The 115,343-nt window shown below is 51.1% G+C and carries 111 protein-coding genes and 2 tRNA genes (2 of these 113 running past the window's edge); 33 read left to right on the top strand and 80 right to left on the bottom strand.

The annotated features are described in order from the left end of the window. Positions 1-234, top strand: the end of a protein-coding gene (locus tag AYJ59_RS08470) for a cobalamin-binding protein (RefSeq protein WP_127119859.1). The gene continues 639 nt to the left of window position 1, outside the view; only the last 234 of its 873 coding nucleotides appear in the window; its start codon lies off the left edge, out of view; its stop codon occupies positions 232-234. Positions 235-243: 9 nt separating this feature from the next. Here the strand turns inward: AYJ59_RS08470 and AYJ59_RS08475 are convergent, their stop codons facing one another. The 5 genes from AYJ59_RS08475 to AYJ59_RS08495 all read right to left on the bottom strand — a co-directional run bounded on the left by AYJ59_RS08475 (position 244) and on the right by AYJ59_RS08495 (position 5,094). Then, a complete protein-coding gene (locus tag AYJ59_RS08475; protein ID WP_127119860.1) occupies positions 244-462 on the bottom strand; it encodes a hypothetical protein in 219 nt (72 codons plus the stop codon). 3 nt (positions 463-465) lie between these two features. Further along, on the bottom strand, positions 466-1,239 hold the full coding sequence (kdsB, locus tag AYJ59_RS08480) for a 3-deoxy-manno-octulosonate cytidylyltransferase (protein ID WP_127119861.1): 774 nt from the start codon (positions 1,237-1,239) through the stop codon (positions 466-468). Positions 1,240-1,287: 48 nt separating this feature from the next. Further along, on the bottom strand, positions 1,288-1,488 hold the full coding sequence (locus AYJ59_RS08485) for a Trm112 family protein (protein WP_029937813.1): 201 nt from the start codon (positions 1,486-1,488) through the stop codon (positions 1,288-1,290). 54 nt (positions 1,489-1,542) lie between these two features. Next, positions 1,543-2,550, bottom strand: coding sequence for a tetraacyldisaccharide 4'-kinase (gene lpxK / locus AYJ59_RS08490; RefSeq protein WP_127119862.1), 1,008 nt, complete (start codon positions 2,548-2,550; stop codon positions 1,543-1,545). A 63-nt stretch (positions 2,551-2,613) separates the two neighbouring features. Further along, the gene (locus tag AYJ59_RS08495) at positions 2,614-5,094 is read right to left on the bottom strand and encodes a DNA internalization-related competence protein ComEC/Rec2 (RefSeq protein ID WP_127119863.1); all 2,481 of its coding nucleotides are present in this window, start codon (positions 5,092-5,094) and stop codon (positions 2,614-2,616) included. On the opposite strand from AYJ59_RS08495, the gene AYJ59_RS08500 reads away from it, so the two are divergent. After that, positions 5,095-5,634, top strand: a complete 540-nt coding sequence (locus tag AYJ59_RS08500; RefSeq protein ID WP_029937810.1) for a DUF2062 domain-containing protein — start codon at positions 5,095-5,097, stop codon at positions 5,632-5,634. It abuts the gene before it with no gap. 49 nt (positions 5,635-5,683) lie between these two features. Here AYJ59_RS08500 and AYJ59_RS08505 read toward each other — a convergent pair whose 3' ends face one another. Continuing rightward, the gene (locus AYJ59_RS08505; RefSeq protein WP_029937809.1) at positions 5,684-8,071 is read right to left on the bottom strand and encodes a Lon protease family protein; all 2,388 of its coding nucleotides are present in this window, start codon (positions 8,069-8,071) and stop codon (positions 5,684-5,686) included. Between the two features lie 203 nt (positions 8,072-8,274). After that, positions 8,275-9,492: an ammonium transporter gene (locus AYJ59_RS08510; RefSeq protein WP_127119864.1), complete on the bottom strand. Its 1,218-nt coding sequence runs from the start codon at positions 9,490-9,492 to the stop codon at positions 8,275-8,277. A 191-nt stretch (positions 9,493-9,683) separates the two neighbouring features. On the opposite strand from AYJ59_RS08510, the gene AYJ59_RS08515 reads away from it, so the two are divergent. Continuing rightward, complete coding sequence (locus AYJ59_RS08515; RefSeq protein ID WP_237260308.1) at positions 9,684-10,622, top strand: 1-aminocyclopropane-1-carboxylate deaminase/D-cysteine desulfhydrase; 939 nt, start codon at positions 9,684-9,686, stop codon at positions 10,620-10,622. Positions 10,623-10,715: 93 nt separating this feature from the next. Here the strand turns inward: AYJ59_RS08515 and AYJ59_RS08520 are convergent, their stop codons facing one another. The 5 genes from AYJ59_RS08520 to hrpA all read right to left on the bottom strand — a co-directional run bounded on the left by AYJ59_RS08520 (position 10,716) and on the right by hrpA (position 17,877). Beyond that, positions 10,716-10,952 carry a hypothetical protein gene (locus tag AYJ59_RS08520; protein WP_029937806.1) on the bottom strand — a complete coding sequence of 79 codons (237 nt, stop codon included), beginning with the start codon at positions 10,950-10,952 and terminating at the stop codon, positions 10,716-10,718. 233 nt (positions 10,953-11,185) lie between these two features. Continuing rightward, entirely contained in the window at positions 11,186-11,782 is a 597-nt protein-coding gene (locus AYJ59_RS08525; RefSeq protein WP_051673335.1) for a c-type cytochrome, read from the bottom strand. Positions 11,783-12,024: 242 nt separating this feature from the next. Further along, positions 12,025-13,134 (bottom strand): GGDEF domain-containing protein, encoded by a 1,110-nt coding sequence (locus tag AYJ59_RS08530; RefSeq protein ID WP_164730756.1) that lies wholly within the window; start codon positions 13,132-13,134, stop codon positions 12,025-12,027. 209 nt (positions 13,135-13,343) lie between these two features. Beyond that, positions 13,344-13,781 (bottom strand): GNAT family N-acetyltransferase, encoded by a 438-nt coding sequence (locus tag AYJ59_RS08535; protein ID WP_127119866.1) that lies wholly within the window; start codon positions 13,779-13,781, stop codon positions 13,344-13,346. 88 nt (positions 13,782-13,869) lie between these two features. Next, positions 13,870-17,877, bottom strand: coding sequence for an ATP-dependent RNA helicase HrpA (hrpA, locus tag AYJ59_RS08540; protein WP_127119867.1), 4,008 nt, complete (start codon positions 17,875-17,877; stop codon positions 13,870-13,872). A 188-nt stretch (positions 17,878-18,065) separates the two neighbouring features. Here hrpA and AYJ59_RS08545 point away from each other — a divergent pair, with 188 nt between their 5' ends. Together AYJ59_RS08545 and AYJ59_RS08550 are read left to right on the top strand one after the other, a co-directional pair. Beyond that, positions 18,066-18,620, top strand: coding sequence for a DUF2975 domain-containing protein (locus AYJ59_RS08545; RefSeq protein ID WP_029937801.1), 555 nt, complete (start codon positions 18,066-18,068; stop codon positions 18,618-18,620). A gap of 11 nt (positions 18,621-18,631) precedes the next feature. After that, positions 18,632-18,841, top strand: coding sequence for a helix-turn-helix domain-containing protein (locus tag AYJ59_RS08550; protein ID WP_029937800.1), 210 nt, complete (start codon positions 18,632-18,634; stop codon positions 18,839-18,841). Positions 18,842-18,930: 89 nt separating this feature from the next. On the opposite strand, the gene AYJ59_RS08555 is transcribed toward AYJ59_RS08550, so the two are convergent. Beyond that, positions 18,931-19,146, bottom strand: a complete 216-nt coding sequence (locus AYJ59_RS08555; protein WP_127119868.1) for a helix-turn-helix domain-containing protein — start codon at positions 19,144-19,146, stop codon at positions 18,931-18,933. 296 nt (positions 19,147-19,442) lie between these two features. Between AYJ59_RS08555 and AYJ59_RS08560 the strand changes: the two genes are divergently transcribed. After that, entirely contained in the window at positions 19,443-21,218 is a 1,776-nt protein-coding gene (locus AYJ59_RS08560; RefSeq protein ID WP_127119869.1) for a putative bifunctional diguanylate cyclase/phosphodiesterase, read from the top strand. Between the two features lie 121 nt (positions 21,219-21,339). Then, complete coding sequence (locus tag AYJ59_RS08565; RefSeq protein WP_127119870.1) at positions 21,340-23,955, top strand: plasma-membrane proton-efflux P-type ATPase; 2,616 nt, start codon at positions 21,340-21,342, stop codon at positions 23,953-23,955. A 58-nt stretch (positions 23,956-24,013) separates the two neighbouring features. Here the strand turns inward: AYJ59_RS08565 and AYJ59_RS08570 are convergent, their stop codons facing one another. Both AYJ59_RS08570 and AYJ59_RS08575 read right to left on the bottom strand, forming a co-directional pair. Next, a complete protein-coding gene (locus AYJ59_RS08570) occupies positions 24,014-24,763 on the bottom strand; it encodes a slipin family protein (protein WP_029937796.1) in 750 nt (249 codons plus the stop codon). Then, positions 24,760-26,160 (bottom strand): NfeD family protein, encoded by a 1,401-nt coding sequence (locus AYJ59_RS08575; RefSeq protein WP_206197861.1) that lies wholly within the window; start codon positions 26,158-26,160, stop codon positions 24,760-24,762. Before AYJ59_RS08575 ends, AYJ59_RS08570 begins: the two co-directional genes overlap by 4 nt. Positions 26,161-26,444: 284 nt before the next feature. Between AYJ59_RS08575 and AYJ59_RS08580 the strand changes: the two genes are divergently transcribed. Then, positions 26,445-28,454, top strand: a complete 2,010-nt coding sequence (locus AYJ59_RS08580; protein ID WP_206197862.1) for a heavy metal translocating P-type ATPase — start codon at positions 26,445-26,447, stop codon at positions 28,452-28,454. 27 nt (positions 28,455-28,481) lie between these two features. On the opposite strand, the gene AYJ59_RS08585 is transcribed toward AYJ59_RS08580, so the two are convergent. Continuing rightward, the gene (locus AYJ59_RS08585; protein ID WP_127119871.1) at positions 28,482-28,910 is read right to left on the bottom strand and encodes a tautomerase family protein; all 429 of its coding nucleotides are present in this window, start codon (positions 28,908-28,910) and stop codon (positions 28,482-28,484) included. A gap of 200 nt (positions 28,911-29,110) precedes the next feature. Here AYJ59_RS08585 and AYJ59_RS08590 point away from each other — a divergent pair, with 200 nt between their 5' ends. Both AYJ59_RS08590 and AYJ59_RS08595 read left to right on the top strand, forming a co-directional pair. Beyond that, positions 29,111-29,476 (top strand): NirD/YgiW/YdeI family stress tolerance protein, encoded by a 366-nt coding sequence (locus tag AYJ59_RS08590; protein WP_127119872.1) that lies wholly within the window; start codon positions 29,111-29,113, stop codon positions 29,474-29,476. An 8-nt stretch (positions 29,477-29,484) separates the two neighbouring features. Then, positions 29,485-30,189, top strand: a complete 705-nt coding sequence (locus tag AYJ59_RS08595; protein ID WP_127119873.1) for an SDR family NAD(P)-dependent oxidoreductase — start codon at positions 29,485-29,487, stop codon at positions 30,187-30,189. Positions 30,190-30,279: 90 nt separating this feature from the next. Here the strand turns inward: AYJ59_RS08595 and AYJ59_RS08600 are convergent, their stop codons facing one another. The 4 genes from AYJ59_RS08600 to AYJ59_RS08615 form a co-directional block, all read right to left on the bottom strand. Beyond that, positions 30,280-33,453, bottom strand: coding sequence for an efflux RND transporter permease subunit (locus AYJ59_RS08600; RefSeq protein WP_127119874.1), 3,174 nt, complete (start codon positions 33,451-33,453; stop codon positions 30,280-30,282). Beyond that, a complete protein-coding gene (locus AYJ59_RS08605) occupies positions 33,454-34,584 on the bottom strand; it encodes an efflux RND transporter periplasmic adaptor subunit (protein ID WP_127119875.1) in 1,131 nt (376 codons plus the stop codon). 164 nt (positions 34,585-34,748) lie between these two features. Beyond that, entirely contained in the window at positions 34,749-35,357 is a 609-nt protein-coding gene (locus tag AYJ59_RS08610) for a hypothetical protein (RefSeq protein WP_029937788.1), read from the bottom strand. A 162-nt stretch (positions 35,358-35,519) separates the two neighbouring features. Continuing rightward, positions 35,520-36,068 carry a hypothetical protein gene (locus AYJ59_RS08615; protein ID WP_127119876.1) on the bottom strand — a complete coding sequence of 183 codons (549 nt, stop codon included), beginning with the start codon at positions 36,066-36,068 and terminating at the stop codon, positions 35,520-35,522. A 174-nt stretch (positions 36,069-36,242) separates the two neighbouring features. On the opposite strand from AYJ59_RS08615, the gene AYJ59_RS08620 reads away from it, so the two are divergent. Next, positions 36,243-36,572 carry a hypothetical protein gene (locus tag AYJ59_RS08620; protein WP_237260309.1) on the top strand — a complete coding sequence of 110 codons (330 nt, stop codon included), beginning with the start codon at positions 36,243-36,245 and terminating at the stop codon, positions 36,570-36,572. A 5-nt stretch (positions 36,573-36,577) separates the two neighbouring features. On the opposite strand, the gene AYJ59_RS08625 is transcribed toward AYJ59_RS08620, so the two are convergent. Next, complete coding sequence (locus AYJ59_RS08625; RefSeq protein ID WP_127119877.1) at positions 36,578-37,147, bottom strand: NAD(P)H-dependent oxidoreductase; 570 nt, start codon at positions 37,145-37,147, stop codon at positions 36,578-36,580. Between the two features lie 147 nt (positions 37,148-37,294). Here AYJ59_RS08625 and AYJ59_RS08630 point away from each other — a divergent pair, with 147 nt between their 5' ends. From AYJ59_RS08630 to zntB, 3 genes are all read left to right on the top strand, one after another. Continuing rightward, a complete protein-coding gene (locus AYJ59_RS08630) occupies positions 37,295-37,888 on the top strand; it encodes a TetR/AcrR family transcriptional regulator (RefSeq protein WP_127119878.1) in 594 nt (197 codons plus the stop codon). A gap of 221 nt (positions 37,889-38,109) precedes the next feature. After that, a complete protein-coding gene (locus AYJ59_RS08635; RefSeq protein WP_127119879.1) occupies positions 38,110-38,487 on the top strand; it encodes a hypothetical protein in 378 nt (125 codons plus the stop codon). A 165-nt stretch (positions 38,488-38,652) separates the two neighbouring features. Then, positions 38,653-39,636: a zinc transporter ZntB gene (zntB, locus tag AYJ59_RS08640; protein WP_127119880.1), complete on the top strand. Its 984-nt coding sequence runs from the start codon at positions 38,653-38,655 to the stop codon at positions 39,634-39,636. A 117-nt stretch (positions 39,637-39,753) separates the two neighbouring features. Here zntB and AYJ59_RS08645 read toward each other — a convergent pair whose 3' ends face one another. The 7 genes from AYJ59_RS08645 to AYJ59_RS08675 form a co-directional block, all read right to left on the bottom strand. Continuing rightward, entirely contained in the window at positions 39,754-40,125 is a 372-nt protein-coding gene (locus tag AYJ59_RS08645; protein WP_127119881.1) for a hypothetical protein, read from the bottom strand. 118 nt (positions 40,126-40,243) lie between these two features. Then, the gene (locus AYJ59_RS08650; RefSeq protein WP_127119882.1) at positions 40,244-41,506 is read right to left on the bottom strand and encodes an HNH endonuclease; all 1,263 of its coding nucleotides are present in this window, start codon (positions 41,504-41,506) and stop codon (positions 40,244-40,246) included. 15 nt (positions 41,507-41,521) lie between these two features. Next, positions 41,522-42,460, bottom strand: a complete 939-nt coding sequence (locus tag AYJ59_RS08655; protein ID WP_127119883.1) for a hypothetical protein — start codon at positions 42,458-42,460, stop codon at positions 41,522-41,524. Between the two features lie 80 nt (positions 42,461-42,540). Then, on the bottom strand, positions 42,541-43,020 hold the full coding sequence (locus AYJ59_RS08660) for a hypothetical protein (protein WP_127119884.1): 480 nt from the start codon (positions 43,018-43,020) through the stop codon (positions 42,541-42,543). A 230-nt stretch (positions 43,021-43,250) separates the two neighbouring features. Continuing rightward, positions 43,251-43,517, bottom strand: coding sequence for a hypothetical protein (locus AYJ59_RS08665; protein ID WP_029937779.1), 267 nt, complete (start codon positions 43,515-43,517; stop codon positions 43,251-43,253). A 10-nt stretch (positions 43,518-43,527) separates the two neighbouring features. Next, positions 43,528-44,067 carry a hypothetical protein gene (locus tag AYJ59_RS08670; protein ID WP_029937778.1) on the bottom strand — a complete coding sequence of 180 codons (540 nt, stop codon included), beginning with the start codon at positions 44,065-44,067 and terminating at the stop codon, positions 43,528-43,530. Between the two features lie 320 nt (positions 44,068-44,387). Continuing rightward, a complete protein-coding gene (locus AYJ59_RS08675; protein ID WP_127119885.1) occupies positions 44,388-44,945 on the bottom strand; it encodes a molybdopterin-dependent oxidoreductase in 558 nt (185 codons plus the stop codon). A gap of 182 nt (positions 44,946-45,127) precedes the next feature. On the opposite strand from AYJ59_RS08675, the gene cls reads away from it, so the two are divergent. Then, complete coding sequence (cls, locus tag AYJ59_RS08680) at positions 45,128-46,543, top strand: cardiolipin synthase (RefSeq protein WP_127119886.1); 1,416 nt, start codon at positions 45,128-45,130, stop codon at positions 46,541-46,543. A 21-nt stretch (positions 46,544-46,564) separates the two neighbouring features. On the opposite strand, the gene AYJ59_RS08685 is transcribed toward cls, so the two are convergent. Beyond that, the gene (locus AYJ59_RS08685) at positions 46,565-48,274 is read right to left on the bottom strand and encodes a chloride channel protein (protein ID WP_127119887.1); all 1,710 of its coding nucleotides are present in this window, start codon (positions 48,272-48,274) and stop codon (positions 46,565-46,567) included. Positions 48,275-48,564: 290 nt separating this feature from the next. Here AYJ59_RS08685 and AYJ59_RS08690 point away from each other — a divergent pair, with 290 nt between their 5' ends. Together AYJ59_RS08690 and AYJ59_RS08695 are read left to right on the top strand one after the other, a co-directional pair. Further along, the gene (locus AYJ59_RS08690; RefSeq protein ID WP_206197863.1) at positions 48,565-50,037 is read left to right on the top strand and encodes an MFS transporter; all 1,473 of its coding nucleotides are present in this window, start codon (positions 48,565-48,567) and stop codon (positions 50,035-50,037) included. Between the two features lie 148 nt (positions 50,038-50,185). Continuing rightward, positions 50,186-50,926, top strand: coding sequence for an endonuclease/exonuclease/phosphatase family protein (locus tag AYJ59_RS08695; protein WP_127119888.1), 741 nt, complete (start codon positions 50,186-50,188; stop codon positions 50,924-50,926). A gap of 19 nt (positions 50,927-50,945) precedes the next feature. Here AYJ59_RS08695 and AYJ59_RS08700 read toward each other — a convergent pair whose 3' ends face one another. After that, positions 50,946-51,908, bottom strand: coding sequence for an SLAC1 anion channel family protein (locus tag AYJ59_RS08700; RefSeq protein WP_127119889.1), 963 nt, complete (start codon positions 51,906-51,908; stop codon positions 50,946-50,948). 410 nt (positions 51,909-52,318) lie between these two features. Between AYJ59_RS08700 and AYJ59_RS08705 the strand changes: the two genes are divergently transcribed. After that, complete coding sequence (locus AYJ59_RS08705) at positions 52,319-53,011, top strand: MBL fold metallo-hydrolase (protein WP_029937771.1); 693 nt, start codon at positions 52,319-52,321, stop codon at positions 53,009-53,011. A gap of 91 nt (positions 53,012-53,102) precedes the next feature. On the opposite strand, the gene AYJ59_RS08710 is transcribed toward AYJ59_RS08705, so the two are convergent. Next, a complete protein-coding gene (locus AYJ59_RS08710) occupies positions 53,103-53,528 on the bottom strand; it encodes an FKBP-type peptidyl-prolyl cis-trans isomerase (RefSeq protein WP_127119890.1) in 426 nt (141 codons plus the stop codon). Between the two features lie 89 nt (positions 53,529-53,617). Between AYJ59_RS08710 and dnaQ the strand changes: the two genes are divergently transcribed. Next, positions 53,618-54,313 (top strand): DNA polymerase III subunit epsilon, encoded by a 696-nt coding sequence (dnaQ, locus tag AYJ59_RS08715; RefSeq protein ID WP_127119891.1) that lies wholly within the window; start codon positions 53,618-53,620, stop codon positions 54,311-54,313. Positions 54,314-54,415: 102 nt separating this feature from the next. Further along, positions 54,416-54,997, top strand: a complete 582-nt coding sequence (locus AYJ59_RS08720) for a hypothetical protein (protein WP_127119892.1) — start codon at positions 54,416-54,418, stop codon at positions 54,995-54,997. Positions 54,998-55,019: 22 nt separating this feature from the next. Here AYJ59_RS08720 and rnhA read toward each other — a convergent pair whose 3' ends face one another. Then, positions 55,020-55,463: a ribonuclease HI gene (gene rnhA / locus AYJ59_RS08725; RefSeq protein ID WP_127119893.1), complete on the bottom strand. Its 444-nt coding sequence runs from the start codon at positions 55,461-55,463 to the stop codon at positions 55,020-55,022. 7 nt (positions 55,464-55,470) lie between these two features. Then, positions 55,471-56,256 (bottom strand): class I SAM-dependent methyltransferase, encoded by a 786-nt coding sequence (locus AYJ59_RS08730; protein ID WP_237260310.1) that lies wholly within the window; start codon positions 56,254-56,256, stop codon positions 55,471-55,473. Positions 56,257-56,310: 54 nt separating this feature from the next. On the opposite strand from AYJ59_RS08730, the gene gloB reads away from it, so the two are divergent. From gloB to AYJ59_RS08745, 3 genes are read left to right on the top strand one after another with little or no spacing between them, the layout of a single operon-like run. Beyond that, complete coding sequence (gene gloB, locus AYJ59_RS08735; protein WP_127119894.1) at positions 56,311-57,117, top strand: hydroxyacylglutathione hydrolase; 807 nt, start codon at positions 56,311-56,313, stop codon at positions 57,115-57,117. After that, positions 57,110-58,762: a LysM peptidoglycan-binding domain-containing protein gene (locus tag AYJ59_RS08740; RefSeq protein ID WP_081836786.1), complete on the top strand. Its 1,653-nt coding sequence runs from the start codon at positions 57,110-57,112 to the stop codon at positions 58,760-58,762. The genes gloB and AYJ59_RS08740 overlap by 8 nt, the downstream gene beginning before the upstream one ends. 5 nt (positions 58,763-58,767) lie before the next feature. Then, positions 58,768-60,768, top strand: a complete 2,001-nt coding sequence (locus AYJ59_RS08745; protein WP_127119895.1) for a lytic transglycosylase domain-containing protein — start codon at positions 58,768-58,770, stop codon at positions 60,766-60,768. A gap of 251 nt (positions 60,769-61,019) precedes the next feature. On the opposite strand, the gene cysS is transcribed toward AYJ59_RS08745, so the two are convergent. Both cysS and AYJ59_RS08755 read right to left on the bottom strand, forming a co-directional pair. Continuing rightward, entirely contained in the window at positions 61,020-62,390 is a 1,371-nt protein-coding gene (gene cysS, locus AYJ59_RS08750) for a cysteine--tRNA ligase (protein ID WP_206197864.1), read from the bottom strand. Then, entirely contained in the window at positions 62,390-64,069 is a 1,680-nt protein-coding gene (locus AYJ59_RS08755; RefSeq protein WP_127119897.1) for a glutamine--tRNA ligase/YqeY domain fusion protein, read from the bottom strand. Before AYJ59_RS08755 ends, cysS begins: the two co-directional genes overlap by 1 nt. A 405-nt stretch (positions 64,070-64,474) precedes the next feature. Between AYJ59_RS08755 and AYJ59_RS08760 the strand changes: the two genes are divergently transcribed. From AYJ59_RS08760 to AYJ59_RS08770, 3 genes are all read left to right on the top strand, one after another. Then, complete coding sequence (locus AYJ59_RS08760) at positions 64,475-65,062, top strand: peptidylprolyl isomerase (RefSeq protein WP_127119898.1); 588 nt, start codon at positions 64,475-64,477, stop codon at positions 65,060-65,062. Between the two features lie 146 nt (positions 65,063-65,208). Further along, positions 65,209-65,715, top strand: coding sequence for a peptidylprolyl isomerase (locus AYJ59_RS08765; protein ID WP_068648263.1), 507 nt, complete (start codon positions 65,209-65,211; stop codon positions 65,713-65,715). A gap of 21 nt (positions 65,716-65,736) precedes the next feature. Next, positions 65,737-66,465: a UDP-2,3-diacylglucosamine diphosphatase gene (locus AYJ59_RS08770; protein ID WP_127119899.1), complete on the top strand. Its 729-nt coding sequence runs from the start codon at positions 65,737-65,739 to the stop codon at positions 66,463-66,465. A 21-nt stretch (positions 66,466-66,486) separates the two neighbouring features. Here AYJ59_RS08770 and AYJ59_RS08775 read toward each other — a convergent pair whose 3' ends face one another. From AYJ59_RS08775 to AYJ59_RS08795, 5 genes are all read right to left on the bottom strand, one after another. Then, positions 66,487-66,822, bottom strand: coding sequence for a hypothetical protein (locus tag AYJ59_RS08775; protein WP_029937757.1), 336 nt, complete (start codon positions 66,820-66,822; stop codon positions 66,487-66,489). Between the two features lie 9 nt (positions 66,823-66,831). Beyond that, on the bottom strand, positions 66,832-68,097 hold the full coding sequence (locus tag AYJ59_RS08780; protein WP_225972403.1) for a dicarboxylate/amino acid:cation symporter: 1,266 nt from the start codon (positions 68,095-68,097) through the stop codon (positions 66,832-66,834). A gap of 118 nt (positions 68,098-68,215) precedes the next feature. Next, positions 68,216-68,512: a rhodanese-like domain-containing protein gene (locus AYJ59_RS08785; protein WP_029937755.1), complete on the bottom strand. Its 297-nt coding sequence runs from the start codon at positions 68,510-68,512 to the stop codon at positions 68,216-68,218. A 223-nt stretch (positions 68,513-68,735) separates the two neighbouring features. Continuing rightward, positions 68,736-69,233, bottom strand: a complete 498-nt coding sequence (locus AYJ59_RS08790; RefSeq protein WP_127119900.1) for a phosphatidylglycerophosphatase A family protein — start codon at positions 69,231-69,233, stop codon at positions 68,736-68,738. A 19-nt stretch (positions 69,234-69,252) separates the two neighbouring features. Continuing rightward, positions 69,253-70,464 carry an argininosuccinate synthase gene (locus AYJ59_RS08795; protein ID WP_127119901.1) on the bottom strand — a complete coding sequence of 404 codons (1,212 nt, stop codon included), beginning with the start codon at positions 70,462-70,464 and terminating at the stop codon, positions 69,253-69,255. A gap of 462 nt (positions 70,465-70,926) precedes the next feature. Between AYJ59_RS08795 and asd the strand changes: the two genes are divergently transcribed. Beyond that, the gene (asd, locus tag AYJ59_RS08800) at positions 70,927-71,817 is read left to right on the top strand and encodes an archaetidylserine decarboxylase (protein ID WP_127119902.1); all 891 of its coding nucleotides are present in this window, start codon (positions 70,927-70,929) and stop codon (positions 71,815-71,817) included. Positions 71,818-71,925: 108 nt separating this feature from the next. Then, the gene (locus AYJ59_RS08805; protein ID WP_068648249.1) at positions 71,926-72,264 is read left to right on the top strand and encodes a P-II family nitrogen regulator; all 339 of its coding nucleotides are present in this window, start codon (positions 71,926-71,928) and stop codon (positions 72,262-72,264) included. A 64-nt stretch (positions 72,265-72,328) separates the two neighbouring features. On the opposite strand, the gene AYJ59_RS08810 is transcribed toward AYJ59_RS08805, so the two are convergent. The 5 genes from AYJ59_RS08810 to AYJ59_RS08830 all read right to left on the bottom strand — a co-directional run bounded on the left by AYJ59_RS08810 (position 72,329) and on the right by AYJ59_RS08830 (position 76,735). Next, positions 72,329-73,126 (bottom strand): hypothetical protein, encoded by a 798-nt coding sequence (locus tag AYJ59_RS08810; protein WP_127119903.1) that lies wholly within the window; start codon positions 73,124-73,126, stop codon positions 72,329-72,331. Between the two features lie 36 nt (positions 73,127-73,162). After that, the gene (gene ntrC, locus AYJ59_RS08815) at positions 73,163-74,614 is read right to left on the bottom strand and encodes a nitrogen regulation protein NR(I) (RefSeq protein ID WP_127119904.1); all 1,452 of its coding nucleotides are present in this window, start codon (positions 74,612-74,614) and stop codon (positions 73,163-73,165) included. A 77-nt stretch (positions 74,615-74,691) separates the two neighbouring features. Continuing rightward, positions 74,692-75,789: a nitrogen regulation protein NR(II) gene (gene glnL / locus AYJ59_RS08820; RefSeq protein WP_029937748.1), complete on the bottom strand. Its 1,098-nt coding sequence runs from the start codon at positions 75,787-75,789 to the stop codon at positions 74,692-74,694. Positions 75,790-75,810: 21 nt separating this feature from the next. Then, a complete protein-coding gene (locus AYJ59_RS08825; protein WP_029937747.1) occupies positions 75,811-76,467 on the bottom strand; it encodes a metal-dependent transcriptional regulator in 657 nt (218 codons plus the stop codon). Positions 76,468-76,471: 4 nt separating this feature from the next. Further along, positions 76,472-76,735: a hypothetical protein gene (locus tag AYJ59_RS08830; RefSeq protein WP_029937746.1), complete on the bottom strand. Its 264-nt coding sequence runs from the start codon at positions 76,733-76,735 to the stop codon at positions 76,472-76,474. Positions 76,736-76,913: 178 nt separating this feature from the next. On the opposite strand from AYJ59_RS08830, the gene AYJ59_RS08835 reads away from it, so the two are divergent. Beyond that, positions 76,914-77,681, top strand: a complete 768-nt coding sequence (locus tag AYJ59_RS08835) for a hypothetical protein (RefSeq protein WP_127119905.1) — start codon at positions 76,914-76,916, stop codon at positions 77,679-77,681. A 163-nt stretch (positions 77,682-77,844) separates the two neighbouring features. On the opposite strand, the gene AYJ59_RS08840 is transcribed toward AYJ59_RS08835, so the two are convergent. From AYJ59_RS08840 to AYJ59_RS08910, 16 genes are all read right to left on the bottom strand, one after another. Further along, positions 77,845-77,920: transfer RNA gene (locus tag AYJ59_RS08840), tRNA-Lys, on the bottom strand. Between the two features lie 47 nt (positions 77,921-77,967). Continuing rightward, a tRNA-Lys gene (locus tag AYJ59_RS08845) sits at positions 77,968-78,043 on the bottom strand. Positions 78,044-78,116: 73 nt separating this feature from the next. Next, complete coding sequence (queC, locus tag AYJ59_RS08850; RefSeq protein ID WP_029937744.1) at positions 78,117-78,800, bottom strand: 7-cyano-7-deazaguanine synthase QueC; 684 nt, start codon at positions 78,798-78,800, stop codon at positions 78,117-78,119. 19 nt (positions 78,801-78,819) lie between these two features. Next, on the bottom strand, positions 78,820-79,626 hold the full coding sequence (gene ybgF, locus AYJ59_RS08855; RefSeq protein ID WP_081836785.1) for a tol-pal system protein YbgF: 807 nt from the start codon (positions 79,624-79,626) through the stop codon (positions 78,820-78,822). 18 nt (positions 79,627-79,644) lie between these two features. After that, positions 79,645-80,271 (bottom strand): OmpA family protein, encoded by a 627-nt coding sequence (locus tag AYJ59_RS08860; RefSeq protein WP_051673324.1) that lies wholly within the window; start codon positions 80,269-80,271, stop codon positions 79,645-79,647. Between the two features lie 39 nt (positions 80,272-80,310). Continuing rightward, positions 80,311-81,609 carry a Tol-Pal system beta propeller repeat protein TolB gene (tolB, locus tag AYJ59_RS08865; RefSeq protein WP_029937741.1) on the bottom strand — a complete coding sequence of 433 codons (1,299 nt, stop codon included), beginning with the start codon at positions 81,607-81,609 and terminating at the stop codon, positions 80,311-80,313. Between the two features lie 40 nt (positions 81,610-81,649). Further along, positions 81,650-82,675, bottom strand: a complete 1,026-nt coding sequence (gene tolA / locus AYJ59_RS08870; protein WP_029937740.1) for a cell envelope integrity protein TolA — start codon at positions 82,673-82,675, stop codon at positions 81,650-81,652. 2 nt (positions 82,676-82,677) lie between these two features. Beyond that, positions 82,678-83,127, bottom strand: a complete 450-nt coding sequence (locus AYJ59_RS08875) for an ExbD/TolR family protein (RefSeq protein WP_029937739.1) — start codon at positions 83,125-83,127, stop codon at positions 82,678-82,680. 5 nt (positions 83,128-83,132) lie between these two features. Then, positions 83,133-83,831, bottom strand: coding sequence for a protein TolQ (gene tolQ, locus AYJ59_RS08880; protein ID WP_029937738.1), 699 nt, complete (start codon positions 83,829-83,831; stop codon positions 83,133-83,135). Further along, positions 83,824-84,795, bottom strand: a complete 972-nt coding sequence (gene ruvB / locus AYJ59_RS08885) for a Holliday junction branch migration DNA helicase RuvB (protein ID WP_404811344.1) — start codon at positions 84,793-84,795, stop codon at positions 83,824-83,826. Before ruvB ends, tolQ begins: the two co-directional genes overlap by 8 nt. Before the next feature lie 289 nt (positions 84,796-85,084). Next, positions 85,085-85,690 (bottom strand): Holliday junction branch migration protein RuvA, encoded by a 606-nt coding sequence (ruvA, locus tag AYJ59_RS08890; RefSeq protein ID WP_029937735.1) that lies wholly within the window; start codon positions 85,688-85,690, stop codon positions 85,085-85,087. An 8-nt stretch (positions 85,691-85,698) separates the two neighbouring features. Continuing rightward, positions 85,699-86,217, bottom strand: coding sequence for a crossover junction endodeoxyribonuclease RuvC (gene ruvC, locus AYJ59_RS08895; protein WP_029937734.1), 519 nt, complete (start codon positions 86,215-86,217; stop codon positions 85,699-85,701). A 20-nt stretch (positions 86,218-86,237) separates the two neighbouring features. Then, a complete protein-coding gene (locus AYJ59_RS12970) occupies positions 86,238-86,381 on the bottom strand; it encodes a hypothetical protein (protein ID WP_164730757.1) in 144 nt (47 codons plus the stop codon). A 7-nt stretch (positions 86,382-86,388) separates the two neighbouring features. Beyond that, a complete protein-coding gene (gene nadA, locus AYJ59_RS08900) occupies positions 86,389-87,474 on the bottom strand; it encodes a quinolinate synthase NadA (protein ID WP_127119906.1) in 1,086 nt (361 codons plus the stop codon). A gap of 22 nt (positions 87,475-87,496) precedes the next feature. Then, on the bottom strand, positions 87,497-89,284 hold the full coding sequence (gene aspS, locus AYJ59_RS08905; RefSeq protein WP_164730785.1) for an aspartate--tRNA ligase: 1,788 nt from the start codon (positions 89,282-89,284) through the stop codon (positions 87,497-87,499). A 77-nt stretch (positions 89,285-89,361) separates the two neighbouring features. Next, positions 89,362-90,063, bottom strand: a complete 702-nt coding sequence (locus AYJ59_RS08910; protein WP_237260311.1) for a DUF502 domain-containing protein — start codon at positions 90,061-90,063, stop codon at positions 89,362-89,364. A 202-nt stretch (positions 90,064-90,265) separates the two neighbouring features. Here AYJ59_RS08910 and AYJ59_RS08915 point away from each other — a divergent pair, with 202 nt between their 5' ends. Then, positions 90,266-91,123: an SDR family NAD(P)-dependent oxidoreductase gene (locus tag AYJ59_RS08915; RefSeq protein WP_127119908.1), complete on the top strand. Its 858-nt coding sequence runs from the start codon at positions 90,266-90,268 to the stop codon at positions 91,121-91,123. Continuing rightward, on the top strand, positions 91,110-93,335 hold the full coding sequence (locus AYJ59_RS08920) for a patatin-like phospholipase family protein (RefSeq protein WP_127119909.1): 2,226 nt from the start codon (positions 91,110-91,112) through the stop codon (positions 93,333-93,335). Before AYJ59_RS08915 ends, AYJ59_RS08920 begins: the two co-directional genes overlap by 14 nt. A 9-nt stretch (positions 93,336-93,344) precedes the next feature. Here the strand turns inward: AYJ59_RS08920 and AYJ59_RS08925 are convergent, their stop codons facing one another. From AYJ59_RS08925 to carA, 9 genes are all read right to left on the bottom strand, one after another. Then, entirely contained in the window at positions 93,345-93,677 is a 333-nt protein-coding gene (locus AYJ59_RS08925; RefSeq protein ID WP_127119910.1) for a thioredoxin family protein, read from the bottom strand. An 80-nt stretch (positions 93,678-93,757) separates the two neighbouring features. Further along, positions 93,758-94,642 carry an ROK family protein gene (locus tag AYJ59_RS08930; protein ID WP_127119911.1) on the bottom strand — a complete coding sequence of 295 codons (885 nt, stop codon included), beginning with the start codon at positions 94,640-94,642 and terminating at the stop codon, positions 93,758-93,760. Positions 94,643-94,648: 6 nt separating this feature from the next. Further along, positions 94,649-95,296 (bottom strand): class I SAM-dependent methyltransferase, encoded by a 648-nt coding sequence (locus tag AYJ59_RS08935; RefSeq protein WP_237260392.1) that lies wholly within the window; start codon positions 95,294-95,296, stop codon positions 94,649-94,651. Positions 95,297-95,298: 2 nt separating this feature from the next. Beyond that, positions 95,299-96,105: a ferritin-like domain-containing protein gene (locus tag AYJ59_RS08940; RefSeq protein ID WP_029937725.1), complete on the bottom strand. Its 807-nt coding sequence runs from the start codon at positions 96,103-96,105 to the stop codon at positions 95,299-95,301. Positions 96,106-96,190: 85 nt separating this feature from the next. Then, positions 96,191-96,550 (bottom strand): hypothetical protein, encoded by a 360-nt coding sequence (locus AYJ59_RS08945; RefSeq protein WP_029937724.1) that lies wholly within the window; start codon positions 96,548-96,550, stop codon positions 96,191-96,193. Positions 96,551-96,726: 176 nt separating this feature from the next. Continuing rightward, the gene (locus AYJ59_RS08950; RefSeq protein WP_127119913.1) at positions 96,727-97,146 is read right to left on the bottom strand and encodes a DUF4149 domain-containing protein; all 420 of its coding nucleotides are present in this window, start codon (positions 97,144-97,146) and stop codon (positions 96,727-96,729) included. Positions 97,147-97,167: 21 nt separating this feature from the next. Further along, positions 97,168-97,644, bottom strand: coding sequence for a transcription elongation factor GreA (gene greA / locus AYJ59_RS08955; protein ID WP_029937722.1), 477 nt, complete (start codon positions 97,642-97,644; stop codon positions 97,168-97,170). A gap of 80 nt (positions 97,645-97,724) precedes the next feature. Further along, positions 97,725-100,937 carry a carbamoyl-phosphate synthase large subunit gene (gene carB, locus AYJ59_RS08960; RefSeq protein WP_029937721.1) on the bottom strand — a complete coding sequence of 1,071 codons (3,213 nt, stop codon included), beginning with the start codon at positions 100,935-100,937 and terminating at the stop codon, positions 97,725-97,727. 20 nt (positions 100,938-100,957) lie between these two features. Further along, a complete protein-coding gene (gene carA / locus AYJ59_RS08965) occupies positions 100,958-102,094 on the bottom strand; it encodes a glutamine-hydrolyzing carbamoyl-phosphate synthase small subunit (RefSeq protein WP_127119914.1) in 1,137 nt (378 codons plus the stop codon). 393 nt (positions 102,095-102,487) lie between these two features. Between carA and AYJ59_RS08970 the strand changes: the two genes are divergently transcribed. Then, entirely contained in the window at positions 102,488-102,712 is a 225-nt protein-coding gene (locus tag AYJ59_RS08970) for a DUF2798 domain-containing protein (RefSeq protein WP_029937719.1), read from the top strand. A 21-nt stretch (positions 102,713-102,733) separates the two neighbouring features. Here AYJ59_RS08970 and AYJ59_RS08975 read toward each other — a convergent pair whose 3' ends face one another. The 3 genes from AYJ59_RS08975 to AYJ59_RS12975 form a co-directional block, all read right to left on the bottom strand. Beyond that, positions 102,734-103,969: a multidrug effflux MFS transporter gene (locus AYJ59_RS08975; RefSeq protein WP_127119915.1), complete on the bottom strand. Its 1,236-nt coding sequence runs from the start codon at positions 103,967-103,969 to the stop codon at positions 102,734-102,736. A 188-nt stretch (positions 103,970-104,157) separates the two neighbouring features. Further along, positions 104,158-105,021, bottom strand: coding sequence for a branched-chain-amino-acid transaminase (ilvE, locus tag AYJ59_RS08980; protein WP_127119916.1), 864 nt, complete (start codon positions 105,019-105,021; stop codon positions 104,158-104,160). Positions 105,022-105,059: 38 nt separating this feature from the next. Then, on the bottom strand, positions 105,060-105,221 hold the full coding sequence (locus tag AYJ59_RS12975; protein WP_164730758.1) for a hypothetical protein: 162 nt from the start codon (positions 105,219-105,221) through the stop codon (positions 105,060-105,062). A 177-nt stretch (positions 105,222-105,398) separates the two neighbouring features. Between AYJ59_RS12975 and AYJ59_RS08985 the strand changes: the two genes are divergently transcribed. Continuing rightward, entirely contained in the window at positions 105,399-106,886 is a 1,488-nt protein-coding gene (locus AYJ59_RS08985) for an aminotransferase-like domain-containing protein (RefSeq protein ID WP_127119917.1), read from the top strand. Positions 106,887-106,962: 76 nt separating this feature from the next. Here AYJ59_RS08985 and AYJ59_RS08990 read toward each other — a convergent pair whose 3' ends face one another. From AYJ59_RS08990 to dnaK, 7 genes are all read right to left on the bottom strand, one after another. Then, the gene (locus AYJ59_RS08990; RefSeq protein ID WP_127119918.1) at positions 106,963-107,442 is read right to left on the bottom strand and encodes a GNAT family N-acetyltransferase; all 480 of its coding nucleotides are present in this window, start codon (positions 107,440-107,442) and stop codon (positions 106,963-106,965) included. After that, positions 107,442-107,861: an alternative ribosome rescue aminoacyl-tRNA hydrolase ArfB gene (gene arfB / locus AYJ59_RS08995; protein WP_206197866.1), complete on the bottom strand. Its 420-nt coding sequence runs from the start codon at positions 107,859-107,861 to the stop codon at positions 107,442-107,444. Before arfB ends, AYJ59_RS08990 begins: the two co-directional genes overlap by 1 nt. A 93-nt stretch (positions 107,862-107,954) precedes the next feature. After that, the gene (locus AYJ59_RS09000) at positions 107,955-110,570 is read right to left on the bottom strand and encodes a methyl-accepting chemotaxis protein (RefSeq protein ID WP_164730759.1); all 2,616 of its coding nucleotides are present in this window, start codon (positions 110,568-110,570) and stop codon (positions 107,955-107,957) included. A 263-nt stretch (positions 110,571-110,833) separates the two neighbouring features. Further along, positions 110,834-111,391 carry a DsrE family protein gene (locus tag AYJ59_RS09005; RefSeq protein ID WP_127119921.1) on the bottom strand — a complete coding sequence of 186 codons (558 nt, stop codon included), beginning with the start codon at positions 111,389-111,391 and terminating at the stop codon, positions 110,834-110,836. 201 nt (positions 111,392-111,592) lie between these two features. Continuing rightward, on the bottom strand, positions 111,593-112,393 hold the full coding sequence (gene dapB, locus AYJ59_RS09010; RefSeq protein WP_127120422.1) for a 4-hydroxy-tetrahydrodipicolinate reductase: 801 nt from the start codon (positions 112,391-112,393) through the stop codon (positions 111,593-111,595). A gap of 14 nt (positions 112,394-112,407) precedes the next feature. Continuing rightward, entirely contained in the window at positions 112,408-113,565 is a 1,158-nt protein-coding gene (dnaJ, locus tag AYJ59_RS09015) for a molecular chaperone DnaJ (protein WP_029937709.1), read from the bottom strand. Positions 113,566-113,805: 240 nt separating this feature from the next. Then, on the bottom strand, positions 113,806-115,343 hold the 3' portion of the coding sequence (gene dnaK, locus AYJ59_RS09020) for a molecular chaperone DnaK (RefSeq protein ID WP_127119922.1). The gene runs 382 nt beyond the window's last position; only the last 1,538 of its 1,920 coding nucleotides appear in the window; its start codon lies off the right edge, out of view; the stop codon is at positions 113,806-113,808.

Genomic DNA, 115,343 nt, shown 5'->3' on the forward strand with positions numbered 1-115,343 from the left:
TTGAAAGCCGACCCGCAGGTGATTCTGCTGGGCGGTTACCCGGAAAAACAAACCTTCTGGCAGCAGGCCTGGCAAAAAATCCCCGGCCTGACCGCCGTTGAGAAACATCAAATTTACCCGATGGTCAGCGATTGGTTACAGCGCCCCACGGCGCGCTTCATCAACGCCTTGCCGGAGGTGTGCCAAACATTGGACAAGGCTCGGGTGGCCTATGGGCTGAAGAGTTATAACTAAGAGTCGACGTTAGGAATCGACTGACATTTGACTAAAAAAGAAATACAGCATGTAAGCGGCGTACATGACGACCATGACAATACTGAACAAAGTGATGGGACGAATGCCCTCGTCCTTGATTTCAATGCCCTGCGACGCCAGTTTTCGACGTCGGAAATGACGTTTCAGCATCCAGTAAACGAAATAAATCAACGCCAGCACCGTCAGAATATTCAGCAACTTCCCCATGCGTTAAGCCTCGAAAACCGCTGACGCCATTTTGGCACGCACCCGCACCAAATCCGCTTCAGTATCCACACCGATGCCGGCATCGCATTCCGCATCCAATACCAGAATGCGCTCGCCGTGCCACAGCACCCGAAGCTGCTCCAGTTTTTCCACCTGTTCCAAGTCACACTCCGGCCATTCCACATATCGTTTCACAAATCCGGCACGATACGCGTATAAACCGATGTGGCGTTTATAGGCCCAATTGTTGGGCAAGGTCTTGGACTCGGCGCCAAAGGTATCACGTGACCACGGCATGGGCGCACGCGTGAAATTCAACGCAAAATTCTGGCAATCGCGAATCACCTTCACCGCATGCGGGTCAAACACGGTTTCCACGTCCTCAATCGGTTCACAGAGCGTCGCCATCAAAGTATGCGGATGGCTTTCCAGCCCGGCCGCCACTTGATGAATCAACGCCGGTGGCAACATCGGTTCGTCGCCCTGAACATTGACGATAATCTCATTTTCCGACAAACCCAATTGTGTCACCACTTCGGCAATGCGTTCGGTGCCGGACTGATGTTGATCGGACGTTAGGCAGACTTCCGCTCCGAACCCTTCGCACACGGCTTGCACCTGTTCGCACTCGGTGGCGATAACCACGCGTTCGGCACCGGATTTCTTGGCCTGCATCCAGGTCCAGGCAATCATTGGACGACCATTGATTTCCATCAAAGGTTTTCCGGGCAAACGGGAGGATTCAAAACGGGCGGGAATAATGACAGTAAACGACATAGGTTGCGGCGAGTCTCTCAATAACAAAGCAAAGCGTTCAGCTTTGGATTAACGTTTCAATTTGATGTAGTGTTCTTTTTCTTCCGGGGTCAATTCGCGGGCTTCTTCTTCCAGCATAATCGGAATGCCGTCGCGAACCGGGTACGCCAGGTTGGCGGCGGTCGAAATCAACTCCTGCTTGTCCTTATCGAACTGCAGGTGAGTTTTGGTCACCGGGCAAACCAGTATGTCGAGTAATTTCGGATCCATAAAATCTCTTAGCCTCTTTTAAGCATGAACGGTCGGCTTGAATGGCGGCAGGTTTCAAATCGTGAAATCATAATGCCCCAGCCGTTGAAACAGACGATGCGTAAAGTCATCCGGGCATTTGGGGCGCAATTCGAGATACCACCAGTTCGCCTGTGCGAATGCCCGACATTTTACCGCATCTTTCTCGGTCATAAGCAAGGGTTTTGAACTTTCGAAGGCGGCAAAATCATCCGGTTGGAAAGCATGATGGTCATCAAAGCCCTGCGTGTCCGCCTGGATACCCAAGTCCGCCAGTGTACTGAAAAAACGCTCCGGCGATCCGATACCGGCCACGGCATTCACCCGGTCGCCTTTAAAGGCCTGCAACGGCAAGGTCATTTCCGGCTTCGCCACCAAGCGAAATTGATGCGGCACCAACTCCATCACCGTACTGGTATCGGCCTGAAGTTCGGCCGCATCGCCGCCGTTCCAGACCACATAATCCACCAAGCCCAATCGCTTTTTCGGCTCCCGTAACGGCCCCGCGGGCAAACACAAACCATTGCCGAGAAGACGTTGCGCGTCCATCAAGACAATTTCAATGTCACGCGCCATGGCGAAATGCTGTAAGCCATCGTCACTGATAATCACATCCAGTTCATGTTTCGATTCCAACAAGGCAATGGCTTCAGGACGGTTTGGCGACACCGCAATCGGACATTGCAACGAATGCGCCAGCAATACCGGCTCGTCGCCCACCATCGCCGGATCGGAATGCTCAGTGACCCACTGCGGCCAATGGCGCGATTGCCCGCCATACCCCCGGCTAACGATGCCGTAACGGATACCGTGGGCTTTCAACTCACGCCCCAACCATTGGATAAACGGCGTTTTACCGGTGCCCCCGACCACGATATTGCCGACCACAATCACCTGTGCCCGGCTGCGACGAATCGGCGGTTTGCGCACAAAACGCGACAAACGGTAAGCGGCCACGCCACACGTCAACTGGCTTAACGGCCACAACAGTGCCGTTTTCCAAGATCGTGTCGGGGGTTTCATCCAGAAATCCGGCCAGCTCATTGGGTATCCTTTCAGGTTATCGGTTTGCTTTCATCTGTGTTCGTTGACCCTAAGGCCATTTCCTTATCGCCCGGCTTTATCACGCGTTTCGGCAAACGCCTCGCACTCGTTGGCATACCAACGCGGACGTGCTTGCCGTGCGCTGTTCACAAAGCGCAAAGACGACGGGTGAATCCGTTCGGAATCGAGGGTTATTTTATACTGAATCGCGCCGCGACAGGCAGTATTTCGCCAGGTAATCCCCTGCGCCTCTAATCGCTTTAACACCGTTTCGGTTGGAAAATGAAACCGATTGGCAAAACCGCTGGAAAACACCACCTCCTGCGGTGACACTGCGTTTAACCAGGCCTGGGACGTCGACGTACGGCTGCCGTGGTGCCCAGCCACTAGCAAATCCGCCTGCAACTCATCCTCATAGGCCGCCACCAGCGGTTTTTCCATACGCTCGGTCAAATCCCCCGGCACCAAGACGGTTCCCGCACCATTGGTGACCCGAAGCACACAGGACGCATCGTTATCGTTTGTCGGCTGCGGCAAAGAATCGGCCGGCGCCAGAATGTCAAACCGCACACCGGAAAATGACCAGGCCTGGCCGTTTCGGCAAGGTTGAAACACCGCCTGTTCCAGTGTTTGATTCAACACCTCAGCCTGGCCGGACACCGCTTCTTTTACGGCCACATCTTGCAATAACGACGCCACGCCGCCGGCATGATCCGAATCGGAATGGCTGACAATCAACAGCTCCGCCGTCGAACGATTTTGCGATTTCAAATAGGGTAACAGCGCCAGTTTCGCGCCGTCCATTTTGTCACTCCAACGCGCGCCGGTATCATACACCACAGTGGCGGTTTCGGTTTCAAACACCAATGCCTGTCCTTGCCCGACGTCCAACACCGTCACCCGAAACTCGCCCGGTGCCAACACCGGTTTGAACGGATGCCACAGAAAAACCACCGTCATTCCCACTAAAAGCACACCGCCCAACCATTTGTGCCGCTGTTCGTCGTAAATTCGCACGCCGACCATCCAGAACAATACCGCGTATAACAACACGATTTGCCAGACCTGAAGCTGACCGACCACCCAAAACCCCAACCGATCGGAGATGAATTTCAGCCCCCACCATAATCCACTCCAAAGCTGGTCGTTCAACCACATCAGCCCATGCGCTGCGGTATCGGATACAAAGCTGACCAACACCGTCAAAAACAATAGCGGCAGCCCCAATAAACTCACAAACGGCACCGCCAGCAAATTGGCTAGAAAGCTGCCCAAAGCGATCTGGTGATAATACCCGCCCAATGCCGGCGCCAACCCGACGGTCAACCCCAGTTGAATCCACAGCAGTTTTTGCCAGCCTGGCGCCCGTTGCACCGTCGGCCAACGCAACACGGCAAAAATAATCGCCACTGCGGTGAAGGATAACCAGAACCCCTGGCTCAACACTGACGGCGGATGCCACAGCACAATCAAAAACGCCGCGAGTGCCAACGCCGACCAAGGCTGGAATTTTCGGCGAATCAACACGAACAACAGCACTGTCACCACCATCAACCAGGCGCGCTGCGTCGGAATCGAAAAACCGGCCATCGCCATATAGAGTGTGGCCGTCAGAATGCCGCCCCAACTGGCAAAGACGATTTTCGGCGTGTGCCACCACCATGCCCAATTCGCCCAACGAATTCCCCAACGCCAGATCCAACCGAACAAGGCAAATCCCAAACCGGCGATAATGGCGATATGTAAACCGGAAATCGCCATCAAATGGATGGTGCCGGTACGTTGCATTATGCGCCAATCTTCAGCCCCGATATCGCTTTTATCGCCGTCTATCAGCGCCTGAAACACCCCTTGAAACGGGGACTCGGCGAACAGCCGCTGCAGATGATCCGCCAGCTCATTGCGCAACCCGAAAACACCGGCCTCGGACAGTCGAACCGGCGCGACGCCTTTATCCAGCACATAGCCATAGCCTTGCACGCCTTTTTGGAATAGATAGGTTTCGTAATCGAAAGCCCCCGGATTCAGGCTGGCATGGCGTGGTTTTAACTTAATTTGAAAACGCCAGACCTCACCGCTTTTCGGCACGGCTTCGGCGTCATACCAACTCAACTGAACCGTCGGTTGCCAAAACGACCAGGCCTGGTCGAATTGGGAATCGTCCTCTGTCAGACGTTGCAACTCAAACAGGAACTTCACACGGGAAGCTTGCCCCTTTTCGGTCAGCACAGTCACCTGCGGCAGATCCACCACTTTTCCAACGACGGTAACCGGCTTAAAATAAATCGCGTTTGGTAACCTGTCTGTCAAAAAAGAATGTGAAAATACCCAGATATAGCCAAAAAGAAGGCCTATAATAATAGGGCTGATAACCGCTATAAGGACGTGATTGACCGGTTGTTTCAACCGAGCGAATCGAAAGATTGCCCAGCCAGACACCAATCCCGCAAATAGCCAGACAAGCGACCAGCCACTCGGAAAGGTCCCAAGCTGATAAAAGGCATAAACACAGCAGACAAAACCCAGTACGAAGTAACGAAACATATGCCGAAGAAGATATTTAAAAAATACGCGCCCAATCCTGACAAAATCAAAAACATGAAGGGACTCGGGTTTCTGGCGAAATGGATCGGAAATCCCAACCTATGGCACATTCACCGCCACAGCACCGCCAAGGCGTTTGCCAACGGTCTTTTCTGGATGTCGATTCCCATTCCGTCGCAAATGGTGACCTCTGCGATCACCGCCATCCTGATTCGTGCCAACCTGCCCTTGAGTGTCGCACTGGTTTGGATCAGTAACCCACTCACCATGCCACCGATTTTCTATTTCAACTACCTGGTCGGCACCTGGATACTCGGTACCGAAGCCGAAGCCTCTCTGCATTTTGAAATGAGCTGGGACTGGATTGTCACCACCTTAGACGAGCTCTGGCTACCGCTTTACCTCGGCAGCATCACCGTCGGCACCGTTCTCGCCGTCACCAGCTATTTCGGACTGCACTTATTCTGGAAAATTCATGTACGCCGTTCCTGGGAACGCCGCATGCAGCAACGCCGCGCCAAAGCGGCGCAAGAATCCTGAGGCGACCTTAGCCCGCCTAAGCCGATTCGGCTCCGCAACGGCCAACACCTCAATGATGGTGGTCGGAATCCTTCTCGTTCATTTTTTCCAATGATTTCATCACTCGGGCATTGATACTGCCTTCCGGGAAGGTGCCGTCTTCACGTTCCTCACCCACCGGCATATCGGCCAGCAAGCCCAGCGCATCGTCAATATGGCTCATGGCATACACATGGAAATCGCCCTTTTCCACCGCTCCGCGGACTTCGGCGTTCAGCATCAGGTGCTTGGTATTGGCTTCCGGAATGATGACGCCCTGCTGCCCAGTCAGACCACGGGCCTTACAGACTTTGAAAAAACCTTCGACCTTTTCGTTCACCCCGCCAATCGGTTGGATTTCACCGAACTGGTTGACCGAGCCGGTGACCGCGATGTCCTGGCGTAACGGTACTTGTGACAAAGACGAAATCAAGGCCAGCAATTCTGCCGAAGAAGCACTATCGCCCTCCACACCGTCATACGTCTGCTCCATCACGATGGACGCACTGAATCCGAGCGGCTTCAACTTCATATAACGACCACGCACATACCCGGACAGAATCAACATCCCTTTGGAATGAATCGGCCCCGCCATTTCGATTTCGCGCTCGATATCCACCACACCTTCATCGCCAGCGGAAGCCTGAGCGGTGATGCGCACCGGCTGTCCGAAAGACTGTCGCCCCACCGTCAACACGGTCAAACCGTTGACCATGCCGACATGATGGCCGGATACCTTAATCAACACTTGCTCTTCGATAATCGCACGATGGTAGTAATCTTCCATCAACCCGGTATGGAAATCCCGTTGCAGAATGGTGTCTTCGATAATTTCGCGGGTCACCTCGCCCTTATCATGGGCACGGGCAAACGCATTGGCTTCGGCCAGGACATCGCGCAAAATGGCTTTATTGGTGTACAGACGCCCTTGCGATTCCACCAAACGAGACGCGTATTCAATCAACCGCTCCAGCGCAGACGGACGCACCGGCAAATCTTCCCAGGCCTCGACCTCGGAAGCCAATTGTTTCGCCAGCACCAGTTCATGCTCCGGTGTGCGCTCCAACTCGACCTCGAATTCCACCTGCACCTTGAACAGACGATTGAATTGCGCATCGATTTCCTGCAACGCATAGAAATGCTGCGCCTGACCAATCAACACCAAGGTCACATCCAACGGATAATCCGGTAAATGGTACGGCACGACACTGCTGGAAGACGGAATTTCAAACGTCAATCGCTTACTCATCAAGGCCGCTTTCAGGTGCGACCAGATTTCCGGGTCTTTCAACACCGACTGCACGCTCAACATCAGAAAGCCGCCATTGGCTTTTTGCAATAACCCGGCCTGATGGTTCATCGCCAGAGTCAAGGTATCGGTCGCATTGGCGCTGGCCGAATTGATGGTGTAACCGAACAGTTTCGGCATGGTCGCATTCTGCTCGTAAATCACCGGCGCGTGTTTTAAACCGGAATGATCGATCAGCAGGTTCACCTCGAACACCGACATGCCGGACTGCTCCGCCAGCAATTCTTCCATCGAGGTCTGCGCCGCGCTGGTGACCTGCTCGGCGGACTGGTCCCAGAACAAATGCAGCTTGGAAACAATCGCTTCTTTCAACGAATCCAGATAGTCTTTGATTTTCGGGTTTTCACCGAATTCCATTTTCAAGGAATCGACCAAAGGTTCCAAATGTTCATTGGCCACCTGAGTATTCAGTTTTTTGCCGGCGTCCATGAATTCATGTTGCAGGAATGGGAAATGGGTCAACCCTTTATTCAAGGCCTCTTCCACCTGATCCAAACCGTCCATGAAATAACGTTGCAACGGTTCGTCGAGTTTTTTCAAGTCCGCCATCCGCAAACGTTCGCCTTCCACCACCGCGAATAGAACAAAGTTATTTTCGTTCTGCTGCACTTCGATGTTCAAGGACTCCGCCAAATCCAGCGCCGGCTCCAAGGCACTTTCCTGTTTTTGGGCCAACTCGTTTTCCAACTGCTGGTTTTTTAACTGATAGGCATGACCGTCAAACACCACCGGCAACTGGGTTTTCAGCTGGGTAATCAGCTCTTCCACCGCCTGTTTGAAACCGTGCCCATGTCCGGCCTGGAAATACAGGTACTGGGTTTTATTGGCTTCGCTGAAATCCGACACCAAAACAACGTCCTGCGGAATGTCCTTTCGCTTGGCCGCTTCGCGCAACATCGATTTGGTCATGCCGATGCGCCCGACCCCCGGTTCGCCCATAATGAAGATATGGTTCTGATTGCGCTTCAAATGCAACCCAAAGTTCAGCGACTGAAATGCACGCGGATGAAAGCGTTGCATGAATTCCTTGGTATCGGATTCGCTGACGTGAAATTCTTCGGAATTGATTTGAGTAAAACGGTACAGCTCAGGTGCAGATAATTTACGCATAGATGTGAGTTATATTATGGGTCCCACCGCATGAAACGGCTTTCCGTAGGTTGATATAAACAAGCGGGCGTTTCAGACGAAACGCCCGCTTGAAAGGCCGAGATTCTTTCTATAAACGTTATTATAGAAGATACGCCCGAGTTTTTTGAAAAAGCCGCCGTCTTTCTGCAAGACAATGCATTTCAAGACGGCTGATGGCCTCGTTAAAACTCTTCTCGTGGTGGATTGGCGTGGATTTTATGAATCGACAAATCCGCGCCTTGATACTGGTCTTCATCGCTCATGCGCAACGTCATCAACTTATTGACCAGCCAATACACGATGAAACCGCCAATCAAAGCCACACCCACACCAGCCAAGGTGCCGAGAATTTGCGACATCATGGCCACACCGCCCAGGCCGCCCAAGGCAGTGCTGCCGAAAATACCCACCGCAATCGCGCCCCAAACGCCGCACAAACCGTGCAACGGCCAAACCCCCAACACATCGTCCACTTTCAGGGTTTTCTGTGTCCAGGTAAAGGCTTTTACAAACAAAGCCCCGGCCACCAAACCGATGACCAACGCGCCCAACGGGCTGACCACGTCAGAACCGGCGCAGATGGCGACCAAACCGGCCAAAGGTCCGTTATGAATAAAGCCCGGGTCTTTATCGCCCATAACCGTCGCCGCCAGGATACCGCCGACCATCGCCATCAGAGAGTTCATCGCCACCAAGCCCTGAATGCCTTCGACGGCTTGCGCCGACATCACATTAAAGCCGAACCAGCCGACCGACAGAATCCAGGCGCCCAACGCCAAAAACGGAATACTGGAGGGCGGATAAACGTGTTGCATTTTGCCTTGGGCGTTGTATCGGTTATGACGGGCACCGAGAATCAAAATCGCCGCCAGGGCAATCCAGCCGCCCACCGCATGAACGACAATGGAACCGGCAAAATCATGGAAAGGCGCGCCATAGGACGATTCCAACCAGGCCTGGAAGCCGAAGTTACCGTTCCAGGCCATGCCTTCAAACAACGGATAAATGAACGCCACCGTCAAAAAGGTCGCCAACAGGACCGGATAGAAACGGGCGCGCTCGGCAATCCCGCCTGAGACGATGGCCGGAATCGCCGCCGCAAACGTCATCAGAAAGAAGAATTTTACCAACTCGTAACCGGATTTGTCGGTCATCGCCTGAGTCAATTGACCGTCCAGGTTAAAGCCCAGAAACACGCCGTAAGCGACTCCGTAGCCGATGAAAAAATACGCCACGGTCGATACGCCCAAATCGGTCATGATTTTCACCAGCGCGTTTACCTGATTCTTATGTTGAACCGTTCCCACTTCCAAAAAGGCAAACCCGGCGTGCATGAACAGCACCAGAATCGCCCCCAGCAAAATGAACAGCACATCCAAACTTGTGGTCAATTGTTCCATTTCTTTCGTCCCTGTTGATATGTTTTTCTTATATGTATTTTCTTATATGTAAAAATCGTTATAAATTTTGGGCGTATTTTACCAAAACTTCTGTGACAGGAAAAAGAAACCCTTTATGACCTCATCACCTCTGACTTTATGACCGCTATTCTTCGGCCGTTTCACAAACCACAGTGCGGTATCATAGACATATGACTCACACCTTAATGCCCAATGACCATAAAAACGACAGTCCCATGACGGCTTTAGAGCATCCACTTTTTGCCGACTTCGGCATCGACGTGTGGATGAAACGCGACGATCTCAACCACCCGGCCATCCAAGGCAACAAGTGGCATAAACTGAAACATAATCTGGAAGCCGCCAAAGCAGCCGGAAAATCGACTTTATTGACCTTTGGCGGTGCCTATTCCAATCACATCGCCGCCACGGCGGCGGCCGGACAGACCTTCGGGTTCCAAACCATCGGTTACATTCGCGGCGATGAATTAGCCGGCCGACCGGAGCGTTGGAGCCAAACCCTCCACACTGCACAACAAAACGGCATGCAGCTGCACTTTTTGTCCCGCTCGGATTACCGGCTAAAAACCCAATCGGATTTTCTGGACACACTGTCCGCCAAGCACCCAGAGGCTTATATTCTGCCTGAAGGCGGCACCAACCAAGCCGCCGTACAGGGCTTTCAAACGCTCAGCCAGACGATTGAATCCCAATGCCCGAGTTGGACACACCTTTTCACCGCTGTCGGCACCGGTGGCACCCTGGCAGGCCTGGTGAAATTTGCCACGCCGAATCCTCAACGCCATATTTTAGGCGTCGCCAGTTTGAAACAAGCCGACTACCTGATTCCAAGCATCGAAGCCTTCAGCGGAGTCTCTCATAATGCCGCCGGTTCGCCTAGCTGGCACTTACTGACCGACTATTGCGGCCCGGGATACGGCCAAACCGCTCCCGACATCAAGGAAGCCCGGTACTGGTTTGAAACCCAGTTTCACATTCCATTGGACCCGGTGTACACCAACAAAATGGTGTACGGTTTTCTGCAAGAACTGCACTCCGGCCAAATCCCGCGCGGCTCGAAAGTGGTGCTGTACCATTCCGGCGGTTTGCAAGGCAACCCGAAAACGTAAAAAGCCCGGCAAGGCCGGGCTTTCTTATTATTATCCGCCAACATCGTCATCGGCGTTCCTTCTAGCGTCAATCAATCGTTGAAGACGGGAACCTTAATTGTTTTGCATGGATTCCTTGGCTTCGTCAACTTTATCCTCGGCGGCATCCGCCGCGTCACCGGCCGCGTCCTTCAAATTGGACACAGCATCACCGGCCGACTCTTTTGCATCTTGCAAGCTTTCTTTCATGTCTTCTTGTGGGTCGTCACTGCACCCCACCAAAGTCATTGAACCGAACGCCATGGCCAAGATCATTGCAAAAGAAGTCAGTTTAGATTGATTCAAACGCATAAATTCTCCTTTTGGTTTTATGCCAAAGTTTTAAATAGGTAAATTCGTCCGAAAGGCTTCAAAACACCCTTCGCAAAACGACTTTACTGGTCGCGAGTATAACAAAAAAATGGTCGGAAAAATATTGAAGAAAGGCTGACATTGTCGTCTTGAAAACGCCGTGTGGCGATTGAAGGTGCGAGTTCAGGTGAACACACCTGAACTCATGACTGAAAGGATTGAATGCGGCGTTCTTAAAACGTCGTGATGTATTCCGATACGGTGACGATTTCGTCATCCGTCAGCTGCTGTGCATTCGGAATCATCATCGCACTCATGGCGCCCTTCTGCTTGCCGGCCTTATAGTCCATCAAACTGGCGACCAAAGCGTCTTTCGACTGCCCCGCCAATTGCGGGCCAACACCACCTTCACCGGAACCGCCATGACACCCGGCGCAAGTCGCATACAATTCGGCACCGGCCGGACCGCTTTGAGCCGCTTCGGTCACCGCTTCTTCGCTCGGCGTCTCTTCCACCGTGGTTTCAATCACTGTGGTCGCTTCGTCCGCCGGAGCCGCAGCCTGCTCCGCCTCCTGTTGGGCGGCGGCCGCTTCTTCGGATAATGGTTCCTTATCCGGCTGCGCATCCATCAATTGCTTGTCTTTGACATCCATCGTCGATGGCTGATTGGCCGCAGGCGGTTTGATGTCCGAGCCGGTTTCACTGCCAATCACCGGTTGATCGGTGGAGGTGGCTTCTTCGAGTTGCTTGGCGTCGTCACTGCAAGCGGTCAAGCCCAAGGCGAGCAAACAAGCCAGAGACACGGCGCCTAGAGAGGAAGAGTTAAACATAAGTCGATTCCTTAATCACTATGAAACAGAAATGACGAGCCAACACCGTTGCACTTTACTCGCCGCCGAAAATCATTCAAAACCGCTCTCTCGAGAGAAAAAAGCGTTCTGTGTTTATCTTAATGAAAATCCACCAGGCCTGGGGATTTTTTATGGTCATCTTCAAGATGGATTCAGGTTTCGGTCAAGACACCCATTGCTCAAGCCGGATGCAAGCAAGGCGCATCAGCCCTGTGATGCCACTAGGCCGCCACTTGATTCCGACCGTTCGCCTTGGCTTCATACAATTTTTGGTCAGCCGCATTGAATAAACCGAAGAAATCGTCTTCCTGCGACGGAATACGGCACGCCACACCGGCGCTGATGGTTACATACGGCTTCACTTGGGACTGCTCGTGCGGCAAACCCTTGGCTTCGACCTGCTGCAACACCGTCTGTGCCAAATGGACCGCATCCTTCAATTCGGTATTGGTCAACACCACCACAAACTCCTCGCCTCCGACGCGGGAAACGATGTCGGTGCGACGATGCACACAGGCTTTCAACACCTCAGCCACTTCCACCAGACAATCGTCCCCCGCCAAATGGCCGTAAGTATCGTTATAGGCTTTAAAGTAATCAATATCGAACAAAATCACCGACACTGGCGTCTGATCATCATAGGCTTGGGTGTACGCTTTTTGGGAAAAGGCGTCGTATTTGCGGCGATTGAACAAACCAGTCAGGGAATCGGTTTCCATCAACGTCCGCATCCGTTGCTCCATACCCTGATTCAGGCTGATGAGAAAGTAGGTCAACATACCGATCATCAGGTAAATGATCACCTGATTGATGGTGTAATTCACTTGAACCAATTCCATCGGCATGGGTGTAATCGGCGGAAAGTGATTGTGAAAATAATTCACGCCCAAGTAAATACAGAACACCGTGATATTCAGCATCATCGAGAAACGGTTCAGTCCGAGGAACAGGAAAATCGCAATGGGCGCCACCAGGAAAAATAGCGAATCGCCCCCTGCCTGCTGGAACAGCAGCCCCATCAAGGTAATGGTTATCAAGCCGGAAAACACAATCAGCAACTTGGCAGCCCAGTAACGGTGCCGGGCATTGAAATAGAACACCCCGAAAGCCATGATAAATTGAAAGAACGGCACCAGTCCTTGCCATAACGGCGCATGCAACTCCGGACGGCACACCAACACATACAGGTAAAACAACGGGCCGACAATGGCGGGGACCATAATGGCCGTGGCCGTCACATTCACAAAACGCAGCATGCGCAGCTCTTGATACCCCATATCGTCATGGGCACCGATGTCGAACACACGCGTCAATTTGGACAAAAAGGACATGATGAAATTACTAAACCTGACTGAATGGAAGGGCGACCGAGCCGCTTCGGAAAACGGGCGCGTTGAATAAAGTGACAGCATTGTCACGTTTAAAACCCATTTTACTCCAGTCCGGTTGATTTGAGAAAGTGAAAAACCGTGAAGTCACAAAAATTTGATTTGAGTCAGCTTTGATGTCGGTCAGCTTAAGACAACCTCAAAACGTCAAGTCAAAACGGCTGAGACGATGCCAACCGGAACACAAAATGCAGGCTGTTGCTCTCAAAGCCTTCCCGAGCATAAAAGCGATGCGCGTCTTCACGTTGTCGCCCCGAATCCAAATGCAGTTGCTCGCAGCCATTTTCAACGGCATGCATTTTCAACCAATCCATCAAACGCTTTCCGGCGCCTTTCGAACGGTGTGTTTCCTCCGTCACCAGGTCATCCACATACAACGCCTTGCCCCACGCCAATTTACGCACAAACACAAAACCGGCCAGCGCTCGAATGTCGCCATCCTGTTCTTCACATACCAATTGATAGCCTTCACTTTGCTGCTGTTGCATTCGTGCGATGATTTCCGCGACCGTCAGCGCCGGGCGCAATTGTTGCATCACGGTCGCGACGGCAGTCAGGTCGTCACCGGGTTTCATTAAACGAATCGACATGGCAAATTCCTCCGAACCAAAACAGAGTCCCGCTTTAATCCGGCCTCTGTACGAATCATTTATCGGTTTTCAGTTATCGGTTTTTTAGTTATAGGGTTTTCAGTTGTTTCAATAAACGTTGCACCGATACCGGCTTGACGGTTTTCATCGGTTGGGCAAACAAGGATAAGCGCAACTCTTCCAGCAACCAACGCATTTCCGCCAGGCCTGGGTGATTTCGATAGGCGGCATCCTGCGCCAGACGTTCATAGGCTTCCAACACCGGTTGCATTTCACGGATGGCCTTTTGGTCTTTGGTCGGGTCAATATCGATTTTTTCTAAACGTTTTTCCAGCCCTTGCAAATACCGCGGCATCTGACGGAACCAGGTTTCCGGCGTGGTTCGCACGAAGTCTTTATCAATCAAGGCATCCAACTGGGCACGGATGTCCGCCACGGACGCCAGCCAACGCGGGTTCACCTTACCTTTGACCTGCTTGGCGATTTTCTGATGTCCGGTGAGAATATCGTTAACCTGCTTGGCAATGCCCTGCGCGGTTTCAACCCATTTCGAACGAACCGTTTCCAGCGTCTGCTCGTAAGCCGCCTGAGTGCGGATTGTTTCCGGTTCCGGCACCAATTGACGCAAGGCCCGGTCAATGACCTGTTGCGTCAAGGCGTCGCACGTACCGTAAGGCGCATAGCATAAACAGGCTTTTTGCATCGGCAACTTCTTCTGCAAATACTTGACCTTATCCGGCAGATTCAACGCCAACAAGGCCAGCACCGCTTCACCATGCTCAGCCAATGCCGTTTCCTCATCCCCGACCAAATCCAGTTCGATGATGTCACCGTCACCCGAGTCATCCGGCCGGCAGCGCAAAGCGGGATACGCGACCATTTCCACCCCTTTGGTACGAATGGTTTGAGAAGGTGCCAAATCGCCGAAGTTCCATTCGTCAACAATCTGGCTGTCGGCCGCGGTTTTGGCCTGATGTTTCTGAATGCGGTCGTCCACCAGATGTTGATACTCGGTTTTCAGGGCTTCCAAATCGGCCTTCTCGGCAATGGTTTTGCTCTTATCGTCCTGCAAGACAAAATAGGGTTGCAGATGTTCCGGCAAGGCCTCCGGCAGACCGGCGTTTTCAAAATCCGCGCTCGACACCTTCTGCTGACCACGACGATTCAACGCCCACACCAACTGGGTGACGTAATCCGCCGATTGCCCGTCCAGCTTTTTCGTCGGCGACATTTCCTGCAATACCACTTCTGCGGTCTGCGGCGCCGGAATAAACTGTTTTCGAAGTTGTTTCGGCAAGGCCTTGATGTAGAAAGCGGTTTTTTCTTTCAAGAGACCCGGCGTCAGCCAATCGAAATCGGACTTTTGCACCAGGTTCAACGCCGATAACGGCACTTTCACCACCAAGCCATCTTGCTGCTTGCCCGGTTCAAAATGGTAATCGACATCGAGTTCCAGTTGATTCTTGACCTGGACCTGGTCGGGGTATTCCACCGCCAACCCGGCGTCCACCGACTGTTTGAGCAGAAAATCACGCGTCAGTTTCAAAGCGTCAATGATTTCCGGTGACCGCTGTTCGGTTTTCTTGACCCATTTTTCAAACGCCGGTTGGCTGTAAATGTGTTCGGGAATCCTCGCCTGATAGAACTCATACAACACATCCTCTTCCACCAGAAAATCGGGGCGCCGCAATTTGGATTCGATGTCGTGAATCTCGTCAATCAAACGGCGGTTATGTGCCAAAAACGCCACCCGACTGTGCATTTCCCCTTCCACCAGCGCGTGTCGCAGGAAAATCTTATGGGCTTCTTTGGGATTAATCGGCCCGTAATTGCAGCGTCGCCGATTCACAATCGGCAACCCGTATAACGTCACCGATTCAAACGCCCCGACTTGCCCGGCCTTTTTCTGCCAGTGCGGATCGGTGTAACTGCGTTTGACCAAGTGCGGCGCCAGCGCTTCCACCCAGTTGATGTCAATGACGGCATTGTTACGGGCATAGAGCTTCGAGGTTTCCACCAGCTCGCCGGACAGCATCCATTTCGGTTTGCGCTTGAACAACACCGAACTCGGGTGGATAAACAATTTGGTGTTACGCGCGCCCAAATAGGTATTTTCGTCGTCGCGCATGGCGATATTCCCCAACAACCCGGCCATCAGAGAACGGTGCACCGCCATCGAATGCATGTCCGACAAACGTTCGGTGACCGTCTTGCCCTGCTTCACTTCTTCATACAGATGCAGATCGCCGACTTTCACACCGATGCGCTTCAAGCTCATTTCCAACTGGAAAAACAAGTCGTGCCATTCTTTCATTCGTAGATAGGACAGGAAATTGGTTTTGCAGAGCTTTCGCAGTTTGTTTTGGCTCAAATGACGGCGTTTATCTTCGTAAAAACGCCACAGATTGAGGAAAAACAGGAAGTCGGAACGCGCATCTTCAAACGGCTTGTGCGCCTGGTTGGCGGCCTGACGATTGGCTTCATTCATATCGCGCGGGTCTTGAATGCTGATGGCCGAGGCAATCACCAGCACTTCGGCCAAGACACCGTTCTTCTGCCCTTCCAGCACCATCTTCGCCATCCGCGGGTCCAGCGGCAGTTTGGCCAACTGACGGCCACTGTTGGTCAAGCGGCGGTTTTCGTCCAACGCGCCGATTTCGTGCAATTGACGATAACCGTCATTCACCGCTTTATCTTCCGGCGGTTCGATAAACGGAAAATGTTTCACCGCACCCAGTTTCATTTGCGTCATCTGCAAAATCACCGTCGCGAGTGAAGTGCGGTGGATTTCCGGCGGCGTAAAAGCCGAACGACTGTTGAAATCGTCTTCATCGTACAAACGGATGCACACCCCGGAACTGACACGGCCGCAACGCCCGGCCCGTTGATTGGCCGAGGCCTGGGAGATTTTCTCAATCGGCAAACGCTGCACCTTGGAGCGCACCGAATAACGGCTGATTCTGACCAGGCCTGGGTCAATCACGAACTTGATGCCCGGCACCGTCAAAGACGTTTCCGCCACATTGGTCGATAAAATCACCCGCCGCTTCTGCGACAATTGAAATACCTTGTTCTGCTCTGCCATGCTCAAACGCGCGTACAAGGGCACGATTTCGGTGTTTTTCAAATGCTGTTTGCGCAGGTATTCCGCAGTTTCCTTGATGTCGCGTTCACCGACCTGAAACACCAGCACATCCCCGAACGGGTCAATTTCCGCCAATTCTTCCAACGCATAACCGATGGCGGTGGGAATGTCCTGTTCGAATTCATTGCCGTCGTCGTCTTCGATTTTCACCAAAGGGTTGTAGCGGACCTCCACCGGATAGGTCCGCCCGCTGACTTCGATAATCGGCGCACCCTCAAAAAATTGCGCAAAACGTTCGGTGTCGATGGTGGCGGACGTAATGATGAGTTTCAAATCCGGGCGCTTCGGCAGCAGTTTTTTCAAAATGCCGAGCAAGAAATCGATGTTAATGGACCGCTCATGCGCTTCATCGATGATGATGGTGTCGTACTGATTCAAAAACGGGTCGTTCTGGACTTCCGCTAGGAGAATCCCGTCGGTCATCACCTTCAACAAACTTTGTTGATGCACCTGGTCGTGAAACCGCACCTGATACCCGACCAACTCGCCCAGTTTGGAGCCGAGTTCTTCGGCAATCCGTTCCGCCACGCTGCGCGCCGCCAAACGTCTCGGCTGAGTACAACCGATGCGGCCGAAAATACCACGCCCCGCTTCGAGGCAAATTTTTGGAATCTGGGTGGTTTTTCCCGACCCGGTTTCCCCGGCAATCACCACCACTTGGTGGTTTTGAATGAGATTCCGAATCTCCTCACGACGTTCCGCCACCGGCAAGGTGTCATAGGTGATTTGCGGCACCGCTTGCCGGTTGGCGGCCACCGCCTGCACCGACGCCGTCAAACGGGCCTGAAATTTTTGCCAGGCCGAATCATCCTGCAACGCCTCGACATCCGCGTCCGAATCGAGTTTGAAGCGTTCGAATTGCCGCTTCAAGGCAAACCGGTCTTTCGACAAGGTTTGCTCAAGCGCCTTGATAATCGACGGTTTATCGTTGAATTGGATGGAATCGGCCATTGGGGATTTGAATCGTATGAAAAATTAAGAAAGGAATTTTACGCTAGTTGGGCCCTTTCGGCAAAAGACGCGACCGGCAAACCGCCATCACGCATAACAATAATTAATTTTCATTAAAAACTTATTGTAAAACGATAATTAATAATTATACTGATGTCTGAGTTCAATCATTTTTGACGGAGCGCCACATGAACCAAACGAACCAAAACCTATCCCGCATTCAATCCTTCAGCCGAACCTTCCGGCTGCTCACTCGTTTTCTGATGGTCGCCGTACCGGTGTATTACGTGATCTACTGGGTGTTCATCAACTATCTGCCCCAAACCCTGATCAACGTCAATACCGCCGCACAACCGATTCTGGACAATACGCTTTCCGTCCCATTACAATGGCTCGGCTTTCTGGCGGCGCTGCCGGTAATTCTGTCGTTGATTTACGGGCTGGTGAACATCGATAGACTGTTTCGTTATTACCAACAGGGCATTATTTTTTCTTACCAGCAGGTGCGTTTATTCAAGCACATCGCCAAGGCGTTACTGCTGTGGGTGGTCACGTCCATGCTTTACGAGTCGGCCAAGAGCGTTGTATTCACCTGGCAAAACCCGCCTGGAGAACGGCTGTTAACGGTTGGTTTCGGTTCCGCCGAATTGATGATTATGATTGTCGCCGCCATGACGTTTTTCATCGCATGGGTGGTGGAAGAAGGGCAGAACTTGTCTGAAGAACAAAAATACACGGTGTAAAGGGAAATCGAATGGCGATTATCGTGAATCTGGACGTTGTGTTGGCGCAACGTAAGATGAAATCCAATGAACTGGCCAAACGGATCGGCATTACCGAACAGAACCTGTCGATTTTAAAAACCGGCAAAGCCAAAGCGATTCGGCTTTCCACGCTGGAAGCCATTTGCGAGCACCTGGATTGCCAACCAGGCGATTTGCTGGAATTCAAACCCGACGACTGAACCCACTGGTTTTAACGACAAACCTTTCCCCGAAACGCCCAGGCCTGGGCGTTTCAAGCATTCACCGCTTCAACCGGGATGACTCAGTTCTAATCAATATCGAAGAACCTCTGCTCCGGCACCTTCAAGGCTTTGGCGAGAAAACTCACCTCAAAATCCGTCACGCGTCTGACTCTGGCTTCTATTTTTGCGAGCGTGCTTCGGCTAATGTTCCAACCAATCAAATTGCACTTGGCAACCAATTGCTCTTGGGTAAAACCGAAACCTTCCCGAACGGTTTTGACTCTTGGCCCAATCTTATTCATATGTATTGCTCCACACTGGACCTTGATTTTTGCAAAACATGAAGACATAATTGCTCCCATAATAGAGCAAAGCAACTTTAATTCCGACGAACGGGAAATTCTCTCAGTCGCCGGGGGCAATGATGCAAGAAGCGTGCTCAAAGCCGGTTAAGAGCGACATAACAAGTAAACGATTATCGTTTTTTCCTGGCTTTTAAAATACGAATCATCAGCAGTCTGAAAAATAAGTGGTAGAACCGTGGTAGTTTTTTTAAATAAATAATCGAGCGTTTTATAACGCAACCCAAGGCGACTAAATGGAATTAAACAGCATGACCCTGGCCATTTCCCTCAGCATCTTCACCTTGCTCATCTTAGGTTTCGTGTTATATCGCCACAAACAACTGCACTTTCTCGCCCTCGCTTTCGAGCACCTCCCCAAACCCATTATCATTACCGACCAACGGGCACGTATCCTCACCGTCAACCGTGCGTTTTGCGACATTACCGGTTACCCGCCGGAAGATGTCATCGGACAAACCCCGGCGGTTTTCAACTCCGGCCGACAGGACGAAAGCTTCTATCGGCAACTGTGGTACGAACTGCAGCGAAACGGCCACTGGCAAGGCGAGGTCTGGAACAAACGAAAAAACGGTGAAGAATATGCCGAGCGCCTCACCATCGCCTCTTTTCGCCACCCTTTCCGTAAGCAACGTTATTACGTCGGTACCCTGACGGATATTTCCCAAAACAAAGCAGACGAAGCCACCATCGAACGTCTCGCCTACTACGATACTCTGACATTGCTCCCCAACCGGAAACTGTTGGAAAACACCCTTCAAAAAGCATTGAAAAAACCGAATGATACCAAGGCCAGTGGCGCCGTCCTGTTCATCGACCTGGACGACTTCAAAAGCTTGAACGACACCTGCGGTCACGGCATGGGCGACTTACTGCTGGTGGAAGTGGCGCGCCGCATTCATGCTTGCCTGGATTTCGAGGACGCCACCGTCGGCCGTTGGGGCAGTGACGAATTCGTCGTCATCCTGGAAAACCTGTCTTCAAAACTGGCCTTGAACGACGCCATCCAGCAAGCCGAATGGATTCAAAGCAAACTCAGTGAGCCTTTCACCTTGAACGGGTTGGAATACTTCAGTGCCTGTTGCATCGGCATCGCACTGTTCGATCATCGCCATTCCGCCCAGGAACTGCTTAAAAAGGCCGACAGCGCCCTTCACCACGCCAAACGTTCCGGCCGAAACTGCATTTACACCTTTGACCCGTCCATTCAACAGGCATTGGTGCAGAAGCTGGAGTTGGAAAAAGACCTGCGTCATGCCTTGAAAGAAGACCAGTTCGAGCTTTACCTGCAACCCCAAGTCAATTCCGGCGGTTGCTTGATTGGCGCCGAAGCCTTGATTCGTTGGAACCATCCGCAGAAAGGTATGATTTCCCCGGCCGATTTCATTCCACTGGCCGAAAAAAGCGGGTTGATTGTCGGCATCGGCGACTGGGTTCAAGAAGAAGCCTGTCGATTATTGGCCGGGTGGAAAACACACCCTACTCTTGCGAAAGCCACTTTATCCATCAATGTGAGTGAACAACAGCTCCGCCACCGCGATTTTGTCGCTAAAACCCTCAACAGTTTGAATGTGTGTGGCATCGAACCCGCTCAACTGAAGCTGGAAATCACCGAAAGCGCCGTTATGCTGAACCTGGACGAGTGCGCCGATAAACTCTGTCAGTTGAAGCAGCACGGCCTGGAGTTTTCCATGGATGATTTCGGAACCGGCTACTCTTCCCTTTCCAATATCCGTGCCCTGCCGCTGGACCAGCTGAAAATCGACCAGTCGTTCGTTCGCAATCTGTTGGAAGATAAAAGCAATCAAACCCTCACACAGACCATCATCACCATGAGTGAAGCGCTGGGCTTGGAAATCATCGCCGAAGGGGTCGAAACCGAAGATCAGAAACTCGCCCTGGAAGAGATGGGTTGCCACCTTTTCCAAGGCTATTATTTCGGCAAACCACTCGCTTACGCGGATTTCATGGCCTATGTCGAAACCGCCGGCGCCTGTTTCAAAAACCGCTAAATATCATTGGATTCGACGATATTTCGTCAGAAATTTTTGACTGTCCGGTCCAGTTTGATTATGTTTATTCTGTTGAGGGCACAACCCCAAACCTCCTCCCCAGCCATCAGGATTCACCCAGATGAACAGAATCGAACTCAGAAACACCGACGACTACCATAGCCAGCAAGCGGCGGACACCCTTTCCTATTTCGAGGTCTCGCCGGAGCAAGGTCTGAGTAAAAACGAGGCTCAGGCCCGTTTGGAAACCTTCGGACCCAATGAAATCATTGAAAAAGAAGAACCGCTTTGGCACCGTATTTTCCGACGTTTCTGGGGACCGATTCCGTGGATGATTGAAATCGCCGCTCTCTTGTCGGCCATCGTCCAGAAATGGGAAGATTTCGTCGTCATTCTCATCATGTTGCTGATTAACGTGGTGCTGGACTTCTTTCAAGAACACCGTGCACTCAACGCCCTGAAAGTTCTCAAACAACAGGTTTCATTGGAGGTGCGCGCCCTGCGGGACGGCCAATATTGTGCATTACCCGCCAAAGAATTGGTCCCCGGCGACATCATCCGCATTCGCATCGGCGATGTGGTACCGGCCGACGTGCAACTGCTCAGCGGTGACTTTCTGTCCATCGACGAATCGTCCTTGACCGGCGAATCCTTACCGGTCACCAAGCGCCAAGGCGAGGTCGCTTACAGCAACACCGTAGTCAAACAGGGCGAGATGGTGGCCGTGGTGGTCAACACGGGGCGGCATACGCGATTCAATGCCGTGGTGTCGCTGGTGGCGAAAGCCTCTTTGGAAGAACGCAGCCACTTCCAAAAAATGGTCATCAAAATCGGAAACTTCTTGATTTTAATGACCTTGGTGCTGGTCGCCATTATTCTGGTGGTCGGCCTGTTCCGTCACGAAGACATGCTGGAAATCGCCCGTTTCGCGCTGGTGCTGACCGTGGCCGCCGTACCGGTGGCCTTGCCCGCTGTCTTGTCGGTCACCATGGCCGTCGGCGCGGTGAACCTGGCGCGCAAACAAGCCATCGTTTCGCGCCTGACCGCCATTGAGGAACTGGCCGGCGTGGATATTTTCTGTTCCGACAAAACCGGCACCCTGACCAAAAACGAAATGCAGGTGGCCACGCCCCTGGTATTCGATGGCTACCATGAAGAACAGTTGTTTACTTACGCCGTTCTCGCCTCCCGACAGGAAAACCGCGACCCGATTGAATTGCCGTTATTCCATTATCTGGATGAACACTTTCCCGAAACCGACTGGCAGCAATGGACCCAACACGATTTCATGCCCTTTGACCCGGTGAATAAATATACGTCGGCGCAGGTCGAATGCAGCCCTCAGCAGTTGACCGTGTTCAAAGGCGCCGCCCAGGTGTTGTTGGAAATGGCGGACATTGACGGTAACGAGCTCATTGCCATCCATCACAGCATCGACACCTTTGCCGACAAAGGGTATCGGACGCTGGCCGTCGCGGTTCAAACCGAAAACGACCGCGTTCGGCTGGTCGGTTTGATTCCGCTCATCGATCCGGAACGGGAAGATTCCGCCGACGTCATCCTCAATATGACCCACAACGGTGTACGCGTCAAGATGATTACCGGCGACAACGTCGCCATCGCCCGCGAAATCGGCCATCGTCTCGGTTTACGGCAACGTAGCATTCGCTCCGCCGACCTATCCGGCAAAGGCAGTAATGAACTGATCGGCTTCGCTAAGGCACTCAGCAACGCCCTTTATCAACGGTTGCACCCGGAAGTCAGTCATCAGGCAGCGGAAGCCTTTGCCGAGGACGTCATGGCGTCCTTGGAACAGAATTTCGATATGGAAATGCTGACCCGCGAATTCATTCACACCCACGAATCGGTGTTGATTGAAACCTTGGAAGGGGTGGACATCTTTGCGGAAGTGCGTCCGGAAGACAAATACACCATTATCGACACCTTGCAAAAAGCCGACCACATCGTCGGCATGACCGGCGACGGCGTCAATGATGCACCGGCCTTGAAAAAAGCCGACTGCGGTTTCGCAGTCTCCAATGCCACCGATGCCGCCCGAGCCGCGGCGGACATCATCCTCACCTCACCGGGGTTATCGGTCATCAATCATGCCATTGAACAAGCCCGCATCACCTTCGAGCGCATGAAAAGCTATGCCACCTTCCGCGTGGCGGAGACCATCCGCATCATTCTGTTCATGGCCTTGAGCATCGTGGTGTTCAATTTCTACCCGATTACTCCGTTGATGATTATCCTGTTGGCGCTCTTAAACGACATTCCGATTCTCGCCATCGCCTACGACCACACCAAGGTGCAGAACAAACCAGTGCGCTGGGAAATGCATTCGCTGTTGACGGTTTCCACAGTGCTGGGCATCAGCGGCGTAATTTCATCTTTCGTGTTATTCTTCGTTCTGCTGGAAATGGGCATCAGCGAAGACATGATACAAACCCTGCTGTTTTTGAAACTGATTGTAGCCGGGCACAGTACCCTTTACATCACCCGCACCGAAGACTGGTTCTGGAAACGCCCATGGCCGTCCCCCTTGTTGCTGGCCGCCACCTTCGGGACGGAAATCCTCGCCACCTTCATTGCGGTATACGGCCTGTTCGTCACCCCGATTGGCTGGGAATACGCGCTCTACATCTGGCTGTATGCGTTGGTGTGGTTTGTCATTAACGACATCATCAAAATGCGCGTGCGCAAACTGCTCAACAACAAACCGGCCCTGGCCTGAAAACGAAAACGCCCAGGCCTGGGCGTTTTTGATATTGTCTGAATAAATGTCGGACAGGCTATTTACCGTGTTTAAATAAGGAATCCACCATTTCCATCGGCAATGGGAACACGATGGTGTTGGAACGATCATTAGCGATTTCCGTCAAGGTCTGCAAATAACGTAATTGCAATGCCTGCGGCTGTTTGGAAAGAATTTGCGCCGCTTCGAACAGTTTTTCCGACGCCTGCATTTCCCCTTGCGCGTGGATGACTTTCGCCCGTCGCGTCCGCTCGGCTTCGGCCTGTTTGGCAATGGCACGAATCATACTTTCATCCAAATCAACGTGTTTGATTTCCACATTGCTGACTTTCACACCCCAGGCGTCGGTTTGCTGATCCAGCACCGTCTGAATATCGGCGTTCAACCGATCCCGTTCCGACAGCATTTCATCCAACTCATGTTGCCCCAGCACCGACCGCAAAGTGGTCTGCGCTAATTGGCTGATGGCATCGTTGAAATGCTCGACCTGAATAATGGCTTTATCCGGTTCAATGACCCGAAAATACACCACCGCGTTCACATGCACCGACACGTTATCGCGCGAAATCACGTCCTGACTCGGCACATCCATCACCACCGTCCGCAAATCAACCTTTTCCATTTGCTGGATGATTGGAATCACCAAAATGAACCCCGGCCCTTTCACTTTCCAGAAACGCCCGAGCATAAAAATCACCCCGCGTTCATATTCGCGCAGGATACGGATGGCACTGACGAAAAAAACCAGCACCACTGCCAGTACGATGTATAAAGCATAAGCCGTCATGATGTCGCCTCCTCTGTTGTAGCTGAATCCGTTTCAATCGGCGTGACCAGCAATGTCAGGTGTTTCATGCCCGTCACGCGAACCGTTTGATCCTGTTTCAAAGGCACCTCGGACACCGCTTGCCAATGTTCGCCGTGAACGATGACTTGCCCCTTGCCGTTGAAATCCGTTAAGACCACCGCTTCACTCCCGACCAATTCCTGCAAGCCGCTGACCACCGGCTGACGATAGGATTTAAATGCCAGATGCACCACCGCCGCCACGACCAACACACTGAGCACGGCAAAAGTCACGATGACCGACAAATCGATGCCGAACCCCGGCGCATCGGTGTCCATCAAGATAATCGAACCGATGACAAACGCCACCACCCCGCCAATGCCGAGAATGCCGAAACTGGGTTCAAAGGCTTCCGCCACCATCAAACCGATGCCGAGCAGAATCAGCGCCATGCCCGCATAACTGATGGGCAGCAGTTGAAAGGCATACAAGGCCAAGACGATGGCAATGGCGCCGATGGTTCCCGGTACAATGCCGCCGGGGTTGAGAAATTCGAAAATAATGCCATACACCCCAACCAACAAGAGAATATAGGCCACATTCGGATTGGTGAGCACACTCAACAACTCACTGCGCCAGTCCGGCGGCATCTCCACCACTTCCGCACCGGCGGTGTGTAGCATCAACCGGCGCTGATTCAATTGCACTTCACGTCCGTCGAGCTGTTGCAGCAAGTCCCAGGTGTTGTCGGCCATCAAGTCGATAACATTCAACGCCAAAGCTTCCTGTGCAGGCAAGCTGGCGGCCTCCCGAACGGCTTTTTCCGCCCAATCGACATTGCGCCCGTGCAGCTCCGCCAACCCGCGAATATAGGCCACCGCATCATTGACGGCTTTACGTTTTGAGGCGTCTTGAGGTTGACTGGGTTTCGCAGACTCTTCCGATGGGTCTTGAGATGGTTTCGGCAATGAAATGCCGCCGATTTGCACCGGCGTGGCGGCGCCGAGATTGGTGCCGGGGGCCATGGCCGCTACCGGGCTGGCAAAAAGAATATAGGTGCCCGCACTGGCGGCGCGCGCGCCGGACGGTGCGACAAACGTCGCCACCGGCACACTGGATGCGGCAATGTATTTGATGATATCACGCATCGACGAGCTCAAGCCGCCGGGCGTATCCAGTCGCAACACCACCAGTTCGGCACGATGGGCCTCCGCCTTCGCCAACGAACGTTCAATGTAGTCCGCCGTGGCCGGACCGATGGCATCATTTACCGTCAGTTGAATCACTTCTGGTGATTGGGACTTTGCCGACGTCTCCGCCAGCGCAGGGCTCTGAACCAATAGAACCAGCGCCATCATCAGTAAAAACCACCGATAGAACTTTGCCAACCGCTGCATCGCGCCTCCTTTGCCCTCATGACCGACAAGCGGTCGAGTGCATCACAAGTGCCGAGACTTTTACTTTACGCTTCTTATTTAAAAATTTCTAATGAAACCGTAAACCTCAATACTTTTATTTTAAAAACAACACTTTCCACCAGGCCTGGGCATTTTTAGGTTCCGCCGAATTCGCCGCTGAGGACATTTTGACCCGGCAAAGAAAGTGTTTTAGCATAGAGGCTCGACCCTATGTTTTGTTTTGAATTCCACTTGATATTAAACTTGGTCGAAAAGGAGGCCCCATGCAGGACGCAACGCACAGCCACCACCATTCTTCCGAGCACGACGCTCACGCCGGCCACTCTCCGGACATGTTCCGCGAGAAATTCTGGTGGAGCTTCTGGTTGACGGTTCCCGTCGTCATCTGGTCCCCGCACATCCAGTCCTTATTAGGTTTCCAAGCCCCCGATTTTCCGGGTTCGACCTGGATTCCCGCCATATTATCCACCTTGATTTTTGTTTACGGCGGTCGGGTATTTTTGCAGTCGGCCTGGCACGAACTGCAAGCCAAACTACCGGGCATGATGACCTTGATTTCCCTGGCGATACTGGTCGCCTTCCTGTTTTCCTGGGTGGTGCAACTGAACTGGCTGGACGCGCAACCCTTGTGGTGGGAACTGGCCTCATTGATTGTCATCATGCTGCTGGGCCACTGGATTGAAATGCGCTCCATCCATCAGGCCCAAGGCGCTCTGCAAGCCCTGGCGAAACTCTTACCGGACACCGCAACCAAACTGACCGACAAGGGCGAGCAGGACGTGCCCGTCGCCGAGCTGACGGAAAATGACCGTGTCCGCGTCCGGCCAGGCGAACGCTTGCCGGTGGACGGCACCATCGAAAACGGCGAAAGCGACGTCAATGAATCGATGATTACCGGCGAATCGCAACCGGTCAAAAAAAACCCTGGCGATACGGTCATCGCCGGCACGGTGAATGGTTCCGGCTCCTTGGAAATCAGCGTGACCCACACCGGCGACAACACCCAACTCAGCGGCATCATGCGCTTTGTGTCCGAAGCGCAAAAATCCAAATCCCGCGCCCAGCATCTTGCCGACCGTGCCGCTCAATGGCTGACCGCCGTTGCGATTGCCAGCGGGGTCATCACCCTCATCGCCTGGCAATGGGCCGGCGCATCGCTGGACTTTTCCATTATCCGCGTGGTGACGGTTCTGGTCATCGCCTGTCCGCATGCCCTGGGCTTGGCAGTGCCGCTGGTGGTGGCCATTTCCACCACCATGGGCGCGCAACATGGCCTGCTGATACGGGACCGACGCGGCCTGGAAGAAGCCCGTCGACTCGACACGGTGGTCTTCGATAAAACCGGAACGCTCACACTGGGAGAATTCCGCGTGGTCGATTGCACCACACTGGATACGGAATCGGATGAATCCCTTTTAAAAATCGCCGCCGCGATTGAATCGGAATCCGAGCACCCCATTGCCCAAGGCATCGTGAACACCGCCAAAGAACGTGAATTGTCTTGGCCGAAGGTCGAACACTTCCAAGCCATTTCCGGCCAGGGCGTGAGCGCACAACTGGACGGAAAATCGTATCAAATGGGCGGCAATGCATTATTGAAAAGTGAAAAGATCGAACTGCCCAAGCCGTTGAAAGACGCCGCCGACCAGGCTTCAAAAAACGCACAGACCGCCATCTTTCTGATTCGTGACCGCCAAGCCATCGCGACCTTTATCGTGGCCGATGCGATTCGCCCCGAAAGCCGGGAAGCCATTGAATCTCTACACCAACAGGGGTTGAACGTCGCCATTCTCACCGGCGACGCTCAGGCAGTGGCCGACAGCGTGGCCCAACAACTTGGCATTGATACGGTGATGGCCGAAGTACGGCCGGAGGATAAAGCCAAACAAATTGAAGCGCTTCAAGCCAAAGGGCAACGGGTGGCGATGGTGGGCGACGGAGTGAATGATGCACCGGCACTGGCCACCGCCGATGTCGGCATCGCCATTGGTGCAGGGACCGATGTGGCCGTCGAAGCCGGCCACATTGTTCTGGTGCGTTCCGATCCGCGTGATATTCCCAAAATCACCCGTCTGTCGCAACGAACGTATCGCAAGATGGTACAAAATCTTTGGTGGGCGGCCGGTTACAATATCGTCGCCATTCCATTGGCCGCCGGCGTTTTAATGAAGTGGGATCTGCTGTTATCACCGGCCGCCGGTGCCATTCTGATGTCAATGAGCACCGTCATTGTCGCCATCAACGCTCAATTGATGAAACGTCAACCGCTCTGAATGCAACCGAACGAATTGGATGATTGATTACGACTGCATCATTTTCATGAGTTCGGCCAAATGGTAGATTTGCCCGGCGCCGCCCCAGTTGCCGTCGGCCACTTCATGAAACAGCACCCAGACACGCGCGGCGTTGAGTACATTATGATCGGTGCCTTCCAACCGTAACACGCACTCGGTCAATTCATGGGTCAAACGGGCTTTGCGGTCGTCGTCCAAGGTGTTTTCAAACACCGTCACATCGAAACGGTAATGCGGTTTGTGCATCGGTTTGCCGCCGACAAATCCAGTCGTTTTCGGGTGTTTATTGAGATAGGTCCAGGTCAGCATCCGTGCTTTGGGGTTTTGTGCCATGCCTTCCAGCTTGAGCAAAGCCTCGGTCGCCTCTTCGGCCAACTGCGCTTCCTGCTCGGCATGGAATGTCTCTTCGGGAAAAGTAATTTGAATCAGCGGCATATTCGACCTCTTACAGAATTAAACGGAGTGGGCACTTTTGGGGTTTCATTAAGTTTGCACAATAACCGAACTCTACGCAACGATAATGGCTTTGAACTCGATTCTCTGACCCAGACGCTTTGCAGGCCGGCCGGTTTCGGGTATGCTGGTGGTTTTACATAAACGGCCATGATTCACTTTCACACATTTGGAGAAACGCCATGCCAATTCGTTCCATGACACGCACTGCCGGTTTTGTCGGCGCTTTGCTTTTGAGCTTTTCGGTCAATGCCGCTTATGTCGGCCCTTCCAGTGAAGACCAACCTCGAAGCGTCAAACAGATTCTTGCAAACCCTCAGGATGACCAATTCGTCGTCCTGAAAGGGTATCTGACACGGCAGGTTTCCAGCGACAAATATATTTTCAAAGACGACACCGGCGAGATTCGTGTCGAAATCGATCACAATCTGTTCACCTCCGACCCGATTAAAGCCGACACGCTGGTGGAAATCCGCGGTGAAGTCGAAAAAGACTTTCTGCAAACCCCGGAAATCGATGTCGACCACCTGTCGATTGTCAAACCGTGAAGGCTGATATGAAACGCCCTTCCGTTTTGATTACCGGTGGCAATAAAGGCATCGGTCTGGAAACCAGTCGTTATTTTTTGGGCAAGCAACATCGCGTGATTGTGCTGGCGCGCGATTTCGACGATTTTCCACTTTCCGGTTCGGAACACGTCACCACGCTGGCTTACGACTTGCAGAACCTGAACAGTTTGCCGGAATTGATTGACCATCTAGGTCAGATTGATGTACTGATCAACAATGCCGGAGTCATGCACTCCCTGCCCTATCACGATTACCCGCAAGCGAAAATCGATCAATTGATGCGTTTGAACCTGGAAGCGCCAGTTCGCCTCATGGAAATCATTGGCGCGCACATGGCCGAACGTGGCCACGGCCGCATTGTCAATAACGCTTCCATTGCCGGGCAGATCGGCCATCCGGACGTCTGGTACGGCATCAGTAAAGCGGGCCTGATCAACGCCACCAAAAGCTTCTCGAAAATTTTCGGGCCGCAAGGCGTGCTGATTAATGCCGTCGCGCCCAGCCCGGCGGAAACCGATATGCTGGATGTCATTCCCGAAGCTCGCCGGGCGGCGTTCAAACAAAACACCATTTCCGGACGTTTCGCCACCGCCAAAGAAGTCGCCGACACCATTGGCTGGCTCGGCACCGACTCGCCGGAGTACATCAACGGCGTCTGCATCGACATCAACAACGGTGCCTTCCCCCGCTAGAACGGTTTCCCCAAATAGCAAAAACGCCCAGGCCTGGGCGTTTTTACAATTCAAGCGAGGCACGAAGTTCATGCCTCTTTAACCAAACCGTCAGGCCTTTTTCAGGTCGTCGTCATGCACTTCCGGAATACCCGCGGCACGGTCCGGGTCCATTCCGAACAGCTTGGTTTTAACCCCTTCACGCAGGCTTTGGAAGAACACATACAACACCGGAATGAAGAAGACGGCAATGGCCGCGGCGAACAACATGCCGCCGATGACCGTGACCCCGACGAAATAACGGCTCACCGCACCGGCGCCGGTGGCGAACAGCAACGGCAGAACCCCCAACAGGAAGGCTAAGGCCGTCATCATCAACGGACGGAAACGCAGATGAGCGGCATCAATCGCAGCGTTGACAACGGTTTCCCCTTCTTCACGCCGCATTTTGGCGAATTCCACCATCAAGATGGCGTTCTTACTCGCCAAACCGATCATCAGAACGATACTGATCTGGGTATAGAGGTTATTGTTCATCCCCGGCAGCAAATACAGCGGCAACAAGGAACCGAAGACCGCAATCGCCACCGAAGTGATGACCGACATCGGCACCGACCAACTTTCGTACTGCGCCACCAGGAACAGATAGGCAAACAGAATCGCCAACGCAAAGATGAACACCACCAAGTCGCCGGCTTCCAATTCCTGCAATGTCATTCCCGTCCAGGCGATTTCATAGGTCTTCGGCATTTCTTCCTTGGCCAACTTCTCGAAGGCGTCAATCGCCTGACCGGAACTGAAATCCGCCCCGGTTTGCGCGGAGAAGGACGCCGTACGATACATGTTGTAGCGCGGAATCGACAAAGGCCCCATAATCGGCTTGGATTCGACCACGGAACTCAACGGCACCATATTGCCGTTTTTGTTGCGCACTTTAATCAAATCCAAATCGGACATCGCCATCCGCTCATCCGCTTCGGACTGGATAATGACGCGATAGGTTTTGCCATAAAGGTTGAAATCATTGATGTACAAGGAACCCAGATTCGACTGCAAGGTATTGAAAATATCGGAAATTTCCACCCCGAGCACCCGCGCTTTTTCACGGTCGATATCAAGATAATATTGCGGTACATCCGCGGAAAAGGTCGAAAACGCTTGCTGGATGCCGTCAACCTGATTGGCCTTAAACATCAAGCCACGGGTCACGGAAGCCAACTCACTGGAAGGCCCGCTGGCCAAATCCAAAATTTGCCCTTGCAGACCATCCGCCACCCCAAGACCACTGATAGCAGGCGGCGAGAAGGCGAAGGAATCGGCTTCCGGGAATGTACTCAGGCGAATATTGGCTTCACGCAAAATTTTCTTGGCCGGATTGTCCGCGCGTTTGCTCCAATCTTCCAGCGACAAAACCACAAAGGCCGCATTGGACGCCGAGCCGGACATGATACTGTAACCGTTGATGACAATGACGTCCCGCACCCCTTTGATTTGACCCAAGCTGTCGGACACCTTACGGGTAAAGTCGGTGGTCCGCTGCAAGGATGCACCGTCCGGCAACTGGATATTCGCCATCAAGGCTCCACGGTCTTCGGTCGGCAAGAAACCGGACGGCACGTTTTGGAACATATAACCGGCCCCGAACACAAACAGCAAAAACGCCAGCATGCTCATTTTATAACGGGAAATCATGCGTTTCGCCACGGCCACATAACCGTCACGCGCCTTATCCACGCCTTTGGCAAACAAGCCCAGGAACCCTTTCGGTTCCGCATCTTCGGGACGCAGCAACAAACGACACAGTGCCGGCGATAAGGTCAAGGCGTTAATCGAGGAAATCACCACGGCCATCGCAATCGTCAATGCAAACTGTCGATAGAACTCCCCGGTGATCCCCGGCATAAAGGATACCGGCAAGAACACCGACAACAACACCAAGGTTGTCGCCACCACCGGCCCGGTCACCTGACGCATGGCTTCACGGGTGGCGCGACGGACATCGGTTTCGCCTTCCGCCAGAATCCGCTTGACGTTTTCGACCACGATGATGCCGTCATCCACCACCACCCCGATGGCGAGTATCAACGCGAATAAGGTAATCATATTGATGGAGAAGCCGAACACATAAAGCAACGCCATGACCCCGATCAAGGACACCGGCACCGCAATCGATGGAATCAGGGTCGCTCGCCAATCGCCCAGGAACAGGAAGGTGATGATGACCACCAGCGTAAAGGTGATAAAGAGTGTCTTGACGACTTCTTCGACGGAGGCCCTTACCGACGCCGTCGTGTCGTAAAGCACTTCATACATAAGCCCTTCGGGGAAGCGCTTAGACAAGACATCCAGCTCTTTATAGACCTCATCGGCCACCGCCATGGAGTTGGCGCCCGGCAACTGGTAAATCGCAATGGAAGCGGTCGGTTTATTGTTCAGATAGGTCGAACCGTCGTATTCCTGAGTTCCCAGTTCCACGCGTGCAACGTCTTTCATATACACCACGGAACCGTTGTCGTTGGCACGAACGATGATGTTTTCAAATTCGGAGACTTCCGCCAAACGACCCTTGGCTTGCAACGTATATTGAAATGCCGGCTTTTTCTCGCCGTAAGGCGGCGCACCGATCTGCCCGACCGACGCCTGAATATTCTGCGATTCGATCGCATTGGAAATGTCTTGCGGCGTGATGCCCAAGGCTTGCATTTTCAGCGAGTCCAACCAAATCCGCATCCCGTAATCCAGGGTAATGAACTGGGCCACATTCCCCACCCCCGGCAAACGTGCCAACGAATCTTCCATGTTGATGGATGAATAGTTACTCAACCAGATGCCGTCTTTGTCCCCTTCCTTGGTGGACAGGTTGATAATCATCAACATACTGCTGGATTGCTTTTTCACCGAAACACCCTGACGTGTCACGTCGGCCGGTAATTGCGGCTGGGCCAAAGCGACCCGGTTCTGGACGTTTACGGCGGCAATGTCCGGATCGGTACCGACATCGAAGGAAACATTCAGAGAATAATAACCACTGTTACTGCTGTTGGAAGACATGTAGAGCATGTTTTCCACACCGTTGACCTGGGTTTCAATCGGAATGGCGACGGACTCTTCCACCACCTCGGCACTGGCCCCGGGGTAGGTGGTGGTGACGCTGACCACCGGCGGCGTAATATCAGGGAACTCGGCCACCGGCATCAGTTTCATGGTGATGAAACCGACTAAGGTGATGACAATGGAAATGACGAGCGCGAACTTAGGACGATCGATAAAGAAAGCTGAAAACATTTATTTCGTTGCTCCCTTCGCCTCAACAACATTCACTTTCATATCCGGGCGGACCTTTTGCAGGCCTTGTACCACAACCTGCTCGCCTTTTTTCAAACCGGATTTGATGGCCCAATCGCCGTCGATTTGACGCCCGACGTCAACGCGCCGTTCTTCAATCTTACTATCGGCATCCACCACCAAGACAAAATAGCCTTTTTTGTCTTTCTGAACCGACTCCTGCGGCACCACCGGCAGAATGTTCTGCTTGTTCAAGCCAATGGACACGGTCACGTATTGTCCCGGGCGTAAGGTATGTTCCGGGTTCGGGAAAGTGGCGCGTACCTTAACCGTATTGGAGGTCATATCCACCTCCGGCCCCATATAGGTAAACTCGCCTTTATGGTTATAGGCCGTTCCATCCGACAACACCAGGGTCGGCACCGCCTTGAGGTTTTCATCACCGTTTTGCATTTGCAGATTGCGGGTTTGGAGCAGTTTCTTTTCGCCGATTTCCACCGACACGTAAATCGGGTCGACACTGGTGATGGTCGCTAGCGGATCACTGGTGGTCTTGACCAGATTGCCTTTGGTGTAATTGGCAATGCCGATCACGCCGTCAATCGGGCTGACCACATCGGTGTAACTCAAATTCAATTTGGCTTGTTCCAACGCCGCTTGCGACAATTTCACCTGCGCTTTGGCGGTATCACGTGCCGCTTCGGCCGCATCCACGTCCGACTGGGAAATCAAGTCCTTTTTCAACATGTCCCTTTTACGTTCCAAGTCGGCCGCGTTGTTCTTCAAGGTCGCTTTGGCGCTCATCAAATCGGCTTCACGTTCTTTCAAGGCGATTTGATAAGTGTCTTTCTCGATGTTGAACAGCACGTCCCCTTCCTTGACCATCGTGCCTTCCACAAAGTTACGCTTTAAGAGGAAGCCTTCCACACGGGCACGCAAGTCCACGGTTTGAATCGCTTCGACTCGGCCGGACTGTTTGATTTCAGGAGAAACGTTTTTGGTATCGACCGTTTGCACCACCACACTGGGCAAAGGGCGTTTCGGTTTGGCATTGGTATCGGCCGCTTGGGCCGTCGAAAGAAAACTTGAAGAGATGCAACAAATCGCCAGAAACAATGTTTTTTTAGACATAGAGAATTTCCGTTTGAACGTCAAAGGGTTGTATCGGCATGCCACTCTCGGTCTTTATGGTTATTTGAGTGTCTGATACATGCCGGTAACACGCATAATTATGCGTTAGTTTAACGGAAATTCAGAAAGGATTGCTAAAACATTACGCTGGAATACGAAGAAAGTTATCTTTTCATCATGGTCGCCGCTTTTGCGCGTAATGTCTCCAGTTTTTGGACTTGTTTTTCCAAATCTGCAATCAGCGCTTTACCCTCCGGACCGGACGCTTGGATTTTGGCTTTCAGGTTCTGTTGCAAGGCTTCTGCCTTAGCACGGATATCCGGGTCTTGAAAGGCTTGCTGCTGACGCATTTGGAAGGCTTGTTGACGTTTTTGGAAGTCTTGAATTTCGGCTTGCGTCGGCTTTTCCTGTCCGGTGTTGTATTTTTCCACCATCGCTTTCAACGCATCCAACTCTTTATCGGCATCATAACCACCGGAAGACATTTTTTTCGAAATGGCTTGTTGCAAGGCGTCCTTTTGTTTGACCAAATCCGGATTTGACTGATAAACCTTGTCTTGAATCGCGCGCAACTGCTCTTGGGTTTTCTGCAAAGCCTGCTGGGTTTGCTGAACCTCCATCATCAACTGCTTTTGCTCTTCAGTCAATTGCGGCATGCCTCCGCCACCACTATGCGGCATCGGCGGCTGAGCCATAACCTGGCCGCCAAGCGAGATGGAAGCCGCCAGGGCCATGACCGAAACAAATCTGGAAAGGGAGAGAGTCAATCGCATAGTGTGTCCTTAGTCGTATATTTTCAGAAGTACAGATGAGCACCCTAGCATAGCGCAAGGCAAAAAGAAACCGACGCGAACCGGATTCAGAGTTTCGTCAGAGAGTTTCTTCAGATTGGGTTCCACACAAAAACGGCCATACCCAAAACAGCCAGGCCTGGTTTATTTGGATGATTCCGGCAGTTTCATTTCAATATCAATGGAATTCAAATCCGTGCGTTTTTCACCGGTTTGCACCCCAACACCGACATTGACCTTCACATCCTCATCCTGAACGCCCAATTTGACATTGTATTTGTCTTCATCGTCTTTATCCGACCCTTCATAGCTGTAATTGAACACCCGTTTTTCGATGGGCTTATCCGGCAATAAATCGTTGATGGACGGTGCTTTTTCGGGCCCATCCAACGGAATGTCGGCGGCTTTCATTTGCGGCCCATCATGCGATGGCAAAGTGTCTTTTTCCGGCAACCTTAAGTTCAAGGGCGCCTCCAGTTCCTCTTGCGACGGCGCTTCATCAATGGTGGGCGGCACTTTCACCGGCGCAACCGATTCGTTCCCGGAATCCACGTCCGGCGATTCGACCGGACTTGGCAAGTCAGTCATGGCGGGGGCGTCCGTTTCACGGAATTCCTCACGTAATGACCAAGTGATAGCCACCACTCCGGCCACCACCATTATCAACACCAACCATTTCAAAAAACGCGCCATAACATTCACTCAGATGCTTACCCTGTGGAATCCGTTCCACTCTCCCGTTTCATTCTCTTTGGGAGGTAAGATAAGGCCATTCACACGCCTTTTCAAGAGACGATTTTATTTACCGCTCTGCTAAAAACCGCTAATATGAAAGAGTGTCCAGCTCGAAACATGCGGAGGGACAAGATGAAACCGATGAATTCTCCTAACGATCACGATGTGATTGACATCAAACAAACCTTAAAAGCCCGCCAACTCTTGGAATGCTTTGACACCAACCTAAACCGTTTGAATGACACGGGGTTACGTGACGATGAAGAAGAAGCGGATACGTTGGAAATGCTGTCCGGCTGTTTGGAAGAAGCCATTGAAAACGGGCTGAATCCGGCGGAATTGCAAACCCGAGCCAATCAATTAGCGCATTACGCCCTGCAACAAGGGTATGACCAACATCAGGTGGAAAACCTATTGACCATGCGGCCGAACCCGAACGGCAAACGCCTGCAAAACGATTGAACCGCCTATAATGATTTTGCCAGTTGCCCAGCCTGTTCAATCCAACGAGAACGTTGCGCCGCATCACTACCAATCACGGCCCCAAAACGGCGGTGATGGCGTACTTTGACACCGCAAAACCCCATAATGGCGCGTTTCATCTGTAAGCGATCCCCGGCCAGAAAATACCACTGAGCGATTTTCGGCGTATCGCACGTATTGAGAATATCCGCCGTCTTACCCTTCAATAACGGCACCAAACGTCCTTTTTCGGTATAACGAAACGCCACACCGCTGGCAAAGGTCCGATCAAGAAACCCCTTCACCCTTGCCGGCATGCCACCCCACCAAATCGGGTACACCAGTACCAAATGATCGCTGTCTTGTAATAAGGCCTGGGCCTGACGAATATCGGGTTCAAGCTCTTCCGGGTTCTCAAGACCGTTAGGTGTACTGTCGAAATCCAATTCAAACAGATTCAGCCAGTTGATTTCATGACCTTGCATTTCCGCTTCGTCTGCATAGGTTTCGGCTAGCGCACAGCATAAACTGTCCTCTTTCGGGTGACCGTAAAGCATGAGAATTTTCTTTGACATCCACGACTCCAAAACTGACTGAGATATAATCAGATATAAATGTCAGGCATAATGTAAACACCGTTAACAATTGACATTATAATCATGCCGACTAAAATGTAAACACTGTTAACTTAAATTTCCCAGCATCGCTCAAAAGGAGTCTCCGTGGCGCATTACCATCATGGCAACCTCAAACAGGCCCTGTTAAAAACGGGACTTCAGTTCATCAAACAGGAAAAGCCGTTGACCATTCGCGGCCTCGCCAAAGCCGTGGACGTCACCCCGGCCGCCGTGTATCGACACTTCACCAATAAAGAAGCCCTTCTGGCCCAATTGGCAGAGGAAGGCTTCAACAAAATGCACCAGGCTTTTTCCGACATCAAGGCGCCAACCGCCAAAGAACGTCTGTTTCGTATCGGTGAAGCTTATATCCATTTTGCGTTAAACCACCCGGAACACTTTCACATCATGTTCAGTCGTTTCGACTGGCATTCCGAAACCTTTGACGAATTGACCGAACTCGGCAACGCCACCTTTGAATCGCTGGCCTCAACCTGCCGGGAACTGATGCCCGACGAAACCCAAGCCGAATGGTTGATTGCCGCCACCTGGTCGCAAGTACACGGCTACGCCATGCTCTCATTACGCAAATGCACCGACAGTTGCGAACAACCCGAACTTTTTCCAAACGATGCCGCCGTTATCCGACACTTGATTGAAGCCACCTGGGGACCTCATTTCCCAGAATCAGACCGCTAAACCCACAATCTCATCCTGTTCAAAAAAAAACCACCGTGGTAAAAATGCGACACATCGTAATTTTTAGCCATCGCCTTGCATTTCGATTGACCCGAAATTTCAAAACGTTTTATGATTCATAAGTATTTTATGCAGATCCTGCTGAACTGATTCTCCCCCTTAGGTACGACACCTTCTGCTGAAATACAGATCATTTCATTATTCAGTAAGGAGTCAATCACATGAAACAGTTACTTATCGCATCCACACTGGCCAGCGTTTTGGCCTTATCCGGTTTGCCAACCATTTCCGTCGCCGCACAAGACGGCCCACAACAAATGTACGGCAGTCAACTCATGACGCCGCAGGAAAGAGCGGAACACCGTGAAAAAATGCGTAATGCCAAAACGGAAGAAGAACGTAACCAAATCCGTGCTGAAAACCACGCCCGAATGCAGGAACGCGCTAAAGAACAAGGCGTTACCTTGCCAGACTCCCCACCGGCCGGTGGCGCTGGCATGGGCTACCGCCAAGGTATGGGTGGTGGCATGGGCCCCGGTAACGGCATGCGCCAAGGTGGCGGAATGGGCGGAGGCATGGGCGGCGGAAACAACCGATAATTCCACATCCTTCGCACTGAATACGGCGTTTCAAGCGCCGTATTCCCTTCTCGCATTTTCCTGGCCTTTCCTGCACAATTTCGTACAATCTATCTAAAACAATGCTTCTCATGCATCCATTATGACAGTGTTTTAAACCACGCTCATGACGCAAGGAACCCGCTTATGTCCGATTCATCTCAAGATGCCGGCTTTTTACATGCTTTTTTACTGGACGGCCGCGGTGGCGGTCGCCGCTTAACCTGGTCGGAGGCGCAAAACTGGCAACCGTCGGATGGCTGTTTGTGGTTGCACATGGACTATTCCGCCCCCCTCACCCGGGATTGGTTGCGCCATCACAGCCAGTTAGACCACTTGATTACCGACGCGCTCCTGAGTGAAGAAAGCCGCCCGCGCACCGTCGGTGTCGGCGACGGCCTGTTAATGGCTTTACGAGGCGTCAACAAGAACCCGGGCGCCGACCCGGAAGACATGGTCTCCATCCGTATCTGGGCGGACGACAACCGGGTCATCACCACACTCAAACGCAACCTGGTGTCGGTCAACACTCTCGCCACCCGTCTGGAAAAAGGCAAAGGCCCGCACGATAGCGCCGATTTGCTCATCAGCCTGACCGACCAACTCATTCTGATGATGAGCGATACCGTTGACGACTTTGAAGACCAGATTGCCGAACTGGAAACCCAGACACTGACGTCCGAAAACCCGACGCTGAAATCCGAACTGGCCGCTTTACGACGCCAAACCATCGCCATCAAACGCTATCTGGCACCAAAACGCGAAGCCATGAACCGCTTGCTGGTGGAAAAAGTCAGTTGGTTGACGCCGGATCACCGCATGCAACTGCGCGAAGTAAACGACCGTTTGATTCGCCATATTGAAGACATCGATGCCGTCCGCGAACGCACGGCCGTTGCGCATGAAGAAGTGCTCAGCCGCATTTCCGAACAATTGAACGAACGTATGTACGTGCTGTCGATTATCGCCGCCATTTTTCTACCCTTAGGCTTTTTCACCGGTTTGCTCGGCGTCAACCTCAACGGTATTCCCGGCAGCGAAAGCCCCTATGCGTTTATCGTGTTCACCGCCGCGCTGATCCTAGTGGTCGCGGTACAGTTCTGGCTTTTCAAACGTCGTAAGTGGCTGTAAAGGCAAATAATCAAAAGCGCCCAAGCCTGGAGGTTTATGAGTGGCCGGTTAAGGCCTATCAGCTGACCGGCAACGCGGTCGGATTGAGTACACTTGTAGGGTTTCTTGATTGATTTTTCATAAAAAAGCAGAGAGCAACCCAAACACAGCAAATATTGCAACAATGAAAAACAATACGCCAAATAAAGAATACAAACAGCTTTTTTCGGCACTGAAATTTGTTTTTTCTAATTCTTCATTTTTTATATCCATTACAAAATAGACTAGCAATGCAATGCTTATTGAGTTTGAGATTACTTTGCTTAATCCTATTTCTTGAAGCACTAAACTCAAAATAATCAATGGAATAAATGCGATTAAAAAATTTCTGAAATTAATTCCAGTTTTATAACTTTGGCCACAGTTTGGACATACTTTATTGGCTTTACCGCCTACTAAAATTCCTTTAGAAAAAAAGCTAATCTTGTTTGTACAATTTGGACACTTCATCTAATTTCTTAAAATCCTAACGGGGTGGCGATAACCTACCTGGCTTCGCGCACGAAAAATTTTAATTTTGGGGGCGCGGAACACATCAGGTTGATTGGCTTGTTAGATGCAAAATCATTCATAGTTTCGCGATCTGCCGCAGTTCTTCGCGGACGGCTATTACTTGCACTAACTTTCCAGAGGGCAATATTTTTATGAATAGCTCATCTTGGATTGGGAATTTGTGAACTATACCCCCTCCATCTAAAGCCTCTGAGGTTACCAAGTGCTCTGATTCCTTCATTTTTGAATAGAGGTCTGAACTCAGAAGCTTCCCTTGCCTATCAAAAACTGGAGTCGTTCCCGTTTCCGTTGAATGAAACCCAAATTTGTCAGAGGCTTGCATGTCCAAAAATTCTTGAGCCGCATATTCTGTTGGAAAATAGTATTGAAATCTAAGCTCGGGAGGAGCGAAAACTTCTTTTAGTAGCTGTTCTGGGTATATCTTTCTGAACGACCTCTGCTCTATATCGTTTACACCAATTACCGCTAAGCTATCTGGATAAGGCGAATTAGATAAGCAGACACCTACAGAAAACATTCCGTGAAGGTGAACCAGACACACCAAACCACGAGCTTGCGAACCTACGATTACTAGATAGTGTTTTTTGCTTTCTAAATCTAAATAATCACGCATACCATCAAATATTTCATGATCGAAACCGCTTCCAATGGAAACAAAGTTCTCTACTGAATCGTATTCAGCATTTTTGAGAATTTTGGATATTTCTATTGCCAAGCGATCCGAAAAATAGCCCTCTACGGTGTCCACGGAAAACTCATAAGCAATTTTTAACAACCCAATCTTAAACTCCGCCAAATCAATAGACAGCGAGCATTTAATGTTTGGTTTTTCGATTTTTTGAACGCTGCGGTCTATTCCTTCGAATTGCTCAATTGGTACCTGTAATTTGTTGGCAATTTTTTTAAGTATACCATCTAGTTTTTTTTCATCCGAAGCATCAATACATATACTAACTTTGGTTCCACTACCTTCATTTTCTGATTCTTCATAGCTTACATTTGTAATGGTATAGGGAACGGGTTTACCTTCCTCATCAAGACGAAGCTGAATTTTTTTGCTTGTATCTTCAGAAAGATGGTGTGTGCCAGAGAATGGGTTTGGTAATTTTTTAGATTTACCTGTTAAACTCAGTAAATACCTCTGAAACTCTGCAAATTGATGATTAACTAACTTTGCGTCAACTGACGAACCAAGATCAGAGTTACATTTTTTACAAACAGTATAAATATGATAGTAACCACCTAAAGCGTCAGGAATCACATGCTCATCAGAAAAGTTGTCACTTTCTTCCCTGCAAATGATGCAAAGTTTTTCCATAGAGTTTCCTGTGAGCTATTTGTTAGCTGCTTTATACTCAAACCATTCTTCGAGATATGGCTCTAAATCATCTGAAGTTTCAATACCCGCCAACTCTAATTCATCAGCGTCATCCAACACTAAGCCGCAGTTATCGCACTCGAATTGATCTTTTACAAACCATAGACTTATGCCATCTTCGGTTTCGTCTTCTTCTGTGTACCCGTAGCAAATAGCGTCATTTTTACACACTGGACATTTTTCATCTCGCATTTCCCATTCGTTTGACCCGAAGTTCCAAGCATACAAAAAATCTAGGGATTTTGACTTTATTTTCGCTTGTTCAATGGCTTTATGAACTTTAGTTACCCGCTCGTCATCATATCGCTTTATGATACTGTCAATTTCCTGCTGATTTGAAATCATAAATAGCCACTTAAAGACTTCGTCGTCTTTTGCAAGCTGAAATAGCTTGCATGCAATATAGGCTACTCGCTCGAGGTGATATTTTTGAAACTCTGGAAAAGCTGCATGAACTGCAATATTTCGAATAGGCGCGAGTAATGATAAATGAGGCTTAAACTCTTGTTTCTTATCTGGGTAAAGCTGGTAAAAATATGAAATTGCCTGACTAATATCAATTACCTTTTCGGTGAAATTTCTAAGATCACCGATAAATACATTAGGAGTCGCTCCAGGTGGCATAGCCTCTGGATAATGAAGCATCGCTAGAGCTTCTTTGGATAAGTTTGGGTAAAGACAGCTAAACATTTTTCTAGCAATAATCGCTTTTAATAGTAACTCGCAAGCAATTGACAGATTTCCTAATACAGTTTGAAATCCTTGCCAAGGGCGCTTTCTCCCATCTTGATATAAACGAATACCAAGATTGAAATAGTCTAAAGCTGTATCTTGCAGTGATTTAGCTATATCATCTGAAATTCTGTTTAAGTATTTTCCTAATTCTTCGCTCATATTTTATTTCAGCTAACGCCTTGCGCAGCGGCCGGGTTGGCGTGCGCAGCGCGACAAAACGGTCCGACTGACGCTACTTGTTATATTTTGATCGGGGTAACTTTGATCTTGAGTTCCTTGTCGTTCTTCAAAGTTGAGTGGAATGGATTATTTTCTGTGTAGTCAAATTTAACAGCGTCCTCATAAACGGTAACCTTTGGCCTCAAGTTTGTGCATTTTCCTTCTGAATCTTCAATTTCACGGTCTTTAGAGTCGACTATATGCTCTTCAATTTTTAACGAAGCCTCGCCATCAACAATCTCACTGACGACCTTTAGACCACTGAATATCATATTCACGGAAAGTTCTTTCTTGGTGACGCCACCTGTCTTCTCGCAAGTCAAAGAACCGTAGCCGAAAGTTTCGCCATTGCTAATCAATCCCCCGTCACCAGTGGTAATTGAGTGAGTGGAAAGAAGCAGCTTGTCTCCACGCGTAATAGATACATCTAACTGATATTGTTCTTCGGCCTGAACACCCAGGGAAAAGGCAAAAATCGCTATGGCTAAAAAATATCTCACAAAATCTCCTTAAAAATATAACGGGGTGGTGATAACCTGCGTGGCTTCGCGCGCTAAAAATTTTAATTTTTGGGGCGTGAAACAGGTCAGGTTGATTGCATTGTTAGGCTGCCGCAGGCGGCCTGGCAATGGAATCTATTATCGCCACCCCGTTAAGCTGGCCGCTTGCGGTCAGCTTAACGATAAAACTAAGCGAGCTGCGCGTTAGCGCAGTCCGCTTGAGTGCTTTGTTAGGTGTTTTCTAGCAAGATGCTTGGATTCAAATCTACCAATCCTTTGATAATCATCTCTTTTAAGTCATCATGAACAATAAACCACATAGGGTTACCGAATGTCTTGGGATAACCCATATCATTTTCATTATCCCCATTCCAACGCATGGCAATAACTGAGTCTTGTCCTTGCCACATTCCGTAGGCAATTGAAAAACTGTCATTATCAAATAGGACTTTTTTAACCTTGAAGTTGCTTGGATTTACATCTTTTGGACTTGGCATGTTTTCATCCTTATTTAGCTTGGCCTTTCATTAGTAAAAAAAGATATGCGATTTTGGCTGCATCTAAATCACTTAATTCATTAAAGTCATAAGCAAGCTGATTGTTATAAGCAACTTTTAGTTTTTCTATTGGTTTTTCAGATGCTTTTATTGATTTTCCATCTGTCCAAGTAGTTGTGCTCTGGACATTATCAATTTGAAAGGAACCATCTTTATTAATAGTAAATTGAAAAACTTCTATACTTGATGCTATGTCTAGAATACCTTTTTCATTATAGGTAGATAGCTCTTCTTTAGGCAGAAGGCTTTTTACTTCATTAAAAAAGTTGCTAACATCGTGAGAGCATTTGAATTCAACTACACGAACACCATTTCCTGTTTCAAACTCTGCCCAATTTTTGTTTTTACAACTATTCCAGTTATCAAATACCTGTCCGAGTGTGGTTGTTTGATTAAAATCCATGACACCACTTTTAATAATGTCAGTATCTGAGTTAGAGCAACCAGTGATTAAGATGGCAAGGGTAGACGCTAAGAAAGCTTTTTTCATTTTTATTCTCCACGCCCAATGGAAAAAATATGTCAGACGCTGGGCGTAATAAAACACCTAACATTTAGTATAAGGCACTTTTGCCTTGTTATTCGGTATTGAAACGAGTTTTGAGCTATTTTGCCAGGCTATTGTTTAAACCTGTCAAATTGACTGTTTATTGGGTATTGGGCTATTTTTCCTGTCAAAACCGTCGTTCCATTATTTATGGAATTATACTAACCGAATCCGATTCAAAAATTAATCAAAAAATAAAACCAATTTCTAAATGGAAAACACTCTCGAACCGCTTAATTAATTAGCTGTTCGAGAGTTGGGGTTTAAGGTTCCAACTTTCTTACTTCAATATGAGTTAGCCATTTCACCTGACGTGCGCCGGTGCGGGCATCGCCGGTGGGCATCAGTGCGAACTGGCCTTCTTTTTCGTCCAACAGTTTTCCGTCGCGAGCGTAATACACCATCACGCCATCGCCATCCTGACGGTTGAAGATTTCGCCCCAGGAATACGTCACCCAATAAGGGTCGGTGGCCTTAGCGATAATGGCGAGTTTACGGAAGTCTTTCGGATGGCTCACATTCAACCCGGCTTCCAACAAAATCGTTTTCAACGGCACGCCGGTCAGGCTTTCCATTTGCCCTTTATTGGCTCCGCTTTGACAGACAATGGCGATATCGTTCACCTGTTTGGATTGTTTCATGGCCTGCAAATCCTTCAAACTGAGCGTCAACGGTTTTTTCACCGCACCGCTCACGGTCAGCACCGTGCTCGTCTCGCCTTTTTCATCCGCGGCCGATACGGTGTTCATCGCCATCATGCCCATCAATAACGCGGCGACACCCGCCACTTTCATACCTTTTTGAAACAACATCGTTTTCATTTCTCCTCGTTTATTGCGTGGCGTAAAACCACTTGCCCCTGCGCAAACCAACCTTGCGACATCAGCACAGTTTATCAAAATATACCTTAGTACATATCGAATTTTACAACACTGCCGAAAAGCTTTTCATCCGGGTGATAAGACGGTATGCTAACCGACATCGCAACGAATGCCGTCCGACTATGCAAATTGAATTACAACAGTTTTGGGTGCTCTTCTATTTTGTCTACATCTTTCTGGTGCTGTCGGCCGTGGTACACATGCTTTACCAACGGCGCTCCCCGCAAAACCTCACCGTCTGGCTGCTGACATTACTGCTGCTGCCCTACCTCGGCGTGTTCCTTTATCTGATTTTCGGTTCCCGAAAAGTCCTTTACAAGCGCAACAAACCGAACATCATCATTCCGGCCAACACCGATAGTGACACCATTCTGCCCGGCGATAACCGCCTGGCGCGTCAAATCGACCGTTTATTGATTGCCGACCAAATCGCCAGCACCACTCGCCATAATCGGGTCGAGTTTTTCGACGATTCCTGTCGGACCTTCGAACGCTTTATGCATGCTTTGCAAAACGCGCAACAATGCATTCACATCGAAACCTACATTCTCGAACTGGACGCCACCGGCCAGCACATTCTCGACGCCCTGGTCGAAAAGGCCCGGCAAGGTGTGGAAGTACGCTTGCTGATGGATTCCATCGGTTCCTTCGCGCTCTACCGCAATCCCAAAGCGCTTCAAGCCTTGACCGATGCCGGCGGCCACTATGCGTTCTTTCAGCCGGTGTTCAAAAACCTATTCAACAGCCAAGTCAACTTGCGAAACCACCGTAAAATCTATCTGTTCGACCATCACATCGGGTTCACCGGCGGCATGAATCTGTCCAACGACTACCTCGGCACCGAAGCCGACAAACCGGCCAATGACCGCTGGAAGGATTTGCTGTTCCGCATGGAAGGCCCGGTGCTGGCGCACTATCACATCGTTTTCAATGAAGACTGGTTCTACACCACCGAAGAAAAACTGCCGCTACCGAACCAATGGCCGAAGCACGAGGCGCAAGGCGAATTGGTGCAAGCCATCCCTTCCGGGCCGGACATTCACAAAGATGCGTTGTTCGAATCCTTACTGCAAGGGCTGTATGCGGCGGAAGACGACATTCTCATCGTCTCGCCCTATTTCATTCCGGACAGCTCGGTGATGAACGCCTTGATGATTGCGATTAAACGCGGTGTGCGGGTCACACTGGTGACGCCGGAGAAATCCGACCATTTGATTTTCGACCTCGGCCGCAGTTCGTATATGCGCGAACTTTGCGAGGCCGGCGGGACGCTGCATTTCTACAAAGGAAAAATGCTGCATGCCAAGCTGGTGCTGGTGGACCGAAAAGCGCTGATGTTCGGCACCGCCAACTTGGATTATCGTTCACTGTTCATCAACCACGAACTGGCCAACTGGGTTTATGGGGAAGACTTGATTGAGCAAACCTGGCAATGGGTTGCGGAATTAATCGAGAACAGCCAACCTTATCGACTGTCGGCCAACCGCGGACGCCGCCTGTTTGAAAACTTCACCCGGATTTTCGCGCCGATTCTCTAGTGTGACGCGCTGAAAAACCTGTCAGCGCAATAAATCCGCCGTCTTCCGTGAGGCACGGGCGATATCATCGGCACTGAGAATGCCGATGATGCTTTCCACGCTGTCGGGTTCGACATTGTCGCTGACCAAGGCATAATCCACTTCCGCCAGATTCATACGGTGCATGGCTTCCACCAGCCCTTCATTCGGCGAGACGACAACATAAGGCTGCGGAGACGCGTCCGTCGGCAAAGTGACTTGCGGCGGAATCACGCCTTGAATACGATTGCCTTGAAACTGTAATCCGATTTGCGGCGAGGCTTGAACCGAGTCGCCGTCGGACACCACCCGAAATTGTGGCGTCATCACGTCCCGAACCTGCCGCGCCACATCGATGGCGGCTTGCAAACCTTCCGGCACCGGCTGGCCGCGCCGAATCAACTTCAAGGTATAAATACTTTCCGGCGACAAACGTTTGCGCACGGCATAAGCGGTGACGGCACTGAGGATAATCGGCAAAATGGCATTGTAATCACGCGTCATTTCAAACGTCATCACCGTTGCGGTAATCACCGCGCCGGTCGCGCTGCCGACCATCGCCACCATGCCTGCCAGCGCAAACGCTGCCGGTTCAATCGACAGTTCCGGGAACAACATCTGCGCAAACTGGCCAATGGCCGCGCCCAGCGTGCCGCCGAGAAAGAATGCCGGAGAAAACACCCCGCCCGATGCGCCCGACCCCAAGGTCAAAAACGTTGCCAGCATCTTGGCCGCAAACAGCAATAACAAAAACCAAGGGTTCCCGAGTGTGCCGTTCAGAAGATCGGTAATGGTCGCATACCCTACACCTTGCACATAGTAATGGCCGCTGAAATGCTGGAACAGATAGAAAATCACCCCGACGAAAAACATCCCGGAGACATGGCGGGTGTAATAATTGCCCGGCATGCTGTCGAAACGGTCTTCCGCCCAATAGATGCCGCGCACGAAAAACGCCGACACCACGCCCATCAGCAAACCGAACGGAATGAAAATCATCAACTCGCCAAACGGCACCTGCTCGAATGTCGGCATTTGCAGCGCCGGAATATCAAACGCAGGGGTCATGCCCAGTAAGAAACGCCCAGTGTGCGTCGCCACCACCACCGCCAAGGCAACCGGCAGTAATGTCGTGGCACTGATCGACACCAGCAATAATTCCACGGCAAAGACGATGCCGCCCAAAGGCGCGTTAAAGGTGGCGGCAATTCCGGCGGCCGCGCCCGCCGCCACCAAGGTGACGCGCTGATGCACCGGCAACGTCACCCATTGTGCGACGGCCGAGGCAAACGCCGCCCCGATTTGGATAATCGGCCCTTCCCGCCCGACGGAACCACCGCTCCCGATGGAAATGGACGAGGCAAGCGATTTGACAATCGCCACCACCGGTCGGATTTTGCCGCCTTCATAATGAATGCTGTAAATCACCTCGGGCACGCCGTGACCTTTGGCTTCCGGCGCGAAATTTTTCACCAACCAGGCCACCACCAATGCACCCAACATCGGTGCCAAAATAATCCACACACCCCACGGGCTGGCCGCAGTATGCACATTCGCGTCGTAATACGGTGAGAATTCACCCAGAAACAGAAAGTTGTGAATCAGACCGATCAGCATGCGAAAGCCCCAGGACGCAATGCCGCCCATAATGCCGATTAAAATCGCCAATAAGCTGAGGGTAAGAAGGCTTTGAGAATGTTCGTCTGGTTTCATGCCAAAAGGTTTGTGGAGTTCGTTATGAGCGACAACGCCCGATTCAAAGGAGCATTAAAGAGCAACGTAAAGGCGGATTATCGTGAGTACGAGGTTTCACTTAGCCTTGTTCGCAGTATACCAAACCCCATAAATTCTGTGTTTTAAATTCCAGCCACCGATAAACGCCCCAAAACCGGAAACACAGAACGTCAAAAAAACGTAAGGAAACCGTTATATTGTCCGGCTTCAATTCACCTATTATGAAACCAACCATGAACTCTATCCTTTATCTCTAAAAGACGATACCGATGACACACGCAACCAAAACGCCACAGCGCACACCGCAAGATTACATTGACGAATCGCCGATTTGGGCGGACGGCACGCAAGTCCGTATGTCGCCCATGACACAAATGCAATGGCGCATTTGGATGCTCGCCACCGCCGGCAAGTTTTTCGAAGGCATGGTGGTGTTCATGACCGGCGTCGCCTTACCGTTAATTGTTCAAGAATTCGATTTGGGGGCGCTGGAAAAAGGTGTCATCGGCGCTGCCATTCTGTTTGGTATTCTGGTCGGCGCCACCACACTGGGCGGTTTGTCGGATAAATATGGGCGTAAGAAACTGTTTATTATCGAACTGGTGTTGTTCGTGTTCTTTCTGGCCGCGCTCACCATCAGCCCCAGCTTTATTTTCCTGGCCATTGCGCTGTTCGGCGCCGGGCTGGCATTGGGCTGCGACTACCCCACCGCGCATTTGGTGATTTCCGAAAGCATTCCCAGCCGAACGCGCGGTCGCTTGGTGTTGGGTGCCTTTGGATTCCAGGCCGTCGGCGCACTGGTCGGTACCATCATCGGTTTTTTGGTGCTTTACCTCAACCCGGAAGTCGAAGCTTGGCGTTGGATGTATGCCGTCGCCATCATTCCCGCGCTGCTGGTCATCGTCGGACGTTTCTTTATCAATGAATCGCCTCACTGGCTGTTGGAACAAGGCCATATGGCGCAAGCCGAGCATGAACTCGGGCGTCTGTTGCAACGCACACCACAATACCCGCACAGCATCACCTTAAGCCGCCATCCATCTGCGGAACCTGAGGAAGACGTCAAAAGCAAGTCGCCTTTTTCCAAATTGTTTAAGAAAAAACACCGCCGCGCCACCATTTTCGCGTCGGTACCGTGGTTCTTACAGGATTTGGGAACCTATGGCATCGGCATCTTCACCCCGATTATCCTCACCGCCACCTTCGGTCACAACACCGTCGGAGACGACCGTAATATCGCCGATCTGGTGGAAAACACCCTGCAAAGCGCCAAGCACGCCGCGTTTTTGGATGTGCTTTTGATTATCGGTATGCTGTTTGCCATTTTTCTGACCGATGTCGTCGGGCGCATCAAGTTGCAGATTATCGGTTTCATCGGCTGCGCCATCGGATTAATTCTGGTCGCCTTCTCGCAAAGCTTATCGGGCGATTCAAAACTGTTGCTGATATTCGTCGGTTTCATGCTGTTCAATTTCATGACCAACCTCGGCCCGAATGCACAAACCTATCTGATTGCCGGTGAAGTCTTTCCGACCCGCATTCGTGGAATTGGTGCCGGTTTTTCGGCCTCCTTTGCCAAAATCGGCGCGGTCAGCACGGCGTTTTTATTCCCGATTCTACTGGCCGACATCGGCACAGCCACCCTGCTTTACATTCTGGCCGGAACGTCTTTGCTCGGCGCTTGGGTTACCTGGCATTACCGCATTGAAACCCGAGGCGTGAATCTCGACCGAATGGGTTAAGCGAATCGACTCAGCCTACACAATACCATTCCGCAATACGCCCAGGCCTGGCAAAATCATGCAATGGCTATAAAAGTTTTCACCAGGCCTGGTCACTATTCTATAATCGGACACAAGATTCTTCGATTTCCCGGCAGGCTTCCAACGCATGTACAAACCCAAGCTGACCCCCATTTCACATGACTTGTCCTCGACACAGCTCGGCCAGGCCTTGCCGAACCCCTTCCGGCTCCTGACCTGGAACCTTCACAAAACCGACTTCGCGCATTACATTCACCGTCCCATCGAACAGTTATTGAGCATGGAACCGCCGCACTTGCTGTCGTTTCAAGAAGCCGCCACCCGCCCGATGCAAAACCGTTTTTTCAACTTACCGTTTGTAATGGCGCCCAATATTGAAACCCGCCAGAAACATTTCGGCGTGCTGACCGCCACCGAATTCGGTATGACGGCGCAGCACCAGTGCCTGACCCGCAGCCGCGAGCTGGGCTGGGCCACGCATAAAACCGCTTTAGTGACCGAACACTGTTTGCAAAACGGCGAAACGCTGACCCACATCAACATTCACGCCATCAACTTTGTGCCGAACCGATTGTTTCAGCAGGAATTAAATTTACTGTGGCATTTGATTGCCGAAAAATCGGGACCGATGATTGTCAGCGGCGATTTCAACACCTGGAATAAAACCCGGGTCGCCATGTTGGAAAAAGCCGTGCAGCAACTCGGCCTGTCGGAAGTGGCTTACCCCGACACCCGCCCCATCCGCACTCTCAATCGGCAGATATTGGATTATGTTTTCTATCGTGGCCTCACCGTCCAATCCGCCCGCGCCTTTCATGTCGAAGAGATTTCCGACCACAACCCGCTGGAAGTGGTCTTTGCCCTGTAATCAGGCTTCCTACGACTTTTCAGTGCTCCGGCGTACAGATATGACGATTGCGAACCGCTTGAATCGTTTTCCAGGCGAACACCAAAATCATCAAACTCAGCAGCGCCAACAAAGCGATGCCCAACCATTGAAACACCACTTGATTCGTCAGATCAAACAGCTTGAAGGATGCAATGCTGATGGCCGCCAGTGGAAACGTATAAGCCCAGCAGGATAACGCAAACTTCACTTGCAGAAACTTACCGGCCGACACCAGCATCAACAATGTCATAAAGGACGCAAAGAAATACAGTATCCGTGCAAAAGCGTCCAATACGCCTCCGTTCAAAGCTTCATAAGACAGAAAACCAACCGCCGGCGGCGCAATGAAAATAAACAAGGTCGGAATCAGCTTATCGACAATCGGCGGATGAAAAATGATGCGATTGAACAAGATCGCCATGATGACCGGCCAGAATACAATACCGATTGAAAAGAAGAACCAACTGATTTCAACCGGCGCATGATGCACCCCGACAATCGGCACCAGAATATTCCCGACAATCGGGATAAACCAGGCCGGGTTGGAATGTTCGATTTTAAAGAAATCATGATGAATCCAGTGGTACAGCACCCACAAGGTCAATATCAGATGCGCCACGACGCCCACGGACCATAACCAAAACGAAAGTTGCGTTTTACCGATGGCATAGAAGGCAATGCTCAGCAAAATCAGACTGATGCTGATGGCGGGGACAAAATTCATTTTCACGGGATGGCGTACTTCCGCCTGCACCGCATCCGGAAAACGTACCACTTTCAATAAATAGGAAACCAACAAGCCAACAAACAACAGGGTGGCGACCGCCAATACCGCCTGCCCGGCCATTAAGGTCGCCGATGTTTTCACGGCCAAAAGTGCAATCGACAAACCGGTCACGCCCATCACCATCCCGAAGAAACTGGCCGGAAAATACGGTAATCTGAACTCATTATCAATCATGCTTATACCCCTATTAATTTGGACTATAAACCCTATCATAACGCCGAATCCGTCGATAAAGCATGAATAAAAAATGACGGCCTAAGATAGCAAAATAACGCGGCGGTCAGCCGTATCGGCTTGCAAAATACTATTAAAACCATTAATTATTTCTATATGCATATCAGGCGGCCACATGCCATAATGGCCGCAATTCGATAAGGACGTCCGGGCGAACAACGCTGATTTTAACGGAGTATCGGGAACTTAAAATCTAATTTTATAAAAGATTATAAGTTGTTTTTATCATTACACTTTTTTTGACCCAAAAACATATTAGCGTTTGTTTATCCGGTTGAAAAAAGCGATAATCAGACCCTCGAATCGTTACGTTCGACACACGAACGAAAACGAAGACAAAGGAGATTTACATGAACATTCGACAACTTTTTGATTACGACACTTGGACCTACACTTACCTGATCTGGGACGAAGAGACCAAAGAAGCCGCCGTAATCGATTCAGTACTCGAAAAAGTTGATCGTGACGAGCAGCACATCAAAGAATTGGGATTGAACGTTAAATACCTGTTGGAAACACACATCCACGCCGACCACATCACAGGGGCAGGCCCTTTGAGAAAACGCATTGGCGGGCAGCTGGTGGTGCACAAGAACTCCGGCTCGGAATGTGCGGATATTCTGGCGGTGGACGGTGACGTCTTCAAACTGGGCAATCAGGAAATTCATGTACTTCATACCCCTGGTCACACCAATAACGACATCACCTATAAAATCGACGGTGCGGTTTTCACCGGCGATACCTTGTTGGTGCGCGACTGCGGCCGAACCGATTTCCAACTGGGTGACAATGAATCCATGTATCACTCATTGACGGAAATCCTGTTCAAGCTACCGGAAGACACCATGGTGTTCCCGGCGCATGACTACAAAGGGTTCAGCCAATCCACCATCGGTGAAGAAAAAACGTTCAATGTCCGTGCCGGCAGCAACAAGTCTTTTGAAGACTTCTCGACCATCATGGACAACTTGAATCTGCCGAATCCAAAACGCATCGACATCGCGGTGCCTGGCAACTTGAAGTGCGGTAATCTGGACGACTGATTCGTTTACGGATAACACGCACCCATAAAAAAAGCCCCGTTTTCGGGGCTTTTTTGTATCCGGGATTTACCGGCCTCAGACGGCACTTGAATCAAGCGACTTCCACCACCTCTACACGGTATTCCAACGTTTGATTCGCCAATGGGTGATTACCGTCCAGATACACTTTGTCTTCATCCACTTCCACAATGCGGAATTGAATCATATTGCCTTCCGGATCTTCGGTTTCCACCACTTCACCGATTTTGATTTCCACTTGGTCATCAAAGTTTTCCGGCGATGCGTACACGATCAAATCTTCACGTGTCGTACCATAGCCCTTCTCAGGCGGAATTTCGACCTTGGCTTCAAAGCCCGGTTCTTCACCTTCCAAAAACTCTTCCAACCCTTCGACGATTTCACCTTCACCGTGGACATAATGCACCGGCTCGCCGCCGAAAGTGCTGTCGAGCAAATCACCTTTCTCGTTTCGCAACTCGTAATGAAACGTGACTTCGCTCCCTTTTTTAATTCTCATACTCAGACTCTCAAAATTGCATTAAAATAGAAAACATTTAGCGTATTCTACCCGAAGAACTCTCAGAGATTAAGAGAAACAATTTAACCATGCGTCAAATACTACTGGATACGGAAACCACGGGCTTCGACCCGAAAACCGGCGACCGAATCATCGAAATCGGGGCCGTGGAACTGGTCAAACGAAAACTCACTCACAACAACTACCATCAATACATTCAGCCGGAACGCGACGTCCCACAAGACGCCATTGACGTTCACGGCATTACCAACGAATTTTTGACCGATAAACCGGTATTCGCTCAAGTGGTGGACGACTTTATGAATTTCGTCGCCGGAGCCGAACTCATCATCCACAACGCGCCTTTCGACGTGGGGTTTATCAACCACGAATTATCGATGCTGCCGGATAACAAATGGGGCACCATCGAAGCACACTGCAAAATTACCGACTCTTTGAAAATGGCTCGCAAAGCCTATCCCGGCCAGCGGAATTCCCTGGATGCGCTCTGCAAACGCTTCGACATCGACAATTCCAATCGTACCTTGCACGGCGCCTTACTCGACTCCGAAATCCTGGCCGATGTTTACCTGGCCATGACCGGCGGACAGACGGATTTAATGCTGATGAATGAAGACCCCAACGCCAATCAGAATCAAGAAGTTAACCTGAGCCATCAGCGGCCACCTCTCAAGGTGCTTCGTGCGTCCGACACCGAACTCGAAGCCCACGCCAGCAAACTGGCCGCCATCAGCAAAGCGAGTGAACGCACCATTCAATGGTAGCCACCGGTCTTTACTTTTTTACTTAACACCCAAAACGGCCAGGCCTGGCCGTTTTTCAACCTGCGCTTCCAATATCTAAAAAAAGCACACAAAGAGGCAACCATGCAACTGAGACAACAACTTTTCCGTGACGAACACACCAAAAGCATTTTTCTGGAACCCACCGCACAATGGCACCAGGTGGCTGGCAACGACGCCTCTCAACAACACGGCATCAACCATTTGTTTTTTTACGATGAAGAAGCCAAAGAGTTTTTCGATGCGTTTCAGGAAGATGACCTAACCGAACAACTGGATGCGTTGGGCGATATGCTGTTCGTTGCTTGGGGCATCACCCACCACCTAGCATTATCAGAACCGATGGCCGCCTCGCAGATGTCCATTCTCTATGTTCTGGATAAACTGCAACCGCAAGACCCGTTTGCGGTCAGCCAAGCGGTGTTTGAAGAAGTGGTGCGTTCAAACTTTTCCAAGTTCTGCCCCACGGAAGCAAAAGCGCAGCAAACCGTGCAGCACTATGCTGACACACTGGACGTTGACGTCCGCTACGACCAAGTGGACGACTTTTTTGTGATTCGCTGTTTAGCAGACCAGACCGGTCAAGACGGAAAACTTTACCGAAAAGATAAAATTTTAAAGTCGGTGGATTTTTTCGAGCCGGATTTCAGCCACATTCAACTGTAATCCAGTATGCCTTTTGGTCACCTTAGTTGGCGGCCATCAGTTCGTCCATGGCTAAGTTCGCCAGTTCATCGACACGTTCGTTTTCATCATGACCGGCGTGACCTTTGACCCAGGCCCAGGTGACATCATGCGGTTTCAACGCTTCGTCCAAGGCCTGCCACAGGTCTTGATTCTTAACGGGCTTTTTAGCGGCGGTTCGCCAATTGTTACGTTTCCAATTCGCCATCCATTGGGTCACGCCATTTTTGACGTACTGCGAATCGGTGGTCAACGTCACCTTGCAAGGGCGTTTCAACGCTTTCAGCCCCTCAATGGCGGCGGTTAGCTCCATGCGATTATTGGTGGTGTCCGGCTCAGAACCTTTCAATTCTTTTTCAAATTCGCCAAAGCGTAATAACGCGCCCCAGCCACCGGGGCCGGGGTTGCCACGGCAGCCGCCGTCGGTAAAAAGTTCCACTTCCTGCATAGTGTTGTTATGAGTCCTTATCCATTCGTTGATGTCGGCTGGCACGATTCGAAACCACCGCCTGACGGCCTTTCGCGGCAATCAACCAGTTGGAAAGCCGCCAATTCAAGCCAACCGGCGTCGGCGATGCAATGCGTTTCTTCGCGAGAATGCAGTACACATTCCCGAAATCCAACCCCATTCGCCCCAATGTTTTTTCCATCGTTTCCACCCAACCCCAGGTGCCTCGTTCCGAATCATGCCGGGTCAAACAACTGATGGAGCTGTAGGTGACCTGTTCAATATCGTAGCCCAGCACACTCAACCAATCCACAACCCGATGAGCGCGAATCAGATTCGCCGCTTTGAAATGACGCCGATGCTCACCAAATCGATTACGCATGGTTCGACACCCCAAGGGATTAAAGCCGGTAATCAGCACATGCCCTTCCGCCAGCAACGCCGAATCCACCTGCCGCAACAAATGATAAGGGTCGGTCACGGACTCCAAAGTATGCGGCAATACAAATGCATCCACGGCATCGTTTCGAATCGGTAAATAGTCCATATCCGCCTGAACATACAAACCGTCGGTTTTCATCACAGGTTTGTCGTCCAGTAACACCTTACAGTTGACACGGCTGTTATCCAGCAAGCTTTCCGACGACACCCGCCCCAACTGCACTAAATACAGGCCAAAAACATGCGCTAAAGCGTGGTCAATTAAAGGCTTTTCCTGCCGGAATAACGACTGTCCTTTGGACGTCTGATAAAACCGATGTAAAAAGGATTGAAATGAAGGATTCGTCATCATTTTAACCGGCGGATTTGTTAGAATATCGCCATTATAACAATTAACGAGTCAGACATGAAAATCGTTGGCTTACCGACTCTTTCGGATAATTACACTTGGATCCTTCTCTCCGATAATCCGCAAGACAAGACCGCCTGGATCGTTGACCCGGGTGAAAGCCGAAAAGTCATCGACTATTTTCATCAAAACCAGCTGGAACTGGTCGGTATTTTGCTAACACATCATCATTATGATCATACCGCCGGAATTACAGCCGTGAGAGCAAAACTCGGAGACGTCCCCATTGTCAGTAATGCACATGGGCCCTATAAACCTGTTACCTACCCAGTCACGGACGGCGACGAGGTTATTGTGCATGATGAAACCTTCAAAGTGATGTCCACACCGGGCCACACCCACGAACACATCAGCTTTTACCATCCCAAAGCCTTATTGTGCGGTGATGCAATGTTTACCGCCGGCTGCGGAAAAACCTGGACGCAAGCTCCGGGAGTCATGGCACAATCCCTTTTAAAAATTCGTGAACTGCCGGATAGCTGTAACGTATACTGCGGCCATGAATACACTTACGCCAACCTCAACTTCGCCATGTTGGCCGAACCGGACAACCTTGATATGGCAGCACGACAGGTCGAGGTCAAGCATAAAACACAGCGTGGCGAACCCTGTGTGCCTGCCTCACTGGGCATTGAGAAGAAAACCAACCCGTTTCTGCGCTTTGACCAATCACCGTTGAAGGAAACCCTGGCCAACCGTGCCGGAAAAGCCGAACTCAGCAACGAACAGGCTTATGCGACCCTGAGAGCCTGGAAAGATGAACTCGATAAAACTGGAACCCTTGAGGCCGGATTGAATGATTGAGACCCGACATAAACTGTTCACCCCTTTTATAAAACTGGCGTCCGCCGCCACCTTCCTGATGTTAGCGGGGTGTAGCCACCTTCCCTATCAGGACATCGATACCACCGCACAGCGTTCCTCACAGGAAACGGTACCGAAGCTGCCGATTACCGACCCGATTCTCACCGAAAACCGCGAAACGGATGCTTTCGAAAGCTCGATTCAAGAATCCACCGAACGGTTTTCGGCTCTGAAATCGAACCAAAACCTGTCCAACCAGTTGGATCGTGCCTTAGTGTTTTCGCAGGAAGCGCCGGTTTACGACGACCTGTGGCAAGAGATCAGCGAACACTTGTTCCTGGCTCCGGCCAACAGCGAGAACTATCAGGACTACATGAGCTACTACATCAATAAAAAGCGTTACCTGAAGCGCGTGTCGGTTCGAGCCAAACCTTATTTATATTTCATTCTGCAAGAAGTCAAAAAGCGCCAAATGCCGTATGAAATCGCATTGCTGCCGGTCGTGGAAAGTGGTTATTACCCCTATGCCCGCTCGTACATGAGCGCGGCCGGTCTCTGGCAATTCATGCCCGCCACCGGACACATGTATGGATTACACCAAAACTGGTGGTACGACGGTCGCCAAGATGTCTATCGCAGCACTCTCGCCGCATTGGACTACCTGCAAGCCCTGTATGCCCAAAACGACTATGACTGGCTGTTGGCACTGGCGTCCTACAACAGTGGCTACGGCAATGTCCTGAAAGCGCAACGACGCTTCCTGAAAAAACATCCGAACGGCGACCCGAATTTCTGGAACATCCGTCCTTATCTGCCGAAAGAAACTCAGCACTATGTGCCACAGTTGCTGGCGATTTCCAACCTTGTAAGCCACAAAAAAACCTACCAGCTCGACCTGGAGCCGGTTCCCAACGAGCCTTATTTCAAAAAGGTGCAGGTCTCCGATCAAATCAGCCTGCCGAAGGTCGCACAAGCCACTCAAACCCCGCAAGACATGCTTAAGGTGCTGAACCCCGGCTACCTTCGCCTGGCCACCCCGCCAAAAGGCAAACACCCGCTACTTTTGCCGATTGAGGTGGCCGATGCTTTCGAGGCGGAATATTCCGCCAGTCCTGACGACTACGAAGTCACCTGGGTGCGCCATAAAATCCGCTCAGGGGAAAGTTTGAGCGTCATTGCTTACCGCTACCGCACCTCAAGCCGCGAAATCCAAAAGCTTAACAACATGAAAGGCAGTTTCCTGCGTGCCGGCAAAACCCTGTTGATTCCACTGCCGCAAAACCATCAAATCGCATTACGTTCAGCGGATAAACCCAAAAAATACACCGGCAACAAACACACTCATACCGTTCGCTCCGGCGAAAGCCTCTGGACCATCGCCAAGTATTACAACACTTCACCGCGTAAGTTATGCGAATGGAACGGCATCAGCATCCGTAAGCCGATTTACAAAGGCCAGCAACTGGTGATTCAATCCAACCAGTATGGTCGAAAAGTATCTTACACCCTGAAAGAAGGGGAAAGCCTATGGGTCGTGGCGCAAAAATACCGCGTCACCACGCAAGAGCTGTGCAACTGGAACGGCATCAAGAAATCGGCCGTTCTGCAACCGGGAACCAAACTCAAGGTTTGGGTTAAGAGTTAAAGGTTATGCTAGGGAACAAGCAACGACGCTTACACCACATCCTGACACTACTGCTTTTCGTTGCCTTCGGCTTACAGCAGCCGGCGGCGGCCTCGACGCCCGACCCCGCTCAACTGACCCAAAACCAACGCACCTTTCTCGACGCTTATGAAGCCACCAAAGCCAACGACCGGCCGTTAATCGCCAAATACCAGGCGGAGTTAAAGGATTATCCCCTATACCCTTATCTGGTGTATCTGGATTATAAATACCACATCAAAGACACACCGCCCGCTCTGATTCAAGGCTTCATCGACACTCACCCCAACAGCCCCTTGCCGTTCTTTTTAAAACGGAAATGGCTGTATTACCTGGGTAAAACCCATCAGTGGTCCTTGTATTTGAAGCAATACGAGCCGGGCGAATACAGCTCCACCACCTTGAAATGCTATGACCTGCGCGCTCAGATGCAGGTGCAACACACCGAAAAAACCGACCGGCAAATGCAGGCATTATGGCAAAGCGAGCTCAGCCTGCCCGGCACCTGCAAACCGGTGAAAAAATATTTACGCAAACACAAACTCATTACCGGTTCCATGGTGTGGACAAAAGCGCAATTGGCGATGAAAAAAGGCAAACTCAAAACCGCCAAAAACATCGGCCGCGACCTCTCGGCACAAGAGCGCAAAGCACTGAATTATTGGATTGACACCTTCCGCCACCCGAAAAATGTCACCCGAGATATGCCGTCGTACGTCTCGCCGGTGATTCGCAAGGCGATTTTCAAACAAGGCATTCAGCGCTTGTCCTATTCCGAGCCGGAACTGGCCCTGAAAACCCTCAAACAACGCGCCGAGCAATACGGTTTGAACCGTCAGGAAGAAAGCCATTTGCAAAGCCGGGTCAGTCTGCGTTTCGCTTATCAATATCACCCGAAAGCCAGCGAATATCTCGCTCAGATCGACCGCGCCGGTAAAGACGAGCGCACGCTGGAATGGGAATTGCAAGTCACGATTCGGGAATCCAACTGGGTCAATTATCTGGACCTTTACGCCCTGCTGCCGCCGGAAGAACAATCCGAATCCCGCTGGCTGTATTGGAAAGCCCGCGCCCTGGCGGAATTGAACCAACAAGAGGATGCCCGCCCGATTTTCCAAACCCTGGCCAAACAGCGCAGCTTCTATGGTTTTCTGTCCGCCGACCGATTGCAACAGCCCTATCAGTTCAATCCGACGCCCAGCCAGAAAAAAGACCTGGCGAAGATGGTGAAAAAATACCCGCAACTGGAAGTCATGCAGGAGCTGATCGCGATTCAATGGAAACTCAGCTTGAAGCGCGAATGGTACAACCTGCTCAAGAACATCGACCAAAACGACTTCGAAGCCATCGCCAACTTCATGGCGGACTGGGATCAGCACAATTTGGCGATTCAAACCATTTCCCGGGTCAAAAAATGGGACGACTTATCGTTACGCTTCCCAACCCCTTATCGCGAACCGGTGATGCAGGCCGCCAATAAGAACACCATCGACCCGGCCTGGGTGTACGGCGTCATGCGCCGTGAAAGCGCTTTCTCACCGACCATCAGTTCACCGGTCGGCGCCGTCGGCTTGATGCAACTCATGCCGAAAACCGCACGCTACATCGGGCGAAAAATCGGCCTGAAAAAACGTCAATACACCCGCCTCACCATCCCTGAATCCAATATCGAACTCGGCAGTGCTTACTTGAGTTATTTAAGTGACAAATACAACGGCAGTCGCGTTTTGGCAACGGCGGCTTACAACGCCGGACCGACACGAGTCGACCAATGGATTCCGCAAGACAAGGTGCTTTCCGCCGACCAATGGATTGAGACCATTCCGTTTTCCGAAACCCGTGCCTACGTCAAAGCAGTACTGGAATACACCACCATCTTCAAATCGATGCTGAATAAGAAATATGACCGTCTGGAAAATTTCATGCACCCGATCGGACACCACAAAACCCTGTCGCAAACCGATGGCCGCAACGCGCCAAATTCTTGATTCCAAACAGTTAATGAGAAATTCGAGATAAAAAAAAGCCTCAGGGACAAACTGAGGCTTTAAATACATTATTTCTTTTTAATAACAAGAAATAATCAGAGGAGGATACTCATGAAGAAACATGAATAACTCCATCTTATTAGAAATAACTTATATTGTCAAACCCTAATATCAAAAAAGTTTAAAAATAACAGCGACTTATTTCCACATTTTTAAAATGGTTATAAGCCGACGCTAAGCGTTTGATTCCGTTAAACTCTTCGCCAACTGGTGCCTTGCGGGCTATCCAGCAATTCGACACCCTGCTCCAATAACTGGTCACGAATCTCGTCGGACCGTGCAAAATTTTTCGCTTGTCGCGCCTCGGCACGTTCCTGAATCAACTGTTCGATAACTTCATCGGTCAAAGCCGAATCAGACGGCTGCGATTTGAAAAAGGCTTCCGGCGTCATTTCCAATAAGCCCAAACGGTTTGCCAATTGTTTCAACAAAACGGCCAGGCCTGGTGATTTCTGTTTATTGATCTCTTTTGCCAATTCAAACAACACCGCTAAGGCTTGCGGGGTATTGAAATCATCGTTCATCGCCTCGACAAACTCATCGGTGAAACTCGTTGAAGTTTCCGCATCTCCAGCCAGTTCAACCGCTTCCAATGCCGAGTACAACCGCCCGACGCTGGCTTTGGCCACATTCAGGTTCTCTTCGGAATAATTCACCGGGCTACGATAATGGCTCGCCAGCAGAAAGTAACGAATCACTTCCGGATGGTATTGTTTCAAGACTTCACGAATGGTGAAGAAGTTGCCCAGCGACTTCGACATTTTTTCATCATCGATGCGCACGAAGCCGCAGTGCATCCAGGTATTCACATAGTGTTCGCCGGTTGCACATTCCGACTGGGCGATTTCGTTTTCATGGTGAGGGAAGCTTAAATCCAATCCACCGCCGTGAATGTCGAAATGATTCCCCAAACATTTGGTGGACATGGCGGAACACTCGATGTGCCAACCCGGACGCCCATCACCCCACGGAGATTGCCAGGCCGGTTCGTTTTCTTTCGACGCTTTCCACAACACAAAATCCAACGGGTCCTTTTTAAAGGAATTCACTTCAATTCGCGCACCGGAATCCAGTTCGTCGATGTGCTTACCAGACAGGCGACCATAATCGCCATCCGCCTTCACATGGAAATACACATCGCCGTTTTCCGCCGGATATGCGTAACCCTTATCGACCAGGCTGGCGATCATCTGCTCAATGTCTTGTATATGCTCGGTGGCTTTCGGCTCCATATCCGGACGCAGCACATTCAGCGCTTTTTCATCTTCATGCATAGCGTCGATGAAACGCGCCGTCAATTCTTGAATCGGTTCTTTGTTTTCCAACGCACGCTGGATAATCTTATCGTCGATGTCGGTGATGTTACGCACATAGGTAACGTCATACCCCAGAGCGCGTAGGTGGCGCACCACCGTATCGAACACCACCATCACCCGTGCATGGCCGACATGGCAATAGTCGTAAACCGTGACTCCGCAGACATACAAGCCCACTTGATTTTCATGAATGGGTTTAAAGACTTCTTTTTGTCGGGTTTCGGTATTGTAAATCTGTAATGCCACTATTTCTGACTCCATGTATCTCTTAGACCAACGGTTTTATTGAACACCAACGCGTCTCCGGCTTGGTTGTCACGGCAGAAATACCCCTCACGTTCAAACTGATACGCTTGTTCCGGCTCGGCGTCTTTCATGCCCGGCTCGACAAAACCGTTTTTCACCACCAATGACTCGGGGTTGATGACGGCTTCAAAATCGTCTTCCTTGGCCGGATTCGGTACCGAGAACAAACGGTCATACAAACGGAACTCCGCCGGTAAGGCTTTGGTGGCTTCCACAAAGTGAATCACCCCTTTCACCTTACGACCATCCGCCGGGTTCTTGCCCAAAGTCTCCGGGTCATAAGAACAATATACGGTAGTGATGTTTCCATCCGCATCGGTTTCGGCACGCAACCCTTTCACCACATAAGCGTTACGCAAACGCACTTCCTTGTCCAACGCCAGGCGTTGCCATTTTTTGTTCGGCGCTTCTTCAATGAAATCGGCGCGGTCGATATACAATTCTCGGCTGAAGGATATTTCGCGTTTGCCCATCGCTTCGTTCTGCGGATGCACGGGCGCTTGCAAAGCTTCCACTTCGCCTTCCGGGTAATTTTCGATAACCAGTTTAATCGGGTCAATCACCCCCATGGTGCGCGGAGCCACCACATTCAAATCATCACGAATCGCCGCTTCCAGAATACCCATTTCCGTCATGCTATCGACCTTGGAAATCCCGATGCGTTCCGCGAAATCACGAACCGCCGCCGGCGTCACGCCTCGACGGCGCAAACCGGACAAGGTCGGCATACGCGGGTCATCCCACCCCGACACCAAACCGTCTTCCACCAATTGCATCAATTTCCGCTTGGACATGACGGTGTATTCCAGGTTCAAACGCGAGAACTCATACTGGAACGGGCGGTCCGGCTTATTGAAATCATCCAGATGTTCCAACAACCAATCGTAAATCCGGCGGTTGTCCTGGAATTCCAAGGTACACAGGGAATGCGTCACCCCTTCAATGCCGTCGGAAATACAGTGTGCGAAATCATACATCGGGTAAATGCACCACTGGTCACCGGTTTGGTGATGGTGCGCATAACGGATACGGTACAGTGTCGGGTCGCGCATACACATGAACGATGACGCCATATCGATTTTGGCACGCAACACACATTCCCCTTCCTGAAATTCGCCGTTTTTCATCTTAGCGAACAATTCCAGATTTTCCGCCACCGACGTATCGCGATACGGGCTGTCTTTCCCTGGCTCGGTCAAGGTGCCGCGGTATTCACGGGTTTGTTCGGCGTTCAGGAAACACACATAGGCCAAGCCTTTCTCAATCAACTCCACCGCATAGTCGTGGAACTTTTGGAAATAATTGGAGGAATAACGCGGTTCACCGGCCCATTGAAAGCCCAACCAGGTCACGTCTTCCTTAATGGCATCGACATATTCGACGTCTTCTTTCGTCGGATTGGTATCGTCAAAACGCAGGTGACAGCCGCCCTGGTAATCTTCCGCCAACCCGAAGTTCAAACAAATCGATTTCGCATGCCCGATGTGCAGGTAACCGTTCGGCTCCGGCGGGAAACGCGTAATGACCGTTTCGTATTTGTGATTCGCCAAATCGTCATCGATGATGTTGCGAATGAAGTTGGTGGGTTTATCAACAGCGGCGTTCGTGTTTTGACTCATGTCCAAAAAAACCTATCGAAAAATATCAGAATAGTCGGTGCAAGTGCTGTCGCAGAACCGATTCAAGCTCACCCCGTGAGCGACTCGAATCGTTACGCCAACGCATACGTTTAGAATAACGCAACATTATAACACTAAAAAGACGCCGAAATACCCCATCTATACAGGAAATTGCCAATCGTCATCGGAGTGAAAACCGAGATAAAACTCGTCATCCTCCATCACGATTCGTACGCTTTTTTCATGAGTTTTGTAGGCTTTTTTCAATACTTGGCATGGTGATTTGCGCCATCCAAAAAGACCGGTCGTGTTAGAATGCTACCCCACAGTGAAACACTATTGAATGCAATGACATCCGGTCCGATATCAAACGGACGTTAAGCCGTGACAATCTTGGAGAACATCATGACAAAACGCGCTTTTATCTTTACGCTCTTTTTCAGCCTGCTGAGCTTTCAAGCCGGCGCCGCCGAGACCAACAAAGACACCAAAAACCCGGTGGTTCTGATTCAGACCAGTATGGGCGACATTGAAGCTGAACTGTACCCGGAGAAAGCGCCTGAGACCGTCAAAAACTTTTTGCGTTATGTTCATGAAGGTTTCTACGACGGCACTATTTTCCACCGTGTCATTTCCAATTTCATGATTCAGGGCGGCGGCTTCACACCGGACATGCAGAAAAAGCCGACCCATGCGCCGATTCAAAATGAAGCGGACAACGGCTTACGCAACCGCATCGGCACCTTAGCTATGGCCCGAACCAACGACCCGCATTCCGCAACGTCGCAATTCTTCATCAACGTCGCGCAAAACACCTTTCTGGACTTCCGTGAGAAAACCCCACGCGCTTACGGTTATGCGGTTTTCGGGCGCGTCATCAAAGGTATGCGCGTCGTCAATCAAATCCGTCAGGTGCAAACCGGCTTTAAAAACGGCATGGGCGACGTCCCCTTGCAGACCGTGGAAATCATTAAGGTCACGCAAATTCAATAAGCTTACGTAATTTGCCAAATCGATAAAACGACCAGGCCTGGTGGTTTTATCGGTTGCATGCTTGAATGGGCACATCGCGCCCCCATTAAACAATCCAAACAACACACAAACACCCGAATTCAAAAAATATCACCAAAGGAAATCGCATGACACAAGTCACTTTTCAAACCAATATGGGTAATATCACCGTCGAAGTCGACCACGAAAATGCGCCGGTCGGCGCCGAAAATTTCGTGCATTACGCGATGGAAGGCTTCTACAACGGCACTATTTTCCACCGCATCATTCCTGGCTTCATGGTTCAGGGCGGCGGCATGTTACCGGGCATGGAAGAAAAACCGTCCGGCGAGCCGATTGAGAACGAAGCCGACAACGGTTTGAAAAACGTCCGCGGTTCATTGTCTTATGCCCGCACCATGGATCCGCATTCCGCCACCACGCAATTTTTCATGAACCTGGTGGACAACGATTTCCTTGACCACAAATCGAAAGACATGCACGGCTGGGGTTATGCGGTATTCGGAAACATCGTGGAAGGCTTGGACGTCATCGATGAGATGGCCAAAGTCGAAACCACCACTCGCCGTGGCCACCAGGACGTACCGGTTGAGGACATCATCATCGAAAAAACTCTCGTCAAAGAAACCGACTAATCGGGTAAAGCGATGGCTGATATGCCGCATACTTTAATTACCGCCGACGTACACTTGCAACCGGATGACACCCATCCGATCAACCAGGCGTTCTACCGCTTCCTGGACCAGGACGCGCCGAAAGCCGATGCGCTTTACATCATCGGCGATCTGTTCGAAATGTGGGTCGGCGACGACCACGGCCTTGAGCATTACGCCACGGTGATTCGTAAGTTCAAACACCTCACCGAACACGGCCTGCCGATTTATCTGATGTACGGGAATCGGGATTTTCTGATGCGGCGGGCTTTTTTCGACGCCACCGGCATTCAGTTTTTGAAAGAACCGGCGTTGGTCAACCTGTATGGTTTGCCGATCTTAATGCTGCATGGGGACTCGCTCTGCACCGACGACAAAGCGTTTCAACGGATGCGCATTCTGTTGCGCAATCGCCTGGTGACTTGGTTGTTTCTGAAATTGCCGGAGCACAAACGCGTCGCCATTGGCGAAAACATGCGCGCCAACTCTCAGAAATACAACCTCAATAAAGCGGAAAACATTATGGACGTGAACGAAGCGGCGGTCAGAAAGCTGTTACAGCGTTACCCACAATGCCGCCACCTGGTGCACGGACACACCCACCGACCCTATTTACATCAAATCGAGCAAGACGGCCAAGTCAAACATCGTTGGGTGTTGGGAGACTGGCGTCCGGAAACCGAAGTCCTCAAAGTCTGGTCCAACCAAACCCTCGAACTGGTCGCGCGCTAAGGCCTAGTATCACATTCTAAACTAATCTAATTTCAGTAACTTGAAGTGCACTTCGCCGTCTTCGGCCAAAGTAAAACGCACTTTGTCGTTCATGACGCCCTGTTCCATCTGATCGGCACAACTCCAGTTGATTTCCCACGGATAATGGTAATCCAGACGATAGAGGTTATCTTTTTGATAAATGACGGCATCCAGCGCCATGCCGCCCATGTAATTGGCGAAATGACTGATGTGCGATAAGTCCTGAACCAGGTCATGCTCCAGTTCCGGCAAACGCTCCGACAAACGGGCGAGAATGGTTTCGTTGTGCTCTTCGCCGGGTGTCAACCCGGCCAATTCCGTGATGATAATCTTCACAAACCCACCTTAAAAATGCTTGGAGACCAACACCTGGTCTTCGCCCTCGGAACGTGCAATGACGACAGCCCCGACCGAATCACTGAACACATTCACCACGGTGCGCATCATATCCAATAACCGGTCCACCACCAGCAACAACCCAATGGCCTCCGCCGGTAAACCGACCGCCACCAAAATAATGCTGATGGCCACCAGACTGGCGGATGGAATCCCCGCCACGCCAATGGATGTTGTCAAGGCAATCACCACAATCAACAGTTGCGTACTCCAGTCCAGCGGCACACCGAATAATTGTGCGATAAACACCGCTGCCACACATTCATACAACGCGGTGCCGTCCATATTCACCGTCGCGCCCAGCGGCAACACAAAACTCGACACGCGGTTGGACACTCCGGCACGGGTTTCCACCGCATTCATGGTAATCGGCAAAGTCGATGAAGACGAACTGGTGGAGAAGGCCGTCAGAATCGCCGGCGCCATGGCCTGATAATGCAACCACGGATTTTTCACCCCGCCCAAAACGCGCAATAGAATCGGCATGACCACCAGGAAGTGCACGCCCAACGCCAAGGACACCGTCAAAAAGAACAACGCCAAATGACCGAACTGGTCAAAGCCGGTTTTTGCGACCGAGGCTGCCACCAGACCGAAGACCCCTAAAGGCGCGAATTTCATCACCCAAGCGGTAATCATCATCATGACTTCGAAAATTCCTTGCCAGAAGTTCGTCAGAGTGTCTTTATGCGCGCCTTTCAGTTTGGTCATGAAATAACCGAACAGCAAGCTGAAGAAAATCAAACCGAGCATTTGACCTTCCGCCGCGGCATCCACCACATTGACCGGAATCATTCGCAGGAAAACATCCACCACATCCCCGGCCGACTTACCGGAAATCGCACTCATGATCTGATCGTTGGTTTCCATCACCGGCACACCGTTTTCGGACACGCCGGGTTGCAATAAGTTGACCAGGGCCAGACCGATGAGAATCGCCAAAAAGCTGGTCAGGACATAATAGCCCAGCGTTTTACCGCCCAAGCGCCCGAAACCGCCATGTTGACCGACATTCGCCACCCCGGTAATGATGGCGGACACCACCAGCGGCACCACAATCATTTTCAAGGCGTTCAAGAACAAAGTGCCGATAAAAGTGTAAATTGCCAACCAGTGCACCCCGAAAATCTGTGCTTCGGTGCCGGTCCACACCCCCATCACCACCGCCAAAGCCAGTGCGATTAATATCTGCCAATGCAAAGCAAGTCTCATCATCTTCCCTTTGATTTTTATTGTTGTCCGATCAAACAAACACCCAGTTATAAAAAAAGCACCAGGCCTGGTGCTTTTTTATCTTGGATGCATGATGTCCGCGCGATGAACGCACAAGCCATTAAGAATCTGGACACTGCGTCCAGGCTTGAGATGGCCCCATGTTATAGACTTCATCGAAGCCCAGAGACAACAAAATTTGCATCGCCATATGTGAACGTTGGCCGGAACGACAGAACACAATCACCGGCAAATCTTTGCTCAACATGCTATCACCCACTCGGTCGATATCCTGAAGCGGAATATTGACCGCACCCGGCAATTTGTTCATCGCATATTCTTCTGGCGTTCTCACATCCACAAACTGTGCGTTTTTTTCTTTAATCAGTCGTTTTACATCTTCACATGCTGTAAACATTCTTCTTTAACCCGTTATTTTAGAGAGCGTTGCACGAGATGGATGCACGAGTAAAAAAGCTAAAATCCGCCCGATTTACGTTGAAAAACTTGCCAATGGCTAGCCATTGGCTGCGTTTTCCGCCTTAATCGAATAGATTTTTTCTCTTTTTTTCTTCGCGCCCCACTCGTACAAAGCTCTCATTTAATGAAATCTAATTTTTCTCGAAATATACCTTAATGCCTTATAAAAAGCCAGTTTGCAGGGCCCAAATAATAATTATGGCGTAACAAGCTGCCATTATGTCATCGAGCATAATTCCAAAGCCGCCGGACACCTTTTGGTCGGCCCAACGAATCGGCCAAGGCTTAACGATATCGAAAATTCTGAAAAAAATGAACGCCATTGTCCAATAGAGCCAGGATTGCTCCGGCAAAGTCAACAGCACCAACCAGATGCCCGAAAACTCGTCCCAAACAATCCCGCCGTGGTCATGCACACCGATTTGGCGCGCCGATTCACCACAAATATAACTGCCGAACACCAAGGCCAACGCCAACACGCCCCAGGCTGCCGCTTCGCTCCATAATAAAATGGGCAAAAATAACAGCAACCCCAACAGTGTGCCGACGGTACCCGGCCCTTTCGGCACCAGACCGGAACCGAAACCGAAGCCCAGCCACATCACCGGATGACGATTCAAGTCCGTCCAGCGAACCGGTTTAGGCTGTTGCGTCTTCATGACAAGTTCGGCCTGAACGTTACTTGCCGCGCTTCTTGGCAGCCGTTCTCAAACGCAATGCGTTCAACTTGATGAAACCTTCCGCATCCTTGTGGTTATAAGCGCCGCCATCGTCTTCGAAAGTGGCGATGTCTTCATCAAACAGACTGTTGTCGGACGTGCGTCCCACCACAATCACATTTCCTTTATACAGTTTCAAGCGGACTTCACCGGAGACATTCTGTTGCGACTGATCGATTAGTGCCTGCAACATTTCACGCTCCGGACTGAACCAGAAACCGTTGTAAATCATTTCCGCGTATTTCGGCATCAACTCGTCTTTCAAGTGCGCCGCATTACGGTCCAGGGTCAAGGACTCCATCGCACGGTGTGCTTTCAGCATGATGGTCCCGGCCGGTGTTTCATAACAGCCGCGCGCTTTCATGCCCACAAAACGGTTTTCCACCAGGTCGTCACGACCGATGCCGTTTTCACCGCCCACCTTGTTCAGGTATTCCATAACCGTCGCCGGTGACATCGCCTCACCATTGATGGAAACGATGTCACCTTTTTCATAACCGATGGTCAAATAAGTCGGTTCGTCCGGTGCATTTTCCGGTGAGACCGTCCACAACCACATATCCTCTTCCGGTTCGTTGGCCGGATCTTCGATAATGCCGCCTTCATAAGAAATGTGCAGCAGGTTGGCGTCCATCGAATACGGCGATTTTTTGCCTTGTTTTTTCTCGATGCTGATATTGTGCTCTTCGGCATAGGCCATCAGTTTTTCACGTGACAGCAAATCCCACTCACGCCAAGGCGCAATAACTTTAACGTCCGGCATCAATGCATAAGCGTTCAACTCAAAACGCACCTGGTCGTTCCCTTTCCCGGTCGCGCCGTGAGAAATGGCGTCGGCACCGGTTTCCTGAGCGATTTCCACCAAGCGTTTCGAAATCAACGGACGCGCAATGGACGTCCCTAAACGGTACTCGCCTTCGTAAATCGCATTGGCGCGCATCATCGGAAAAACGAAATCGCGTGCAAATTCTTCTCGCAGGTCTTCAATGTAAATTTCTTTGATGCCCATGGCTTGCGCTTTGGCACGAGCCGGCTCCACTTCTTCGCCTTGCCCGATATCGGCGGTGAAGGTCACCACCTCGCACTGATATTCTTCTTGCAACCATTTGGCGATAATTGACGTATCCAGACCACCCGAGTAGGCCAAAACGACTTTTTTAATTTCCGACATGCGATTTCCTTGTTAAAAAGTAATACTATTAATCGCGCGAATTATACATTAAAATCAACTGTTTTTTAAAGGAACCTCTGATTGAATCGGTTTGGATTCTGGCAACGCCAAGTTTTCGTCTTCAAGGCCTCCTTTTGAAGGGCCATCTGGATACCGCGAAAAAGGATAACGCAGAAGTCGGAAACTTGGCTAAGCCCCTTCGGGCGGGGCATAAAGCCCACCTCTTCGTTGTTATGGATCTTGACCTTAGAATGACTAAGGTCGGCGAGCCACGCCTAGAATAGGTGGGCTTTAAGTCCCGCAGAACCTCAAACTGATTCAAGCAGCGGTTCCTTAATGCTACTTTGCGTTTGCCCGCGAATTTATTTTCACAGGCAAACCCGCCCGGCTTCTGGCTTCCGTCAAACGCCGAGCACCGCAAACAGCCATTCACTATTTTGAATACGAGACAGGTTTCCCCGAATGCGATTTACCGATTTTTTCAAGGTTGTTCCCCAGTATATCTTGCCCCAGCAACTGCTATCCAAAGGCATGCACTGGTTTATGCACATCCGTCAGCCTTGGATTAAGAACACCACCATCAAATTGATGACAAAGGCCTACAAAATCGACGTCTCCGAAGCGGAAGACGAGGACTTCGAAAACTACCCGCATTTCAACGCCTTTTTCACCCGTTCCCTGAAACCTGAATTGCGTCCAATTGACGGAAACGACCAGGCCTGGTGCAGCCCGGTGGACGGCGTCATCAGCCAATCGCAAGCCATTCAAGGCCACACCATGGTTCAAGCCAAATGCCATGACTACTCTTTGGAAGCCTTGCTGGGCGGCGACATCGAATACGCCAAAACCTACACCAACGGCGACAGCTGTGTCATCTATCTATCTCCCCAGGATTACCACCGCATTCACATGCCGGCCAACGGCAAGCTGCTGTCCATGACGTACGTGCCCGGCGACCTGTTTGCTGTCAACCCGGCGACGGTTCGCAATGTCGACGGCCTCTTCGCCCGTAATGAACGCTTGGTGATTCGCTTTGAGAACGAACAAGGGCCCTTCTGCCTGATCATGGTCGGGGCCATTTTCGTCGGCAGCATGGAAACCGTCTGGCAGGGCAAAATCACGCCGGATTATTTGCCGACTTTGCAACACTGGGACTATCAAAACGACGAACAACACTATAGCAAAGGCCAGGAAATTGGCCGTTTTAACATGGGGTCCACCGTCATCCTACTCAGCCCGGAAGGCAAAATGCCAGGCCTGGGACAAATAGCGGAAAATACCCCTATTCAAATGGGCCAAATGCTGGCACAATATGCAGAAGATAATTTTTCAGCGCAGGAAAATACGCCTTAGCCTTAACCGGCCGTCCATTTCAATGTTGCAACATTGGAATGGGCAAGGCTCACGCTTTTGCTCTGCAACAATAAATAAAATGAAATCCCAATACGAGGAATGGTTTTTATGAAAATGGTTACTGCGATTATCAAACCTTTCAAACTGGACGATGTACGCGAAGCCTTACATGAGATCGGCGTACACGGCATGACCGTGATCGATGTCAAAGGTTACGGCCGCCAGAAAGGTCATACCGAAATGTATCGTGGCGCTGAATATGTCGTCGACTTCCTGCCGAAGTTGAAATTGGAAATCGCCGTGAGCGAGGACAAGGTGGATCAAGTCATCGAAGCCATCACTCAAACGGCGCAAACCGGCAAAATCGGTGACGGCAAAATCTTCGTTACCGCCATCGAACAAACGATTCGTATCCGTACAGGTGAGACCGGGCCGGAAGCACTATAAGCGCACCCCCCTCTCGCCCTTCAAAAAACGACCAGGCCTGGTCGTTTTTTTATATCTGCACCTTCTAAACCGCTTCCTCTCTCGACGGCCAAATCGACACCCCCACTCGGTTCTTTTGGCGAAGCTCGGCATTCTCACTGGATTCACCGAACGGAATGACCTCCCAATCCCAAGCGAGCTCATACGCCGGTAACGGCACATCCCAGGCGGGGTCCAACTGATCGGTTAAACGACCACTGCGGTCGTATTCCCGCATTTCCCGGTCGGCAATCAAGCACTTCACTCCGCCAAACCGGTTCAAATACGCCAAATGGGCTTGAATCAGCGCCTTACCAAACGCATCGGCTTTCGCTTCCGATAAACCGAACCGGTCCATCAACCAACGGGCCGGAATCAACGGTAATTGCGTCGCCAGATTCAAGGACACCACACAATCGACCTTTTCCGGTTCAACCCCCGGCAAACTCGGCGGCTCCACAACGCTTCCGCCCTGTTCGACCTTCGCCAAACAACCACTGACATCTGCTTCCAATAAGGTCACATTATCGTACTCGGCCGCCTGGCGACGGGCCGGCTTCAAAAACACCATATCCACCAAGGTCACGGAGGCGAATGTCTGGCTTAAAAACGATAACGGGATGTCATTCAGCGAACCGGCGCCCAGAACGACGGTGTGGCGAAAGGAAGTGCATTCCGCCACCGCTTGGCGGATGGCGGCCTGACATTGCTCGAAATGCGGCTGCCAGGACTGTTGACAGCGTTGATGGCGCGCCGACATAGCGATGGCTTCATGCAGAAAGCCCATCTTGCGTGCCAAACGCGAGGACCGCGTGGTATAGAATTGAACAAACTCTTTCAGCATCCGGGATTACATCCAAACGGACGACAGCCGTTCGGCTTACTCATCCAATCCCAATGCCTGGGTTTTACGCGTCAAGGTGTTCCGCCCCCAACCAAGCAACTGCGCGGCTTTCTGGCGATGGTTCATGCTGTGTTTCATAGCCACTTCAATCAACGCTTTCTCGAAGATTTTCTCCGCTTCGGTGTGCAGTTCCGATTGACCGGCGTTCAGGAAGTTTTTCGCCCAGAGACGCAACGGCGTTTCCCAATCTTCCGACACGTCGCCGGAACCGCCTTCCACGCCACTCATCGGCTCAGAGTCGTTTTGCAGTTCCAATGGCAAGTCTTCCATATACACGGTTTTATCCGGCGCCATAATGGTCAACCAGGTGCATAAACTGCGGATTTGGCGCACATTCCCCGGCCAAGGCAATTCGGCCAGATACTTTTCGACCGGCTTGCTCAAGCGCTTTTCTTCCAAGCCGTAGGTTTTGGCTTCCTCGGTCAAGTAATAACGCACAATCGGCAAAATATCTTCGCGGCGCTCGCGCAAGGCTGGCACCTTGATTCGAATCACATTCAGACGGTATAGTAAATCTTCACGGAACCGCCCTTGTTTGACCAGCTCCTGCATGTTTTGGTGAGTGGCGGCGACAATGCGCACATCGGTTTTAATCGGGGTTTTTCCGCCGACGCGATAAAAGGTGCCGTCATTCAGAACCCGCAATAAGCGGGTTTGCAAATCCACCGGCATATCACCGATTTCATCCAGAAACAGCGTCCCGCCATTGGCTTCTTCAAATCGCCCCATGCGCTGAGTGTGCGCCCCGGTAAAGGCCCCTTTCTCATGACCGAACAACTCCGACTCCAGCAAATCACGCGGAATCGCCGCGGTGTTGATCGCCACAAACGGTCGATTGGAACGGCCGCTCAATTCATACAGCGCACGCGCGACCAACTCTTTCCCCGTCCCGGTTTCCCCGGTAATCAAGACCGTCACATCCAATTGAGACACACGCCCCAAAATCCGGAACACTTCCTGCATCGACGGTGCCGAACCGATGATATTCAACGGCTGCTTGGTCTGCTTGGATTTACGCACCCGCTTACCGCCCGACATTTGACGTTTGACCGCTCGGTCGATGATCATCAACGCATCGTCGATATCAAACGGTTTCGGCAGATATTCGAAAGCGCGACTTTGGAAGGATTTCACTGCGGTATCCAAGTCGGCGTGCGCCGTCATGATAATAACCGGAATGTCCTTATCGTGGTCATGAATGGCTTCCATGAATTCCAAGCCGTCCATACCCGGCATGCGAACATCCGAAATCACCACGGTCGGACGCTCTTCATGCAGATTGCGAAGAGCCTCAAACGCCGAATCAAAGGCGCGAATGATATAAGGCCTGTCCTCAAGGGATTCCGTCAACACCCATCGAATCGAGGCGTCGTCATCCACGATCCAAACCACTGGGTCCGATTGATTTCCGTTTGTTTCTTGTTCCATGCCGTTTTCCTATCAACTCATGCTTGCTTGTTTACTGTTCACTCAAGCCGCTTCGCTTAAATTCCGTTAAAAAATGTTTAACCCCGTTCCTTACGCAATAACCGCTGAGTTTCACTGCGGTTATGGTCGAACGGTAAATAAATATTGAACACCGTGTTGCCGGGTTCGCTTTGGGCCACAATCAAGCCGCCGTGTTTACGTACAATGTTCTGCGAGACCGAGAGCCCTAAACCGGAACCGCTCTTCTTGCTGCTCACCATCGGATAAAAAATGGAATCGAACACATCCGGTGCAATGCCCTCTCCTTCGTCCATCACACTGATGACGGCCACCAGCGGATAGGTCTTGGTTCCGAGCGTGAACTTCGATTCGACGCGGGTTTTCAACGTCAGCACGCCGCCGTGTTTTTCCATCGCCTGAATCGCGTTCTTCACCAGATTCAACAGAGCTTGAACCATCGCCTCGAAGTCCATCGAAATCTCCGGGATACTCGGGTCATAATCCAGCTTGATAAAAACGTTATCCGGCTTTTCGCCACGTACGACATCAATCACATAGCCAATCAGTTCGTGAATGTTATAAGGTTCCTTATCCGCATCGCCTCTCGGCCCCAACATGCGGTCCACCAGGTTTTGCAGCCGCTTGACCTCGCGCAGAATCACTTCCAGGAACTGATCGGCCTTGTCGTTATCCGGAAAACGTTTCTGCAACAGCTGGGTCGAGCCGTAAATACCGGCCAACGGGTTTTTGATTTCATGCGCTAACGTCCGCACAAGCAGATTCCCGGCTTCATATTGATGCCAACGTTCGTCTTCTTCAGCAATCCGATGGTGGCGCTCAGTGTTGTAAAGTTCGATCAACCAGCCGTCGTCGCCATCCATTTCATAATAGGAAATGGTACAGGTCACATGAATTTTCTGGGCATCCGGCAAACGAATCGTGTACTCGTGAATCGTTAAACGGCCGGTACCACAGGCATGAATATCATCCAAAAGACGGGGCAAGATATACCGCCAGTTCATGCCGATAACCCGTTGAGCGCTGAGCTGCAGCAACTCGGCTCCGGCCAAGTTGATAAACCCGATATTTTCGTTCTTATCAATCCAGACAACCGCGGTGGTCAACCCGGCCAGAATTTCGACCAGGTTGACGTTCTGCTTAATCGGGTGCGTCATGATTTACGGCTCCTCATCGCCTCAAGCGACAAAAATAGATTCAGCCAGACGGAAGTCCAGCGGGTGTTGCGTTCCGGCGATTTCAATGGAAATCGGTCCGTCAAACGGCGCTTTTTGTAAAACGCGCACCTTTGCGCCTTTCACCAGCCCAATCGAAAACAAATAACGTAATTCTTCCGGCGAGCGGTTTTGAATTCGAATCACTTCCAGGGTAGTTTCCAGGTCGGCTTGCGACAGACCAATCGCGGCCTGCTCAATCATTTCGCCGGATTCATCCGGAATCGGCGAACCGTGCGGATCTTCCGTCGGACGTCCAAGTTCTTCCCACATCCGATTGGTCAACTTATCGGAAATGGCATGTTCCAAAACTTCCGCTTCTTCATCGACTTCGTCCCACTGATAGCCCAATCGCTCCACCAGAAACAATTCCAGAATGCGATGTTTGCGAATCATGCCCAAAGCCACTTTTCGCCCGGCATCGGACAAGGCCACGCCATAATAAGGCTCGTAACGAATCAACGCTTTATCCGCCAGCTTTTTGAGCATATTGGAAACCGAGGCCTGCGAAATCGCCAAACGCTCGGCAATCGCCGACGTACTCACACCTTTATCGGTCTCATTTGCTTCTTCAAGCTTGTAGATGATTTTCAGATAATCTTCAAGTGCCTTACTGGCCATCACATTACGCCTTCGAGATATCCGTCGCCATCATTTCCTGCACCACAGAGGCATCGGGAAAGCCCAGAATATACACCACCACGAACAACGCCAGGAAAATGAATCGGGTCAGCCCCTTAAACGGCAAGGCCGGGTGTGAAATGATGCTGAACCCCAATGCACTGACCACGGCTCCCCATGCGGACAAGGTCACGCCCAGTAACGCCATCAGGACACCAAAGGCCATGGCATAGTAATGCCAAGTAAATTTTGCTTTTTGTGCCGGCATCTGTCTTCCTCAAAATCCATTTTAACTATGCACTATTTTAATGCATTATGCCCCATATTTTAAAAACTTTGCGACATGAACCTGAAAAGTTTTTCAGTTACAATCTACCCCATCCAAGCGATCGCTTCGCTTTCTCGAATGGAAGCGATTGAAAAACTTAAAAAATAAAGGAAAACCGATGAAAAAAACCGTTGTTGTTGTCGGCCTGGGAGAACTGGGCAGTGTCTTCGCACGTGGCTTTTTACGACTGGGGCACCCCGTTCAGGGCGTGATGCGCAATCAGAATATTGACGAAATGGCGAATGAGATTCCGGACCCGGAAGCCGTTCTAATTGCCGTCGGTGAAGCCGACATTCACCAGGCCATCCAAAACTGCCCAGCCAACTGGGCCGACAAGGTGATTTTACTGCAAAATGAACTGCTGCCTCGGGATTGGGCGGAATCGGCCCTCCAAAACCCGACCGTTATCTCCGTTTGGTTTGAGAAGAAAAAAGGCATGGACAGCAAAGTCGTGTTGCCGTCACCGGTTTTCGGCCCGCACAGCAAACTGGTTTTCAATGCCCTCTCACAAGTAGATTTACCGTGCATTCAGCTCGACAACGAAGACGAACTTTTATACGAGCTGGTGCGCAAGAATCTTTACATTCTGACCACCAACATTGCCGGTTTGGAAGTTGGCGGCAATGTGGACCAGCTTAAACACCAGCATGCCGACGTCATGAATGCTGTAGCGCAAGACGTCTTGGACATTCAGGACGCTTTAACGGACTCTCAACAAGACCGGGAAAAGCTGATGGCGGGCTTGGACGAAGCCATCCACGGCGACTTGGAACATAAGTGCATGGGCCGCTCCGCCCCGGCACGCTTAACGCGTGCTTTAACGTTTGCCGACCAATTTGGATTGGCCGTGCCGACCTTACGTAAAATCGCTACCGACCACCTATAAACCGCGCATCGTCAATTTCAAAAAACCGCCAGGCCTGGCGGTTTTCGCCCTTGCCAACTCAAACTAACAAACCCATCTGCTAGACGAACCATTGATTGAACACGGCAAAAGACCGAACGTTTAAATACGGCTTGGAAAATAACAATTTTAATATGAAGGAAAATGGTGGGTCGTGCGCGATTCGAACGCGCGACCAATTGGTTAAAAGCCAACTGCTCTACCAGCTGAGCTAACGACCCTTAATATAATGAAAGGATTCCAAATTAGATAAGACCATTTGCATAAATGGTGGGTCGTGCGCGATTCGAACGCGCGACCAATTGGTTAAAAGCCAACTGCTCTACCAGCTGAGCTAACGACCCTCTCTGGAATGGGGCGTATTATACAAGGTGAGAGCGGTTTGGCAAGTTGTTTTTGGGCTTTTTTCGAACTTTTTTAGTGCGTGTTCACGTAAACCGTCGGGTCGGCCACGCCAGCCGCTTCAAACCCTTGTTTACGCAACCGGCAAGAATCACAAACGCCGCACGCAGCGCCGGAATCGTCCGCCTGATAACAGGACACGGTTTGGCTGTAATCCACCCCTAAACGAATGCCTTCCTGAATGATCTGGCTTTTGGTCAAATCAATCAAAGGAGTACGAATATGCATCTTATGACCTTCCACCCCGGCTTTGGTTGCCAGGTTCGCCATGACTTCAAATGCTTGGATGAATTCGGGACGGCAATCCGGATACCCGGAATAGTCCACGGCATTGACACCGATAAAAATATCATCCGCATCCACCACTTCGGCCAACCCCAAAGCATAAGATAGGAAAATGGTGTTGCGGGCGGGTACATAGGTCACCGGAATCTGGTTTTCTTCCACGCCCGTCGTCGGCACGTCAATCGCATCATCGGTCAAAGCCGATCCGCCGATCGCACGCATATTCATCGACATGACCCGGTGTGTTTTCGCACCGAAGGCTTTAGAAACCCGTTCTGCCGCCAATAACTCGGCCCGGTGCCGCTGACCGTAATCGAAACTCATGGTATGGCATTCATAGCCTTCGGACTGGGCAATGGCTAAAACCGTAGCCGAATCCAAGCCTCCGGAGAGCAAGACAATGGCTTTTTTCACAGTGTGACTCCCTATTGCCTTATTTGCTCTTCAAATCTTTCAAGCGCTGCTCGGCTTTGGTGGCCGCTTTACCTTTCGGAAACGCTTTCAAAAGTTTTTCATATAAGGCCTTGGCTTCTTTAACCTGACCCATTTCCTGATGCATGTCAGCCGAACGCAGTAGCGCATCCGGCGCTTTGCTGGAATCCGGGTATTTTTCATACACCATTTTAAAGGCTTCCAGCGCTTTCTGATCATGCCCTAAAATCACCTCAGACTCCCCTTCCCAGTACGAAGCGTTACTGGCCAGTTCACTCTGCGGGTATTGTTTTTTGAATTTGGCAAAGGCTTCGGAAGCCGATTTGTAATCCGATTTTTTAATCAACCCAAAGGCTTGATCATAAGCTTTCTTTTCTTCGGCGGTAGCCGGGTGAATAGCATGGGTCTTCGCCTTCGATTCGGCGGCCGCTTCTTTCGCCGCTTCTCGTGATTCAACGACTGGTGTCACGGCCTCTGAACTCACCACCGGCACCGCTGTGACAGCCTTTCCGGCCGGGCGGGTTTCCAATTGATTGATGCGCTCATCGGTTTCCTGATATTGCTTCGCCATTTTGTCACGCGTTTGCGACAGCTGATATTTCAAGCGATCAATTTCACCATAAAGCTCTTGAATTTGGCGTTGCTGTTCCGCCAGACGACGGCTTAACTGGATCAACACCGGGTTGTCGGCCCGGCGCTCCAAACGCTCGACGCGCTGTTCCAATGATTGAGTGGCGGCTTGAACCGTTGCGCTAAAACCGACCACCGCCAACAGTAGGGCCATTGCAGATGTCAGAGCTTTTACCATCGTGATTGACTCCGGAAATTATTGTGCTTTGATTTCGACTCGACGGTTTTTCGACCAGGCTTCTTCATCGTGCCCTTCACTCGCAGGCACTTCTTCACCCATGGTGATGACATCGATTCGATCGTCGCTCACACCGTACAACATAAAAGCTTCCGCCACGGCTTTGGCTCGACGTTCGCCCAAAGCCAAATTGTACTCCGGCGTACCACGTTCATCGGTATGCCCCACCAATTGAATCTTTTCATCCGGATTATCCACCAAAATCGCCGCATAATGCTTCACGGTTTCCAGAGAGGTATCGTCCACAATATATTGATCGTAACCGAAATAAATCACCGGCTCGAAGGTCTGCCCCATATCGGTCACGGGTTGATTCGCGGCGTTCAAATCCTGACTGGCCAGTTCTTCGCTGCTCACCGCCGCGCCAGTGGCACCACCGGCGCCCATGACTTCGACTTCATTGATTTCACCGGTATCGGCTTTCTCCAGCTCAAGACGCGCTCTTTCTTCATAATCCACGCCGGAATCATCCGTTGCCGGATCGATGTTCATATCGGCATTTTCGCCGGTTTTCGGGTTGCTGCTACACGCGGCCAATGACGCAATTAAAGCAATGCCCAAGCCCAGTTTCAGTTGATTGTACATACCCAACTCCTTAGATGTCATGTGTTTCGTAAGTCAGTCTCAGTTCGACTGAAAAGGCCCCCAGGACGGCGAACGGACTTCGCCCTTCTGAACGCTTAGAATCTGTGTCGTATTGTTATTCGGTGAAACCACCGCCAATTTACCCTGTCCGCCTTGGTTCATGGCATACAAAATCATTTCACCATTCGGCGAAAAGCTCGGAGACTCATCCAGGTAAGTTTTTGTCAGGATATTGAATTCATCATTATACAAGTCCAACAAACCGATGTGAAAGCCCCCGTTGGCGTGAACCATCGCGACGTAACGTCCATCCGGCGACACGGCCGGATTGGCGTTATAACGACCGACGAAGGAAACACGGCGAATTTCACCGGTATCCAAGAAAACCTGGAAGATTTGCGGCTGGCCGCGGCGATCCGAATTGAAGAACAAGGAGTGCCCGTTCGGCGCCCAAACTGCTTCAGTTTCAATCGCCCAGTTACGTGTCAATCGTCGCAACTTCTTGGTTTTCATATTCATGATATACACATCGGCCGATCCATCTTTGGATAAGGTCAGTGCCAAATGCTTACCGTCCGGTGACCAGTTCGGCGCACCGTTAATGCCTTTATAACTGGCAACGATTTCACGCGTTTTGCCATCCAAACTTTGAACGGCAATCTCCGAACGGCCGTTTTCAAAGGTAACATAAGCCAACTGCTTGCCATCCGGCGACCAGCTCGGCGACATGATTGGCTTGCTTGACCGTAAAATCGGTTGTGAATTGTAGCCGTCCGAATCGGCCACTTCCAAACTGAATTGTTTTTTACCGTCAACTGTCTTCACCGTCACATAAGCGATACGGGTATTGAATGCGCCGCGAATCCCCGTCAGCTCTTCGTAAATCAGGTCGCTCATTTTGTGCGCCACTTGGCGTAAGGCACTTTTTGGAATATTGACCCAACGCTTACCGATGACCTGCTGCTTACGTAGCAAATCAATGAATCGCATTTCGATTTCATAATGCCCGTTGGCGTCTTCCTTCAATTGCCCAATCAACAGATTGTCGGATCCCAATTGCTTCCATTCAGCAAAATCAACCTCATCCAACGTCTTCGGGCGTGCCGGCAAACGACTTTCCGCCACCGGGCGGAATTTACCGCTGCGCAGCAGATCATTCCCGATGACATCACTCATGTTTACGGGCGGCGTCACGGTTTTTCCCTGCCACTCAAACGGCAGAATCGCAACCGGTAATGCACTGTCCGAACTCTGGTCAATTTGAATGGTCAGATCGGCCTGCGCCGTTCCAACCCACAACCATAGAAACGCGATGAAATACTGGGAAACTTTCTTCATATTCGACATCATTGTGATTCAGCTCTGCAACTTTTGTATTTTAAGGGTTAAAAATAAACTTGATGTTTCGTTCAAACAGCTCCTTGACCGGTGGTGCCGGGAGCGGTTCGGCACGATACACCGCCTTGACCGCATCTTTTTGGAACTGTTCGTTGGCAAACTTATTACATTGTTCGACTTTTACACCACTGATCATGCCTTTTGGCGTTTGTGTAATCGACAAAACGCACTGAGCTTCATCAGAGACTTTTGCCGCCGTACGCCAGTTATCCTTAACACTGGCCGCAATCGACGAAATATAGGTCTCACGCAGGCTCTGCATTTCTTTTTCTTTTGCGGCCTGACGACGCTTGGCTTCTTCCGCGGCAATTTGCTGCTGCAACGCCGTCTCGGCTTCTTGTTGCTCTTTTTGCAGACGCGCCTGGAGTGCCGCTTCTTCTAGACGTTTCTTTTCAGCATTCTGCTTTTTGATTTGCTCTTGCAACGCCCGTTTCTTCGCCTCTTCTTCCTGACGTTGTTTCTCGGCGGCGGCCACCATTTTTTTGGCTTCCTCACGCTTTTTCTCAGCCAATACGGCTTCTTTTTTGGCCTGTTCGGCTAAACGTTTGGCTTCGGCTACCCGTTTCTGCTCCGCCGCAACACGCTGCTGCTCGATTTCCGCCAAGCGCTTGGCTTCTTCGGCACGGCGCTTTTCGGCCAAGGCCTGTTTCTTCGCCAATTCCGTTTTGCGTTTTTCTTCCAATTGCTGCTTTTGCAAATCTGCCAAGCGGCGCTTTTCGGCTTCAGAGCGTTTTTTCAACGCTTCCTGCTCTTTTCGCTTGGCTTCTTCCTGTTGCTTGATTTTAGCTAGCTGCTCCTTCACCAATGCCGAATCAACCGCAAACGTTTTCATCGGTTCAACCTGCTTAACCTGAGTGATTTCCCCTTCTTCGGAATCACTTTGCAGCGTCACTTTCAAGATCGGGTCATCATCAAAGGAACCGAAAACCAAACCGATAGCAATAACGACATGCAACAAGACTGCGGCTGATAAGGCCAAAGGATGACGAATAACAAATGCAAACATACTTATTTCTCTTCCGGCTCCGTCATAAGGGAAACCTGTTGAACGCCATTGGCTTTCAACAATACAAATAGGTTAACCACTTTACCGTACGGCGTTTGGCGATCCCCTTGAATATAAAATGGTTGATTCGGCTTCAGCTGAGCGCGCGCGACAACTTCTGCAACCAGGTTTGCCAAGTCTTTTTGCCCCAATACGGTGTCCGGAGCCTCGGAGGTTTTGTAAAGACCGTCCGCCGTAACAGTAATGACAAACGGTTCAACCGGCTTGGCATCGGCCTGTTTTTGATTTTGCACTCGCGGCGTTTGCGGTAAATCGACAGTCACCGCTTGTTGGACGATCGGAGCGGTAATCATGAAGATAATCAACAGAATCAAGGTGACGTCGATATACGGCACCACATTGATTTCCGACATCAGGCGTTTACGGGATTGAGAACGAAAAGAGTTGCGCATCGGACTCATCCCTGTTCGGCTTCCATTTTCTTCTCAAGCGCGTGCGCCTGACGCTGGATAATGGTCAGGAAGCCTTCGGCAAAGTTTTCGTACAGCCCCACCACTCGGTCGGCCTTAACCGACAAACGGTTATAGGCGATAACAGCCGGAATCGCGGCGAACAAGCCCATTGCGGTTGCAATCAAGGCTTCGGAAATCCCCGGCGCCACGGCCGCCAAAGTCGCGTTCTGAATATCCCCCAAAGAAGAGAAAGCGTGCATGACCCCCCAGACCGTACCGAACAGGCCAATGTAAGGAGCGGACGAACCGACCGTCGCCAACAAAGGGGTTTGGTTTTCCAGGGTTTCCACTTGACGGGAAAAGGCTACGCGCATCGCGCGTTGCGTGCCGTTCATCAAATCGGAGGCATCCAAAACACCTTGTTTCTTAAGATTGACGAATTCTTTAAAACCGGCTTCGAAAATCGAGGCACTCCCACGCTTATCCTCTTCATTAGCGACTTGGTTATACAGTTGTGTCAACTCGGTGGTTTGCCAGAACACATCGTCGAAGGCCTTGGCTTCGGCCGCCGCCTTACGAATTTGATAGGATTTCGCGAAGGTAATCGCCCAAGCCATGATTGACATCAACAACAAAATCAACATCACACCCTGAACGACCGGGCTGGCGTCCAAAATCAACTCCATCAAGGAATGTTCATTCATCTTCAAATTTCTCCGGTAGTGCTAACCCCAGATGGCGGTACGCGGTTTGCGTCACCACCCGTCCCCGGGGCGTACGAACTAAAAAGCCCTGCTGCACAAGAAACGGTTCGATGACATCTTCAATCGTCCCTCTTTCTTCGCCTAAGGCCGCAGCAATGCTGTCGATGCCCACAGGGCGGCTTTCAAATTTTTCAATCAACAGTTCCAGCAGTCGCCGGTCCATCTTATCCAGACCGAGCGGGTCCACTTCCAACAAGTTCAAGGCGGCATCGGCAATGTCTGCGGTAATAATGCCGTTCCCCTTCACTTGGGCATAGTCCCGCACTCGACGCAGCAAACGGTTGGCGATACGTGGCGTGCCGCGTGAACGGCGTGCAATTTCCAAGGCGCCGTCCAACTGGGTATCCATGCCGAGAATATTGGCGGAACGACTGACAATCTGAGCCAACTCGTCTTCCGAATAAAACTCCAGGCGCTGGACGATACCGAAACGATCGCGCAACGGTGACGTCAACAGCCCGGCGCGCGTGGTCGCGCCCACCAAGGTAAAGGGTGGAATATCGATTTTCACGGTCTGGGCAGCCGGCCCTTCACCGATAATGATATCGATCTGGAAATCTTCCATCGCCGGATACAGAATCTCTTCCACAATCGGGCTGAGACGGTGAATCTCATCGACAAACAGAACGTCGTTCGGTTCCAAACGCGTCAAGATGGCGGCCAGATCGCCCGGTTTTTCAATGACCGGTCCGGATGTCTGGCGTAAGGTGACGCCCATTTCCTGGGCGATGATATTGGAAAGCGTGGTTTTACCCAGGCCTGGCGGGCCATATAACAAAACGTGATCTAAATGTTCGTTACGCATTTTCGCCGCATGAATCGACAATTGAAGCTGCTCACGAACCGCCTGCTGTCCAATGTAGTCGGTAATCATCTGTGGGCGAACAGATGGCTGAACATACATGTCTTCTTCTAACGCCTGTCCACCGACAATACGATCCGTTTCAATCATCTTAAACCCGTCACCTTAGCTCAGTGCCATTACTTAGTCGAATAACGCAACTCATTATAATCTTTATCTTATCTTTTTTGAGTTGAATTTCGTTATTGCCTCCACCGGTCAAGTGCTTCAGGGTATCGTTTTCATCCGATACATGCCGGATGATTATATGATTGGTTATCGATATTCTAACGGTGCCCTCGTCAGACACCATTGAAAAAGTTTGAAGCCGAAGAATGCCGACTTCCGATTTTCATAACTTGATGGTCATCAAGGCCTGTTTGATGGTTTCTTCCAAGCTCAAGCCCTTTTCCACCGCATTGACCATTTTTTCGGCCTGCGCCGGTTTATAACCTAAGGACACCAGCGCTTCGATGGCTGGCGCCATGTTTCCAACCGTTTCGAGTTTCGGGCTTGCGGTGCCCGCAGAAGGCGCCACCCCGTCCACGGCGCCCCAGCCCTTCAAGCGGTCACGCATTTCGATTACGAGACGCTCGGCGGTTTTCTTACCCACGCCTGGAATTTTGGTCAAGGCCGGAGCATCACCGACATCCACCAACCCGACAAAATCGTTGACCGACATGGCCGACAGAATGCCAATGGCCATTTTCGCACCGATACCGTTTACTTTAATCAGTTCTTTGAACAAATTGCGCTCTTGCTCAGTGGCGAAACCGAACAACAACATGGCGTCTTCCCGCACATGCATGTGCGTCAGCAACGTCACATCGGCGCCGGCTTCGCCAATGGCGTAAAAAGTGGACATCGGCGCTTCAATTTCGTAGCCGACGCCATTCACATCAATCAAAATCTGCGGTGGGCGTTTGGCGTGTAATTTTCCCGATAAAAAACCAATCATAACAATCCTTAAAACTTGGAACCTTTGGAAATTTTTTCCGGGTCGATGCCCAGGGTTAAATAACGATCATGGCACAGGGCGGCGGCCAAGGCATCGGCGGCATCTTCCTGCGGGCTTTCGGTCAGCTTTAAAAGGTTTTGCACCATAAACTGCACCTGATCTTTGGAGGCATGCCCCTGCCCGACAATCGTGCTTTTGATTTGCGTCGGCGTGTACTCCATAATCGGAATTTCTTTCAGGGCGGCGGCACACAAAATGACACCACGTGCCTGGCCGAGCTTGATTGCCGAATTGGGATTTTTGTAAACAAACACTTTTTCAATCGCCATCACTTGCGGTTGATATTGGTCGATGATTTGGCAGACGGATTCGAAGATGGTTTTCAAACGCTCGGCACCGGACAGCTTTTCAACCCGAATCACCCCGCTCAACAAATAACTCGGATGATAACGGCCCGACTCAATCAAGCCGAAACCGGCTTTACGAGACCCGGGATCAATGCCTAAAATGCGTTGTAACTCTGCCACATAACATCCTGAAAATTCAATTAAAACCACCAGGCCTGGCAGTTTTTACATATTGGCCTAATTTGCGCATCCATTAACTGCACCATCACCGCATCGGACACGCCGATATTGGAATACACATTCTGAACATCGGCCAGATATTTCAAAGCGACGACGAACGCCACTCCGACCTCAGTCGCCGGATGCTTTGCTTTGTACCAGCCCTTTGGCGCGCGAGAATTCCAACATACGCTCAACCGACTGCAAGGCTTTTTGACGAATGGACTCTTCAATCAGAATCTCACCGGTTTCGTTTTCCAAACAGGCGGCCAAATTATGCAAGCCATTCATCGCCATCCAAGGGCAATGCGCGCAACTGATGCAATGCCCGCTTTTACCGCCAGTCGGCGCGACAATCAACTCTTTTTCCGGCGCCAATTGCTGCATTTTATAGAAGATACCGTAATCGGTCGCCACGATGAATTTTTGGTCCGGCAGGGTCTGCACCGCGTCAATCATCACGCGAGTCGACCCGACCACATCGGCCAGATCGACCACTTCCGCGGGCGACTCCGGATGCACGATGACTTTTGCGTCCGGGTGTTTTTCTTTCAAGGACTGCAATTCATACATCTGGAATTCGTCGTGTACGATGCAATGCCCCTGCCAGCGAATCATACCGACACCGGTTTCTTTTTGAATCCAGTGCCCCAAATGCCGGTCCGGCGCCCAAATGATTTTTTCGCCCTGCTCTTTCAGATGGGTGACGATTTCCAAGGCATTGCCCGACGTCACCACCCAGTCCGCCAAGGCCTTAACCTCGACACTGGTATTGGCGTACACCACGACCTTATGATCCGGATACTGCGCACAAAACTCGGCAAACTCTTTTGGCGGGCAACTTTCGTCCAAGGAACAGGTCGCATTCAAATCCGGCATCAGAATGGTTTTTTCCGGGCTGAGCATTTTCGCCGTCTCACCCATGAATCGCACCCCGCACACCACCAACATATCGGCTTCGGATTGCGCGCCGAAATTGGCCATTTCAAGGGAATCCGCGACCTTGCCGCCGGTTTCTTCCGCCAACGCCTGCAGGTCGTCATCCACATAATAGTGCGCGACCAGTTGAGCATTTTTCTCCTTGAGCAGGCGTTTGATTTTATCTTTCAACGCCTGCTTTTCGGCGGCATCCATCACAGGCGGTACCGGCGCCGACTGCGCCAGCAAATCGATGCGACTGAGCAACTCAACCGGTACGCTGGTGGCTAGTGAAGGCATAATTTCTCCTGACCGAACCGAATCAGTCGGCCTGTTTTTCCGTCAAGGATTTACGGAAACGCAATTCCAAATCCGCCATTTGGGCGTTATCGACCAGGCCTGGTGCATCGGTCAACATACACGCCGCCGACTGGGTTTTCGGGAAGGCAATCACGTCGCGAATCGAATCGCGCTTCGCCATCAACATCACCAGTCGATCCAGACCGAAGGCCATCCCGGCATGCGGTGGACAACCGTATTTCAACGCATTCAACAGGAAGCCGAACTTCTCTTCGGCTTCTTCGTCGGAAATGCCCAGCATTTTCAACACCGCCGCTTGCATGTGGGTGTCGTGGATACGCACCGACCCACCGCCGACTTCAATACCGTTAATGACCAAGTCATAGGCACGAGACAGCATTTGATGCGGTGCATCGTGATTCAAAATTTCTTCCGTCGTGGCTTTCGGCTGCGTGAACGGGTGGTGAATTGCCGTCATTCGAGCGGTTTTCTCATCCATTTCAAACATTGGGAAGTCAACGACCCAAACCGGTGCCCATTCGCGCTCGATCATGTCCAGGTCTTCACCGATTTTACAACGCAAGGCACCTAAGGCTTCATTCACAATCTTCGCTTTATCGGCTCCGAAGAAAACGATATCGCCATCTTCGGCCCCAACACGTTCCATGATTTCCATGGCCTGATCCGGGAAGAATTTCACAATCGGCGATTGCAACCCGTCCAGCCCAGCGGACAAGTCGTTGACTTTGATATAAGCCAACCCTTTCGCACCGTAAATGCCGACGAACTTGGTGTAGTCGTCGATTTCCTTACGCGACAGTTGACCGCCTTGCGGCACACGCAAGGCCGCTACGCGCCCCATCGGGTCTTTGGCCGGCCCGGCAAAAACTTTGAATTCAATGTCCTGCAACAAATCGGCCACATCAACCAACTGCAACGGAATACGCAAATCCGGGCGATCGATGCCGTATTTTTCGATGGCTTCGGCATAGGTCATGCGCGGGAAGTCATAATCAAAGTTCACATCCACACCGTCTCGGAAAATGGTTTTGGTCAAACCTTCCATCATGTCCATGACTTCTTCTTCGGTCATAAACGAGGTTTCGATATCCAACTGGGTGAATTCCGGCTGACGATCGGCACGTAAGTCTTCATCACGGAAACAACGGGTAATTTGGTAATAACGGTCAAAGCCGGACATCATCAGCAACTGTTTGAACAGCTGCGGGGACTGCGGCAAGGCAAAAAACTTGTTCGGATGGGTTCGGCTCGGCACCAGATAATCGCGAGCGCCTTCCGGTGTGGATTTGGTCAAAATCGGTGTTTCCATATCCATAAAGCCATTGTCATCCAGATAACGACGCATGGAACGCGTGACTCGGTAACGGGTACGCAAAGCTTCCTGCATTTCATCACGACGCAAATCCAGATAACGATACGTTAGGCGCACCTCTTCGGAAATGTGTTTATCGTCCAACTGAAACGGAATCGGTTCAGCCGCGCTCAACACTTCCAAATCATCGGCAACGATTTCGATTTTCCCGGTGGCCATTTTCGGGTTGATGGTTTCCGGCGTTCGAGCGCACACCTTACCTTGCACTTTCAACACATATTCGGAACGGACACGCTCCGCGATATTGAACATGGCGTCATTGCCCGGATTCACCACTACCTGAACAAGTCCTTCACGATCACGCAAATCAATGAAGATGACCCCACCGTGGTCACGGCGGCGATGTACCCAGCCCGACACGGTGACTTGCTGGCCTTCCAAAGTTTCAGTTACTTGTCCACAATAGTGTGTACGCATCATATCGTTTATTACCTTATCTTACTAAAACACCCCGAAACCGGCGCATCCTATTTTTCAATGGTTAAAAATTAAGTTCAATTCTGTTTTTCAGTCGACGGTAAATCATCGTTTTTGGTCTTATCCAGTTCGATGGGTTCGATCACCTCGATCACAGTGCCGGCATTATCGACTTTTTGCCAAGGCGGCACAACCACCCCGCCGGAAATGACCATTTTCAATGCATCATCGACACTCATGTCCAACTCGATGATTTCATTGTTCGACGCCATGATGAAAAAACCGGACGTCGGGTTCGGCGTGGTCGGCACAAACAGGTTAACCACTTCCTGCATATTGGTCTTCATCTGCGCTTCACCCTGGGTTTTGCTGGTTTGAAACGCTAATGTCCATAAGCCCGCACGCGGATATTGCAGTAAATACACCTTCTGAAAGGTTTGGGACCCCGAACCGAACAAGGCTTCGGCAATCTGTTTCACCGCGGTGTAAATCGACCGCACCAACGGGATACGGGACAAGAGCTTTTCCCATATGCCAAACAGATAGCGCCCGAAGAAGTTCGCCACCAGCATCCCGGTCACAAAAATCAGCACAAACGACAGAATAATGCCGAAGCCCGGAATATGGCGCCCTAACAATTCATCCGGCCGCAAATGCTCCGGCAACAACAGCAGACTCTGGTCAAACAGATTGACCAAAAAGATCAAAGCGGCAATCGTTACCCCTAAAGGCAACCACACCAACAAACCGGCAATTAAATAACGTTTGATAAATGACATTTGTCCCGCTTCGCGAATTGTTAAATCAAGCCTTTTATTATATAAGAATTCGAATCTTTTTGGCAGGATTCATACGATTCTCCTGCGATTTGTGCCAGATTTATAAAACACCCTGCAAACGATAAAAATTCCCGGAAACACTTGCACTTTACCGAAGTTGCCCTAAGATTAGGAAAACATCGACCAACAACGCGAAAAAACCATGAAAAACACCCCGCCCACAACGCAGACTTTGCTGATTACAGGTGCCTCCACCGGCATCGGACATCATGCCGCCAAACACTTCCACCAACAGGGGTATCGCGTCATTGCCACCTGCCGTAAACCGAGTGATGTCGAACAACTCAAAAACCTGGGCATCGAGTGCGTGCAGATGGATCTGGCCGATACCGAATCCATCCGTCAGGCGGTGGACACCATTTTGTCGATGACACAACGCATCGACTTGCTGTTCAATAACGCCGCTTTCGGTCTGCCCGGCGCGGTGGAAGACCTAAGCCGTGACGCGCTCCGCCATCAGTTCGAAACCAACGTCTTCGGCACGCAAGAACTCACCAACCGCTTACTGCCCACCTTTCGCGCGCAAGGGTTCGGAAAAATCGTCTATAACAGCTCCATCCTCGGGTTTGCCGCCATGCCGTATCGCGGCGCTTACAATGCCAGCAAATTTGCAATTGAAGGGCTCGCCGACACCCTACGCCTGGAACTCAAAGAGACGGGCATTCAAGTCGTGCTCATCGAGCCGGGCCCGATTATTTCCAACTTCCGCGCCAATGCCTATGCGCAATTCAAACACTGGATCGCCAAAGAGCAAAGCGCACATCGCGACAACTACAATGCCATGATCGACCGTTTGGAAACCGAAGGCCCCACCGCGCCTTTCACGCTCGGACCGGAAGCCGTCACATCGGCCGTGGAAAAAGCTCTGAAATCCACCAGGCCTGCCCTGCGCTACCGAATCACCTTTCCGACAGTACTGTTCGCTTACCTCAAACGCGTCCTTCCCGGACGCTGGCTCGACGCCCTTTTGATTCAGGCAGGTGGCAATGGCAAACGTTAAGCGCCTGTTGCCGCTCGCTTTTTGCTGGCTCTTTCTGCTTCCAACCACTAACAGCTTGGCGGCCGAAACTGAAACAAAACGCCCGAAAGTCGGGTTGGTACTCCCGGGCGGCGGTTCGCACGGCTTGGCGCACATCGGCGTCATTAAACAGCTGGAGCGTTTGAATGTTCCCATCGATTACATTTCAGGCACCAGCATGGGCGCCTTGATTGGCGGGCTCTACGCGTCCGGCCTCAGCACCCGGGAAATCGAAAATTTCGTCACCCACGTCAACTGGGACCAAACCTTCGTGGACGAAAACTCCCGACACTTCTTATCGTTTCGCCGCAAACAGGACCAATTCCATTATTTCGTCAAAGGGGAATTCGGCCTAAACGACGGCTACTTCAAACTGCCCAGCGGCTTGTTACTCGGACAACAACAGGCCACTCTCCTGAAAGGCATGACACTTCCGGTCAGCAACATTCACGATTTCGACAAACTGCCGATTCCTTTTCGAGCCGTCGCCACCGATGCACGTACCGGCGAGGAAGTCGTCTTAAAATCCGGCGACCTCGCACAAGCCCTCCGCGCCAGCATGTCGGTACCCGGGATTTTCGCGCCGGTCAAGGTGGACGGCCGCTATCTGGTGGACGGCGGCGTCACCAACAACACACCGGTGAATGTGGTGCGTAACATGGGCGCCGACATTGTGATTGTGTCCGACACCCACACTCAAACACCGGAAGACGAAGCCATGGATTCGTATTTGAGCATCACCAGCCAAATCATTTCCAGCATGATCACCGCCAACAGTTTACGTCAACTGGCCACCCTTAAACCCGGTGACGTACTGATTCGCCCCATTATTCCCGAAACATTCAGCCCCACCGATTTCAGCCACCCCAAAGAACTCATTCAAATCGGCTCGGAAGCCGCACTGGCGAAAACCGATCAACTGAAAACCTTAAGCGACCCGAGTTATCACATCCCGTCCAATCAACGCACTTGGGGCGTCATTGACGACATCAAAATTCTCAATACAACCCATCTGTCAGACGATGTCATTCGCCATTACATTCACCAACAAGTCGACCAGCCTATTGACCGGATTCAACTGGAAACCGACATCACCACCCTCTATGGCCTGGGTTTTTTCGAACTCATCACCTATGAAATCAGCCGGAAAGATGACCGCAATGTCCTGACCGTCAAAACCACTCCGCCGTCCTGGGGACCGAATTTCTTCAAACTGAAACTTAATCTCGCCTCCAACCTGGACGACAGCAATGTATTCAATATCGGGTTACGGCATACTTACTCACCGGCCAACGGATTGGGCGGTGAATGGCGGAATGAAATCAATATTGGCCAGACACAACGGCTGAAAACCGCCTTTTACCAACCGTTAGATACGGGACAGCAACTCTACATTCAACCGGCCTTTGAAGCCAAAAGCCGCATCTACGACATCAACGACCAAAACAGCATCGCCTCCGTGCAGCTAGAGCAACAAACCCTGACTCCGAGCCTGGAAATGGGCTACAACTTCAATCTGAATCTAAGAACCTACGTCGGATACGACTGGGAAGCCGGCGAGCTGGTCTTGGGCAAAAACGCCAGCTCGCAGCAAAAAGAGACCTATGACGACAACATCGTCTATATCGGGTTGAAATACGACAGTTTGGATCAGGTCGCTTTCCCGCGAAAAGGCACCCTGCTGGATTTGTCATATCACAATACTCTTTACAATATCGACAAAGCCGGCAAGGTGCAGGAATTCAAATCCTTCCTGTCCAGCTACTTCTCACACGGCCGCCATACAGTCAACTTCCATTTTGAAGCGACCGACCTGCAAGCCGACCAGGCCGACGACATCCACAACTTCTACACCCTGGGCGGTTTCCAACGCCTATCCGGCTATGCCGAGGACGATTTGATCGGCAACAAAGTCATTTTCGCCCGCTTGAAATACCTATACCGCATGTCATCCAGCAGCAACCCGCTGAATTTTCCGTATTACCTCGGTGCGACGCTGGAAGCGGGGAATATTTACGATGAAGAGAATATCACCGGCGTCGATACCTCCGATGTCACCTGGGCCAACACCAAACAAGCCGGCAGTGTCTTCATCGGCATGAACAGTTTTATCGGGCCGATTTATTTTGCCTACGGCTATCATGACGAAGAACACCAGTCGCTGTATTTCTACTTCGGGCACTCCTTCAACTAAACCCGCGCCTTAATCTGAAAACAGCATACGGTACGGACGCTCGATTTCCTGCATCACTTTTTGCAGACTGAAACTGCGCACTTCCTCGATAAAGCGTTGCCCGGTGAAAAACACCTGCAAGGTCGGCAAGGTAAACACGCCGTTCTGTGAACAAATGTCCGTCACCTCATGGCAATCCACATACACCATTTTGATGTTTGGATAAGACGCCTCGACCAGCTCAATCAACTTCGGCTTGATGGCATGGCAGACATTGCAATCTCGCCCACCGAACAGCACCAATAAGGCTTCTTCGGCTTGCTTCAACTCATCCAACCGTTCCAACGATGTGATATTTTCCACCTTCCCTTTCTCCATTTTTGATTCCCACACCATAACGCTATTGGCCTTTTCGGCCAGGCCTGGTCAAATTCAGTATCGATTCAGAGCCAAGCGGCCCCACGAACCCCACTGGAATCCCCCCATTTCGCCGGCACCAACCGGGTATCCACCCGGTCGCTGAACACCCATTGTGCCCAAAGCTCCGGAACACGACGATACAAAAAATCCACATTGGACAAGCCGCCACCCAATACAATGACATCCGGGTCGACGACATTCATCACACTGGCCAGGCCTTTCGCCAACCAGTGCGCATAGGATTCCATATGCCGCCGGCACACTTCCTCTCCCGCTTCAGCGCCTTCGGAAATGGCCTGTGCACTCAACGGCCGTCCGTAACGTTTTTCAAAATGCATTGCCATGCCCGGTCCCGACAAAAACGTTTCCAGACAACCCTTTTGACCGCAATAACACAGATGCATTTCATCCTTCTCCGAAGGCCACGGTAACGGGTTATGCCCCCATTCTCCGGCAATGGCATTCACCCCGTTCAAAACCTGTCCATTCACCACCAAACCGCCGCCACAGCCGGTGCCCAAAATAACGGCAAAGACCACGTCTTCACCCGCCGCGGCGCCGTCAGACGCTTCCGACAACGCCAAACAATTGGCGTCGTTTGCCAACACGATGGTTTGAGATAAAGTGGCCGACAAATCAGCGGCCAAATCGCGACCGATCAAACAGGTCGAATTGGCGTTTTTGATACGGCCGGTTTGCTTAGAGACGGCACCCGGAATACCGATTCCCAAACGCGGAAAAGCCCCAAACTCCGACTCCACCCGCCGAACCAAAGAAATGATGATCGCCAAAGTCGCTGCATAATCGCCCTGCGGTGTCGGCATTCGCTCTCGCAGCAGAATATGATTGTCATCATCCAGCACCACCGCTTCGATTTTCGAGCCTCCAAGATCAATGCCTACTTTCATTGCCGTTTACTTTCCTAAATACACACTGAAATCATTGGGAAGATACCCTTCTTCCAAGACCACTTGCCGGGCAAAATCGGAACAATACTCGGCTATTTCCTCCGGCTCAAAACTCTGCAACAGCCCTCGATTAGCCGTCCAATCGTGCCGTGCATTCAACAAGTTGAACGCCACGCCGGTTTTGGCCAGGGCATACATTCGGCGAATCACGGCTTTCGCATACTCCCCTTCACAGTCGGGGGCATCCACCACTTCATTCATCGCCCCGGAACACACCACAAAATCAAACGAATTGACCGGCCAATCGAAGTCAAACAGCTCACCTTGTTGCAAACGCAAACCCGAGTGCTTAAACCCGGCAGCCTGAACCATGTCCGGTGACACATCAATACCGGTATAACGGACATCAAATTCCCGCGCCGTCAAATACGGGTAAAAATCACCAAACCCCGCCCCCACGTCCAACAGATGAAACGACCAGGCCTGGTCGTTTTTCAACCCATAACGCAACAGTAAATCTGACAACACGTCAAATCTTACCTGCTGGGCTTCGGTATTATTCCAATAAAGCGCCGTCGCCCCGTAACCGCGCTCCTGAATGGAGCGTTGGTGCCGCCGGATAATCCGCTCGCGATGCCGTTCGCTGAGTTTCATTGTCAAGCCGACTCCAAGGTTTTCAGCCAGGCGATTTCATCGTCGCTGAAACCGGCTTCCTGACGGGCTTCGAAATTGAACGGTCCGCGCAAATCGCCATGAAAGTAATCGTCAATGATCTGAGTAAAGGTTTCGAAAGGATTCAGGCTCCGCTCTGCACACAAGTACCGAAACCAACGGGTACCGACCTCGACATGACCGATTTCGTCCCGCAGCAGTATCTTCAAGATTTCCACACCGCGTTTATCGCCCACGGCACGCAGTTTTTGAATCATCGGCGGCGTCACATCCAAACCGCGTGCTTCCAGCGTTCTTGGCACCAACGCCATGCGAACCAATGGATCATGATCGGTTTCATAGGTCGTCACCCAGAGACCGTTATGGGCAGGAAAATCGCCGTATTCATAGCCCAAATGATACAAATGCTCGCGCACCATTTGAAAGTGATAGGACTCTTCTCCCGCCACGCCTAACCAATCCCGATAATATTCTCGGGGCATATCCTGAAAACGGTAAATGGCATCCAGCGCCAGATTCACGGCATTGAATTCAATGTGTAAAATGGAGTGCATTAACGCCGCGTGGCCTTCTTTGGAACCCAACCGGCGCTTGGGCAACTCTCTGGGCGGCACCAACTCCGGTTTTTCGGGGCGACCGGCATCCGGCACCTTATGGATTTCAGATGTCGGTTCAAAGTCGAAGGCATCTTCAGTCCACCACTGTTGTAGCAAAGCCAATTGCCTTACCTTTTCATCCAAATCGGATTCCACCAGACAACGGTAAGTCTGTTCAAATAAATTGTATTTCACACCCAATTCCTAACAACGAATAAAAAACGCCCGGAAACAAAAAAGCCGACATAAAGCCGGCTTTTTCTTCCTAACCTGTTGGCGATTACTTGCTGAAGTAATAAGCCGCTTGAAGGTAAGGTGTGCCACGATATTGTTTCGCATCGATGGAATCGAACAATTTCGCCCATTTGGCACGATCTTCCGGAGTCATTACATAAGATGGGTTTAGACCCAAAGTCTTCTCACCGTAAGTCGCTTCGATTTTGCTCAACTCAGCAAAACACTCACCAACAGTTGTTTTCTGCTCGTAAGCACGTGCCGCAGTGGCCCCTTTCTCTCTTGCCAACTTAACGATCGTGTCACCGTCTGCAACACATTGATCATATTTTGACTCTGCAGCTTGCACGTTTAAAGTGAACGCGGCAACAGCTGCAACAAATAGCGCCTGTAATGTTAATTTCATTCAAACCACTCCGTTATCTTACCGTTGTATTTATATTAGGATTTAATCATTTACCGGGACTATTTTCAGTCTTTTTAGTGCAAATTGCAACCGAAAACCCTGACTTTCAGCTATAAAATAATTAAATGCTTATAAGCTTTTTTTATAGTCCAGTCGCGGCTTTGAGGACGACGAACTCAACGGCTTCGCCCAAAACGAATCCCCCAGACGACCAGCAGCACCAACATCAGCATAAACAGAACTTGGGAAACGCCGTGCCACTGCGCAAAGGTCATTCCATATAACTGTGGCGATCTAGCCAGCCCCATGACTTTCAATTCCATCATCAGCGGCGAAATCCCCCACAAATTACCCGCGACCGACAAGGCCGCGACCCCCAGCAGAAGTTCCCGTTTCGGACGAAACCGTTTTTGCAGCACCAACAAGCCAAGCAACCCAAGCAAAAGCAGTAAGTCAACCCCATATAGCCCTGTCAAAAAAATCCCCATCAGCTCACCGGCGGTTTCACTGCTCAAGCGGCCAAACAAAACCGGCGCAACAACATAACCGATGGTGATATTCGCCGTGAGCAGAATCATCAACAGTGCCAAATGCATGACTAAAAGCCCCCAACCGATTTAAATATATTGGATTTCGACAATTTCGTAGTCGATGTTGCCGCTTGGGGCTTTCACCACCACTTCGTCCCCCTCCTCTTTGGCGATCAAGGCGCGTGCAATCGGCGAATTGACGGAAATTTTATTGTGTTTCAAGTCGGCTTCTTCTTCACCGACGATCTGATAGGTGACTTCCTCATCGGTTTCCACATTCAGGACCGTCACCGTCGCACCAAACACCACTTTTCCGTTTGGATTCAGTTTGGTGACATCAATAATCTGAACGCGTCCCAGCATGTTTTCGATTTGCTTGATGCGTGCTTCAATCAACCCTTGCTGCTCGCGAGCGGCATGATATTCCGCGTTTTCCTTGAGGTCGCCATGCTCTCTCGCTTCGGCAATGGCATTGGAAATCGTCGGACGGTCTTCTTTCTTCAATTTTTGTAATTCGGCTTGCAGGGCGTCTGCCCCTTCTTTTGTCATCGGATGTCTTTGCATTCTCTTTTCCTCACACTCTTCCTAAAACAAAAAACGCCGAGCCCTTGCTCGGCGTTATTTCAGATGACGGACGCTACGGATTAAATCGCTTGCAGCTTGGTCACTTTTTGGTTGTCCAAGTAATCCATAGAGGCCACCATAGCCAAAGCGCCTGCCATCGTCGTTGTATAACAGGTTTTATGCATCAACGCTTCACGGCGAATACTCGATGAATCTTTAATACTAACAGAACCATCGGACGTATTCACAATCAAATCCACTTCTTCGTTGACGATGGAGTCCACAATATTCGGACGTCCTTCCGTTACCTTATTGACGATTTCGCATTCGATACCGGCTTCTTCCAACGATTTGGCTGTGCCACGCGTCGCCAAAATGGTGAACCCTTTCGCAATCAGCTTATTCGCTAAATCAATCACCTTGACGCGATCGGCTTGGCGTACGCTCAAGAAGGCTTTACCGGACGTCGGCAAAATGGTGCCGCCCGCCAATTGCGCTTTTTGATAAGCTTCCGCAAAAGTATCGCCCACGCCCATGACTTCACCGGTTGATTTCATTTCCGGCCCAAGAATCGGGTCCACACCCAAGAACTTAATGAACGGGAAAACCGCTTCTTTCACCGAGAAATGCGTTGGACGCACTTCTTTAACGAATTGCTGATCCGCCAGTTTTTGGCCGACCATGCAACGCGCGGCAATTTTCGCCAACGGATGACCGATGGCTTTGGACACAAACGGAACCGTTCTCGAGGCACGCGGGTTGACTTCCAGCACATAAATCTCATCGCCTTTGACGGCAAACTGGGTATTCATCAAGCCCACCACGCTCAAGGCCTTGGCCATTTTTTCGACCTGGCTGCGGATTTCATCCTGAATGTGCATTGGAATGCTGTACGGCGGCAAGGAACAAGCCGAATCACCGGAGTGAATCCCGGCTTGCTCGATGTGTTCCATTACCCCGCCGATGACGACCTGTTCGCCATCGCTCACCGCATCGACATCCAACTCAACCGCGTCGTCCAGAAAACGATCCAACAGAACCGGCGAGTCGTTCGACACTTTCACCGCTTCCGTCATATAACGCGACAAATCGGCATCGTTATAGACGATTTCCATGGCTCGCCCACCCAAGACATAAGACGGGCGCACCACCAGCGGATAACCGATTTCATTCGCCAACGCCAAAGCCTGTTCTTCACTGCGCGCCGTACGGTTAGGCGGTTGTTGCAAATCGAGTCCGTGCAACATTTGCTGGAAACGCTCGCGATCTTCCGCCAAATCGATGGATTCCGGCGACGTCCCGATAATCGGTACGCCAGCGGCTTCCAAATCTTCCGCCAGCTTCAGTGGTGTTTGACCACCGTACTGGACAATAACGCCCTTCGGCTTTTCGACCTCGACAATTTCCAAAACGTCTTCCAACGTCAATGGCTCGAAATACAAACGGTCGGACGTATCGTAGTCAGTGGAAACGGTTTCCGGGTTGCAGTTGACCATAATGGTTTCATAACCGTCTTCGCGCATCGCCATGGCGGCATGCACACAACAGTAATCGAACTCGATCCCTTGGCCGATACGGTTCGGACCACCGCCCAATACCATGATTTTTTCGCGCTCGCTCGGCGCCGCTTCACACTCTTCTTCGTAAGTGGAATACATGTAAGCCGTCGAAGTTTCAAACTCGGCCGCACAGGTATCGACGCGCTTATAGACCGGACGAACATTCAAGGTATGACGGAACTTACGGATAAAGGCGGCATCCGTATCCAACAATTTCGCCAGACGATTATCCGAGAAACCTTTACGCTTCAATTGACGCAACAGATTTTCATCCAACGCATCCAAACCGCGTTGTTTGATGTCGTCTTCCATGTCGACCAGCTGTTTAATCTGAGACAGGAACCACGGATCGATGCGGGAAATCTCATAAACGGTTTCCAAACTCCAACCGGCACGGAAAGCATCCGCGACATACCATAGGCGCTCAGGGCCCGGCGCACGTAATTCCTGACGCAAGACATCCTTGATATCTTTTTCATCCATGGTCGCCAACGGCATGACTTCATCCAAACCGTCTTTACCGGTTTCCAAACCGCGCAACGCTTTTTGCAAGGACTCCTGGAAATTACGCCCCATCGCCATGACTTCACCGACCGACTTCATTTGCGTCGATAGGCGTGCATCGGCTTGCGGGAATTTTTCAAACGTAAAGCGTGGAATCTTCGTGACCACATAATCGATGGACGGCTCGAAGGAAGCCGGCGTAGCGCCGTCGGTAATGTCGTTGCTCAACTCGTCCAACGTATAACCCACAGCCAACTTGGCCGCGACTTTTGCAATCGGGAAACCGGTGGCTTTCGACGCCAGGGCCGAAGAACGCGACACACGCGGGTTCATCTCGATGATAATCATGCGCCCGGTTTCAGGATTGATCGAGAATTGAACGTTGGAGCCCCCGGTTTCAACCCCGATTTCGCGCAAAACCGCCAAAGAGGCGTTACGCATGATTTGATATTCTTTATCGGTCAAGGTTTGCGCCGGTGCCACCGTAATGGAATCCCCGGTATGCACCCCCATCGGGTCCAGATTTTCGATGGAACAGATGATGATGGCGTTGTCGTTTTTGTCGCGCACCACTTCCATTTCGTATTCTTTCCAGCCCAGAATCGACTCTTCAATCAACAACTCTTTGGTTGGCGACAAGTCCAGACCGAACTTACAGATTTGTTCGAACTCCGCTTTGTTGTAAGCGATACCACCGCCGGAACCACCCAACGTGAAAGACGGACGAATGATGGTCGGGAAACCGACCTTTTCTTGAATCGCCCAAGCTTCTTCCATGTTATGCGCCACATCGGACACCGGCATATCCAAACCGATTTTCGTCATCGCCTGACGGAAGCGGTCGCGGTTTTCCGCTTTGTCGATGGCATCGGCATTGGCGCCAATCAACTCGACATTGAATTCTTCCAACACACCATGCTTGTCCAAATCCAGCGCACAGTTCAAAGCGGTTTGACCGCCCATGGTCGGCAAAATCGCATCCGGACGTTCTTGCGCGATGATATTGCGAACCGTTTTCCATTCAATCGGCTCGATATAGGTCGCATCGGCCATTTCCGGGTCGGTCATGATGGTCGCCGGGTTGGAGTTGACCAGAATGACACGGTAACCTTCTTCTTTCAGCGCCTTACAGGCTTGTACACCGGAGTAGTCGAACTCGCAGGCCTGGCCGATAATGATAGGACCCGCACCAATAATCAGAATACTTTCTAAATCACTTCTTTTTGGCATCTTCTTTAACTTCCTATCACTTATGCTTGTTTGTATTTTTTAATATTATCGATGAACTGGTCGAACAAAGGCGCGACATCGTGCGGCCCCGGACTGGCTTCCGGGTGCCCCTGGAAGCTGAACGCCGCCTTATCCTTGCGCTGGATCCCTTGAGAGGAACCGTCGAATAGTGAACTGTGCGTGGCTTCCAAGCAATCCGGCAAGGTATCCGCATCCACAGCGAACCCGTGGTTCTGTGCGGTAATCATCACTTTCTTGGTTTTCAAATCCTGCACCGGATGGTTCCCACCGTGGTGACCGAATTTCATCTTCACGGTTTTCGCACCGGATGCCAGTGCCAACAACTGATGCCCTAAACAGATACCGAAAACCGGAATATCGGTTTTCAAGACCTCTTGAATCGCTTCGATGGCGTAATCACATGGCTCCGGGTCTCCCGGGCCATTCGACAGGAAAACGCCATCCGGGTTCATCGCCAAGACTTCATTCGCCGGCGTTTTCGCCGGAACCACCGTCAACTTACAACCACGATCCGCCAACATACGCAGAATGTTGCGTTTGATACCGTAATCAAACGCCACCACGTGATACGGCGTGTTATCGGAACAGTCTTTATGCCCTTCGCCCAACACCCAAGTGCCTTGGGTCCAGACATAAGTTTCCGGCGTGGTGACTTCTTTGGCCAAATCCATCCCCTTCAACCCGGCGAACGCTTTGGCTTTGGCGACGGCCGCATCGGCGTCAATCTCATCACCGGCCACGATAATGCCGGACTGGGCGCCTTTATCACGCAGAATGCGCGTCAATTTACGCGTGTCGATATCGGCAATCGCCACCACATTTTGTTCTCTCAGGTAATCGGGCAGGGATTTTTCCGCACGGAAGTTGCTCATCAGCGGCGGGCAATCGCGAACAATCAAACCTTGAGCCATAATTGACGGAGACTCTTCGTCTTCTTCGTTCACGCCCACATTACCGATATGCGGATAAGTTAACGTCACAATTTGTTTGTAATACGATGGGTCTGTCAGAATTTCCTGATAACCGGTTAACGAAGTATTGAATACCACTTCACCGATTGTTTCCCCTTCGATACCAAGAGACGTTCCCCAGAACAGGGAGCCGTCTTCCAAAGCCAATAAAGCTGTTTGTGTCATTGATTTGTTCCGCCCAACAGAAATTCAAAAACTTTTGGGGAGGCCATATAAAAAAACGGAGCCAATTCCCAGAAGGAACTCACTCCGTTTTTTCTTAGAAATCAGTGGGTTTCACCGCCATTTCTCGTACCGACCCCAAATAGTCAAAGCCATAAAAATAAGATTACGCGGATTGTACTTGATTCGGGCCTATCTGTCTATATTAAAACCGCAGTAAAACGACGTTTTTCAATAAGTTTTTCCAGCGTCAATAAAAGTGATTGAGGTTAAAAGCCTGGTCAAAAAGAAGCGGAATCTTTTACAATGGCTTTCCGTTTAAATATCGCATGAACGCTTCGATTCGCAGAACGTTCATCCGTCGTTCCTAAACCCTAACCATCAGGACAACCGACTATGTTCCCAAAACACTATCACCGCTTTGTCGCCGCTTTCACCATGTCCGTCATCATGGTCTTCGTCATGACGGCGGTCATCACCGCCGTCAATACCGGCATCGGCGGTAACTTCATCCAGCGCTGGTGGGAAGCCATGCTGGTGGCCTGGCCGATTGCGTTTGCCGCCATTTTGGTCATCGGCAAGCCGGTTCAGCAGTTCACCACCAAAGTCTGTTCCAAGTAATCGGCTCGGCGCCCGTTTAAATCAATCCGCTTGCGCTCCGGCATCGCTCGGTGCCGCCGGATTGACGAACCGCACCTTCGCCACCCACCACAAACTCAACAGACTGATGCTCGACAGCATGAAAATAAACACCACCACTCGAGTCAAACTGCCGTCATGCAAGGCTCCCATCACCAAGCCCATCACGCCCCCGAACGCAAAGATACTGGTACCCACCAAGGCGTTGGCCGTGCCGGAAATATGCGGAAAGAAATCCATGTAACTGGCCTGTACGTTTGGCGTAATCGCCCCCAGCAGTCCCAAAATAAAAAACTGAATCAACAACACCAGATACACATTCGGCTCGAACAGTTCCACATAACTCACGAACAATACCGTCATCACCACCTGGCCGATTAAAGCGCCGAGCACAATTTGCTGTGGTTCGTAATGTTTCAACAAGCCGATATTGACCCGGTTAAAGAACATCACGCCTAACACCACCAGGCCGAAATAAAACGGGAAGGACGCTGAGCTGACACCAAAGAAATCCATGTAGATAAACGGCGACTCGGTAATGTATACGAACAAAATACTGCTGGCGAAGCCCTGCGCCAGCAAAAAGCCCAAGGCCCGAGTGTTCGACAGCACCGTTTTATAGTTTGCCAGCAACTGCCAAACCGATTCACCCCGCGCCTTTTGACGTGCTTCCGGCCCCACGGTTTCCGGCAAGGCCCATTTCACCACCACAAACAACAAGCCGGCATACAGCGCCAGAAACAAAAACACCTTATGCCAATCGCCCAAGTTCAAAATCAACGCCCCCACGCCCGGAGCCGCCAAAGGCGCTATCAGCATCACCATCGCAATCATCGAAAACACTCTGGCACTCTCCCGCCCCGAGTATAAATCGCGCACAATCGCCGCCGAGACCACCGTAGCGAAACCGCCGCCCACCGCCTGCAGCACCCGCATCACATACAACTGCTCAATCTGCACCGAAAACATCATCAACGCCGAGGTGACCGAAAACACCAACAAACCGATAAACGCGATGGGTTTACGACCGAAACGGTCGGATAAGGGCCCGCCAATCAGTTGCCCCAGCGCAAAACTGATCAAAAACAGCGGCACCGTCAAACTCACTTCATTGACGGTCGCCTCCAATGCGGTGGCGATTTCCGGGATGGCCGGCAAATAGGTATCGACCGCAAAAGGGGTCAAAGCGACTAAAGCCCCTAACCTTGGAGCCAATTGTCGAGCAGACAAAGCGTGCATAATAGCGAATCTTCCAATGAAAAAGTGTGCCGTAAAACGGCTTGAGGGGTTAAGAACGACGTTAACGCCCAGATAAAATGTTACATGTTTGTAAACATCTATATCATACCACAGCCATACTCATTGAAACCGGCAATCTCAGAAACCACCAGGCCTGGTGGTTTCCGCTATTCGCTCTGTTATCGGCTTTAAGCCTCGGACAAAGCTTGAACCTTTTCATCAAAGGCCTGCTTCAAGCGTTTAAACATCGGCCCCGGACAGGCCGTCATGCGTCGCCCGCCGATGTCCGCCACCGGCAGCATTTCCGCGCCCGACCCGCTGAGAAAAACTTCATCGGCATTATAAACATCATACAAAGATAGCGGCCTTTCGACACACTCTATCCCCAAAAATGCCGCGAGCTCGAGAATAAAACGCAGTGTAATGCCATTCAACGCACACTCCGAACTCGGAGGTGAAATCAACGCTCCATTCTTGACCACAAACACATTGGCCGCACTGGCTTCGGCAACACGCCCTTGCGTGTTCAGCAAAAGTGCGTCGTCGGCACCGGCTTGATTGGCTTCGATTTTCGCCAGAATATTGTTCATATAATTCAAAGTTTTAATTTGACTGTCAAACACATCCAACGGCATACGTCGCGTGGCGGCGACAATCAACTTCAAACCGGATTGCGCCGAATCACGCATCATCTTCAACTCGTCGCACAGAATGAAAACCGTCGGTGTTTCACAGCGCTTCGGGTCCAGCCCTAACGCGCCCGAACCGCGCGTGACTACCAAACGTAAATACCCATCCGTTAAATCATTCTGTGCAATGACATCACGGCAGGCCTGGTGTAAATCATCCATTGAATACGGCAGCTCCAGACAAATCGCCTTGGCGGATTGAAACAACCGCTCCAGATGCTCGGTCAATAAAAGCGGTACCCGATGATAAAATCGAATCCCCTCGAAAACGCCGTCGCCGTATAAAAGACCGTGGTCCGTCAAGGCCACGCCCGCTTGAGAGACCGGTTTGATTGCCTGATTTATCCAACACTGCCGTTCCATTACCACTCCTTAATATCCGTTATACTGTATTTCTTCGATTATTTAATGCGCCACCACCAAGGGCGCTCTGCCTCAACGTGAGTCTCCTCTGCCGTCTGCTCCACCGGCTGCCCGATTGTTTGCTTCATCCAGCCCCAACCCAGTGCCACCAAGAACAGCACAACCACCCACAATAGTTTTATGAATCCTTCACGCTTCATTGCCTGAAACCTCCATTTCCGCTTCATCATCACCAAATAATCAGTCTAAGGCTTTCCAAAAAAATATACAGATTCAAAAAATATTAAATAAACCAGTACAGATTAGCGTTAAAATCATCTGTACCGGTTTTAAAGACAACAACTGTATTGAAGTGAAGAACGAAATAAGGCCATTAGATGAGTGAAAAGACCAAGCCGCGCTCGCCGAAAAGCGAGTTTTTGTACCAGGATCTCGCCCAGTCCCTGGCGGATAACATTCGCCAAGGCACCTATGCGCCTGGTGAAAAACTGCCGTCGGTGCGCCAAAGCGCCAAAAACTTTCACGTCAGCGTCTCGACGGTGGTGTCGGCTTATTACAAGCTGGAAAGCATGGGATACATCGAGTCTCGTCCCAAGTCCGGTTTTTATGTGCGCAGTGCCCCCAAACTGTCGTTCGAAACCCCGACCCGCAGCCAACCGGAAGCCAAACCTTCCGCCGTCACCGGTCAGGAAATGGTTTTGAACCTGGTCAAAGCCGCCAATGATCCGAACATCCTGCAATTCGGCGCCGCCGTACCAGACAGCGACTTTTTGCCCATCAAACTGGTATCACAGGCCATGAAAAAAGTCTGCCACCATCAGGCCGACACCATCAGCCATTACGAATTCCCACCCGGCAATCCGGAGTTACGGCGGCAAATCGCACGACGCATGTCCGGCTTCGGTTGCGAGGTGTCCGCAGATGACATCGTCATCACCAACGGCTGTCAGGAATCCTTACGTCTGGCGTTACGCGCCTGTGCCGAGCCGGGCGACATCATCGCCATCGAATCCCCCACCTTTTATGGCTTACTGCAAGTCATCAATTCGTTGCGCATGAAAGCCATTGAAATCCCCACCGATCCGAACACCGGCATTTCGATCAGTGCCTTGGAGATGGCCATTGACCAATGGCCGATCAAAGCGTGCGTGACGGTGCCCACTTTCAGCAACCCGCTGGGGTTCAGCATGCCGGACGACCATAAACGACGCTTGAACGCCCTATTGGCCGAACGCGACATTCCTTTGATTGAAGACGACGTTTACGGCGAGCTGTCGCATCGCCACAGTCGCCCCAAACCGCTTAAGGCGTTCGATCCTTACGATAACGTCATCTACTGCTCGTCTTTTTCCAAAACCCTGTCGCCGGGCTTGCGGGTCGGCTGGGTCAGCTCGAAACGCTATTACAAACAGCTGGAATACCTGAAATACGTTTCCAACCTGTCGACGTCCTCCGCCGCGCAGCTCGCGACTCTGGACATTTTGCAATCCGGTCGTTACGACTTGTATTTGCGCCGGGCCGGGCAACAATACGCTTACGCGGTGGACCAACTCACCAGCGCCATCGTGCGGCTGTTCCCGCCCGGCACCAAGGTCACGCGCCCGGAAGGCGGTTTTGTCATCTGGGTGGAATTACCCTATGCGATCGACACCTTTGAATTGGCGAACCGCCTGATTCCGCATGGCATCAGCATCGCGCCGGGGCGTATTTTCTCCACCACCGACAAATACAATCATTTTTTCCGGCTATCCTGCGCGTTGAAATGGGACCGCGAAACCGAACTCGCGATCTTGAAGATATTGCATGAAACCGAAAAACTGCATCAGGAAAGTCAAAGCCCGACTCCGCTACGGCATTCGCTTTAAAAAGGCAGTGACTCAAAATCTCCCAGGCCTGGCAGATTTTGTCCAAATGAGGCTAGATGTTAGGTGATGGGATGCACTAGCGGAATGGCTCCAACAGGGGCTTTTCCAACGTGAAATTCGTCAGTAAAACCGTGCCACGACGCACTTGATTGGTCTGCACACAGTGAAATCCGCGCCGTTCGAAAAACGGGCGAATCAGATGCGAAGCTTCCACATACAAGCGTGCCATACCCGCTTGGCGGGCACTCGCTTCCAAATGCGCATACAAAGCCGCCGCCACGCCCTGCCCCTGAAATGCCGGATGCGTATAGGCACAATCGATATGCCCGTCGGCTTCCAGTTCCATAAAACCGACAATCCGCCCCTCCCGCCACGCGACAAAGGGCTGTTTTTGGGCCAGACGTTCTTTCCAAAACACCTTATCCGGCGGCGTGGGCGCCCAGGCTTCTTGCTGTTCTTTGGAATACACCGTCGGATCGATGGCATGCACCGCCGCATGGTATAAATCCGCAATCGCGTCGGCGTCTTGCGGCTGGTAGGTTCGAATCTGCACCATCACTCATCCAGCCTCACCGGTTTGCGCCGCGCCTTGATTTCACCTCTTTGACGCTTTTGATCCATGCGCTTCCGGCGAGCACTTTTGGTCGGACGAGTGGCTAAACGCTTTTTCGGTCGAACCCAGGCAGCTTCCAACAGTTGTTGTAACCGTTGCAGAGCCTCCCGGCGATTCCCTTCCTGAGTGCGCTGCGATTGCGCTTTAATGATAATCAGACCGTCTTTGGTAATGCGGCGGTCCGGAAGTGCCATCAAGCGCAATTTGATGGCTTCCGGCAACGAAGAACCGAAAATATCGAAACGCAAATGGACGGCGGTAGCCACTTTATTGACGTTCTGACCGCCGGCGCCTTGCGAGCGCACGGCCTGCCAATCCAGTTCGTTTTCAGGAAGTTTCCACCCGCTTGACAGCGTAATCACGCCACTCTCCTTTTCTTTCCAGTCGCCCATATAAAAAATCCGCCAGGCCTGGCGGATTTTGTAATATTTCGAAAGGCGGTCAAACCCTTTGCATCATGAGACGGAATCCGGCAAATGATTGGCCTGAACACTGCGAGACCCGCTGACCTCGGCCAGATGGGTTTCCATTTCGTTGATGGCATCCACCACTTCACGGCTCAATCGCTCCAGCTCGTCGAGGTTGGTTTCGGCACTGATGTTGTCGCCGATTTCCTTCAACTGAATGATTTTACCGATATGGGCATGCATGGCCTGATGCGATTTTTCCAACTGCTGGAAACTCGGGAAAGACGCATACTGTTGGCCAGCGCCGTAAATCCATTGTCCCAGCTCACAGGCTTTCGGGTCAACGGCTTTTTGCGGGTCCACGCCCACATCAAACCCGTGAATGTAAGCCCGTGCCTTGGCGCGCCATTGACGGTGCGCCATACGGATGCGCACAAAATTGGCATCCGCATCCAACGCGGTTTTGTGCGACTTCGGTTGAATTTTAAACGTCTGGGCATTTTGCGTCATCGCATGGGTCAGGCTTTCCAGTTGCTTGGCGGTCTGACTGGTGCTCTCCGCCATGATAGCGTTTTTCTGAACCTGAGAATCGATGTCGCTGATGGCGATATTGACCTGCGAAATCCCCTGTGTCTGCTCCCGGCTCGACTTGGAAATGTCGTCGATAATCGATTGAACTTTCTGAATTGACTGGTGAATTTCGTTTAAGGAGTCACCGGAATCGTTCACATACGCCGAACCTTGTTCGACTTTTTCCAAGGTGTCCTCAATCAAGCCGCGAATTTCCTTGGCCGCATCGGACGATTTTCCGGCTAGGTTACGTACTTCACCCGCCACCACCGCGAAACCGCGGCCATGTTCACCGGCGCGAGCCGCTTCCACCGCCGCGTTCAACGCCAGCAAATTCGTCTGGAAGGCAATCGAATCAATCAAGGTAATGATGTCACCAATGCGTTGGCTGGCATGACTAATGGCTTCCATCGACTGAATCGCATCCTGCATGACTTTCACACCCTGTGCCGCTTTGGCGGCTGCATCATGGGTCTGAGACGCGGCATCCTGCGCATTGTCCGAACTGCTTTGCACCGCGCTGGTCATTTCTTCCATCGACGCGGAGGTTTCTTCAATCGACGCCGCCTGGCTTTGTGAACTGGAGCTCAGTTCGGTACTGGCGCGACGCACTTCCTTACTGTCGGTATCAATTAATTCCGATACTTCCTGAACACCGGACAGGATATCGGAAATGTTTTCCATGCTCACCGTCAAGGCTTCTTTCACCACACCGAAATAGCCTGGACACGGCTGTTCGATGGATTGTTGGAAGTCACCCACCGACATGGCAATGGCCACTTCCGTCGACATATCGATGGAGCGAACGATGGAATCCAGCGTCATGTTCAAAGCTTCGGCCACCGGACGCAGTTCCTTGTCGGCTTTCTCCAGGTCGACGCGATACCCCAAGTCTCCGATCAGAATGCCGTCGTGAATCTTTTTAACTTCTTGCAACAGTTGCGCGGTGAGTGTTTTGTCTTCCCACTCCACCACGGTTCCGACGTGAACACCGGCCCGGTTATGCACCGCCACCAGTTTCAAGCAGAACAACATTCCCGCCATTTCAATTTCACGGTACTGGGTGTCGGCTTGATTCAGAACAAAACCGGCGCCGTCCACATTGAACAGATCCATCGGTTGGTCAATCAGCTTGGCGGCGTTGAAACCTCTGATCACATTCGCCAAGGTTGCTTCCCGGCTGGCAAAAAAGTCTTTCAACTGTTGGTTGAGGTACACGATTTTACCGTCGGCATCCAACATCATCATATTCACCCAGGCCTGATCCACCGCCATTTGCAGGCGACGCGCACGATCGCTTTCGGTTTCCAGATTGGAACGATAAGCGCCCATTGCCAGCGCGCTGGATTGAATGGCACCGTAGAGTTTACCGGTGTAATTCGGTTTCACCTTCACATCCAGAACCTGCTCACCGCCCGCCACTTTGCGCAACAACGAAACGGCTTGCCGGATGCTGGTTTGCAAGTAAGACCCCATCAGCCAAGCGACCAACAACATCAACACCGACACCACACCGATCATCGTCGGTGTGACGTCCAAATACGTATGCGTCAAAATGAGCGGCAACACGCCTAATAAAAGCGCCAATACCACCATTTCGCTACGCGGCCCCAGCTTGGTCCAAAGATTCCATTTTTGCCAGTTGATTCCTGTATGGATGTTACCCTGTTCAATCCGTGCCTGACCTTTGCCAAGCGATTGATACGCTTTTTCGGCGGCTTGTTTTTCAGCATCGGAAATGGCCTCACGAACGGATAGGTAGCCGGTGTTTTTCCCTTCCATATCATATACCGGCGTTACATTCGCACGCACCCAATAATGGCTGCCGTCCTTACGGCGATTCTTAACGATTTGTGTCCATGGCATACCCGATTTCAAGGTTTGCCACATATCTTTGAACACCGCCGGCGGCACATCCGGATGGCGAACCAGGTTATGCGGCTGCCCAATCAGTTCAGACCGCTTAAAACCGCTGATGATTTCAAAGCTGTCGTTGCATTCGACGATGGTACCGTTCAGATCGGTGCGGGAAACGAGGGGCAGTCCCTTAGGGATAGGGTATTCTTCTTGAGTAACGGGTAGGTTCTCTCTCATAATTATTTCTTTTTTTATATGGTTTTTCAGAGTCTTCGCCATTCTAGCAAGATGGCAAGAACGAAAAGTGCAACAAAAATGATTCAGCACTTTTTCGGCAACAGTCGAAAATTCTACCCTTTCCTTGGCCGTTTACAAAGCCCTTAACGGCTTGATTGCCATAAAAAAAGCACGTATTTACGTGCTTTTTTTAACAGTGCTCCGAAAGCGGATCAAAAAACGACCAGGCCTGGTCGTTTCGGATAATGAAACCCGATGTTTGATTACGTGAATTTGATGTAGGCGTAACCCGATTGTTGCAAATCAATCATACGAGTGTACGCATCAAACACGATTTTCACTCCCGGAAGCACATCTTCGGCCGTCCAACCGTGTCCTTTCATCGTCACGTGACACAATTCCACGCTCACGCCGTGGTCAATCAATTCCTGTACCACCTTCGCATTGCGGTTAACGCTGAAAGGGTCGTTGGTGAACATTTGATAAGGCTCGTCTTTCAACAGCCAATAGCCGGCCGCCCCGTGCACCACCACGCTGATGTGCAACTGGCTTTCCGGAATGCCTTGTTTTTCATAAGCCTCCAACAACCCGCGAACGTAATACAGCCCTTTGCCAATCCCGGCCTGTTGCTGATCCTGATTGATGTCGTACACGACCTTGATGTCTTTCTGATGCTGCACGGTGATAATGTTCGACGACGCACCGGATGACGCCGCCAACGAGAGAGAGGAAAACAATCCGAACACAAAGAACAAAGACAGGAAGAATAAAACATTTCGAGCCGTTAACAACAACGGTCGATTTTGAAGAGAAACCAACATGGGACACCTCCTTGTTTAACGGGCGGCTGAATATCATCCAGCCAGACCCTCCAAACCAGTATAGCCCTAAGCCAACACCGATAAAAGGAAACAAGTCTGACATCTTGCCAAAACCATTTGATTTCAAAAGTGTTTTCACACTTCTAAAACACAAAACGCCCGTAAAAACGGGCGTTTTCAAACCGTCGAACCACCGAGAGATTAACGCAGATTCAGAACATCCTGCATATCGAACAACCCGGTCGTCTTATCCTGCAACCACAAGCACGAACGCGCCGCGCCTTTGGCAAAAGTCATGCGACTGGACGCCTTATGGGTGATTTCCACCCGTTCACCTTCCGTTGCAAACAGCACCGTATGATCACCGACAATGTCGCCGGCTCGGACGGTCGCAAAGCCGATGGTGTTGGGGTCACGCGCGCCGGTAATGCCTTCACGCCCGTAAACCGCACACTCTTTCAAATCACGCCCCAAAGTATCGGCCACCACTTCCCCCATTCGCAAAGCGGTACCGGACGGCGCATCCACCTTATGGCGGTGATGACCTTCAATCACTTCAATATCGTAACCGTCGTTCAGCACTTCCGCCGCTTGTTTGAGCAGCTTTAACACCAGGTTAACGCCGACGCTGAAATTGGCGGCAAACACGATGGCGATGCGCTCGGCCGCTTCTCGCAAGGTTTTCAGGCTGGCTTCATCGAACCCGGTGGTGCCGATGACCATTTTCTTGTCATGCGCTAAACAGACTTTGATGTTGTGCATCGTCGTGTCCGGCGTGGTGAAATCAATTAACACATCGAAGTCGTCCACCGCCAGTTCGATTTGGTCCACCACCTTAACGCCCAAAGTTCCCACACCGGCCAGTTCACCGGCATCTGCACCGACCAACGACGAGCCGGGACGCTCAATGGCGGCCGACAAAGTCAAACCTTCGGCCTGGTTGACCGCATCAATCAAGTTTTTTCCCATACGCCCGGAAGCGCCGATTACCGCAACTCTCATCATGCTATTCCTTTTTAATTCCAAGGTCCGTCTTTGTCTTTTTTCTCGTTTTCATCATCACCGGTGAAGAAGGCTTTCACCGAATCGAAGAAACTGTGCGTTTTCGGACTGTGCTGTTTATGATGCTTACCTTGCAGGCTTTCGTCAAACGCACGCAACAATTCTTTCTGTTCCTCGGTCAATTTGACCGGCGTTTCAATGTGCACCTGCACCACCATATCGCCGATATGATGTGAACGCACCGATTTCACACCTTTTCCGGACAGCTTGAAACGCTGACCGGATTGGGTGCCCGCCGGAATCTTCAAGTTGGCTTTACCGCTCAAAGTCGGCACATCCATGGTCCCCCCCAAAGCGGCTGTAGCAAACGACAACGGCATATCACAATAGAGTGTATTGCCGTCACGTTGGAAAATTTTGTGTTCTTTGACGCGAATGCGCACATACAAATCGCCATGCGGCGCGCCCGGCTCACCGGCTTCACCCTCGCCTTGCAGACGAATGCGGTCGCCATTATCGACTCCCGCCGGAATCTTGACCGACAAGGTCTTGTGACTGTGCTTATAGCCTTCGCCACGACACGCCTTACACGGCGTTTTGACGATTTTACCGGTACCGTGACAGTTCGGACAGGTACGCGATACCGCAAAGAAACCTTGCTGAACACGAACCTGGCCCGCGCCCTGACAGGTCGGACAGGTTTGCACATCCGAACCCGGTTCGGCACCGGAGCCGTCACAGGCTTCACACAACTCTTTGGTCGGAATACGGATATCGACGGTGGTGCCGGACACCGCGTCTTCCAGTGAGATTTCCAATTCGTATTGCAGGTCGTTCCCCGGCTGCGGGCCGCGACGGCCACCAAAACCACCTCCGAAGATATCACCGAAGATATCGCCGAAGTCCGCAAAACCGCCGCCTCCGAAGCCGCCTTGGCCCGCACTACCGTCTACGCCGGCATGACCAAACTGATCATAGGCCTGGCGTTTTTGCGGGTCGGACAGGATTTCATACGCTTCGGACGCTTCCTTGAACTTATCTTCGGCGTCTTTATTGTCCGGGTTACGGTCCGGGTGATAACGCATCGCCAGTTTTCGGTAGGCTTTTTTGATTTCGCCGTCCGATGCCGTGGCCGATACTTCCAGAATTTCGTAGTAATCTCTTTTGCTCATAATGATTCAGATATCTTGTTAAATCGGTCAATTAATATTCAAAACCATACGATAAAACCGAAAATGACCAGGCCTGGCGATTTTCCAGAAACGGTCGGGGTTATCCTATCTTTTTGAATGGTAATTGAACCGCAAAGTCCATTGCGCAGTGAGGCATAAAAAAACGGGCCATTCTCAAGAATGGCCCGCATTATACCGATTTTGGTATTCAATTAGGCCCTGTTATCGAACCTAACCGAATTATTTTTTGTCGTCGTTGACTTCTTCAAACTCGGCATCGACGATGTCATCATCGGCGTTATTGGCGGAACCTTGCTCCTGCGCACCGGCATCGGCGCCCGGTTGCTGAGCATAGGCTTTTTCGGCCAGTTTCTGACTCGCTGCCGCCAATGCTTGCGATTTTTCATCGATGGCCGCTTTGTCGTCGCCTTTCACAGCTTCTTCCAAGTCGGCAATCGCTTTCTCGATCGCTTCTTTCTCGGCCGCATCCACGCCTTCGCCTTGTTCTTCCAACAGTTTCTTCGTACCGTGGATCATGGCATCGGCCTGGTTACGTGCTTCCACCAACTCTTTCAGCTTGGCGTCTTCCGCCGCGTGCGCTTCGGCATCCTTCACCATCGCTTCGATTTCGTCTTCGGACAGACCGGAAGACGCTTGAATGGTGATGTGCTGCTCTTTGTTGGTCGCCTTGTCTTTCGCCGAAACGTTCAGGATACCGTTGGCATCAATGTCGAACGTCACTTCGATTTGCGGCGTACCACGTGGCGCCGGCGGGATTTCGTCCAGATTAAACTGACCCAGCGATTTATTACCGGAAGCCACTTCACGCTCACCTTGCAGGACATGAATGGTAACGGCCGCCTGATTGTCTTCCGCCGTCGAGAAGGTTTGCGACTTACGCGTCGGAATCGTCGTATTCTTCTCGATCAGTTTGGTCATCACGCCGCCCATGGTTTCAATCCCCAAGGAAAGCGGAGTCACGTCAAGCAACAGTACGTCGTTCACGTCACCGGAAAGAACACCACCTTGAATGGCCGCTCCCATGGCAACCGCTTCATCCGGGTTCACGTCTTTACGTGGTTCTTTACCGAAGAACTCTTTTACTTTCGCTTGCACCATCGGTACACGTGTGGAACCACCGACCAAAATCACGTCGTCGATTTCAGAAGCCGACAAACCGGCGTCTTTCAATGCGATGCGACATGGCTCGATGGAACGCTCAACCAAACCTTCGATCAACGATTCGAACTTGGCACGTGTGATTTTCATGTTCAAGTGTTTCGGACCGGTGGCATCCGCCGTCACATACGGCAGGTTGATGTCGGTCTGTTCACGGGAAGACAACTCGATTTTGGCCTTTTCCGCAGCTTCACGCACACGTTGCAGTGCCAACTTATCCAGTTTCAAGTCTACGTTCTGGTCTTTCTTGAACTCTTCGGCGATGTAATCCACGATGACGTTATCGAAGTCTTCCCCACCCAGGAACGTGTCCCCATTGGTCGACAGTACTTCGACTTGTTTTTCACCGTCCAGATCGGCCACTTCGATGATGGAGATATCGAAGGTCCCGCCACCCAAGTCGTAAACCGCGATTTTGCTGTCCGCTTTGACTTTGTCCATACCGTAAGCCAAGGCCGCAGCCGTCGGTTCGTTGATGATACGCTTCACTTCCAGACCCGCGATTTTACCGGCATCTTTGGTGGCTTGACGTTGCGAGTCGTTGAAGTAAGCCGGTACCGTAATAACCGCTTCGGTCACTTCATGGCCCAGATAATCTT

Origin of the sequence: Thiomicrospira sp. S5 (assembly GCF_003991075.1) — a bacterium.
GTDB lineage: Bacteria > Pseudomonadota > Gammaproteobacteria > Thiomicrospirales > Thiomicrospiraceae > Hydrogenovibrio > Hydrogenovibrio thermophilus.

What these genes read in the sequence shown, in the direction of transcription:
- AYJ59_RS08475 (WP_127119860.1), bottom strand. Translation starts at nt 462, where the DNA reads ATGGGGAAGTTGCTGAATATTCTGACGGTGCTGGCGTTGATTTATTTC.
- kdsB (WP_127119861.1), bottom strand. Translation starts at nt 1,239, where the DNA reads ATGTCGTTTACTGTCATTATTCCCGCCCGTTTTGAATCCTCCCGTTTG.
- AYJ59_RS08485 (WP_029937813.1), bottom strand. Translation starts at nt 1,488, where the DNA reads ATGGATCCGAAATTACTCGACATACTGGTTTGCCCGGTGACCAAAACT.
- lpxK (WP_127119862.1), bottom strand. Translation starts at nt 2,550, where the DNA reads ATGAGCTGGCCGGATTTCTGGATGAAACCCCCGACACGATCTTGGAAA.
- AYJ59_RS08495 (WP_127119863.1), bottom strand. Translation starts at nt 5,094, where the DNA reads ATGTTTCGTTACTTCGTACTGGGTTTTGTCTGCTGTGTTTATGCCTTT.
- AYJ59_RS08500 (WP_029937810.1), top strand. Translation starts at nt 5,095, where the DNA reads ATGCCGAAGAAGATATTTAAAAAATACGCGCCCAATCCTGACAAAATC.
- AYJ59_RS08505 (WP_029937809.1), bottom strand. Translation starts at nt 8,071, where the DNA reads ATGCGTAAATTATCTGCACCTGAGCTGTACCGTTTTACTCAAATCAAT.
- AYJ59_RS08510 (WP_127119864.1), bottom strand. Translation starts at nt 9,492, where the DNA reads ATGGAACAATTGACCACAAGTTTGGATGTGCTGTTCATTTTGCTGGGG.
- AYJ59_RS08515 (WP_237260308.1), top strand. Translation starts at nt 9,684, where the DNA reads ATGACTCACACCTTAATGCCCAATGACCATAAAAACGACAGTCCCATG.
- AYJ59_RS08520 (WP_029937806.1), bottom strand. Translation starts at nt 10,952, where the DNA reads ATGCGTTTGAATCAATCTAAACTGACTTCTTTTGCAATGATCTTGGCC.
- AYJ59_RS08525 (WP_051673335.1), bottom strand. Translation starts at nt 11,782, where the DNA reads ATGTTTAACTCTTCCTCTCTAGGCGCCGTGTCTCTGGCTTGTTTGCTC.
- AYJ59_RS08530 (WP_164730756.1), bottom strand. Translation starts at nt 13,134, where the DNA reads ATGTCCTTTTTGTCCAAATTGACGCGTGTGTTCGACATCGGTGCCCAT.
- AYJ59_RS08535 (WP_127119866.1), bottom strand. Translation starts at nt 13,781, where the DNA reads ATGTCGATTCGTTTAATGAAACCCGGTGACGACCTGACTGCCGTCGCG.
- hrpA (WP_127119867.1), bottom strand. Translation starts at nt 17,877, where the DNA reads ATGGCCGATTCCATCCAATTCAACGATAAACCGTCGATTATCAAGGCG.
- AYJ59_RS08545 (WP_029937801.1), top strand. Translation starts at nt 18,066, where the DNA reads ATGAACCAAACGAACCAAAACCTATCCCGCATTCAATCCTTCAGCCGA.
- AYJ59_RS08550 (WP_029937800.1), top strand. Translation starts at nt 18,632, where the DNA reads ATGGCGATTATCGTGAATCTGGACGTTGTGTTGGCGCAACGTAAGATG.
- AYJ59_RS08555 (WP_127119868.1), bottom strand. Translation starts at nt 19,146, where the DNA reads ATGAATAAGATTGGGCCAAGAGTCAAAACCGTTCGGGAAGGTTTCGGT.
- AYJ59_RS08560 (WP_127119869.1), top strand. Translation starts at nt 19,443, where the DNA reads ATGGAATTAAACAGCATGACCCTGGCCATTTCCCTCAGCATCTTCACC.
- AYJ59_RS08565 (WP_127119870.1), top strand. Translation starts at nt 21,340, where the DNA reads ATGAACAGAATCGAACTCAGAAACACCGACGACTACCATAGCCAGCAA.
- AYJ59_RS08570 (WP_029937796.1), bottom strand. Translation starts at nt 24,763, where the DNA reads ATGACGGCTTATGCTTTATACATCGTACTGGCAGTGGTGCTGGTTTTT.
- AYJ59_RS08575 (WP_206197861.1), bottom strand. Translation starts at nt 26,160, where the DNA reads ATGCAGCGGTTGGCAAAGTTCTATCGGTGGTTTTTACTGATGATGGCG.
- AYJ59_RS08580 (WP_206197862.1), top strand. Translation starts at nt 26,445, where the DNA reads ATGCAGGACGCAACGCACAGCCACCACCATTCTTCCGAGCACGACGCT.
- AYJ59_RS08585 (WP_127119871.1), bottom strand. Translation starts at nt 28,910, where the DNA reads ATGCCGCTGATTCAAATTACTTTTCCCGAAGAGACATTCCATGCCGAG.
- AYJ59_RS08590 (WP_127119872.1), top strand. Translation starts at nt 29,111, where the DNA reads ATGCCAATTCGTTCCATGACACGCACTGCCGGTTTTGTCGGCGCTTTG.
- AYJ59_RS08595 (WP_127119873.1), top strand. Translation starts at nt 29,485, where the DNA reads ATGAAACGCCCTTCCGTTTTGATTACCGGTGGCAATAAAGGCATCGGT.
- AYJ59_RS08600 (WP_127119874.1), bottom strand. Translation starts at nt 33,453, where the DNA reads ATGTTTTCAGCTTTCTTTATCGATCGTCCTAAGTTCGCGCTCGTCATT.
- AYJ59_RS08605 (WP_127119875.1), bottom strand. Translation starts at nt 34,584, where the DNA reads ATGTCTAAAAAAACATTGTTTCTGGCGATTTGTTGCATCTCTTCAAGT.
- AYJ59_RS08610 (WP_029937788.1), bottom strand. Translation starts at nt 35,357, where the DNA reads ATGCGATTGACTCTCTCCCTTTCCAGATTTGTTTCGGTCATGGCCCTG.
- AYJ59_RS08615 (WP_127119876.1), bottom strand. Translation starts at nt 36,068, where the DNA reads ATGGCGCGTTTTTTGAAATGGTTGGTGTTGATAATGGTGGTGGCCGGA.
- AYJ59_RS08620 (WP_237260309.1), top strand. Translation starts at nt 36,243, where the DNA reads ATGAAACCGATGAATTCTCCTAACGATCACGATGTGATTGACATCAAA.
- AYJ59_RS08625 (WP_127119877.1), bottom strand. Translation starts at nt 37,147, where the DNA reads ATGTCAAAGAAAATTCTCATGCTTTACGGTCACCCGAAAGAGGACAGT.
- AYJ59_RS08635 (WP_127119879.1), top strand. Translation starts at nt 38,110, where the DNA reads ATGAAACAGTTACTTATCGCATCCACACTGGCCAGCGTTTTGGCCTTA.
- zntB (WP_127119880.1), top strand. Translation starts at nt 38,653, where the DNA reads ATGTCCGATTCATCTCAAGATGCCGGCTTTTTACATGCTTTTTTACTG.
- AYJ59_RS08645 (WP_127119881.1), bottom strand. Translation starts at nt 40,125, where the DNA reads ATGAAGTGTCCAAATTGTACAAACAAGATTAGCTTTTTTTCTAAAGGA.
- AYJ59_RS08650 (WP_127119882.1), bottom strand. Translation starts at nt 41,506, where the DNA reads ATGGAAAAACTTTGCATCATTTGCAGGGAAGAAAGTGACAACTTTTCT.
- AYJ59_RS08655 (WP_127119883.1), bottom strand. Translation starts at nt 42,460, where the DNA reads ATGAGCGAAGAATTAGGAAAATACTTAAACAGAATTTCAGATGATATA.
- AYJ59_RS08665 (WP_029937779.1), bottom strand. Translation starts at nt 43,517, where the DNA reads ATGCCAAGTCCAAAAGATGTAAATCCAAGCAACTTCAAGGTTAAAAAA.
- AYJ59_RS08670 (WP_029937778.1), bottom strand. Translation starts at nt 44,067, where the DNA reads ATGAAAAAAGCTTTCTTAGCGTCTACCCTTGCCATCTTAATCACTGGT.
- AYJ59_RS08675 (WP_127119885.1), bottom strand. Translation starts at nt 44,945, where the DNA reads ATGAAAACGATGTTGTTTCAAAAAGGTATGAAAGTGGCGGGTGTCGCC.
- cls (WP_127119886.1), top strand. Translation starts at nt 45,128, where the DNA reads ATGCAAATTGAATTACAACAGTTTTGGGTGCTCTTCTATTTTGTCTAC.
- AYJ59_RS08685 (WP_127119887.1), bottom strand. Translation starts at nt 48,274, where the DNA reads ATGAAACCAGACGAACATTCTCAAAGCCTTCTTACCCTCAGCTTATTG.
- AYJ59_RS08690 (WP_206197863.1), top strand. Translation starts at nt 48,565, where the DNA reads ATGACACACGCAACCAAAACGCCACAGCGCACACCGCAAGATTACATT.
- AYJ59_RS08695 (WP_127119888.1), top strand. Translation starts at nt 50,186, where the DNA reads ATGTACAAACCCAAGCTGACCCCCATTTCACATGACTTGTCCTCGACA.
- AYJ59_RS08700 (WP_127119889.1), bottom strand. Translation starts at nt 51,908, where the DNA reads ATGATTGATAATGAGTTCAGATTACCGTATTTTCCGGCCAGTTTCTTC.
- AYJ59_RS08705 (WP_029937771.1), top strand. Translation starts at nt 52,319, where the DNA reads ATGAACATTCGACAACTTTTTGATTACGACACTTGGACCTACACTTAC.
- AYJ59_RS08710 (WP_127119890.1), bottom strand. Translation starts at nt 53,528, where the DNA reads ATGAGAATTAAAAAAGGGAGCGAAGTCACGTTTCATTACGAGTTGCGA.
- dnaQ (WP_127119891.1), top strand. Translation starts at nt 53,618, where the DNA reads ATGCGTCAAATACTACTGGATACGGAAACCACGGGCTTCGACCCGAAA.
- AYJ59_RS08720 (WP_127119892.1), top strand. Translation starts at nt 54,416, where the DNA reads ATGCAACTGAGACAACAACTTTTCCGTGACGAACACACCAAAAGCATT.
- rnhA (WP_127119893.1), bottom strand. Translation starts at nt 55,463, where the DNA reads ATGCAGGAAGTGGAACTTTTTACCGACGGCGGCTGCCGTGGCAACCCC.
- AYJ59_RS08730 (WP_237260310.1), bottom strand. Translation starts at nt 56,256, where the DNA reads ATGATGACGAATCCTTCATTTCAATCCTTTTTACATCGGTTTTATCAG.
- gloB (WP_127119894.1), top strand. Translation starts at nt 56,311, where the DNA reads ATGAAAATCGTTGGCTTACCGACTCTTTCGGATAATTACACTTGGATC.
- AYJ59_RS08740 (WP_081836786.1), top strand. Translation starts at nt 57,110, where the DNA reads ATGATTGAGACCCGACATAAACTGTTCACCCCTTTTATAAAACTGGCG.
- AYJ59_RS08745 (WP_127119895.1), top strand. Translation starts at nt 58,768, where the DNA reads ATGCTAGGGAACAAGCAACGACGCTTACACCACATCCTGACACTACTG.
- AYJ59_RS08755 (WP_127119897.1), bottom strand. Translation starts at nt 64,069, where the DNA reads ATGAGTCAAAACACGAACGCCGCTGTTGATAAACCCACCAACTTCATT.
- AYJ59_RS08760 (WP_127119898.1), top strand. Translation starts at nt 64,475, where the DNA reads ATGACAAAACGCGCTTTTATCTTTACGCTCTTTTTCAGCCTGCTGAGC.
- AYJ59_RS08765 (WP_068648263.1), top strand. Translation starts at nt 65,209, where the DNA reads ATGACACAAGTCACTTTTCAAACCAATATGGGTAATATCACCGTCGAA.
- AYJ59_RS08770 (WP_127119899.1), top strand. Translation starts at nt 65,737, where the DNA reads ATGCCGCATACTTTAATTACCGCCGACGTACACTTGCAACCGGATGAC.
- AYJ59_RS08780 (WP_225972403.1), bottom strand. Translation starts at nt 68,097, where the DNA reads ATGATGAGACTTGCTTTGCATTGGCAGATATTAATCGCACTGGCTTTG.
- AYJ59_RS08785 (WP_029937755.1), bottom strand. Translation starts at nt 68,512, where the DNA reads ATGTTTACAGCATGTGAAGATGTAAAACGACTGATTAAAGAAAAAAAC.
- AYJ59_RS08790 (WP_127119900.1), bottom strand. Translation starts at nt 69,233, where the DNA reads ATGAAGACGCAACAGCCTAAACCGGTTCGCTGGACGGACTTGAATCGT.
- AYJ59_RS08795 (WP_127119901.1), bottom strand. Translation starts at nt 70,464, where the DNA reads ATGTCGGAAATTAAAAAAGTCGTTTTGGCCTACTCGGGTGGTCTGGAT.
- asd (WP_127119902.1), top strand. Translation starts at nt 70,927, where the DNA reads ATGCGATTTACCGATTTTTTCAAGGTTGTTCCCCAGTATATCTTGCCC.
- AYJ59_RS08805 (WP_068648249.1), top strand. Translation starts at nt 71,926, where the DNA reads ATGAAAATGGTTACTGCGATTATCAAACCTTTCAAACTGGACGATGTA.
- AYJ59_RS08810 (WP_127119903.1), bottom strand. Translation starts at nt 73,126, where the DNA reads ATGCTGAAAGAGTTTGTTCAATTCTATACCACGCGGTCCTCGCGTTTG.
- ntrC (WP_127119904.1), bottom strand. Translation starts at nt 74,614, where the DNA reads ATGGAACAAGAAACAAACGGAAATCAATCGGACCCAGTGGTTTGGATC.
- glnL (WP_029937748.1), bottom strand. Translation starts at nt 75,789, where the DNA reads ATGACGCACCCGATTAAGCAGAACGTCAACCTGGTCGAAATTCTGGCC.
- AYJ59_RS08825 (WP_029937747.1), bottom strand. Translation starts at nt 76,467, where the DNA reads ATGGCCAGTAAGGCACTTGAAGATTATCTGAAAATCATCTACAAGCTT.
- AYJ59_RS08830 (WP_029937746.1), bottom strand. Translation starts at nt 76,735, where the DNA reads ATGCCGGCACAAAAAGCAAAATTTACTTGGCATTACTATGCCATGGCC.
- AYJ59_RS08835 (WP_127119905.1), top strand. Translation starts at nt 76,914, where the DNA reads ATGAAAAAAACCGTTGTTGTTGTCGGCCTGGGAGAACTGGGCAGTGTC.
- ybgF (WP_081836785.1), bottom strand. Translation starts at nt 79,626, where the DNA reads ATGGTAAAAGCTCTGACATCTGCAATGGCCCTACTGTTGGCGGTGGTC.
- AYJ59_RS08860 (WP_051673324.1), bottom strand. Translation starts at nt 80,271, where the DNA reads ATGTACAATCAACTGAAACTGGGCTTGGGCATTGCTTTAATTGCGTCA.
- tolB (WP_029937741.1), bottom strand. Translation starts at nt 81,609, where the DNA reads ATGAAGAAAGTTTCCCAGTATTTCATCGCGTTTCTATGGTTGTGGGTT.
- tolA (WP_029937740.1), bottom strand. Translation starts at nt 82,675, where the DNA reads ATGTTTGCATTTGTTATTCGTCATCCTTTGGCCTTATCAGCCGCAGTC.
- AYJ59_RS08875 (WP_029937739.1), bottom strand. Translation starts at nt 83,127, where the DNA reads ATGCGCAACTCTTTTCGTTCTCAATCCCGTAAACGCCTGATGTCGGAA.
- tolQ (WP_029937738.1), bottom strand. Translation starts at nt 83,831, where the DNA reads ATGAATGAACATTCCTTGATGGAGTTGATTTTGGACGCCAGCCCGGTC.
- ruvB (WP_404811344.1), bottom strand. Translation starts at nt 84,795, where the DNA reads ATGTATGTTCAGCCATCTGTTCGCCCACAGATGATTACCGACTACATT.
- ruvA (WP_029937735.1), bottom strand. Translation starts at nt 85,690, where the DNA reads ATGATTGGTTTTTTATCGGGAAAATTACACGCCAAACGCCCACCGCAG.
- nadA (WP_127119906.1), bottom strand. Translation starts at nt 87,474, where the DNA reads ATGCCTTCACTAGCCACCAGCGTACCGGTTGAGTTGCTCAGTCGCATC.
- aspS (WP_164730785.1), bottom strand. Translation starts at nt 89,284, where the DNA reads ATGCGTACACACTATTGTGGACAAGTAACTGAAACTTTGGAAGGCCAG.
- AYJ59_RS08910 (WP_237260311.1), bottom strand. Translation starts at nt 90,063, where the DNA reads ATGTCATTTATCAAACGTTATTTAATTGCCGGTTTGTTGGTGTGGTTG.
- AYJ59_RS08915 (WP_127119908.1), top strand. Translation starts at nt 90,266, where the DNA reads ATGAAAAACACCCCGCCCACAACGCAGACTTTGCTGATTACAGGTGCC.
- AYJ59_RS08920 (WP_127119909.1), top strand. Translation starts at nt 91,110, where the DNA reads ATGGCAAACGTTAAGCGCCTGTTGCCGCTCGCTTTTTGCTGGCTCTTT.
- AYJ59_RS08930 (WP_127119911.1), bottom strand. Translation starts at nt 94,642, where the DNA reads ATGAAAGTAGGCATTGATCTTGGAGGCTCGAAAATCGAAGCGGTGGTG.
- AYJ59_RS08935 (WP_237260392.1), bottom strand. Translation starts at nt 95,296, where the DNA reads ATGAAACTCAGCGAACGGCATCGCGAGCGGATTATCCGGCGGCACCAA.
- AYJ59_RS08945 (WP_029937724.1), bottom strand. Translation starts at nt 96,550, where the DNA reads ATGAAATTAACATTACAGGCGCTATTTGTTGCAGCTGTTGCCGCGTTC.
- AYJ59_RS08950 (WP_127119913.1), bottom strand. Translation starts at nt 97,146, where the DNA reads ATGCATTTGGCACTGTTGATGATTCTGCTCACGGCGAATATCACCATC.
- greA (WP_029937722.1), bottom strand. Translation starts at nt 97,644, where the DNA reads ATGCAAAGACATCCGATGACAAAAGAAGGGGCAGACGCCCTGCAAGCC.
- carB (WP_029937721.1), bottom strand. Translation starts at nt 100,937, where the DNA reads ATGCCAAAAAGAAGTGATTTAGAAAGTATTCTGATTATTGGTGCGGGT.
- carA (WP_127119914.1), bottom strand. Translation starts at nt 102,094, where the DNA reads ATGACACAAACAGCTTTATTGGCTTTGGAAGACGGCTCCCTGTTCTGG.
- AYJ59_RS08970 (WP_029937719.1), top strand. Translation starts at nt 102,488, where the DNA reads ATGTTCCCAAAACACTATCACCGCTTTGTCGCCGCTTTCACCATGTCC.
- AYJ59_RS08975 (WP_127119915.1), bottom strand. Translation starts at nt 103,969, where the DNA reads ATGCACGCTTTGTCTGCTCGACAATTGGCTCCAAGGTTAGGGGCTTTA.
- ilvE (WP_127119916.1), bottom strand. Translation starts at nt 105,021, where the DNA reads ATGGAACGGCAGTGTTGGATAAATCAGGCAATCAAACCGGTCTCTCAA.
- AYJ59_RS12975 (WP_164730758.1), bottom strand. Translation starts at nt 105,221, where the DNA reads ATGAAGCGTGAAGGATTCATAAAACTATTGTGGGTGGTTGTGCTGTTC.
- AYJ59_RS08985 (WP_127119917.1), top strand. Translation starts at nt 105,399, where the DNA reads ATGAGTGAAAAGACCAAGCCGCGCTCGCCGAAAAGCGAGTTTTTGTAC.
- AYJ59_RS08990 (WP_127119918.1), bottom strand. Translation starts at nt 107,442, where the DNA reads ATGGTGCAGATTCGAACCTACCAGCCGCAAGACGCCGACGCGATTGCG.
- AYJ59_RS09000 (WP_164730759.1), bottom strand. Translation starts at nt 110,570, where the DNA reads ATGAGAGAGAACCTACCCGTTACTCAAGAAGAATACCCTATCCCTAAG.
- AYJ59_RS09005 (WP_127119921.1), bottom strand. Translation starts at nt 111,391, where the DNA reads ATGTTGGTTTCTCTTCAAAATCGACCGTTGTTGTTAACGGCTCGAAAT.
- dapB (WP_127120422.1), bottom strand. Translation starts at nt 112,393, where the DNA reads ATGAGAGTTGCGGTAATCGGCGCTTCCGGGCGTATGGGAAAAAACTTG.
- dnaJ (WP_029937709.1), bottom strand. Translation starts at nt 113,565, where the DNA reads ATGAGCAAAAGAGATTACTACGAAATTCTGGAAGTATCGGCCACGGCA.